Origin of the sequence: Devosia sp. (assembly GCF_028290625.1) — a bacterium.
GTDB lineage: Bacteria > Pseudomonadota > Alphaproteobacteria > Rhizobiales > Devosiaceae > Devosia.
Window position 1 is genome coordinate 1 of sequence record NZ_JAQGJM010000033.1, and the last position, 95,370, is coordinate 95,370.

Below are 95,370 nucleotides of genomic sequence, written 5' to 3' on the forward strand. Positions count from 1 at the left end.
CCACGCCGATTTCGCTGACGCCCCGATTGAAGGTCGCCACCAGGTTATTGACGCTGGAGGCCAGCGCATTGAGCTCTGGATCGGGAAATTCGACCTCCACCTGGCGAGAGAAATCGCCGGCGATCGCTGCATCCACCACCACGCCGAAGGCATTCTGCAATTCGCTCATCATCGCCTGGCGATTGGTCTGGTCGGCGATGATGCGGGCGGCTTCCGCCTCGGTCATCTGGCTGACCCGCAACCCGTTCTCGCGGAACACTTCCACGGCCCGGGCCATAGCGCCAATTTCATTGCGGCGCTGGCGATAAGGCACCTCAGCGTCGAGGGCGCCATCGGCGATGCGCTGCATCGCGCCGGCTATACGTGGGATCGGTGCAGTCAGGCGCCGCGACAGCATCAGGCTTATCCCGCCCAGAACCACCAGCAGGCCCGCGCCGATCGTCGCCATCATCGGCACCGAGCGGTTGGCCTGCGCTTGATCAAGCCCGGCATCATCGCCGACAAAGAAGGCACCGAGCAGATCGCCATTCAGGCTGGTGAATGGCTCGAACGCACCATGGAAATTAGTGCCCAGCAGGTCTGCATCGCCATAATAGGCGGTCGACGCACTCAGCGCCGCATAGGCCGGCGTCGCGGCATCGATTTCGAAATTGATCTCCCGCTTTCCATCCGCCGCGGCGAAGCTGGTGGATTTGGCGGTGAAGGTCTTGGCAGCTGCGTCGTACGCGAAGATGGCCACCGCACCGCCGGTTACCCGGCTGACCGAATCGACCGCCTTTGTGTCATGGAAGAACGGAAGGGCGTAGCCTTGGATCGCCGTCAACGCGCCATCGTCAGCCCAGGTTACGGCGGTGCCCGGCAAGCGCTGCTCCAGCACAGTGGCCGCGACCTTCATGGCCGAACGCTGCTGCGCTATCCCCCGCTCGACAGATTGTTGTCGCAGGGCAAGATAATTGCTGGCCGAGTACGCCAGCACGGTGATGAGAATACTCATCACCACCAGACCGGCAATCCCCGTGGTCAGTTTGATATTGCCCAACCCGTTTCCGATCCGTGCCAGCATAGCCTCGTCCCCTCGCTGTTCGATGTCCGTCCGACGCCGAAGCTCCCATTACGAAGCCAACATAAGCTGAGGGGTTTAACGTAGCGTTGATCTTGTATGGAAGTTCGACCCTGGGACTAGGCCGGAAGGCTCACCAAGCGTATGATCGTGTCATTGAACCTTCAGGCAACGCTGCCGAGACTGCCTCTCTCATTCGCAGCGATCAGCTGGGGGTTGAAAATTGCGCCCGAGTTCATCGCCACTTATTGAGCGGGCAAGGGGCTCTTGCGCCGATAATGGCATCATGCCAACAACCCCTTGAGGCCATGAAATGTCAGAGCATAAGCGTTACATCGCGACGCCTACGGGTTTTCTCATGGTGTTGCGCCAGGGTGACGACGTCTTCGTCTGGCTTGAAAGCCTGATGAGGGACGAGGCGATCCCCTCAGCGACAATTGTTGGCTTCGGCTTCGTTCACAAAGCGACTTTTGGCTTCTTCGACTTCGATAAAAAGCAGTATAGCCCGAAAACGATGGAAGACCTCGAGTTGACCAACTTCACCGGGACTTTGGCGTGGAAGGGCGGCACGCCGGCAATCCACGCTCATGGTGTTGCCGGCGACGACAGCTTTCGCACCTTCGGCGGTCACTTGCTGGCACTCGAGGTGGGACGCGGCTCTGTTGAGATCAGTGTGACGGTGCACCCGACCCGCCTGGAACGGATTGTTGATCCCACAATCGGCGCAAACGTGCTCCAACTGTAAACGGCAGCGTTCGTCGGGTCGGTCGCACTGGCTTGCAAAGTCCGGCTCAAGCGGGGCTGATAGGTGGCAACGATGGCTGCCCTCGTCGAGCGCGACTTTTGCACGTCTTCGGCTAATCCAGGCCGGAGGAGCCCAGGAAGCGTCAGGCGCAAAGGCGAGGGTCGGCACAGGAATTAGTGTCGCGTGCCGGGGCAGCGGAACGCCACCGCCGGCGATATCCGCTCCTGCCGGATGAGCTTCCGTCCCTCGGCCGGGCAGTGATGACGGGGGCTACGGCGTCGTCGCCTTCGCCGGCTACGACGGTGAAAGTCGTTGATCCGGAAATCCTGCATACCACTCCGCCGACATAGCCAAGGCGTTAGAGTGGGCGTGCACCGATCCCGAGCGAAAGATACCGGCAAACTCCCTACCGGTCGGGTTGCTCAGCGTCTCATATACCCGCAGCTTGTACAGGCGAGCGCCGCATTCGAGATGGAAGTTATGCAGCATGTCGAAGATGACGTTGCCCGTAGTAGTGATAAAGTCATTGTTCCATGACGCAGATGCCATGAGAAGCGGCGCTCTCAAAATTCCGTTGGGCATGGCGAATATTTAGTCGCCGTAAGACTTTAGGAGCCGCGTTGGCAGACAAGACCAGGGACAGACCGCCGGCGACCGAGTTCGCAAGCTTTATGGCCGAGCTGACCGAGCGTGAGAACCAGCTCAGCCGCCGCCTGCAGCAGGTGGCGCACTTCTTCGTCAACAATCCCGAGGACGTAGCGATCCACACCATCGTCGAACTGGCGCGCCAGGCCGGGGTGCAGCCCTCCACCATCACCCGCTTCGCCAAGGAAATGGGATTCGTCGGCTTCAACGGCCTGCAGAGCGTGTTCCGGCAGCGCCTGCTCGGACCGCGAATGACCTACGACCAGCGCATGAAGTCCTTCGCCGACGCGCCGCGGCCCACCAAATCCAAGGTGTTGCATCTGGACGAGCCGAGCCTGGTCTTCGACACCTTCGTGCAGGCCGCCATGGATACGCTGATCCGGCTGCGCGAAGACGTGGACCGGATCGAACTGCAGGGCTTTGTCGATGTGTTGGCGAAATCCGGCGCGGTGCACATTCTCGGGGCGCGCGGCGCCTACGGGGTCGCCACCTACTGCTATTACAGCCTGTCGCGCGTCGGCAAACGCGCCCACCTGATCGACAATGTCGGCTCGATGCGCGAGCAGCAGCTCGCCGCCGTCGATGCGAATGACGTGCTGTTGGTGCTGACATTCGACGACTACACCCCAGAAACCATCGAGATCGCCCAGGCGGCGCACCAGAAGGGCCGCACGCTCCTGGTGATCACCGACAACGAGCTCAGCCCGGTGGCCAGGCTGGGGACGCACACGCTGTTCGTCAAGGAAGCCCGGCTCGGTCACTTCCGCTCGCAGGTGCCCGCCATGGTGCTGTGCCAGTCGATCATCATCAGCCTGGGAAAGCTGATCGAGCGCGCCTAAAGCCTGGTCCAGGCGGAGCCCGCCAGGCTCGAATTCACCGCAGCCTCGATGAACCGCATGCCCAAGAGGCCATCCTCGACGCTCGGCACATGCCCGCTACTGCTGGCCCCCTCTCCGCGCCGCCGCCGCACGATCGCGTCGACCGTATCGCGGTAAAGATTGGCAAAGCCCTCGATATAGCCCTCGGGATGCTCAGACGGCATGCGCGACACGTTGGTCGAGGCTGGGCCGAGGCCGGGACCGCCCCGGACGAGAATGCGGGTCGGCTCGCCGAACGGGGTGAAGCGCATGATCTCGGGCTCGTGGCCCAGCCATTCGAGGCCCCCTTTGTCACCATAAAGCTTGAGCGCCAGGCGGTTGCCGCTTCCGGGCGAGACCTGGCTGGCGATCAGCACGCCGCGCGCGCCATCGGCGTAGCGCAGCAGCACATGGGCATTGTCATCCAGCCGGCGGCCGGGAACAAAGGTGGTGAGATCGGCCGCGACAGCCTCCGGCGCCATGCCGGTGACGAACTGCGCCAGGTTGAAGGCGTGCACGCCGATATCGGCAAGGCAGGCCGAGCGGCCGGCGCGCTTGGGATCGGTACGCCACTCCGCCTGCTTTTGGCCGTCGGCGTCAATCGGCTGGGTCAGCCAATCCTGGATGTATTCGACGCGGACCACGCGCAGTGTGCCGAGCTGGCCGGCCGCCACCATGGCCCGCGCCTCGCGGACCATGGCATAGCCGGTATTGTTGAAGGTCACGGCAAACACCAGGCCGGAGGCCTTGGCGAGGATGGCAAGCTCCTCGGCCTCCGCCAGCGTCGCCGATAGCGGCTTGTCGCAGATCACGTCGATGCCGGCGGCAAGGAACGCCTTGGCGACCGGCGCGTGCAGATGGTTAGGCGTCACGATGATCACGGCTTCGATGCCGTCAGGGCGCCCGGCCTCGCGCTCGGCCATTTCGGCAAAGCTCGAATAGGCGCGGTCCACGGCAATGCCGATATCGGCCGCGGAGAGGCGCGTGCGGTCCGGATCCGACGACAGGGCGCCGGCCACCAGTTCGGTGCGATCGTCGAGCCGTGCCGCCATGCGGTGCACGGCGCCGATGAAGGCGTCGCGGCCACCGCCGACCATGCCGATCCTCAGGCGCCGCGTGGCGCGGGCATCGCTGCGTGCATCAACCATTTTTGCCACTCCCTCGGCAGACAGCCTAGTCTAGATCAGCGCCGCAACGACTTCGATGGCTGGCGCGGCGCGCAACTGCCGGACGAAGTGGGCGAGCCTGGCTTTGACCGGCTCTTTGTCCACCAGGTCGGTGCCGAAAATATCCGCAAGCTTCAGCATTTCAACGACGAAACCCGCCGGATCGCTGCCATAGCGGCGACCGATCTCTGTGGTCACTGGAGCCTTGGGGTCGCGCACGTCGATGGGTTTGTGCTGCCAATGCAGGCCGCCGGCGTAGCACATCCACCCGGCCACGCCGAGCAGCAGGCCATCGGCTGGGCGACCGGAAGCGAGGCAGGCGCGGAGCGGCTCTAGCAGGCGCTGCCTGATCTTTTGCGACCCGTCGGTCGAAATCTGCAGCGTGCCGTGCTTGAGGTCGCCGTTTTTTAGGCGGCGGATCGATTGCTCGACATAGGCTGCCACGTCAATGCCGGAAACCTGGGGCAGTCCCGGCACGACTTCGTCCATGATGGTGCGGCGCGCGAACGTCTCGAATATCTCGCTGCCCATGACATCGAACATGAATTGCAAATCCGACAGCAGGCCGAGCTGGCACACATTGGATTGGATGCCGTTCAGAACCCGCATCTTGAGGATTTCGTACGGCCGCACGTCATCGACGATGAGCGCCCCGACCCGGTCCCAGGCCGGCATGGCGCAGCGATGCGTGTCCTCGATCACCCACATGCGGAACGGCTCGCCGACGACAAGGCCGAAATCGGCAATGCCGGTTTGCGCCGCAAAACGCTCGATATCGCCCGGCTGCGTCGCCGGCACGATGCGGTCGACCATGGTGTTGAGGAAATGCACGTCCCGGGCAATGCGGTCGCCAATCGCGGCGTCGACGCGCTGGGCCAGTCCGAGAACGGCTCGCCGCAGCGTCGCGCCATTGTCGGGCACGTTGTCGCAGCTCATGATCGCCGGCAGCTCGGCCCCGCGCTGCAACCGCAGCGTCAAGGCTTCGAGGATGAAACCGGGGACGGAGCGCGGCAGGCGCGGCTCGGCGATGTCGTGCACGATATCGGGATGATCGAGGTCAAGCTCGCCGGTTGCGGGGATGTGGCAATAGCCCTTCTCCGTCACCGTCATGGTGATCAGCCGGATGGCAGGATCGGCCGCGGCCTCAAGCGCCCCGCGTAGCGACAATCGATAGGGATCGTAGCTCTCGTCCAGCACCGAGATATGCGCGATTTCCGAGCCGACCAGGCGGCGATCAACGGCGCCGTCCTCGCGCAGTTCGCGGCAGAACAGGCCCGACTGGGCGCCGAGCGCGTTGGCGATATCGGGCGCGCGCAGATTGATGCCGACGATCCCCCAGTCGCCGAATGCTGCCTGCAGCGCATCGTCGGTCCACTCGGCCTGGTGGCAGCGGTGGAAAGCGCCGTCGCCAAGATGGACAATGCCCGGCTTGAGTTTCGTGCGGTCGTAGGCGGGGCGCTGCACCGATGCGGGCAGTTGCGCCGCCGTGGCGGGCGTCAGGCGCTCGGCACCCGAAAGCGACAAAATGCTCACGGGCCGCGTCGGGTCGGTGCGCCGACCACGCTCTGCTCAAGATCGACCAGGGCGCCGGTCATCAGGCCAGCGCTGTCGCTCAGCATGAACAAGGCGAGTTGGGCGACCTCGTCGTCCGCAAGCATGCGCCCGAGCGGCATGTTGGCCGCGGCCCGCGCGGCCCAGTCGGCACCCTTGCCGAGCGTAGCGCTCTGCATCTGGTTCTCGCCGGGGGTTGCGGCCCAGCCCATCATGATGCCGTTGACGCGGATCCGGTCGGCCAGATGCGCATTGGCGGCGTTGCGTGTCAGGGTTGTCAGGGCCCCCTTGGTGGCCGAATAGATGGCGAGCTCCGGCGCGCCGCAATAGGCGTTCATCGACAGGATATTGACGATCGCGCCGGGTGCTTTGCGGCCAAGCATGTCTCGGATGGCGGCCTGCATCAGGAAGTAGGGTGCCTTGGCGTTGACCGCGAAGAGCTTGTCCCACAGCTCGGCCGATCCATCGAGGAATGAGGCCCGGTCGGTGCGGCCCGCCGCATTGACCAGCGCGTCGATGCGACCGAACCACTTGATCGTCGCGGCAGCGACCGTTTCGGCGGCCTCTGCCTCTCCCAAATCGGCGGCAATGAAATCGACCGGGCATTGCTGGGTGCCGAGCTCTCGCGCCAGCGCCCTGCCTCGCTCGCCGTCACGACCGGTCAACATCACGCCGGCAGCGCCGCCGGCGACGGCCAGCCCGGCAACCTTGGCGCCGACGCCCTGCGTCGATCCCGTCACCAGCACAACCTTGCCGTCCAACCGAACGTCCATCTCATCCAACAAGAATTTCAAACGTCACAATATGGAATTACATTTCCAACGGACACTGTCAAACGCTGGCCGAACTCGGTCGGAAGCGGCCAACGGCCCGGAAGCGTTGGACTTTTCAGCCTAGCGTGCAAACGGGAAAAATAGAATATGCTCGATTGACGTGCTAAAAACCGCCATCCATATTGGCAGAAATGGAAATCCTATTCCGAAAGAGAAGGCCATAAGGCCTGGTGGAACAAGGAGCCAGGGAGGCAATGATGCAGCTCGGCATTCTGACCGCGCCTTTTGCGGAAACGTCGCTTGACGACGTGGCCGATTGGGCTGCGTCGGTGGGTTTTGAAGCGCTGGAGATTGCCTGCTGGCCGCGATCATCGGGCACCACCCGCCGCTATGCCGGCACTAGCCATATCGACGTCGCCAACCTGGGCGCCTCGGAAGCGAGGGACATCGTCGCCGCGCTGCAGGCCAGGAAGCTCGCCATTTCGGCGCTCGCCTACTATCCCAACCCGCTGCATCCCGACCTCGGCATCCGCCAGGCGGCGATCGAGCACCTCAAATCCGTCGTCACCGCCGCCAGCCTGATGGGCCTGCCCCTGGTCAATACTTTTGTCGGCGGCGATGCTGCGCAGAGCATCGAGGCCAACTGGAAAGAGGCCGAAAAGGTCTGGCCGGACATCATCGCCTTTGCCCGCGACAAGGGCGTGACCCTGGCATTCGAGAATTGCCCGATGCTGTTCAGCGCCAGCGAATGGCCGGGCGGTCACAATATCGCCTATTCGCCGCTGATCTGGCGGCGCATTTTCGAGGCCTGGGGGAGCGACGTGGGGATGAATTACGACCCGTCGCACCTGGTCTGGCAGATGATCGACGGCGCCCGCTTTATCCGGGAGTTCGGCGCGCGCATGCTGCATGTGCATGCCAAGGACCTGTTGATCGACCGCGATGGTCTCTACGAGCGCGGCATTATGTCGGCCGGCATCGGCTGGCAGGTTCCGCGCATGCCGGGGCTTGGCGAGGTGAACTGGACTGTGTTCTTCTCGGAGCTCTACCGGGCCGGCTATGACGGGTCGGTCATCATCGAGCACGAGGATCGGCAATTCGAAGGCAGCGACGACAAGGTCAAGCGGGGCTTCCTGCTCGCCCGCGACGTGCTGCGTCCACTGGTAAAATGAAATTCTGCAACGAGAGTCCATAAGGACCGCAGACAACAAGGGCCGGAAGGCCACAAAGGGAGAGGAAACCCCATGCGACTTGCAAAGACTTCAATCATCTCACTGCTCGCCGGCGCGGCCATTCTGGCGTCGTCCGGCATGGCTTTCGCCGCCGGCCCCTACACGATCGGTGTCTCCAACACCGTGCAGGGCAATGGCTGGCGCGAGGAAATGATCTGCGCCATCAAGGCCCAGGCCCTGGCCTCGGGCGACGTTGCCTCGCTCAACATCGCCCACCGCAACACCGATGCCGCTGGCCAGCTGGAAGACATCCGCAACCTGATCAGCGCCAAGGTCAACGCCATCATCGTCAATCCGTCGGATCCGGCGGGCATCGCGCCAGCCCTACAGGAAGCCGAGGCGGCCGGCATCACCATCGTGGTCGTCGACCAGTCGGTCACCGATCCCAATATCTACACCATCCAGAACAACCAGTCGGATTACGCCTATCTGGGCGCCAAGTGGCTGTTCACCCAAATGGGCGGCAAGGGCGGCGTGGTCTATATGCGCGGCGCTGCCGGCGCTTCGGCCGATACCGACCGCGACGCGGGCTTCAAGAAGGCGCTTGCCGAGTTCCCCGACGTCAAGGTGGTGAGCGAGACCTTCACCGGCTGGCAGCAGGACCAGGGCAAGCAGCAGATCCTCGACTTCATCGCCTCGGGCGTGCCGTTCGACGGCATCTGGACCTCGGGCATCGACAACGTCATCGTCGATGCGCTCACTGAATCGGGTGCCAAGCTCGTCCCCGTCGTCGGTGCCGACAATGCCGGCTTCGTCGAGCAGCTCAACACTGTTGCCGGCCTTTCCGGCGCTGCGGTGACCAATCCTGGCTCCGTCGGCGGCGCGGGCGTGACGCTGGCGCTGCAGGTGCTGGACGGCAAGCCCCCTGCCGAAAAGAGCAACTTCGTCACCCCAGTGCTGTGGGAAAACGTCACCCCGGAGGGCAAGGCCAATCTCCTGGCCGCCGCCGATCCGTCACTGAACAAGGAATGGCCGGTGTCGATCTCGATCCCGGACTGGACCACCTACACCAAGGAACAGATCGTCGCCTGCAAGGGCCCAGGCGAATAGACTCGATCCGCTCACACTCGTTGAGCGGGGACGCCGGTCAGGCACTGGCGTCCCCGTTCGCTCCCACGGATTTTTCCTCGCCATGCCGATGACGACGAGCCCACTCCTTGAAGCCAACGGCCTGGTGAAAACCTATGGCGCGGTGCGCGCGCTGCGCAATGCCTCCCTGTCCTTGCTGCCCGGCGAAGTGCATGCGCTGATGGGCGCGAATGGCGCCGGAAAATCCACCATGGTCAAGATCCTGACCGGCGCCCTGCGTCCGACCACCGGCAGGATTGCCATCCGCGGCGTGGAGCAGAAGGTCCGCTCGCCCGCCGATGCGCGGCGTGCCGGCCTGGTCTCGGTGTATCAGGAGCCGTCGCTGATCCCCGATCTCGACGTGCTGTCCAACCTGCGGCTGACCCGCACGCCGGTGGACGCGTTCCGCCACTGGGTTCACGAATTGGGCGTGCCCGATCTCGACCTGGGCGAGATGGCGCGCGACGTGCCACTGGCGATACTGCGCGTCCTCGATCTCGCGCGTGCTCTAGCCATCGAACCCGATGTCCTGCTGCTCGATGAAATGACCGCAGCCCTGCCGGCCAATCTTGCCGAAAAAGTGCTGGAAGTGGTGCGCAGGCAAACCCAGACCGGCCGCTCGGTGATCTTCATCTCGCACCGGTTCCTGGAAATTTCGGCGCTCTGCGACCGGGCCACTATCCTGCGCGACGGTGAGACCGTCGGCGTCGTCGATATCGGGCCCGATGTCGAAGACCGCATTGTGGAGCTGATGCTGGGCGAGCGCATCCTGCGCAAGCACGGCGCGGCCGTCGCCGCCGAGGCCCGGCCGCATGCTCAGGGCAAAACGCGCCTCAGCGTGAAGAACCTGCGCGTCGGCACCAAGCTCAACGACGTGTCGTTCGACCTGCATGACGGCGAGGTCGTTGGTGTGGTCGCCCTCGAAGGACAAGGGCAGGACGAGCTGTTCGCCGCGCTGGCCGGCTCGATCCGCCCGAGCGCCGGCGTCATCGAGGTCGAGGGCGAGGCGGTGAAATTCGGCAAGCCGCGCGACGCCATCGACCGGGGCATCGCCTACGTGCCGGGCGACCGCAGCGACGCCCTGCTGATGCACCGTTCGGTGCGCGAGAACATCGCCCTGCCCTTCAGCACCGGTGTGCGGCGCTGGGGCCCGATCAATATGAGCAACGAGCGCACCACCGTGCTGCGCGCCATCGAGCGGCTGCAGATCGACACCCGCGCCCAGGGCGAGGTGCGGCGGCTCTCCGGCGGCAACCAGCAGAAGGTGACGATCGCCCGCTGGATCGCCGCCGACGCCAAGACCATTCTGTGCTTCGACCCGACACGCGGCATCGACGTGCGCACCAAGACGCAGATCTATGCGCTGGTTCGCGAGTTGGCGGCACAGGGCAAGTCCGTCCTCTATTACACCTCCGAACTCGAGGAAATTCAGCTGGTTTGCGACCGGGCGGTGGCCATCTTCGGCGGCCGAGTCGTCGATGTACTGCCGGTCGAGATCGCCGACGAGCTGGCCTTGACGCGGGCCGCCTATGGCTTGCCGCGCGACGCCGCCGCCGCCGATCTCGGCATCCTGGCCGACCCGACCCGTCCGGGGGCCGCGCCATGATCGCCTTTTCGCTGCGGCAAAGCTGGGTGATCGGGCTGTTCGTACTGTTCGTCGCGCTGTTCGTCATCACCCGCTTCATCCAGCCTAGCTATGGTGCGAGGGACTTCGCCTCGCTGACGCAGGCCGCGCTGCCTTACGCGTTCGCGGTGGCGGCGCAGACCGTCGTCGTGCTGGCCGGCGGCATCGACCTGTCGATTGCCGCGATGATGGCCGTGACCAGCGTCACGGCGGCCCTGCTGATGAAAGACCAGAGCGCGGCATCGGCACTCTACGCCGTGCCGCTGGTCATCGCCTTTGGCTTCGCGCTGGGCGCGCTCAACGGCATTCTCATCACCATCAGCCGGGTGCCCGACATCGTCGTCACCCTGGCGATGATGTTCGTGCTGCAAGGCCTGGCCCTGCTCATCCTGCCATCGCCGGGCGGTGGCGCCGCCGATTGGCTGAAGGCGATGGTCGTGGGCTCACTGTCAGTGCCGGGCCTGCCCGAGGGCATATCGGCCTGGATACCGCACGCGCTGCTTCTGGTGGTCATTGCCGTGTGCTTGGTGTGGATTCCTCTCAAGCGTTCGCAACTCGGCCTCAGCATTTACGCGATCGGCAGCAGCGAGCTCGCCGCGTTCCGCAGCGGCGTTCCCGTGGCGCGCACCCGCATCCTCGCCTATGGCATCGGCGGCATCTTCGCCGCGCTGGGCGGGTTGACACTGACCATGAGCACCGGCATCGGCGCGCCGATACCCGGGCCCTACCTGCTGGCCAGCGTCGCAGCGGTCGTGCTCGGCGGGGTGGCGCTGACCGGGGGGCGCGGCGGACTGGTCGGCCCCATCGTTGCCGTGTTCGTCTTGCGCCTCGTGCGCACCGACCTGACCTTGCTGTCGGTCGATCCCAACGTTACCACCATCATCGAGGGGGTGATCATGGTCACCGTCGTCATGTTCGGCGCCTTGTTGGCCATGCGGGCGCGATCGACATGAGCGAGATCGCCGACACATCGCCGCAACCGCACCTGGGCCGACGCCTGCGCCGCCTCATGGCGGATCAGCCGATCATTCCGCTGATGGTGCTGCTGATCCTGCTTTGCGCGGTGCTGCAACTGCTCAGCCCCGGCATCATCAACCCCCTATGGGTTGCCAATACGATAAAGTTCGCCATTCCCTTGGCATTACTAGCGGGCGCCCAGACCTTGACCATGCTCACCGGCGGCCTCGACCTGTCGGTTGGCACCGTGGGGACCATGGCCGCCTTCATCATGGCGACGCAGATCGGCCACCACGACCCGGCAACGACGCTGGCGCTATCACTGCTGCCCGCAGTCTTGATCGGGCTTGCCAACGGCGTCGGCGTCGGCATTTTCCGGGTGCACCCCCTGATCATGACCCTCGGCACGGGCCTCGTCGGCTCAGGCATCCTGCAGGTCTATCAGCGCACCGTCATCGCCTCCGGCTCGGAAATCCCACCCTTCATCGTCTGGCTCGGCACCGGCCTCACCTACGGCGTGCCCAATGCGCTTCTGCTCTTCGTGCCGATCGCGGCGCTGATCATTTTCGTGCTGCGCCGCACAGGATTCGGCCGGCAGGTCTATGCCATCGGCGACAACGAGAAGGCGTCGCGTCTGTCGGGCTCGACCTATTGGCAAGTTATCCTGGCGCTCTACGTCGCCTCCTCGCTGCTCGCCGCCATTGCTGGCCTGCTCTATGTGGGCGTGATCCGCACCCCCTCGCTGACGCTGCTCGAGCCGCTGGTGCTGCCCTCGGTGGCGGCGACCATCATCGGCGGCACCTCGATCTTCGGCGGCCGCGGCAGCTACGCCACCGCCATCCTCGGCGCCCTCATCCTGCGCGTGCTCACGACGCTGCTGACCGTGCTGCAAATGCCCGAAGGATTGCGCCAGGGGCTGTTTGGCCTCGTGATCCTGCTCGTCACGGCCATCTACCTGAGGATAATCGAAGACAGTTAGCCGGTCGGACGCGTGGTGCTAACGGGTTGTCACGGCGCGGGATCGATAAATGCAGATTAGCCCGTCATCATTTCAGCAAGCAGGCATTGACGCCATGGGCGGTGGTGACGCCCGCTTGTGCGGGCCGCCTAGGCCAACCTGGCAGCAGCGTCCAGTCGATCGATCAACGTTGTGCTTGCTGCATTGAGTCCGTGTACCTGGACGGCGACCTTGTGGGTACGAAAGCGCTTAACGACCTTATCCAGTGCAGCAACGGCCGTGATGTCCCAGAAATGGGCATGAGTCACATCAATCTCGACGGACATACCATCGGCGGCCACAATGTCGAATGCGTCGATGAAGGCATCGGCCGAGGCGAAGAACACCTGCCCAGTGATCCGGTAAATGACGCGGGCATTCTCGTCGTCACGCTGGATTTCGACGTCGAGCAGTCGAGCCACCTTGAAGGCAAAGAAGACGCCGCTCAGCACGACGCCGACCGCAACGCCAAGAGCCAGATTGGAAGTCACCACGGTGACCAGCACCGTCAGCGACATCACGACACTGGAGGTTTTCGGGTGCACCACGACGGTGCGCAGGGATGACCAATCAAAGGTATCGATAGACACCATGACCATGATGGCCACGAGCGCAGCCACAGGAACCTCAGATACCCAGGGCTTCAGCACCACCATGAGCAACAGCAGAAACGCGCCAGCGAAAAGCGTGGAAAGGCGCCCGCGCCCCCCATATTTCACGTTGCTGACGGTCTGACCGATCATGCCGCAGCCGGCAATGCCGCCAAACAAGCTAGAGGCAACATTAGCAATGCCTAGGCCCGAACATTCGCGATTCTTCGAACTGGTCGTATCGGTCAAATCATCGACGACGCTGGCCGTCATCATGGATTCCAACAGGCCGACAATGGCGATGGCAATGGCAGGGCCGGCGATGATGATTAGCGTGTCGAGCGTCATCGGGACCGCAGGCCAGCTGAAGAAGGGCATACCATCCGGCAACCGTCCCAGCTCCGCGACAGTCTCGACAGGCAGATTCAGCACAGTGCAGACCACCGTCAGCACTAGTATGCACACCAGCGGCGAGGGTATGGCCGTAGTGATGCGGGGCAGCAGATAGATGATTGCCAGCCCAGCCGCCATCACCGCATAAGTCGGCCACGAGCCACCCAGGATGTGAGGCATCTGCGCCCAGAAGATCAGGATGGCCAGCGCGTTGACGAAGCCGGTGCGGACCGACTTGGAAACGAAGCGCATCAACACGCCCAGCCGCAGTATGCCGAACAGGATCTGGATCATGCCTGCAAGCACGCCGGCGGCGAGCAGGTAAGGCAGGCCGTGACTATGGACGAGCGGTGCGGCAACGAGGGCGACCGATCCGGCGGCCGCGGAAATCATCGCCGGGCGTCCGCCGGCAAAGGCGATCACGATGCCGATGATGAAGGAGGCAAAGAGGCCCACCTGAGGATCCACGCCGGCAACGAAGGAAAAGGCGATGACCTCGGGGATCAGCGCGAAAGTTGCGACAGCGCCGGCCAGCAGTTCACGCGTTGGGTTGGCGGCCCAATCGCGTCGGATGGATGAGAATTGCATAGGTGAAAATCTCGCAATGCACGGTGTGCCTGACGAAGAGGTCACATGATCCCGTACAGCATTTGCGCGGTCCGGCGGATTGGCGGCCGGAATAGCCACCCGGAGTTTCACCGGGTCCTGTCGAATGCGCTTCGTATAGAACAACGAGAGCGAACGCATCAATGGGCAAAATGGATCTTCATTTGATCAGGGCGACGTGCGTACAGGCCTCGGCAAACCGCCTGATACAATGACCTGGCTCGCGCCCCAAGTCGGACATTGAAACTGGAAGTTTCAGCCATTTGCCCAATGTGGTCACTCCTCCGAAGAAGCAGTAAATGTGCATTCTCCCACGCTTTCAGTGCTCGGTGACTCGCTCAAGGAACGGCCTTACCCAATAGGTCGGGGCCCCCCTCGTGCGGCGAACGAAAGTTGGGTGCCCGCCGTGGTAAAGTGAAACGCATTTGCCACTTTGCACCCTCCAGATTTAGCAACGCTACCTTTCGGGAACCGTCTCCGGCGGCGCGGCGTTTAGCGATAGGTGGCGGTCTGCCGTCAGGGATCGATCAACATGGTAGAGCGCGGAAACGAGGGCGATCGATATCGCCTCCTCGTCGACAGCATTGTCGATTATGCCATCTATATGCTCGACCCGACCGGCACGGTGGTAAGTTGGAACGCCGGCGCTCAACGTTTCAAAGGGTACGAGGCGTCCGAAATTGTGGGGCAGCATTTCTCCAAATTTTATACCGAAGACGACCGACGCTCAGGCCTTCCCCAACGCGCACTCCAGACAGCAATGGACGAAGGCAAATTCGAGCAAGAAGGCTGGCGTGTGCGCAAAGACGGCTCGCATATGTGGGCACACGTCGTCATTGATCCCATCCGGGACTCATCCGGCGTACTGATAGGTTTTGCTAAGGTCACTCGTGATCTATCCGAGCGCAAGGCCGCGGAAAAAGCGCTGCTTCAGAGTCAGGACCAGTTCCGCTTGCTCGTTCAGAGCGTAACCGATTATGCGCTCTACATGCTTACGCCGGAAGGCAACGTGTCGAGCTGGAACATCGGTGCGCAGCGCATTAAGGGGTATTCGGCTGAGGAGATAATCGGGCACCATTTTTCGCAATTCTACACCCCCGAAGACCGAGCCCAAGGCCTGCCGGAAAGGGCGCTCCAACTCGCACGTGAGGAGGGACGATTCGAGAGGGAAGGTTGGCGTGTCCGCAAGGATGGAAGTCGTTTTTGGGCGAATGTGATTATCGACCCCGTTCGTGATGCAAATGGCGTGTTAGTCGGGTTTGCGAAGGTCACACGCGACATCACTGAGAGGCAACAGACCCAGCAAGCGCTTGAACAAGCTCGAGAGGCGGCCTTTCAGTCACAGAAGACCGAAGCGCTTGGGCAACTGACTGGTGGCATCGCCCACGATTTCAATAATCTGTTGATGGTTATTCTCAGCAGTCTCGAGCTGGCGCAAAAGCGATTGCCAGACGATCCGAAGCTCAAGCGGCTCCTTGCCAACGCTCGGCAAGGCGCCCAACGCGGCGCCTCGCTGACACAGCGAATGCTCGCTTTTGCGCGAAAGCAGGAACTGAAGGCCGAACCCACAAACGTACCCCTGTTGGTTGGAGGTATGCTCGACCTGCTGGAGCGGTCCCTTGGTCCTTCTGTTGAAATTACCACAGAGTTTCCTCAAGACTTGCCTCTCGCACTAGCGGATGCCAACCAGCTAGAACTGGCAATTCTCAATCTGGCCGTGAACGCCCGAGATGCCATGGTCCGCGCCGGCAGAATAGCGATCGGCGGCAAGGCGGCCATCGTATCCCCTGGTGACGGCTCGGCGATGCTCCCGGGTTCATATGTGTGCGTGTCGGTGGAAGACAATGGCGCCGGCATGGACTCGCGAACACTGGCCCGAGCCGCGGAACCATTTTTCACCACCAAAGGCGTCGGGAAGGGTACGGGCCTGGGCCTGTCGATGGTCAAAGGAATGGTCGAGCAGTCCGGAGGACAGTTGCTTATTCGCAGCGTGGAAGGTAGCGGCACGACGGTGGAAATTTGGCTGCCTATTGCCAACCGCGATCCGACGTCTATGTCCGCCCAACGAAAAGACGATGTGGAAGAAGAAGGTCAGAGATCGGCAGTCATCCTTGCAGTCGATGACGATCCACTCGTTCTTGAGAATGTGGCTGACATGCTGGAAGACCTCGGATACCGCGTTCTCAAGGCCGCGTCAGGTCCAGAAGCTCTGAAGATACTCGCCGGGGATGCACAGGTCGATCTGGTTCTAACCGATCACGTCATGCCCATTATGACTGGTCTCCAGCTCGTTGATCAGATGCGAGATTTTCGACCGCGCCTGCCCGCTCTCCTGGCGAGCGGCTACGCCGATATGAGCCCCAGCGCACCTTCCACGATTGCACGCCTGACCAAGCCATTCCGCCAGGCCGAACTCGCCCGCGCGGTCTCTACTGCACTGGCGTAAATGCGACTTTGATCAACCGCGTTCCGAGATCAAGCACCTCCGACGCCTGCCGAAACCCCAACCTCGGGCAGAGGTTGGGGCTGGGCTGGGGCTACTCTCTGCGTGGGACCATAGCACCGCAGGCAGCGGTGCGTCCGACAGCGGTCTTGCGTTCGGCAGAGCGATCGGCACCAGATTTTCAATGAACGCCCCATCCGCTGGCGCAGTCTGGGGCGCGCCGCAGGAAGGGTGTGATAACAACCAAACGGCATAAAAACAACGATCTAGCAGTTCTTTAGGTTCCTTCACGTTTCATTTCATCTCCGCCGCCAAGCCCTGCAAAGCGACTGCTCCGGCGCACGACCGTGGCTGATCTCGCCATGAGGTCAGACGTCTCAGCAAACGTGGTCGGCCGTCTCGAACGTGGAGATACCGGTGTTGCCCTTGCCACCAAGCGAATACCAAAGCGCGGCCGGACCCTAACCACTCGAGTACGCAAAGGCGAAGCGACGGAACCCCGGCGGCATCGGAATCTAAATTTGACATCGACCCAGACGGGATGGCGTTCTGATCCACGGCGGCCGCACAGCGGTTTCAAAGGCCTTGCTTCCCGAGCAATCAGGAGTCCGTTTTGTGCCCAGCTGTTGCGACATCCGTAGGCAGACGCGAACGTTGCTGACGGCACGGCGCGTGGAAAACCGTGGCACGCCAAGATATTCCTCGCTGACCCGGTTAAAGAGGGAATTTGGGCGAAACGATATGCTTTTTGGGAGAAATTGTGCAATTGGATCAAGGAGGTTTAAGGTGGTTGGGCGAAACTAATCGTTCGCCGAAAGTAGGAGAGAATTGGTTTCGGCTAACCCCGTTATTTTCTACCCACAATTTGAAATAAGCGATTGAAATTTCGGCGTATTTTTCGGGGCCTTGTGCTGCACCGCGGTGTTCCCCGGCTGTTGTTCGGGATAGACTGAGCGCCAACCGAATAATCGAGGATGTCGCCAATGGGATGGGAAGCACTTGGACATTGGGGTAAGGACGTCTGGCGTATTGAGCCACTCCTTGGCGGCTCTGTTAACGATGTGTGGAGTGTGCATGTCGATGGCCATCTCGCGGTTGCTCGTCTTGGCACGAGGAGCAACGCCGATCTCGCCTGGGAAGCCGAACTCCTGCAGCATCTCGACCGTGAAGGCCTGACAGTACCAGTCCCGATTCCCACAATGGATGGCCGACTGTTCGTCGACGGTCTGATGGTAATCAAATATATGAAGGGCGGGCCTCCTGAGACGGAAAGCGACTGGCGCCGCGTGGCCGATACGCTGCGTGAACTGCACAGGTTGACGCAAGGATGGGCGCAGCGCCCAGGCTGGCGGTCCTCGAGCGACCTTCTCCAGGCCCAGACCGGAACGAAGATCGACCTCGCCGCGATGCCACAGGAAGCCGTTGTTCGGTGTCGAGCGGCGTGGGCACGACTTGCTGGACGTTCGACTTGCGTTGTCCATGGCAATCCCGACAATCCCGGCAATGTCCGCATCACCGCAGACGGGGTTGCATTGATCGACTGGGATGAGTCGCACGTCGATGTCCCTGACCTCGACCTGGTGCTGCCCCATAACGCCGCCGGTCTCGAAGGCATTGCATACGATATTGCTTCCCAAGCATCGGCCGCTTGGGAAGCTGCGGTTTGCTGGAAAGATGAATATGCCGTCAGACGGCTCTCCGAAGTTCGTGCAGCACCCGCGGAAGGGAAATTCTAACGACTGGAAGGTACCCCCAAAGCGGCGGCCCGGCGAACTGTTAGTGACCCGCAATGACGGACGTCGCCGTACAGGCAGGCGACTGTCAATCGCTGGACACCTCGGGCCATATCAGGATCAGTTCGTCAATTTCCAGATCAAATGACGCGAGGCGTGGGTCGTCCGACTGGATCTTCTTCAGACCATAGAGCGGGTGATCGGTGCGCATACCTTGAGGCGCAAACATGACAATAGTCACCTTGCAATCGCCCCTGGGCAGCCAACCGAGCATTGAAAACGTGGTTCCCGTTTCCTGCCAGAAGCCGGTCAGGGTCACCGGCCCGCCGTTTATCTCGGTCAGCTCGTTTAGGCGCGTGCCAATTTTCAGGCCCCCGACCGTCCAAAGGCTGTTTCGCCCTTTCACGGTCAGCGCGGTTATGCGTCCCGTACCGTTGCCATGTGCATCCCCTGTTTCGATGCGTGCATTCGGATCGTCGGGATAGAGCACCAGACTATCACCGGACTCCCCGGAGAGATCGGCGACTTCCATAATCCTCGCCTGGGACTGGTACCGCGTCAGCAGGCTCTCGCCTGTATCGTTGCTGGAATACGGCCCTTGGCAGGTCAGGTCGCCGCCAGCCGGCAAGCTTTGGGCAAGCGACGGGCCGGTACCCCACAGGACGGTAGCCAGCACCATCCCAACCAGAAGCACCGGTGAAAGTCGCATACATAATTCCTTCGTGTTCCGCGTGGAGCGGACAGCCTTGGTCCGACGGTAGCGTGCCGGTAATCAGCATTGCGCTCGTATAGCTTTGCCGCTGAACCGCATCTGAATGGAGGCTCCACCATGAACGTGCGGCGTGTTCGCAGTTCCGTGGGTTGGCGACACCCACGGGCGTAGTGTTGTGGTAGCACTGCCTCGGCCACATGTTGAGCACAGAAGGGAAATGTTGAAGAACGCGGCTTGATGGGCGATAAGCCCAATTCTGTGGGTCGGCGCTCACTCCCCTTGATCGCCAATTTCGCCGGCCGTGCGACCCGCGGCATATAGGAGAGCCGTTTTGGACATGAAAACCATCACCGTGGGCTACGGAGATGTGACCAAGGTGCAGATCGGCCCCGGCCTTCCGCTGGTTTTTCTCGGCGGGCCCTGTGCCATCGAGAGCCGCGACCATGCGTTCAAGATGGCGGAAGCCATCGCCGAAATCACGCAGCGCGTCGGCATACCCTGGATCTACAAGTCCTGTTACGACAAGGATTGCCGCTCTTCACCCGACAGCTTCCATGGCCTGGGCATGGACGAGGGCCTGACGATCCTGTCCGATGTTCGCAAGGAATTCGGCGTTCCGGTGGTGTCCGATTTCTCCGACCCGTCATGGGGCCCGGCCACTGGCGAAGTCTGCGACCTGGTGCAGATCCCGGCCTATCTCTGCCGCCAGACCTCGATCCTGCGTGCGGCTGCTCTGACCGGCCGGCCGGTGCATATCAAGAAGGGCCAGTTCATGAGCCCGTGGAACATGAAGAACTCGGTGCGCAAGCTCGAATCCTTCGGTTGCCACGACATCATGCTGGCCGATCGCGGCACGTTCCTCGGCTACAATATGCTGGTCAACGACATGACCAGCTTCCCCATCATGGCGCGCACCGGCTATCCGGTGTGCTTCGATGCGACCCACTCCATCCAGATGCCGACATCCATGGGCGATATCTCGGGCGGCCAGCGCGAATTCATCCCCTATCTGGTCCGCGCCGCGGTCGCCTGCGGTATCAATGCGCTGTTCATGGAAACCCATGATGATCCCGACAATGCATTGTCGGACGCCAATACCGTTCTCGACATAAAGTATCTCGAGAACGTTTTGCGCCAGGCCAAGATCATGCATCAGGCGCGCTTGGACATTCTTGCCGAATTCGGCGAGGACAAGGTCCACCCAAACGGCTGAAACTTCGCATACGGACCCGAGTTCACGACAGGAGCAGACGATGCAGGACGCCCGCAATCTTCGTGTCAAGGATGTTGCCTTGCCACTGGACCGCTGTCCGGTTCTGGCGCCGACCGCGTTCTTCAAGACCGCCCTTGAGGCCATGGGGCGCAGCCGCCTCGGTATCGTTTGCGTGGTCGATGCGGAGGGTATTCTGCGGGGCATTGTCACCGACGGCGACATTCGCCGCCAACTGCTCAAGATGCAGAAGCCGTTTTCGGCCTTTTTTGGCGATGACGTCATCGAGCATACCATCCCCCATCCGACAACTGTCGGACCAGATGTACCCCTGCTTGATGCCGTGAACTTGATGGAAGAAAAGCTGGTCTGGGATTTACCGGTCGTTGATGCCGGCGGCAAGCTGGTCGGCCTGCTGCATCTTCATCCCATCGTGAGGCTGTTGGTCAACCAGCAGGACGGGTAGCGTTTCCCATCGGAGGGCGTCGCCTTGACGCTCCGGCGCGACCAATTGCGACTTGTACGGCCCGGGTCAAATTGCTAGGCACACCCATCTTAACCATCTCGGTCACAGGATATTTCCATGTCGTATCAATTGGCCTTGGAGCGGCGCAAGGCGCTCAAGAGCAAGCTGCGCAATCGCGAGCGCGTGTTCGGCGGCTGGGTGTCCTATCCCGATCCGGGCATTACCGAGACCTTTGCGAAGGCGGGTTTCGATTTCATCGCCATCGACATGGAACACACCACCATTTCGCTGGCGGAGGCCAGGCAGATCATCACCTCGTGCCATGCCGAGGGCGTGACCTGCCTGCCGCGCCCGGTGTCGCACAACAATGATATCATCAAGCCGCTGCTGGAAGCGGGCGCCGATGGCATGATCATCCAGATGGTCGAGACCGCCGAGGAAGTGCGTCGCCTGATCGACATCACCAAGTTCCCGCCGAATGGCAAGCGCAGCTATGGCGTCAACCGTGCCCATGGCTATGGCTTCGATTTTGACGACTACATCACCGATTGGAACGACAGCTCGTCGCTGATCCTGCAGGTGGAATCGATCAAGGGCGTCGACAATATCGACTCGCTGGTCGCCTTCGACGAGGTCGATGGCGTCATGGTCGGACCGTACGACATTTCCGGCTCGCTCGGCGTACCCGGCCAGACCAACCATCCGTTGGTCCGCGAGGCCGCGCGCAAGGTGGTCGAGGCCTGCGCGCGCGCCGGCAAGAGCGTCTGCACGCAGATCGCCAATGTCACGCCCGAGGCGGTCGATGACGCGTTCGCCCAGGGCTACACATACGTCATCCTGGGTTCGGACCTGTTCGTGCTGACCAATTGGGCGCGGCAGACCGCCGCAGTCGTCAATCAGTTCAGGAAGGCCTGACCCATGAACCAGTTCACGTCCGACCTGTTCAGTGTCGAGGGCCGTGTTGCCGGGGTCACCGGCGGTGGCGGGCATTTGTGCGGCGAGATGGCACGCGGCCTTGGCAAGGCCGGCGCCAAGGTCGTGGTCATGGATCTGCGGCTGGAAAAGGCCGAGGCCGTCGCCCAGCAGATCAACGATGCCGGCGGTCAGGCCATTGGCGTTGAACTCGACGCAACCAAGAAAGACAGCTTCAAGGCGGCCCTGGATCAGGCCGTTGCGGCGTTCGGACCCATCGACATCTTTGTCAATGGCGCCGGCATCAACAGTTCCACCCCGTTTTTCCAGATGGAACTGTCCGAGTGGAATGCGGTGATGGATTCGCAGATCACCAGCACCTTCCTCGGCTGCCAGGTGATTGGCGAGCACATGGTCGGCAATGGTCGCGGCTCGATCATCAATATCTCCTCGGCCTCGGCCGGCCCGCCGCTGTCCAAGGCCTTCCCCTATTCGGTCGCTAAGGCCGGCATCAAGAATTTGACGCAGAACCTGGGGCGCGAATGGGCGCTGCAGGGCGTTCGCGTCAACGCCATCCGCCCGGGGTTCTTCCCCACCGACTGGAACCGCAAGAACTTCATCACGCCCGAGCGGGAAGCCGCGATCCTGGGCCACACGCCGATGAAGCGTTATGGCGAAGTCTCCGAACTGATCGGCGCGCTAATCTGGCTCGCCTCGGATGCTTCGGGCTTCGTGACCGGCGCCGAAATTGCCGTCGATGGCGGCTATTCCGCGATGACCATTTAGGTCGCCCATGTCCAGAACAGTTATCATCACCGGCGGCAGCAAGGGCATCGGACGGTCGCTGACCGAAGGCTTTGTGGCCGCTGGCTACAGGGTTGTCGTGGGTGCGCGCAACGACAGCGGCATATCGCAACTCGATCCGGACAATATCCGCTTCGTGCCATGCGACGTGCAGAACGAGGCCGACCATCGCCGGCTGCTCGATGCAGCCCTGGAGTGGACCGGCCAACTCGACGTTTACATCAACAATGCCGGCTTTTCCGCCTGGCGGCCGATTGGCGAGATCGACGGCGATTTCTTCGATGACATGATGGCGGTCAACCTCAAGGGCGCCTTCTTCGGCTGCAAGATTGCTTCCGAAGGCCTGGGCAAGGGTGGCGTCATCATCAATATCTCGAGTCTCGCCGGCAAGCGCGGCACGGCCAATAACTCGATGTATGTCGCCACCAAGTTTGGCATGAACGGCATGACCCAGGCCCTGGCCAAGGAGCTGGGGCCGCGGGGCATTCGGGTGAACGCCCTGTGCCCGGTGCTGATCCGGACGCCGGGCCTGATGGACGCGCTGGCCGTCGAAGGCTCGCCGGCCAAGGGCGATCCAGAAGCGTTTCTAGCCGGTTTCGCCGCGCGCGACGCGGCGCTGGGCTTTTTGCCGAGTGGAGCCGATGTTGCCGCCATGGCGCTGTTCCTTGCCTCCGAACAGGCCGGTGCCATTACCGGCCAGTGCATCAATGTCGACAGCGGCGTCTTGCCAGGGTGATCCAAGTGACCAAGATCGTTGCCGTTATTCCATCGCACCTCTCTTCGGTCCGGTTCCCGGGCAAAATCCTGTTCCCGTTCCACGGCATGCCGATGATCGAGCATGTGCGGCGCCGGGCGCTCCTGGCCCAAGGCCTGCACAGCGTCGCCGTGGCCACCTGCGATGTCGAGATTGCCGATGCCGTCAGGGCTGGCGGCGGCGATGTGATCATGACCGCCGATACCCATAGCAACGGCACCACGCGCGTCGCCGAAGCCGTGGCCGCGCTCGATTGCACCCATGTCCTGCTGCTACAGGGCGATGAGCCGCTGCTGCTGCCCCGCCATGTCGAGGCGATGATTGCCGCCATCAATGCCAATCCCGGCAACGACGCCTGGAACGCCACGGCCCCGATCAGCGAGCCCGAAGAACTCGACCGCCACTCGTTCGTCAAATGCGCGGTCAACGCCGATGGAAGGGTGATCTACGCCTTCCGTCGGTCGCCCTCGACCGCCGCCTTTGCCGATCAGCAGCGCTATATCCGCAAGGTGCTGGGCATCATCGCCTATCGTCGCGATTTCCTGCTCGACATTGCCGCCGCCCCCCAATCGCTGGTCGAGCGCTACGAGTCCATCGAGCAGATGCGCATCGTGGAGGCCGGCCATTCGCTGCTCTCTGTCCCGGTCCAGGAAAGCCTGCCATCCGTCAATGAGCCACGCGAGGCCGACATCGTGCTTGAGCACATTCGAAATGACCCAGAACAGGCTCAGTTGCTAGCGCGCATCCTGCCGTGACGCCCCGGCCGCTAACCGCCGGCCCCGAGCTTGTCGGGATCAAGCTGCTCTGCTGCGACATCGACGGCGTGCTCACTGATGGCAGCCTTTACTACGACGCCAGCGGGCATGCGCTCGTGCGCTTCCACGTTCTGGACGGCACGGGCCTGAAACTAGCCATGCGCCACGGCATCAGGACCTGCTTCATCAGCCAGAGCCACACGCCGATCATCATCGAACGTGCCCGTGTGCTCGGCATCGACTACTGCAAGGTCGGCGTCGAAGACAAGCTGACGCCGGTCTTGGCGATAGCCGCAGAACTGGGCATCGGCATGCATCAGGTCTGCCACATTGCCGACGATATCAACGACCTGACCTTGCTCGAAGCCGTCGGCGTGTCCGTGACAGTGCCGGCCGGCGTGGCCGCCGTCAAAGCCGTATGCACTTTCGTGACGACAACCCCTGGCGGCCAAGGCGCCGTGCGCGAACTCTGCGACGCCCTGATCGCCTCGCAAACGAGCGCCTGAAAGCCGTTCCGCGCTCGACCAAGGCCGGATAGCCCGCCACTGCAGCCTCAGGGCTCAAAGCTTCTTGCAGGAATTGCCGGGGACGAATTTGGGCGACAGCACGAAGTCCTGGGCCGGGTCGGCGGCGCCTTCGGGGCTCATGATGCGGTGCAGGATGCGGCGGGCGATGATGCCGCCGAGCTTCAACGTGTCCTGGATGACCATAGTGATGCGCGGCGTGATCACGCTGCTCCACTGCACATCGTCGATCATCGCCAGCGAGATATCGTCGGGACAATTGAAGCCCAGTTCCTGCATGGCTTGCAGGGCTGCAAGGGCAACTGCGTTGTTGGCGCCGATAATGGCGGTGGGGCGTTCGGGCTGGACCAGCAGGCGCATGGCCGCTTCGTAGCCCGCGCTGCGCGTGAACTGGCCGTCGACAATGAAATTGGGGTTCACCTCGACCCCAGCGCTGCCCATGGTCTCCATGAAACCACGCAGACGCTCGGAGGCGGTGTGCATATGCTTGGGGCCGGCGATGAAGGCGATGCGGCGGTGGCCCAGTTGCAGCAGGTGCTCGGTGAGCATCGCGCCGGCCAGCCGATTGTCGGAGCCGACGAAGTCGCGGTCGATGCCGGCGACTTTCTGATCGAAGCACACCGTCGGCATTTTGATATTTTGCACGAAATCCACATAGGCCTGACCGTGCCCGGATGGCGCCAGCGCCAGCCCTGCCACCTTGAGGCCGGACAGGTGCTCGACCAGCGCGCGTTCGCGTTCCGGCTTGCCCGATGAGTCGGTGATCAGCACGAAGTGGTCGTGCTCGATGGCGTAATTTTCCAGCTCGCGGCGGATGTCGCCAAAGAACGGATTGCCCACATTGCCGACCACAAACCCGATCATGCGACTGCGCCCGCGCGCCAGGCTTTGTGCCAGTGGGTCAACCACATAGCCCACGGTCTGTACCGCCTCGCGGATGCGCTCCAGCGTCTTCTGGCTGACGCGACCGGGATTGCTCAAAGCCAGCGACACAGTCGACACCGAAACGTCGGCGAGTTTGGCAACATCTCGGATGGTAGCCATTACTGTGTCGAACCGCTTCTATAACTTTTGGCGTCGGCGAATATATGCACCTTGCCTGTTGGTAGGTGCCGAATGATGAGCATTCGAGCGGATTTCTGCAAGGCAATTCTCGAAATGATCACAACTCTCGAAACCGTCTTGACTCGGAGCGCATCCTAAATCAGTTTGATATCGAACCGGTTCGATTATGACGATGCGAAACCGGCAGATGGAGGAAAGAATGGATAGCGCTGTGGGAAACGCCGGCCGTATCGACGGTTCGAGTGGCAAGGCTTGGTTCACCGAAGACCGTTTCGGCATGTTCATCCACTTCGGTCTTTATGCGCAGGGTGCGCGCCATGAATGGCTGCAGAACCGCGAGGAGATCTCGGGCGAGGACTACGCCAAGTATTTCGAGAACTTCAATCCCGACCTCTATGACCCGCGCGAATGGGCGCGCCGCGCCAGGGAAGCGGGCATGAAATATGTGGTGCTGACCGCCAAGCACCATGAGGGCTTTTGTCTCTGGGACAGCAAGTTCACCGACTACAAGGCGACCAACACGCCCTATGGCAAGGACCTGCTCAAGACCTATGTTGAGGCGTTCCGCGCCGAGGGGCTGAGGGTTGGATTCTACTATTCGCTGATCGATTGGCATCACGAGGACTTCCCCATCGATGCGATCCATCCGCTGCGCAATCATGCGGACGCGATCGAGATCAACAAGTCCCGCGACGTGCGCAAATATGCGGCCTATATGCGCAATCAGGTCACCGAACTGCTGACCAATTTCGGCGACATCTCCGTCATCTGGTTCGATTTCAGTTACCCCAACCGCGAATATCGCGGCCTGCCCGGCAAGGGCCGCAATGATTGGGAAAGCGAAGAGCTGATCGCGATGGTGCGCCAGTTGCAGCCCAATATTATTGTGGGCGACCGTCTCGACCTGCCCACCGATGGCAATCACCCCAAGGATCTGGCGACCCCGGAGCAATATACGCCGCGCGTGGCGCCGACCTCACAAGGCAAGCCGGTTCGCTGGGAAGTCTGCCACACCTTCAGCGGCTCATGGGGCTATTATCGCGACGAGACGAGCTGGAAGAATGCCGGCCAACTGATCAACCTGTTGATCGACACGGTCTCGCTGGGCGGCAACCTGTTGATGAATGTCGGCCCGACCGGTCGCGGCACGTTCGACGTGCGGGCCGAGGATGCGCTGGGCGTCTATCGCGACTGGATGCATGTCAACCAGCGCGCCATCTATGGAGCCGGTGCATCGAATTTTGTCGCCCCCAATGGCTGCAAGTTCACGCAGGTGGGCAATCGCCTTTACCTGCATGTGCAGACCTGGCCGTTCCGCCATATCCATATCGATGGACTGGGCGGCAAGGTGAAGTACGCGCAGTTCCTGCATGATGCGAGCGAGATCCACTGGCTCGATCCAGAGGCCGAAGTCGACTCCAATATCGGCGTCGCGGTCGGCAGCGGTATTCTCACGCTCGAGCTGCCGGTGATCAAGCCGAACGTGGTCGTGCCAGTTATCGAGCTGTTCCTCAAAGACTGATCGGTCAGCGATGAGCATCGAGCAAGACCTGTTTGCCAGCATGACCCCCCTCATCGCCAATCTGGCCGAGGAGGGGAATGGCGCGGTGTCGCTTGGCGGCTCGCGCGCCAAGCAGCGCTCGGACGCGCAGTCGGATTTCGATTTTCGCGTCTATAGCGACCGCTACAAGGGGCCGGTTTTGCAGCAAACCAGCGCGTGGCGTCAGTTCGACGCCGCACTGCAAAGCTGGGAAGCCAAGGGGTTGCGCCTCGATGGTGTGTGGGCGCGGAGCTATGCGGGCGTGCAGGCCGACCTCGATGCGTGGATTGCCGGCAAGGGACAGACCAAGACCTATGAGTGGACGATCTGGGGTTATCATCTGCCCACCGATCTCTCCGACCAGCAGATCATCGTTGATCCCCGGGGCATTCTAGCCCGCTGGAAGGAGCAGTTGGCCGTCTACCCGGACGCCTTGCGGACATCGCTGATCAGCCAACACCTCGAGGTGCTGCGCTACTGGGCGAGTGACTATCACTATGCCAGCAAGGTGATGCGGCGCGATCTGGTGTTTCTGGTCGGGCTGACTGGCAAGCTGGCGAACGCGATCCTGCAGGTCGTGTTCGCCGTCAACCGGACCTACTACCCGGGCGACGGCTGGAACCTGGCGATTGCCAAGGATCTTGCTCTGCTGCCGCCCGATTTCATTGGGCGCATGACCGCCATTTTGGAACCCGGCCATGACACCGAATGCTGGCAGCGACAGCGCCATGCGCTGATCGAAGTGATCGCCGATCTGGAGGTTCTGACAGCCGAGTAATCCGTGCCAGTCGTCGTCGTCATGTTGAGGAGCATGAGGGCCCGGCGGGCAAAGGAGCAGACGTTTACACCGTGCCTAAGCAAAACATCGACACCATCATAGTCACTGAGGAGGAACTATCGTGAAACTGTCTCTTATTCTGGCAACCGCCGCTTTGGTGGGAACCTCTGCCTTCGCCATGCAGGTGCAGGCACAGGATGCCCCAGTCAATCTCACCTGGCAGATGTGGGGCGACCAAACTGATCAGGCGCTGTGGCAGAGCCTGGCCGATCTGGTCACCGAGCAATATCCCAACATCAAGGTGACCCCGCAGATCTCGGGCTGGACCGACTACTGGACGCGCCTGCCGGTGCTGGCGTCGTCCGGCGAGATTGGCGACATCGTCGCCATGCAGTCCATGCGCATGCCGAGCTTTTATTCCATTCTGGAACCGCTCGACGCCCATTTCGCTACGGACTCGTTTGACGTCAAAGTCTTCGAGCCATCCATCGTCAGCGGGCTGTCCCATGACGGCGCCGTCTACGGCCTGCCCTATGACGTTGGTCCGTGGCTGGTGTTCTACAACCGCGACATGTTCAAGGCCGCGGGCCTTGCGGAACCGGCGATGGACTGGACCTTCGACGACTTCAAGGCCGCGGCTGACAAGCTCACCGCGGGCGGCAATTTCGGCTACGCCACCCAGGCGTTCGACTACATCGCCGGCCCGGTTGCCCTGGGCGCTGAATACTTCAACGATGCCAACCAGTTCGACCTGACCAATGCCGGTTATGCCGCCGCTGTTGGCAAGTATGTCGACCTCACGGCCGTCGACAAAGCCTCGCCGGTCTTTGCTTCGGGCGCCAGTGCGGTGCAGGCCAGCGGCCGCTTCGCATCGGGTAATGCGGCGATGTATATTGACGGTCCATGGTCGATGATCTCGGCCGCCAAGGGCGCCAACTTCGAAATGGGCATTGCGCCCCTGCCGCGCGGCGATGGTCCGTCCCGCTTCATCACCGCCGGTTCCGGCTTCGGCATCGCCGCTGCCGGCCAGCATAAGGAGGAAGCCTATAAGGCGCTCCAGGTTCTGACCGGTCCGAAGGCCGCTGAAATCCTTGCCTCTGCCGGCCGTGCGCTGCCCGGTCGCCTGGCCGAGCAGCATTTCTGGTATGATGTGGCTGCCAAGGACGTGAAGGGCACCCGCGAAACGCTGGAATACTCGTTCGAGCACGCTACCCCGTTCCGCCTGAACGAGACCTGGAACGAGTTCGAAAACCTGATGACCCAGTACATGCCGCTGGCTCTGAACGGTGACAACACCACTGAAGGCGTGCTGGCCGACATCCAGAGCCAACTCCCCTAGCCTTTAGCGCGCTTGGCCGGGCTACCGGCCAGGCGTCATCCAGAAGGGAAAGTCTGATGGCTGTCGTCGAACGAATTGCCGCCACTAGGGCGGTGACCAGGAAGCGTAAAAGCCGGCCGGAACGGGGCGAGGGAAGAACGGCGTTCTTCTTCCTGCTACCAAGCCTGATCGGCGTCACGCTGTTCCTGGTCGTGCCCATCATCGCATCGGTGGTTCTCAGTTTCACCAATTGGAAGCTGCTGGGACAGCCTCAATTCGTCGGCTTCGCCAACTATATTCGCCTGTTCACCGCCGACCCGCAGTTCTGGCCGGTGGTGCGCAATACGCTGTTCTTCACCTTCGAATATCTGGTGCTGAACATCATTATCTCATTGGGGCTGGCAGTTTGGATATCCAGCCTCAAGATGGGACAGCGATGGTTCCGGGTGATTTTTTTCCTCCCAACCTTCACCCCGGGCATCGCTGTCGCCATCGTCTGGATGCTGATCTTTGCCCCCGGCGGCTTCTTCGACTTCGTCATGGGGGCGCTTTCCATCCACCTGCCAAATCTGCTCACCGACCAGAAGCTGGCTATGCAGGCGGTGATCATCGTCTCGCTCTGGGCCGGGGTCGGCTACAATACGGTGCTGTTCAACGCCGCGCTCGACATGGTGCCGGCAAACTATCTGGAAGCCGCCCGTATCGATGGCGCTTCGGCCTGGGACCGGTTCTGGAAAATCCGGCTGCCGCTGATCTCGCCGACGCTGTTCTTCGGCACGGTGATGACGGCGATTACCTCGCTGCAGGTGTTCGACCAGATCTACGTCATGACACGCGGCGGACCGGGCTCGGCTACGGCGACGCTGGGTTATTCGATCTTCCAGAAGGGTTTTCAGAATTTCCAGATGGGCTACGCCTCGTCCATTGCCTGGGTCATGTTCGCCATGATCATGGCACTCACCGCGTTCCAGTTCTGGCTCCAGCGCAAGTGGGTGCATTATGACAACTAGAACCAAGGCAAAGGCTAATGCCCGCCGCACGCTGGCGCTCGATATTCTCAATCACGGCGCGCTGGCGCTGGTGGCGCTACTGTTCCTGTTCCCGTTCTTCTGGATGGTGTCCAACGCGGTGCGCAGCAATGCCGAAGTGCTGGCGATTCCGGTTCGTATCCTCCCCAACGTGTTCGAGTGGGATAACTTCGCCAAAGCCTGGACGACGCTGCCGTTCGGCCGGTTCTTCATCAACAGCGTGGTCATTTCGGTCAGCGTGACGGTGATTACCGTGCTGGTATCGTGCCTGTCGGGCTACGCCTTTGCGCGGCTGAAGTTTCCCGGTCGCGATAAACTGCTGATGGCGTATCTTGCCACGTTGATGGTGCCGAGCATCATGCTGATTATCCCGTTGTTCCTGATCGTCAACAAGTTGGGGATGATCAACACCTTCCAGGGCGTCATCTTGCCGGTGGCGTTCGGCACGTTTGGTTCGTTCCTGCTGCGCCAGTTCTTCCTGTCCATCCCGCTGGAGCTGGAAGAGGCGGCGAGGATCGACGGGGCATCGCGGCTGCGCATCCTGGTCAGCATCATCATCCCGCTATCCATGCCGGCCATTGGCCTCTTGTCGCTGTTCACCTTTATCGCGCAGTGGAACAACTTCCTGTGGCCGCTGATCGTCATGACCGGCGCCGACAATGCGACGCTGCCGGTTGGCCTGACCCTGTTCCAGACGCAGCAGACCACGGCCTGGAACTACATCATGGCCGGCGCGACGCTCTCGATGATCCCGGGCGTCATCCTCGCCGTCGTGCTGCAAAAGCTCATCTACAACAGCATTTCGCTGAACGCCGGCATGGGCGGTCGCTAGGCGATCGTCCGACAAAAACCTCGCAGGGGACCCGAAATGGCCAATGTAACAATCACCGATGTCGTCAAGAACTACGGCCAGCTCGAAGTTCTGCACGGCGTTTCCGCAACCGTCGCGGATGGCGAATTCGTCGTCCTGGTCGGCCCGTCCGGCTGCGGCAAGTCCACGCTGCTGCGCATGATCGCCGGCCTTGAAAGCATCAGCGACGGCGACATCGAAATCGGAGATCGGGTGGTCAACGACCTCGAACCCAAGGAGCGCGACATCGCCATGGTGTTCCAGAGCTACGCGCTTTATCCGCACATGACGGTGCGCGCCAATATGGCGTTTTCGCTCAAGCTGGCGCGGCGCAGCAAGGACGAGATCGAGCAGATGGTCAATCGCGCTGCCGAGATTCTCGATCTGTCGGCGCTTCTCGATCGCTATCCGCGCCAGCTCTCCGGCGGGCAGCGCCAGCGTGTTGCCATGGGCCGCGCCATCGTGCGCAATCCGGCGGTGTTCCTGTTCGACGAGCCGCTCAGCAATCTCGACGCCAAGCTGCGCGTGCAGATGCGCGGCGAGATCAAGGCGCTGCACCAGCGGCTCGGCGCGACGATGATCTATGTGACCCATGACCAGATGGAAGCCATGACCATGGGCGACCGGATCGTCGTGATGCGCGCCGGGGTAATCGAACAAATGGGCACGCCGCTCGAAATCTACGACACGCCGGCCAACAGCTTCGTCGCCTCGTTCATCGGCTCGCCTTCGATGAACCTTATCGATGGCGTCGTGCAAACCCAGAACAATCAGCTCGTGCTGCAAGCCGATGATGGGGCCATTTGGCCACTGCCGTCGAACGTCAATGTGAAAGCCGGAACACCAGTTCAACTCGGTATTCGCCCCGAACACATCTATCTCGATCCCGCCGGGCTACCCGCCGAGGCAATCATTATCGAGCCCACTGGTGCCGACACCCACGTCCAGCTGCGCGTCGGCAAACAATTGCTCACTGGCGTCTTCCGCGATCGTCCCGACATTACCCTCAATGGCACGTTCCATGTCCGCCCGGACGTCAGCCGTGCGCACGTCTTCGACAAAACCTCGGGAAAGCGCATCGGCGCGTAAAGCGGTGTAGGTCATCAAAGCGCCAACTGAGCCTTTCTGGCCATGACTGCCTGGTAGCCAGCCTGCAACTGGGCCCGGACAGACGGTCCCTGCCCCGGCGGCAGCAATGCGCCGAGCTGTTCGGCGCGCAACTCGGACATGAACTGCACCCACATGGGCGGGCCGCCCTCTTCGAGCAGGATGGCGCGGATGCTGAGCTCCTCGCTGACCGGCAGCCACTTGCTGCCCCAGGCGCCAAGGTGGGCCATGATCGGCACCAGCTCGATAGCCATTTCAGTGAGACTGTAGATACCCTTCTGCTTGTGCGTAGGGTCATCGGCCCGCGTCAGCATGTCGAGCGCCATCAGTGATTTTAGCCGGTCCGCCAGGATGTTGGAGGAGATGCCCTCCTGCGATCCGAGCAGCAGTTCGCGGAAATGGCGGCGGCCACCAAAGATCATGTCGCGCAAGATGAGCAGGCTCCATTTGTCGCCGAACACCTCAAGCGAGAGATTGATCGGGCAGCCCGAGCGGTGATCATCAGTCATTTGGCGGCTCCAAAAACTGGTTGCATTATGGCACCAGTGATCCTAACCTGCAACTGGTTGCATAATGCAATCAGTGTTGGAGGATGAGATGAATGCCAATAATCCAAGAGGCACTTTCGTCGTCGCTCACGGCGCCTGGACCGGCGGTTGGTCGTGGCAGCGTGTCGTCGATCGGCTGCAGGCGCATGGGCACCGGATGCTGGTCCCAACCCTCACCGGCCTGTGCGAGCGATCGCACCTTGCCGGGTCGGAGGTGAACCTCGACACGCACATCGCCGATATCGTCAACGAGATCACCTGGAAGGACCTGCACGGCATCGTCCTCGTCGGCCATTCCTATGGCGGGATCGTCGCCATGGGCGTCGCCGAGCAGGTGGCGGACCGGATCGCCTCGTTCGTTTTCATCGAGGCCCTGGTCCTCGCCGATGGCCAGTCGTTCGCCGATCTGGCACCCGGCTGGGAACTGGAGGGATTGCTGACAGAGGCGCCGCCGAGCGCGCCGGGCGAGTACAAAAACGACGCGGATCGGCTCTGGGTGGACAGCAAGTCGACACCGCAGCCGACGGCGACGATCACGCAGAAGCTGCGGATCACCGATGCCTTTCAGCGGATCGCCAACAAGACTTTCATCGTGGCCAAGCATGGAGGTTTTGAGGAGACGGCGAACCGGTTCAGGTCCGATCCGACATGGACCGTCAGGGAGATCGCGTCGGGCCACGACGTGCCGATCGACGCGCCGGACGAGCTTACCGCCATGCTCGAAGACGCAATTCCAAACTGATCAAGGGAGAGAAAAATGGGCAAGCTGACATATGGAATGATGATGTCGCTCGACGGCTACCTCGCCGATGCGTCGAGCTATTTCGAAGAGGAAGTCCTTGCGTTCATCAACGATGAGAGCCGCAAGCTCGGCACCGAGATCTACGGCCGGCGCATGTACGAAGAAATGGTCTACTGGGAGACCTACGAGGAGCAAAAGGATGGATCATCCGAACGCGCGGATGAATTTGCCCGTATCTGGAAGGGGTACGACAAGCTGGTGATCTCCTCGACGCTGGAACGGGTGTCGAGCGGCAACACGCAGCTCGTACGCGAGTTCCGGCCGGAGGAAATCCGGCAGCTCAAGGCGGCATCGACCAAGGACATCTCGGTCGCCGGTCCGACGCTGGCTGCGCACGCCATCAAGGCGGGGTTGGTAGACGAATACGCGCTCTACTCCGTGCCGGTGGTCCTCGGCGCGGGCAATCCAGTGTTCAAGGATTTAGCTGCGCGGCTGGACCTCGATCTCATGGAAGAACGCAGGTTCCCCTCAGGCATGATCTTCCTGCGCTATGTACCCCGCGACAAAGGGCGATAGCTGACGCAGCATCGAATTTCGCAACTGAGTCTCGCCGCAAATTTGAGTTTGGCGCGACCGCTTGCCAACGCAGCGGATGGGATGCCACACTCCGGCATGACCATGAATTCGTTGAACGAACCGACGCGCGCCTTCACCAAGCTCAGCCTCAAATGGAGCATGATCGAGGAACCGACGCTGTCGATTCTCGACAAGTTCCTGCTGCTGGCCGATCTGGGTTTCGATGGTGTGGAACTCGATGCGCCCAATGAGCTGCCGCTGGGTGAAGTGGTGGCGGCGCGGGACCGCAGCGGGCTCGCTATTCCGGGCGTAATCAACTCGATGCATTGGAAGGCGCCGCTGACCGATCCGGATGCGTCTGTGCGCCAGATTGGCGTCGAAGCGATCCGCACTGCACTCGATAATGCGCGCGAATATGGAGCCAGCACGGTGCTGGTGGTGCCGGGGGTGGTCAACGCCCAGACCAGTTACAGCCAGGCCTATGCGTTGGCCCAAGCGGAGCTGCGCAAGGTGCTGGACCACGCCGAGACCACGGGCGTGTCCATCGCCATAGAAAATGTCTGGAACGACTTTCTGCTCAGCCCGCTCGAAGCCGCCCGGTTTGTCGACGAGTTGGGCGGCGCCCGCGTCGGCTGGTATTTCGACGTCGGCAATGTGCTGCGCTATGGCCGGCCGGCCCATTGGACCGAGGCGCTCGGCAAGCGCATTCTCAAGGTCGACATCAAGGAATTCAGCCTGACCCGCATGAATGCCGAGGGTCCCTGGAAAGGCTTCGAGGTCGAACTGGGCGAAGGCGACTGCGACTGGGCGACAGTCAACAGCGCGCTGCTCACCTCGGGTTATTCCGGCTGGGGTTCGATCGAAATGCCCGGCGGCGATCGCCACCGGCTCAAGGCCCTCAAGGACGGCGCCGACCGGATTGCAGCGCTCTAAGCGCCGCGGATTTCCGAGAACATGCGCCGGATATTGCCAAGCCCGGTTTCACAGCCAAACAAGGTCGGCTCGTTGCCCTCATATTCGAGCGAGACGAAGCCGTCATAGCCGGACGCGACCACCGCCTCGAGGATCATTTTGGTTTCGAGATCGCCGAAGCCGAACACCGATCCGCGGATGAACTGGCCGCCGAGCGTTTCGAGCCAGCCCGGACCCGGCGCGGTGCGGCGAACGTAGAAATCCTTGAGGTGGACGAAGCTGGCGTCGCCCAAGCTGGCTTTCGTCGCCACCACGGCGTCTTCATCGACGCAGAGGAAATTGCCCACATCCAGGGTGAACTTGAAATTGGGCAGGTTGACGGCGTGCAGAAGGCGCTTGATGCGGTCGCTGCCGTTCACGAAGTAGCCGTGATCCTCGACGCTGGTGATCACGCCCTGGGTGGCGGCGAAACTGGCAATCTCGTGGCAGGCATCGGCGATTGCCGGCAAGGCATTTTCGAACTCGGCGGTTTGGGTCTGCCGGTGCGCCCACAGCACGACATCATGTCGCAGCAGGCCGATTTCCATGCGATTGCACATCTCGACATGGCGTTTCACCATCTCGATTTGTGCCCGCCGCTCAGTATCATCGACAAAGACGAACTTGGCGCCCAGGCAGATGCCGGAGATTGGAATGCCGGTGTTATTTGAAGCCGCCGTGATGCGCTGCAAAATTTCCGTTTCACTTGTCAAATCATAGCCAGCTTCGGTGCCCGGCTTGGCAAACGAGAACGTCGAGATTTCCAGATGTTCGGCCTCGTTGGCGTTCAGCCAAGCGAACATATCTTCGATCTGCATAGCACCATTGGCCAGCAGTGGGCGGAAGCTATAGGACGACAGGCCGAGTTTCATGAAGGCGCTCCGGTGGGGCTTAACGTCCGCTGCTCGCATGGCGTTAATTGTGCACTTTACGTACCAATAAAGTACCATTAATACCATTTCCATACCAGTTCAAAAACGGGATGAGGGCCGGCCGATGCGTCAAGAATCCACAGATGTCGTCATCGTGGGGAGCGGCCCGACCGGTTCCGCCTATGCGCGGATTATCCGGCGCGATTGGCCCGAGGCGCGCATCCTGATGGTTGAGGCCGGCCCGCAAATCCTACCGCAGACCGGCGCACATCTGGACAATATTGCGGACCTTAAGGAGCGCGCCGCGCTCGAAATGCAGGCCCAGGGCGGCGATCGTACGCCGCGCACCCCGATGAGCAAGGAGGAGTGGGAAGCACGCCGCTCCGGCGGCTTCGATGCGTCCTATTTGCGCCGCTCCGGCCTGTTCATCGCCAATGAGGCGGACCCGGTCGAGAACCTGTTTGCCGGCTTTTCGGCGGCCAATGTGGGCGGCATGGGCACCAAATGGTCCACCGGAACCCCGACCCCGTCGCAGGTGGAGCGCGTGCCGTTTATCCCGGCGGCCGAGCTGGCCGCTGCCATCATCGTCGCCCAGGGCCTGCTGGGCACCAACACGAACCCGCACCCCAACGATCAGACCGCCATTGCCATGCGGGAAAAGCTGGGCGCGACGTTCAACCTGGGCCGTTCGCCTGACCGCTTCGTGCAACCCATGCCGCTGGCGGCAACGCCCGGTCCCAATGGGCTGCGCTACCACGGCACGGACGTGGTGCTGGGGCCAATGGTCGACGAACCGGCCGATAGTTTCCAGATTTTGGCGGAAACCGCCTGCCGCCGCATTGTCTATGAAGGCAGCAAGGTTACCGGCGTCGAACTCTGCAAGCCGGGTGAGGACGAAACCTGGTTCGTTACTGCCGGCACCGTCATCGTCGCCTGCGACGCGCTGCATTCTCCGCAGCTCCTGCATGCCTCCGGTATCCGCCCGGCGGCGCTGGGCCGCTACCTGAACGACCACTTCATCATCTCGCAAATGGCCGAGATGCAGAACGAGGTGCCAATGCGGGCAATGAGCTGGATTCCGCCGACCAACGATTTCCCCTTCACCGTCACCATCCACCCGACGAACCTCACCAGCATGACCCGCCCCGACGGCCTGACCGGCCAGGCTGTAGGCATGGGGGTTTTCTGTCCGTCCGATCTCAACCCCGACAATCGCGTGCTGTTCGACGACACCAAGCGCGACTGGATGGGCCTGCCGTCGATTTCCATCCAGTGGCGCGCCTCCGAGGACGACAAGGCGCGCCAGGAATATGCCAAGGCCACGGCGCGCAGCATCGCCGAGATCATCGGTCGCCCGGCGCCGGGCTTTGCCACCATCGTGCAGCCGGTCGGCAGCTCGCTGCACTACCAGGGCACCATGCGCATGGGCGAAACCGACGACGGCACCAGCGTCTGCGACCGCAATAGCCGCGTCTGGGGGTTCGACAACCTCTACGTCGCCGGCAATGGCGTCATTCCGACAATGACAGCGACCAATCCGACGCTGTACTCGGTGGCACTCGCCACCTTCGGCGCCCGCCAGATAGCCAGCGAAAAGCGCGTAGCGGCCTAAGGGCCGCTCACCTCCCCTCAAATAGCCGGGACCTGCAAATGTCGGATCAAAAGTTGAAAGTGCTCGTCGTCGGCCTTGGCCAGATGGGGCGCAGCCATGCGATTGCCTATCACACCCATCCGGGCTTCGAGATCGTCGGGCTGGTCAACCGTTCGGCACGGCCCCTGCCCGATGAGCTGACCGGTTATCCGCTCCGGCAGGATTATGCGGCGGCGCTGGCGGAGTTTTCGCCCGACGTGGTGTCGATCGCCACCCATACCGATACCCATGCCGATTATGCGGTCGCGGCGTTGGAGAGTGGCGCGCATGTGTTCGTGGAAAAGCCGCTGGCGGCCAATGTGCACGATGCCGAGCGCGTCGTTGCCGCCGCCAAGGCCAATGGGCGCAAGCTGGTAGTCGGCTATATCCTACGCCACCATCCATCCTGGATGCGGCTGATCGCCGAAGCGCGCGGGCTGGGTGGCCCTTACGTGTTCCGCATGAACCTCAACCAGCAGTCCAGCGGGGCGGCCTGGGACATTCATCGCCAGATCATGCAGACGACCTCGCCAATCGTCGATTGCGGCGTGCACTATGTCGACGTGATGTGCCAGATCACGGACGCCAAGCCCGTCGAAGTGCGCGGCATGGGCCTGAACATGGCCAAGGGGCTACCCACGGGCATGTACAATTACGGCCACTTCCAGGTGCTGTTCGATGATGGCAGCCTGGGCTGGTATGAGGCTGGCTGGGGTCCGATGATGTCGGAGACTGCCTATTTCGTGAAGGACGTGATGTCGCCGGGCGGCTCGGTTTCCATCGTGATGGACGGCGGGACGGGCTCGGCCGACATCAATGCGCATACCCAGACGTCACGCCTGCTGGTGCATCACGCCGAAACCGACGCAGAGGGCAAGCTGACGCGGCAAGATGAGTGGCTCGATATGCATGACGAGCCAGGCCACCAGCAATTGTGCGACCGCGAGCAGGATTTCGTCTATCAAGCGGTGACGCAGGATTACGACCTCACCCGCCACATGGACGACGCCGTGGCGTCCCTGCGCATCTGCCTTGCCGCCGACGAAAGCATCCGCACGGGCCAAGCCGTTCGCCTTTGATGCGGCTCTACGGCGCGCGAATCAGCCTCTGATTTTGCCTTGAACGCAAACAGGGCTAGAACCTGTTGGGCACAATGATTCCGCCAGCACGGGGGCAAGCCATGACGATCAGGACCGGAACGGCCGGATGGGTGTTCGAGCCTTGGCGCGGCACCTTCTATCCCGATGGCCTGGTGCAGAAAAAAGAGCTGGCTTACTCCAGCTCCCGCCTCGGCAGCATCGAGATTAACGCCACCTTCCGCGCCAACCAGAAGCCCGAGAGCTTTGCCAAATGGGCTGGCGAAGCGCGGGATGGTTTCGTGTTCTCGATCAAGGGCCCGCAACTGGTCACCCATATCAAGCGGCTCAAGAACTGCGAAATCGAACTCGCCAATTTCTTCGCCTCGGGACCCCTGGCGCTCGGCGCCAAGCTTGGCCCCTTTGTCTGGCAATTGCCGCCCAATGTCAGCTATGACCGGGCCGTGCTGGAAACGTTCCTCGGCCTGTTGCCCAAATCGGTCGCCGCCTATCTGGCGCTCGCCGGCAAGGCCGATGCGCGACTGAAATCGCCGCCGTTCCTAACCGCCGACAATGTCGGGCCGATCCGCCACGCCATCGAACTGCGCAATGCCAGCTTCGATCTGCCCGAAGTACGCGACCTGCTGACCGCCCACAATGTCGCCTCGGTCATTGCCGATACGGTCGAGCAGCCATCGCGCGTCCTCACCGCCGATTTCGCCTATTGCCGCCTGCAGGGTCCGGCTCGTCCCGACGCCGCCGGATATACCCAAGCCGATATCGCCGATTGGTCCAGCCAGGCTGGTCAATGGGACAGAGCGGGTCGGGACGTGTTCGCCTATTTCGTCCACGAGGACAAACTGCACGCGCCTCAAAATGCCATCGCCTTGCGCCAGGCTTTGGGCATCGCGCTGCCGGGCGATTGATCACATCGCCGTAGCCATCTGGATATTGCCATCGTCTGCCGCTATCCAGCCTCAGTCCCAGCGTCATCCGGATATTCATTCATGGCCTCAGCTTTCTACGCTCCCCTCGACAAGAAGGCCGCGGGTCTCGCCTTCGTGCTGGCCCTTCTCGCTATTGCGGGGGCCTGGGGCTCGCAATTGTTTGGCGGCCTGGTGCCTTGCGAACTCTGCCTCGAACAGCGCATGGCCTATTACTGGGGGCTGCCGGTCCTCCTAGTCATCCTGATCACCTGGAACCGCCTGCCGCTGGTAGTCTGGTATCTGGCCATGGCCATAGCCACCGCGATCTTCGCTTGGGGCGCCTATATGGGCGCCTATCACGCAGGCGTCGAATGGGGCTTCTGGCCCGGCCCCACCGCCTGCACCGGCACCGGCATCGGCGAGATCAGCTTCGATGCCCTCAGCGACCTGAATTCCGCCCGCGTCGTCCCTTGCGACGTCGTGCAGTTCCGCTTCCTCGGCATTTCACTGGCCGGCTACAACGCCCTGGTGATGGTCGCGACAGTCGCGCTGCTGCTGCTCTCGATCGGAGCCCAAGCCAGCCGCAAGGGTCGGCGCGCCCGCGCGTAAACTAGTCCTAGAGCGTGAGGTCATCCACGTCTCTGGCACTGTGGAGCACGCGGACGATTTGCACCGCATTGTCCAGCACACGATAGAGCACGAGATAGTTCCCGACCGGCATTCGCCGAATGCCGTGCCATCGCTCCTGAAGCGGGTAGCGCTGGCTGTCCGATAGCAACGAGCGGCATGAGGTGCGCAACTCCGCGACGAAGCTTTTTGCGCGCTTGCTGTTGTCGCGAGCGATGAAGTCACCGATCGACTTCAGATCACGCAGCGAGGCCGGCGTATAAAGGACGCGCATTAATCGCTGCCATCAGCGTAGCGCGCCTCAAGTTCCGCAAAGACCTCTTCCTCGGACAACCAGCCGTTGGCGTCGGCCTCCGCGATAGCCAGCATGATGCTCGTGTCCAGATCGCGTAGCCGTGCCTCGCGTTCCTGCACGAGACGAACGCCTTCGCGCAGAACCTCACTCTTGGAATTGTAGCGACCGTTTTCCACCAGGTCACTCACGACCTTTTCGAGATTTTCGCCCAGCTCAGCACTGATCGCCATGACATAGCTCCACTTTGCACCGACCAATAATAGTTATTGGTCGGTCCATCAGCAAGCTATTCCTCAAGCTCGATATCCCAGTACAGATAATCCAGCCAACTCTGGTGCAGATGGTTGGGGGGGAAGGCGCGGCCGTTATTGTGCAGGTCATGCACCGTCGGGTGATACGGCGCCTGTCGTGGGAACATCTTGATTTCCCAAGGCATGCGGTTGGCCTTGCGCAGATTGCACGGCGCGCAGGCGGCCACCACGTTTTCCCAGGTCGTCCGCCCGCCCTTGGAGCGCGGAATAACATGGTCGAACGTCAGGTCGTCCTTGGCGCCGCAATATTGGCAGACGAAGCGATCGCGCAGGAACACGTTGAAGCGGGTGAAGGCGGGATGACGCGCCGGCTTCACATAATCCTTGAGCGACACCACGCTGGGCAGTCGCATTTCGAAGCTGGGGCTGTGGATCACCGTGTCATATTGCGACACGATATTCACCCGATCCAGGCACACTGCCTTGATCGCGTCCTGCCAAGACCAGAGCGATAACGGATAATAGCTGAGCGGCCGAAAATCGGCGTTCAACACAAGCGCGGGACAGGCCTCAGGCGACACGTGGATGGTCACTTGAGTCTCCCGGAACGGGAATCGAGTAAGTCCATAGCCCCTTATACTAGGCCCATTGTGTCAGGCCTGTGAAGCGGGGATGTTAACGATTATGAATATCTAGCTGGGTGCTGCGACGGCGGCCAGGAAATCGCTGGCAAAGCCCAACCCGTCTGGCGAAATGCCGTGCCCGACACCGCGCGACACATGGTAGCGCACGTCATAGCCCGCCGCGACCAGCGCCGCATTGGCCTCATCCCCGAGCGCCGGATCGACCACCTGGTCCATGTCGCCATGCACGATGCAGACCGGCGGCTTGGGCAAATCTGGCCCGCCAAATCCCGGCGGCGGCACGAACGCGCCCGAAAAGGCGACGACGCCCATCAGCGGCTCGGGCAGCGACAGCCCGACATGCAGCGCCATCATCGCGCCCTGGCTGAACCCAGCCAGGACTGTGTCCCTGGCTCCAAGTCCGGTCTGCGCCCATGCATCCTGCAGGAATTGCACCAGCACGGGCGCCGCGGCTTCAAGGCCCCGTTGCCGGCCCGAAACCCGGTCGCTGTCAAAATCGATGGCGAACCACTGAAACCCGGCCGGATAGCCCGGCAGACCTTCATGCGCATTGGGCGAGACAAACAGCGCGTCCGGCAGGATCGGCTGCCAGCTTGGCGCCAGCCCGATCAGGTCGTCGCCATTGGAGCCATAGCCATGCAGCAGCACGACGAGTTGCTTGGGGGCGCTCCCCGACAGAGGCGCCAGCATGGGGCCGGACAATCTTGGGATCACGGCAGAATTCCTTCCTTGTCGCGCATCACCGCGAAGAGCCGCCAGAACAGCAGGGCCGCCGCGGAGCGGTGTGGCGCCCAGAGCCTGGCCAGTTCCACCATCTGCTTGATCGTCGGTCGTTCGTCCAGTCCCAAACCACTCTGCACGGCCTTGAGCAGCGCCAGGTCCCCGGCGGGGAACACGTCGGGGTGCCCCGCGCAAAACATCAGGTATACCTCCGCCGTCCACGGCCCGATGCCCTTATGGGCCACCAGATAAGCGACGGCCGCCTCGGCCGGCAACGTCTCCAGATGATCAAAGTCCAGCTCGCCCGCCACCATAGCCTCAGCGATCACCCGCAAGGTACGGAACTTTCCCGCGGAAAATCCAACGGCCCGGACCTGGGCCTCCTCCAGGCCGAGGTAACGAACCGGATCCAACGCGCCGTCCAACAGTTCGAACCGACCCCAGATCGCCCGCGCGCTGGCCACCGAAACCTGCTGGCCGACGACGATCTTGGCGATCCCCGGAAATCCCACAGGGTTGATCCGGGGCTCCGGCGTGCCAGTGAGGGCGCGGACGGCGGCCAATCGCGGGTCGAGCGCGACCAGCCGATCCAGATGCCAATCGATCGCCTCGGCACTATCGAGGCGCGGTGACGGCGGCAGATTGTTCATGCTAGCAATGCCCAAAGGATCATCGAGTGTCGGTTAAACCCATTCTGCGCTTTGCACCAAGCCCCAACGGCCTGCTGCATCTGGGCCACGCCTTTTCGGCGCTGTTCACCTGGCAGGCGGCAGCCCAGCTCGGTGGCAAAGCTTTATTGCGCATCGAAGACATCGACCTCGCGCGAAGTAAACCCGAATTTACCCAAGCCGTTTTCGATGACCTGCATTGGCTGGGCCTGCACTGGCCCGAACCGGTCTGGCGCCAATCGGAGCGCTTCCCTGCCTATGCGGAGGCAGCCGACAAACTTCGGGCCATGGGCCTGCTTTATCCCTGCTTCTGCTCCCGCACCGAGATTGCCCTCCACGCCACTGGCACCGACCCGGATGGCGCGCCGCTTTATGCCGGCACTTGTCGCCATTTGAGCGCCGCCGACATCGCGGCCCGGCTCGACCGCGGCGAGCCCGTGCAATATCGGCTCGACCTGCAACGCGCCCTGGCACTGACGGGTCCGCTGACCTTCACCCTTGTCGGGCCCACCATGCGCGACCGCCCGCAAATCCGCTACACGAGGCCCGAGCGGTGGGGCGATGTGGTGCTGCAACGCAAGGATACGCCCACCAGCTATCACCTCAGTGTCGTGGTCGACGATGCGGCGCAGGGCATCACCCACGTCACCCGCGGCCGCGACATGGAGGCGGCGACCGACATCCACGTGCTATTGCAATTCCTGCTCGGCCTGCCCTCGCCGATCTATGCCTTCCATCGGCTCCTGCTGGGCGAGGACGGCAAGAAGCTCAGCAAATCCAGGGGATCGCCGAGCTTGCTGGATTTGCGCGAGGCCGGCCGGACGCCACAGGACATCCGGCGCGACCTGGGTTTTTAGGCGGCCGCCTTCTTGCTCACGAAAAACTGCTGCGCCGCTGCCGCCACGGCATCCTCGAACGGCGTTCCGAAGTCGGGGCCCAGGATGGCGTCCAGCCGCGGATCGACCAGTTCCATCGGATTGTTCCACAGGTAGCGCATCTTCAGCACCTCGCGGATTACTGGCATGGCCAGCCCCATCGCCTGCATGATCAGCCATGGCACCGGGGTAATCTTGAGCGGAATAGGGGCAGCATGCTGGATTGCTGCCATCAACTGGCCATGGGTGACGTAATTACCGGCGAAGTGGAAATTCTCGAATGCGCCCAGACTATTGCGGATATCCCCCACCTTCGCAAAAGCCTCGCCCAGATCCGGCAGATAGGCCCAGGCATGCGCCATATTCAGCTCGGCCATGTGGTGGATCTTGCCCTTGCCGATATCCAGCATCAAGGCCTGGTCGAACCAGTCGCCGCTATTATTCGGGCCATAAAAATCCCCCGCACGGATGATGATGACCTGGAATTTGCCCGCCTTGGCGGCATCGGACAGCATGGTCTCCTGCCGCACCCGAATTTCGCCACGCGGTGTCTGGGGGCGCTGCGGCGTCGAGGGCGCCATGCGCCGGTCAGTAGCGGCGAAATTGTAGACATTGCCGGGATACATCATGGTCTTGCCACTGCTCCCCATGGCCTCGATCACCGTAGCAAGCTGCGCTTCGGCCCGGCCCTTGTCCCATTTGTCATAGGGCAGGTTCAGCGCATTGACGACGATATCGGCATCGGCAACCACCGCCTTGAGCGCGCCGAGATCGGCGGCGTCACCGGCGACGAACTTTATCCCCGCTATCGGCTTGCGATTGGTGCGGCCGAAAGCTGTCACTTCCCAGCCAGCTTGCTGGAAAGCCTGCGCCGCGTGATGGCCGATATGGCCGTTGATCCCCAGAACCGTAACCTTGCCCTTGCTCATCTTGATCTCCTGTGTTGATGGACGAGAGATAGGGCATGCATTAATGTCGAACCATTCGCTGTTTTCGTTTGATCGGCCTTCAAAAATGAATAGAGAGCCCGACTGGTCGCTGTGGCGCAGCTTCTCCGCCGTGGTCAAGCATGGCTCCCTCTCCGCTGCCGCCCGCGAACTAGGCCTGTCGCAACCGACGCTGGGCCGCCATATCGAAGCGCTGGAGCAAGCGCTCGACCTTTCCCTGTTCGAACGCACCCTGAGCGGCCTCAAGGCCAACCCGGCCGCCTTGCGCCTTTACGAACCTGTCGCCGCTGCCGAAACCGCTTTGGCGCAGGCGGCAATCCTGGCCGAAAGCGCCCAGGCCGAATTCTCCGGCACCGTGCGCATCACCGCCAGCACCGTGGTGTCAAATTACGTGCTGCCGACGCTGCTGCTGCCGATCCGCGAGCGCTATCCGGCAATCGCCGTGGAGACGGTGCCCTCGGACGCCGCCGAAAACCTGCTACTGCGCGAAGCCGATATCGCCATCCGCATGTTCCGCCCGACGCAATTGGAACTGGTGGCCAAAAAGCTCGGCGAAATTCCGGTGCTCACCTGCGCCCATGAGAACTACCTGGCCCGGCGCGGCATACCGACCAAACCGAGCGAGCTTTATGACCACGACATGATCGGCTTCGATCGCTCCGACCTGATCATTTCCCACGCCAACCACATCGGCCTCCCATTGCGGCGCGACCAGTTCGTGCTGCGCACCGATAGCCAGACCCAGATGTGGGAACTGCTGCGCGCCGGGCTGGGCATTGGCTTCGCCCAGAAATCCCTGATCGACCGTACGCCCGGCATGGTGGCCCTGGGCTTCGATCTTGCCATCCCGCCGCTTCAAGTCTGGTTGACGACCCATAAGGAACTGTTCACCAGCCACCGGATTCGTGCCATTTATGACGCATTGGCGGAGGGGCTGATTGGCTATATCAACGCGCCAATCGACTAGGGCCTTAGCCCGCACCCAGGCAGGACATCATGGAAACCGCAGTCAATATCCTAATCGCCATCGTGCTACTCTTCGTCGTGGGCGTTTTGGGCATGGGACTGTGGAACATGGCCAAGGGCGGCTCCAGCAATACCAGCCAGCGCCTGATGCGCCTGCGCGTTATCGCCCAGGCCGTGGCCCTCGTGCTGCTGCTTGGCGCATTGTTCTTCTTTGGCGGACCAAAACACTAAAAGCATGATCCCAAAAAGTGGGACACGGTTTTTGGATCAGATCATGCTCAAACAGACAGCTAGATCGGCGTTGCCGATGAAATCGGCAAGGACGCTCTAGATGGTAAAACTCAATCGGATTTACACCCGCACCGGCGACGACGGCACCACCGGCCTGGTCCGTGGGCCGCGCCGCCAAAAGTTCGATCTGCGCGTCGAGGCTTATGGCACCGTGGACGAGGCCAACGCCTGCATCGGCCAGGCCCGGCTCGGTACCGGCTCGATGCCCAAGATCGACATGATGCTGGGCCGTATCCAGAACGACCTGTTCGATGTCGGCTCCGACCTTGCCACGCCCGGCGAGGACGATCCAGATGCCCCCAAGTCACTCCGGGTCACCGCCGTCCAGACGCTGTGGATCGAAACCCAGATCGATCATTTCAACGAGGCCCTGACCCCCCTCAAGAGCTTCGTGCTGCCCGGCGGCACGCCCCTGGCGTCGGCGCTGCATGTGGCGCGCACCGTCACCCGCCGCGCCGAGCGCATCGTGGTGGAACTGGCCAGCGTCGAACCCGATGTCAGCCCCGAGGCGATCCGCTACCTCAATCGCCTGTCGGACCTGCTGTTCGTGCTCGGGCGCGTCGCCAATAACAATGGCGAAAAGGATGTGCTCTGGGTGCCCGGTAACTATGGCGACCTAAAAAAAGGCGATTGATTGCAATTGCATCTATCGCCGAAGCCTTTGTTTACGCGCCATCATTAGGTTAGGGCCATGAAGTTCCCAAAGGGAGGCATCAATGGATTCCGATCTCAGCACGCAATTGTCCACGTCACGGGCCGCAGTCGGGCCGGGCAACGTACAAACTGCGGTGCTCAAGAAGGCCGTTGAGGCCGAGGCGAGTGTGGCAAACCTGGTCGCCGACGCCGTCCAGTCGGCACCGCCGCCGACCGGCCAGGGCACCCGGGTCGACAAGCACGCCTGATCGCCATGAGTAACGCACTCGGCATCAGCCCGCCCGTGATGATCAACCGCATCGTCGATCGGCTGGCCACTCCGCCCGGCGCCGAACTTGCCAAGGTCGCATTGCTGCGTGCCAAGCTGGAAACCGCCGTGCAGGAGCAGATCGCGCAAAGCGCCGCTGTGAGCCCCGATGGCAAGGGCGAAGCACCGGTGGTGGATAGCGGTGCGGCTGTGGATCGGCTGATTTAAGTTTCTGCGGAGGGGCCGCTCGGTCGATTGAGCACCCTGGCTTTCTTCCCGCGGGCTTGACCCGCGGGCCACTCTCAACACGGCACAAGCGGCGAGAGGCCCGCGGATCAAGTCCGCGGGAAGGGCCGGTGGTTGCTTATGCTGTGCCCCAAACGTAGGCGCCGCCGCCCTTACCCCTTCACCAACTTCACCAACGCATCGATCACCGCATAACCATCCGGCGTATTCCACTCCGCCGGCCCTTGCAGCACTGCCAGCTCGCACCCGCTCGCATCTAGGATCAAACTCGCCGGCAATCCCACAGTCACCGCCTCCTGCTTCAGCCGGTCGAACGCCGCAAAAGTGTTGTCGGCATAAAGCGGCAAATGGGCGAACTTGTTATCCTCAAGGAATGCCTTGGCCTTGCCCAGCCCGTCCTCGCCGATATCCAGATTAATCGGCAGCACCATAAAGTCGTCCGAATTGTACTTAGCGGCCAACTCGTCCAGCGCCGGCATTTCCTCGCGGCAGGGTACGCACCAGCTTGCCCAGAAATTGACCAGCAGCCCTTTGCCCTTGAAATCGGCGATATCCATCGGCTTGCCGGTCGCGTCCTTGAACGCCAGCGTTGAATAGCCGCGCCCTTCGCCGGTCGGGTTGAGCCCGGCCAATTCGCCCACCGAGGCGAAGTCGATATCCAGCGCCGCGTCCTTCTGCACCGGGCATTCCTTGGCCGCCGCGCCATTGCCTAGCAAAACCCACGCCGCTATAGCTACCGCCAACACGGCAACCCCCAGCACGATCAGCAGCCTGATGCGGTTGGAAGCTCCGGGGCGGGGCGCGTTTATATCGGTCATTTCAAGTCCCAAGGATCAGATGATGAGCAACAAGATGTGGGGCGGACGGTTCAGCACCGGCCCCGATGCCATCATGGAAGAAATCAATTCGTCGATCGGTTTCGACCAGCGCTTGTACCGCCAGGATATCGCCGGGTCGATTGCCCATGCCACCATGTTGGCGCAAACGGGCATTCTGACGCAGGAAGATCGCGACGCCATCATAGCGGGTCTAACCGAGGTGCTCGACGAGATCGAGACCGGCGCCTTCACGTTCTCGCGTGCGCTTGAGGACATTCACATGAATGTCGAAAGCCGCCTGCGCGAAAAGATCGGCGATGCCGCCGGGCGCCTCCACACCGCGCGCTCGCGCAACGATCAGGTGGCGACCGATTTCAAGCTCTATGTCCGCGACACCATCGATACGCTGCTGGTGCAGGTCAAAGACCTGCAACTGGCTTTGGTCAGCCGCGCCGAAGACGAAGCCGAAACCATCATGCCGGGCTTCACCCATCTGCAAAGCGCCCAGCCGGTGACCTTTGGCCACCATCTGCTGGCCTATGTGGAAATGCTCGGCCGTGACGCCGGTCGGTTGCAGGACGCCCGTGCGCGGCTCAATGAAAGCCCGCTCGGCTCGGCGGCCTTGGCCGGCACCCCCTACCCCATTGACCGGCATATGACGGCCGAAAAGCTCGGCTTCGACCGGCCGACCGCCAATTCGCTTGACGCCGTCTCCGACCGCGATTTCATCCTCGAAACCCTGGCCGCCGCCTCGATCTGCTCCATGCATCTGAGCCGGTTCGCCGAGGAAATGGTGATCTGGTCCTCGGCCCAGTTCGGCTTCATCAAGCTCAGCGACAAGTTCACCACCGGCTCCTCGATCATGCCGCAGAAGCGCAATCCGGACGCCGCCGAACTGGTGCGCGCCAAGGTCGGCCGCATCGTCGGCGCGCTGACATCGCTGCTGATCGTCATGAAGGGCCTGCCGCTGGCCTATTCCAAGGACATGCAGGAAGACAAGGAGGTCGCCTTCGACGCGCTGGATTCTTTGTCGCTAGCACTGGCCGCCATGACCGGCATGGTCAAGGACCTGACCGCCAACCGCGAGCGGATGCGCACCTCCGCCAGCGCCGGTTTTTCCACCGCCACCGATATCGCCGATTGGCTGGTGCGCGAGGTCAATATGCCGTTCCGCGACGCCCATCACGTCACCGGCCAGATCGTTGCGCTCGCCGAGCAGAAGGGCTGCGGGCTGGAAGGCCTCACCATCGAGGACTTCAAGTTCGTCGACCAGCGCATCGATTCGCGCATCCACAAAGTGCTGACGGTTGAGGCCTCGGTCGCGGCGCGCCAGAGCTATGGCGGCACAGCACCAGCCAATGTGCTGATCCAGGCGGCACGCTGGAAGACGCTGCTGACCGGCACGCCGCATGAACCGCGTCCGCTCGGCAAAAAGAAGCATGGCGGCCATGGCGATGGCGGGGTTGAATAATTTCCTGCTCGGCCTGATGTTGGGTGCATGCAAACTCGCCTGCGTCTGACCCCGGACCACATTGCCCATGTGCATCGCGATATCCCCGATCCGGGGCCGTCGCTATTGGAGGGGTTTCGCCCCGCCCAAGACGCCGATTACGACGCCGAGATCGACCGGCTGCTGGCCATTGCGCCGACGCCGGGCGACCTCTGGGTGTTCGGCTATGGCTCGCTGATCTGGAACCCCTGCTACCCCTTCACCGAACAGCGCACCGCTTTGGCGCATGGCTGGCACCGTTCGTTCACGCTGGGCTGGGATTTCCGCTTTCGCGGCAACCAGCAGACGCCCGGACTGATGATGGCGATCGATCGCGGCGGCCAGTGCAAGGGCGTGGTGCATCGCCTCGCGCCCGACACCGCCCGAGCACATCTCGACGTGCTGATCCGCCGCGAGATGAGCATGGTACCCACGGCCTTTCCGGGCCGCTGGATCACGGTGAAAACCGAAGCCGGTCCGGTTTGCGCGCTAACCTTCGCCATGGACCGCAACAGCCCGCGCTATATCGGCGGCCTCACGCCCGAAGCCACCGCCGATGTGCTCGCAAAAGCCTGCGGCTTCAAGGGCTCGATGGCCGAATATCTGCATGCCACTGTGCTCAAGCTGGAAGAACTGGGGATCCACGACAGCTATTTGTGGCGCCTGCAGGGGCTGGTTGCCGACCGTATCGATGCGGCGCGGCTGGGAGTGCGTCCCGATGCCTAAGCCCGGCCGCCCGATGGCGCTGACCGAACGTCACGTCGCGTTCCTGCAACCGCCGGCCATCGCCGACGAAATGCCCCCGCCGCCCGCCGGCATGATCCAGGCGACGCGGGAGGATCACCTCGCCACCATTGCCAGCCTGATGACGGAGGAACCCGAAACCAGCGAAGTCTGGTTCTTCGCCTATGGATCGCTGATCTGGAAGCCGGCCTGCGACTTCGTGGAATTGCGCACGGGCCTGGTGCGCGGCTGGCACCGCGCGTTCTGCCTGGGTTGGAACAATCGCTTCCGCGGCAGCGACGAAAATCCCGGCCTGATGCTGGCGCTGGATCGCGGCGGCGCCTGCAAGGGCGTGCTTTACCGCATCCCCGCCAATGCGGTGGAAGACAATCTGGTCAAGCTACTGGAACGCGAAATGGGCTGGCGGCCCTCGCCATTTCCGCCGCGTTGGGTCACCGTGCAAAGCGGCGAACGCAGCATCCGCGCGCTGACGTTTTGCATTGATCGCAATAGCGGTCGCTATGTCTCGGGGCTTTCGGTGGAGCAGATCGCCGACGTGCTCGCCACCGCCGTGGGTTCGCGCGGCTCGATGGCCGAATACCTGTTCGCCACCGTTCGCCATCTGGAAGACCTGGGCATCCACGATCCGCACCTGTGGCAATTGCAGGACCTCGTCGCCAAGCGGATCGACGCGGTTTATGGCACTGGCTAACCTAAGGCTTCCGTTTCTCCAACCTCTGCATTAGAGGTCTTGCTCGAAACATCCAACACTCTCGGTGTCATTCCGGCGCAGGCCGGAACCCATCCTGAGATGACGCCAATCCCACGATCTCAGGATGGGCCCCGGCCTGCACCGGGGTCACATCGTGGGTGGGGAAATTCCTGAGGAAACGCCTTGGTCCACCATTTCCAGCATCGCGACGGCACGCTGTTCGCCGAAGACGTCAACCTGAACGAATTGGCCGCCGAAGTCGGCACTCCGTTCTACGTCTATTCCAGCGCCACGCTGCGCCGCCATGTCCGCGTCGTCAAAGCCGCGTTCGAGGGCATCCCGACTCTGCTGGCTTATGCGATGAAGGCCAATTCCAACCAGGCCGTGCTCAAGCTGATGGCCAGCGAAGGCGCCGGTGCGGATGTGGTGTCGGGCGGGGAACTCGAACGCGCTTTGGCCGCCGGCATCAAGCCGGACATGATCGTGTTTTCCGGCGTCGCCAAGACTGTCGCCGAAATGCGCCGGGGCCTTGAAGTCGGCATCCACTGCTTCAACGTCGAAAGCGAGCCTGAGCTCGAACGCCTCGACATGATCGCCGGCTCGATGGGCAAGGTCGCCCGCGTCTCGGTCCGCATCAATCCCGATGTCGATGCCAAGACCCATGCCAAGATTTCCACCGGCAAGGCCGAGAACAAGTTCGGCATTCCCTATGCCCGTGCCCGCGAGGTCTATAATCGCATTGCGGGCCTCGCCAATGTGAAGGCCGTTGGCGTCGATATGCATATCGGCAGCCAGATCACCGATCTGGGCCCGTTCGGCGATGCATTCCAATTGATGGCCGAACTGGTCGGCCAGCTTCGCGGCGATGGCCATGCGATCGAGCATGTCGATGTCGGCGGTGGGCTCGGCATTCCCTATGACGAGAACGATGCCGCGCCGCCCTCGCCGGAATCCTATGCGCAGGTGATCCGCGACAAGGTTGGCTCGCTGGGCTGCAAGCTGGTGATCGAGCCCGGCCGGCTATTGGTCGGCAATGCCGGCATCCTCGTCACCAAGGTCGAATATGTGAAGGAGGGCGGCACCAATTTCGTCATCGTCGATGCGGCGATGAACGATTTGATCCGGCCCACGCTCTACGAGGCCTATCACGATATCCAGCCGGTCAACCATTCCAACCTCTCGCCGATCACTGCCGATATCGTTGGCCCGGTCTGCGAGACGGGCGACTATCTCGCCAAGGCCCGCACCATTCCGGGCGTCAAGGAGGGCGACCTGCTCGCCGTGATGAGCGCTGGCGCCTATGGAGCGGTGATGGCCTCGACCTACAATTCGCGCGCCCTGATCCCCGAAGTGCTGGTCGACGGCCCGCGCTACCACGTCATCCGCCCACGCAAGTCGATTGCCGACCTGTTGGCGCTCGATAGCGTGCCCGATTGGATTTAGTGGCACGCCCTCGTGGTTCGAGGCTCGTAAGAACTCGCACCTCACCATGAGGGCTACTGAGGAATGCGGTTTACCAGTAGTCCTCATGGTGAGGCGGGAGCATAGCGACCCTCGAACCACGAGGGCGTGGCTGGATGCTGCCACACCTTGTCGCCTGCCGCACCATAGTCTCTGATTCGAGGAGGCACCATGACCATCAAACCCATCACCGACCGCGAACTCAATCGTGCCACCCTGGCCCGGCAGATGATGCTGGAGCGGGTGGATATGCCGATCCCTGATGCGGTGGCTTTCCTCCTCGGCCTCCAGGCACAGACCACCAATGGCCCCTATCAGGCCCTGTGGAACCGCTTGTCCGACCTCACCCCTTCGGCGCTGACTGCCCTCATCGCCGACAAGACCCTCCTGCGTGCCACCACCATGCGCACGACGCTGCACCTGCACACCGTGGAGGATATGCGCCTCCTCCGCCCGCTGCTGCAGCCGGTGCTGGACCGCACTTTTGGTTCCGTCGCCAAGGCCCGTGCCATCAAGGCCGACCGCGCCGCCGTGCGTGCCCTTGGGATCGAGCTTTTGAACCAGCAACCGATGACTGCCGGCGACTTGGGAAAGCGCCTGCTGGAACAGTTTCCCGAGAGCGATCCCTATGTGCTGGCCCAGGTCGTGCAAGGCGCCGAGACGCTGGTGCAGATTCCGCCCACCCGAATCTGGGGCCATGGTGGTCCGCCGCTGCTGACCCGCATCGAAAACTGGATCGGCCAGGGCCTCGCCGAGCCCATCGCCCTGCCGGCGCTGGTGCTGCGCTATCTCGGTGCCTTCGGCCCGGCCAGCGTCAACGACATGCAGCACTGGTGCGGGCTGACCCGGCTGGCACCGGCCTTCGAGACGGTTCGCGAGCAACTCATCACCCTCACCGCCGAAGATGGCCGCATGCTCTACGATCTGCCGAACGCACCGCGCCCTGATGCCGACACTCCGGCTCCGCCCCGTTTCCTGCCCGAGTATGACAACGTCTATCTGGGCTTTGCCGATCGCCGCCGCATCCAGTCCGATCTGGCGCGTGCCCGCATGCCGCTGGTCAACGGCTATCCGTCGACCTTCACGGTGGATGGCTTCATCGCGGGCAAATGGTCATTGGCGCGGCGCAAGGATTCAGCGCAACTGACCCTAACGCCGTTCCGCAAACTGCTGAAACGCGACCTGGCGGAAATCGAAAAGGAAGGCCACGCCATGGCCGGGTTCCTGACCGAAGGGGCGGCTGCGATCACCATCACAGTCCTGCCCGTCGCGGACTAAGTCGGATCCTGCGCCTGCCGGCCCTGCGACACGATCTCGATCGGGCGCCCCGCCAAGGCGTCATCCACCTTGCTCAACAGGTCGGCCAGCGTGAATGGCTTGACGATCACGTCGTAGATCAATTCGTGCAGGCCGTGCGCCTGTTCGCGCTGGTCGGCAAAGCCGGTCATCAGCACGATGATCACCTGCGGAAAACTGGCCGCCACCGTCAACGCCAGCGCAATCCCGTCCATGATCGGCATCTTGATATCGGATAGCAGCAGGTCGAACCGGCCCTGCTCCGCATCCATGATTTCGGCCGCCAGCCCACCGTCTTCGGCGGCCACCACTTCGTGCCCCTTCATCTTGAGGGCACTGATCACAAAGGCGCGCACCGAGTCATCGTCTTCGGCAACCAGAATTCGGGCCATCAATGTCCCCCCGTACCGGCAGGCTGGACTGGCGCCGCACTGCGCGTCGATTCACCGCCGGTAAAGCTGAGCCGCACGCTCACCGCATCGACTGGTGGCAGCGGCAACTGGGTTTCAAATGTAGCACGTTCTCCGGCCATCATGTCACGCACGTCGGGCGTGACGCTCCATTCATAGATGCCGTTGCCCGCCCCGTCGATCAGCGTCACCACCACGGCAGGCACCACCACCGGAGCCTTTTGCAGCCCCACGATCTGCGCCGAAACCACGAGGACTTCCTTGCCTTCACGCAGGGTCCGCAGGGTGCTCAAACGATCGAATTCCAGACCGATCACATTGACCGGGAGCCCAACGGCCGCATAAACGCCGGCCATGGCGGGAAATTGCTCGACCACCTGCACGCGCCCGAAATAGCCGCCGGCGAGCAGGCCCACCAGCACGACAGCGCCCGCGACGCGCGCGACCCGGCGCAGCCGCGCCATCGGCAGTTTCGCCACCATGGCATTCTGCCGGCGCAAGAACGCCCGCTGGCGCTTACGGATCAGGGCCGGATCGAGTTTGGGCGCGTCCTTGGTCTCGGCCTCGTCGTCGGCGTCGAGCGGCGCTTCGATCCGGGCCGCTTGCGCGGCCAATTCGGCTGCTACCCGGCGTTCTTCGGTGGCCATGGCGTCGTCCAGCGCATCCTCAGCGACATTGCGCACCAGCGGGTCGCCATCGTCAAAGGCATCGGGATCGAGCGGCTTCTGCGACCAGGCCTGCTGGCAATGCGCGCATTGCACCTTGCGGCCCGTCGACCCGATCGCCTCATAGGTGACCTGGTAGCGCGTCTGGCAATGTGGACAGGTAATGATCATGGGTCAGACGAGTTGGGAAAAAGACGCTGCAACGAGCCTAGCGCGATGGGGTTAAAACTCTTGAAATCAACGGCATCTTCCTGCTGCCGAACCATATTTGCACCGTATTCGCGCGCCATTGGCCTGGGCCTGCGGCATCAGGCGCCAACGCCTGTTATGATGGCGCCGACGATTGATTCGCCCTCACGGCCGATCGCGTCGCAAGGGGGCAAGCGTGGAGCCTGACGGATTGATCGAGTTTTCCGATGTCGGGCTGCGCTATGGCAATGGCCCCGAAATTCTCCGGGACCTCAGCTTTTCCATTGAGCCCGGCTCGTTCCATTTCCTGACCGGTCCCTCGGGCGCCGGCAAGACCAGCCTGCTGCGCCTGCTGCTGCTGTCGCTCAAGCCGTCGCGCGGCCGCGTCACCATGTTCGGCGAGGACGTGACCCATCTCGACCAGGACCGCTTGCTGCAGATGCGCCGCCATATCGGCATCGTGTTCCAGGAATTCCGCCTGCTCGACCATCTGACCACGTTCGAAAACGTGGCTCTACCGCTGCGCGTGCTCGGCCAGCCCGAAGCCGAATACCGCCCCAATGTCACCGAACTGCTCGAATGGGTTGGCCTGGGCGAGCGCATGAATGCGCTGCCCTCGCTGCTATCGGGTGGTGAAAAACAACGCGCCGCCATTGCGCGCGCCGTCATCGCCCGCCCAAAAGTGCTGTTGGCCGACGAGCCCACCGGCAATGTCGATCCCGACCTGTCGAGCCGCCTCGTGCACCTGTTCGCCGAGCTCAACCGCACGCTGGGCATGACCATAATCCTCGCTACGCACGAATTGCCGTTGCTCGACCAGTTCTCCTATCCGCGCATGCTGCTGTCCAAGGGCGAGCTGGTGATCCATGCTTGAGATTTTGCGGCTGCTCAAAGCCATCCTGCCGCGCCGTGGCGGCGCCGCCCCGATCGTGCCCGAGCGCAGCGTCGCCGGCCGAACGCTGCTGCTGATGATCACCATCATGAGCTTCCTCTCAGCCGTTACGCTGGGCGGCGTGGTGCTGGTGCAAAAGTCCGCAATCGCCTGGTCCGCCGATGTGGGCCGCGAAGTCACCATCCAGATCCGGCCGGTCGAGGGCGAGGTGATGGAAAGCAATCTGCGCACCGCCGTGGCCTTGGCCGAAGCGACGCCCGGCGTCGCCTCGGCGCGTCCGCTAACCGTCGAGGAAAGTCAGAAGCTGATCGAGCCCTGGCTCGGCGCGGGCCTCGACCTCAGCGCCATCGAAATTCCGCGACTGGTGGTGGTCCAACTGGGCGATCCGGTCGATGCCGATATCGCCAAGCTCACGCGCGACCTGACCGCCGTCAAAGGCGCGTCGCTGGACACCCACGCCGCCTGGCGCCAGCAGCTCAACACCATGGCCGGCGCCATCGTGCTCTCCGGCCTGATGGTGCTGGGGCTGATCGGGGTCGCCACCGTCTTGGCGATCATCTTCGCCACTCGGGGCGCCATGGCATCAAACCGCGAAATTGTCGACGTGCTGCACTATATCGGCGCGTCCAACAAATTCATTGCCGGGGAGTTCCAGGGGCGCTTTTTGTCCATCGGCCTGCAAGGCGGGTTGTTGGGTGCACTGGCGGCGACCCTGTTCTTCTTCATCGTCGGCACCGGCGCGGGCAATATGCTGTCGAGCGAGGCCAGTGCGCAGGTCGGCGTGCTATTCGGGCGCTTCGCGCTGGGCATTGATGGCATTATCGGCATCGCCGCCGTCATTCCGGTGATTGCGGCGCTGACGGCGATCACGTCCCGCCTGACGGTGCGGCGCTTCCTCGCCCAGACCTCCTAGCACCGAGCGCCTGTCACGTACGTTCTGTACATTCAGGTGCAAACAGCAGAAAACTGGTGTTTAGCGCCGGCATCACATTGAGCTGCGCTTCTAGCCAAGCCGGTATTGTTTGATTATGAGCAGGCAACGGCGCCCAGCCGCGAGAGAGACGTAACCCATGATCGTCCAGGCTATCCGTTCGGCGCTGTTCTATGTCCTGTTTATCGGGCAGACCATTTTGGTCGCCGTCACCATCGGCACCATCGCGCTGTTCGCCGGGCGCACCACATTCGGCTGGGAGCTCGCCAAATACTGGTGTCGCTCGAATTTGGCCATGCTGCATGGCTTGGTCGGCATGCGCACAAAAGTGTCGGGGCTGGAAAACATCCCCCCCGGTGGCTGCATCATCGCCGCCAAGCATCAGAGCGACTGGGACGTGTTCGCCATTTTCCCGCATGCCGTGCGCCCCGCCTATATCGTCAAGAAGGAATTGATGCGTATTCCCTTCTTCGGCTGGGCCGCCCGCTCGCTCGATTGCATCGAAGTGGACCGCCGCAAGGGCGCCCAGGCAGTGCCCGAAATGATGCGCCAGGCCCACGCCGCGGTCGAACGCGGCTGCCGCATAGTGATTTTCCCAGAAGGCACCCGCAAGGCGCCCCTGGCGCCAGCCGATTACAAGTATGGCATTGCGCGCCTTTACGCCGAACTCAAGGTGCCGGTGGTGCCGGTAGCGCTCAATTCCGGTCTGTTCTGGGGCCGCAACAGCCTCGTCATCTGGCCGGGCCTGGGCGAAGTGGAATTCCTGCCCGCTATCGAAGCGGGTCTCGCCCCCGACGTGTTTCTCGAACGGCTCAAGGGCGCGATCGAGACCGAATCGGACAAGCTCATTCTGGGCGCGATTGACAAGGGCCTCGACCGGCCCATCGACGCCAAGCTGGGCGCCGCCATCAATGCCCGCAAGCAGGCCCGCACCGCGACCGCCTGACACTATATATTGACGCCGAAGCCGAACGCCGCCATAGATATAGATACCAATTGAAATACCGCTTGACGGTCATTGCGATCTGTTCTAGTTTTGTTCTTCTTCTGGGACGGAAGGGGATGGGAAATGATGGCATTCAGCGAACTGCGGCTTAAGCAATCCGGCTTTGCCCGCGTCGTCACCTGGATGGGCCGGTCCGGCCGCTCCTATGGGCTGGCGGGCGAAAGCCTCGATCGTTTCGCCATGACGGAGAACGATCTTTATCTCATCGCCAAGGGCGGCAATGCGCTCTGGGTCGGCTCGACCCATGATCTCGTTGGCGATCCGCTAAGCCGGTCGCGCTTCCGCCTGGCGCTCGACTGCGCCGATCGCGTCTTCCGCCTCGTCACCCCCAGCGCCGACAGCGAACGGCTGAGCACTATCTGGGACCTCGAAGGCGCCGAACCGGTGCAGGAGCGCTCGGCGGCGTAGAGCCGTTTCTAAGCTTCATTCCCTGTCTCCCCTTCCCGCGGGCTCGACCCGCGGGCCTCTCACAACCCGGCACGTGTTGAGGGTGACCCGCGGGTCAAGCCCGCGGGCAGACGGTGGGTGGGGATGGTTGGCGGATGGAAGATGATGGATGGGTGGATTTGATAACTCCAGCGACTAAGCCGCCGCCACATCCCGCGCCAACAATTTGGCCAGCGCCATGATCTGCCGATCCTCGATGCCCAATTGTGCCAACCCCCGCGCGGTGTTCAGCACATAATCCACATTATTGCCTGACTCGCCGACGCCGCCGCGCACGATGGCCAATTGATGCTCAAGGCTGAGATTGCGCGCATATTGCACATGCCGCTCGTCGACCATGAAGGTCAGCGCGAGCACCGCGCGCCCATCCGCCAGCCGTACCGGCCGCGTGGCTTCGCGATAGACGCCATTGCCCTTTTCGCGCGCCAGCAGATAGGCCCGCACGCGCCCCCAATCGGCATCGGCGACTTCGAACATCATGCCCCGGCATGAGCCGCCTCGCGTCAGCCCGAACACCAGCCCCGGCCGCTGCGGCGTGCCGCGATGGTCCTGCGAATAGACCGACAAGCTCCGATGGGCCCCATAGAGCAGCCCCTGCTGGGCCGAAATATGGGCAAAGCCGGGATTCCAGATCAGTGATCCGTACCCGAAAACCCAATGGGTGATTGTGGCGTTCATTGTTTCAAGCATGGTCATCAACCCAACAGAATCTACGGACATTGCTGCCTTCCGGCAATCACCCGTCTGCATTAGCGACCCCGCCTCAGCATCACGACCCGGTTTTCCCGCCGCCCACTCTTTAGCCCAAGCCCTCGCGAGGATAGAACAAAGCCATGAAACGAATCATCTGGTTGTTTGTCGCTATCGTCGTCGTGGTCGCCCTGTGGTCGGGCGCCTGGCTGTTCCTGTCCGGCGAGGTACGCAAGAATGTCGTGGCCCTGGCCGATGCCGATGGCGTCACCACGCCGCGCCTCACCTGCGATACGCTCAATGTCTCGGGCTTCCCGTTCCGCTTCGACGTCGATTGCGCCAAGGCGCAGGTGCTCGATGGCGACCTGGTCGTCGATATCGCCGGACTGCGCGCCAGCGTGCTGGTCTATCGCCCCACGCACCTGCTGGCCTCGGCGCTGGCTCCCGTCAAGATCGAAGACACCTTCACCGGCTCCCAGAGCACGCTCAATTTCGCCACGCTCGAAGCCAGCGCCCGCACCAATGGCTGGCAGATCGCCCGCATCGCGCTCAACGGCACTGAGGTGAACTGGAGCGACACGCTGATGGGCGACAACCTCATCGCCAAAAGCGCCATGATCGACCTGCAATTGGGTGACATTCCCGAGCAACACGATACCGCCAAAGGCCTCGCGGCTTTGGCCGGCTATCTCCAGGCCAGGGACCTCGTGGCGCCCGGCTTCACCATCGCCAATGGCAATGCCGAAATCGAGGTCGAGGTGAATGGCCTGCCCGACGACGTGCGGCTGCTGGCCGAACCCGACGCGCTGGTCAACTGGCGCGCCGCCGGCGGCCAGCTCAAACTGGTCTCCGCCCACGCCACCGATGGCGATAGCGACCTCAAGGCCAACGGCAACTTGGCGCTCGACCCCCAGGGCCTGCTGGACGGGCAGATCGACATCAATTCTACCAAGGTGGCCGAGCGCCTCGAACCCTATCTGATGGAGCCCTATCGCGCGCTGGTGCTGGGCAATCCGGCCCCGGACGGCACGCATGCCAACGTGCTCAATTTCCGTGGCGGCAATATCTATTCGGGTCTGCTGCCGATCGCCTCGGTACCGCCGCTGTTCTAGGCGTCGTCCCCGCCACCATGTTCGCGCACGAAGACCGGTGCGGTCGGCGTGGGCGTGGCCTCATGCGGCCGTCCGAAGTCGGCGGCAGCGGTTTCCTGCCCGGCACTGATGATCGAGCGACGGATGGCGCGGGTGCGGGTGAACATGGCTTCGAGCGCCGGGCCATCGCCCATGCGGACGGAGCGCTGTAGCGCCGACAGGTCCTCGGAGAACCGGCCCAGCATTTCCAACACGGCATCGCGATTGGTCAGGAAGATATCGCGCCACATCACCGGATCTGAGGCGGCGATGCGGGTGAAATCGCGGAAGCCGGAGGCCGAGAATTTGATGACTTCCGACTGGGTCGCCGCTTCCAGATCGGCGACGGTGCCGACAATGTTGTAGGCCACGAGATGGGGGATATGGCTGGTAATGGCCAGCACCATATCGTGGTGGCTGGCCTCCATGGTCTCGACATGGCTGCCCATGGCTTCCCAGAATTGCACCAGCTTATCGACCTGAGTGCTCGCAACTTCGGGCCCCGGCGTCAGCACGCACCAGCGCCCGGCGAACAATTCGGCAAAGCCTGCCGATGGCCCCGAATGCTCGGTGCCGGCAATCGGGTGGCCCGGAATGAGGCTGACGCCAGCCGGCACCAGTGGCGCCAGCACGTTGACCACGTGCTGCTTGACCGAGCCGACATCGGACAAGATCGCGCCCGGCGCCAAAGAGGAGGCGATGGCCTGCATCACGCTCTCATAGGCGCCCACCGGCGTACAGAGGATGACCAGATCCGCGCCGCGCACGGCCTCGGCGGCGTCGAGCGTATAAAGATCGCCCAGCCCCAGTTCGCGTGCTTCCTCCAGCGTCTCCGCCTTGCGGGTGGAAATAGCGATGACATCCGCCAGCCCCTGCCGTCGGGCGGCGAGAGCGATGGACGAGCCGATCAGGCCGATGCCGATCAGCGCGAGTTTGCGAAATTTGACGCTCATGCCACAACCCGATTTTTGAGAACTTCGACCACGCCGCGCATGGCGGCCTCGCTGCCGATGGAAATGCGCAAGCCATCCGCAATGCCATAGGACGTGCCGACCTGCCGCACGATCAGGCCCTTGTCCCACAGGGCCTGGAACGCAGCGTCAGCCTCGGCGGGGCTCGGAAACAGCACCAGGATGAAATTGGCCTGGCTCTGCACCACGCGCAACTGGTTGGAGCTTAGTTGCCCGGTGATCCACTCGCGCCAGCGCGCATTGTGCTGCCGCAGCCGCTCGGTAAATTCCACATCGCGCGTTGCTGCGGCGCCCGCCAGTTGCGCCGGCAGGTTGACGTTGAACGGCCCACGAATGCGGTTGATGGCATCCACTACATGGTCGGGGCCGTACATCCAGCCGATCCGCGCCGCCGCCAGCCCCATTTTGGAGAAGGTGCGCACCATGACAACATTGTCGGCAGCATCGACCAGGTCGATCCCCACCGAATAGTCCGCCGCCGTCACATATTCCGCATAGGCGCTGTCGATCACCAGCATGATATCCGGGCGCAGACCGGCATGCAGCCGCGCCACTTCGGTCGAGGACAGATAGGTGCCGGTCGGATTGTTGGGGTTGGCGAGGAACACCATCTTGGTGTGCTCGGTCACCGCCGCCAGCAGCGTATCGACGTTGGCGGTATAGTCCACCTCCGGCGCCATGACGATCTTGGCGCCCGTCGCCAGCGTGATGATCGGATAGACCGAGAACCCGTACTGGTTCATCACCGCTTCGTCGCCGTGCCCCAGATAGGTCTGGGCCAACAGGTGCAACAGGTCGTCCGAGCCATTGCCGCACACGATGCGCTCCGGATCGAGCCCATGCACTTCGCCCAAAGCCGTGCGCAGGATCTTTGAAGAACCCTCGGGGTAGATATCCAGGTGATCGGCCACTGAGGCAAACGCCGCGATCGCCTTGGGCGAAGCGCCGAGCGGGCTTTCATTGGACGACAATTTGATCGCCTTGCTCCCCGGCGCGCCGGCTTTGCCGGGCACATAGGGGGCGATATCGAGAATGCCGGGCTGCGGCGTCGGACGGTTCGACATGGATGTTCTGGGGTCTCTAAAAGCCGCGCGGACCATAGTCAAAGTGCGGCCGGATGGCAAAGGGGGAGTTACGTTGGAGGCGAGCCCAATGATCTCGCCAACCACCGGTCAACTCCTCCCCCTTGACGGGGAGGTTGGGTGGGGGTGTTCGGAGCCACGATGTAGGATCGGGGCCAAACCTCCCCCCACCCTTGATCCCTCCCCGCAAGGGGGGAGGGTGTCGACTGAGAATCCGGATTACGATGACCGCGCGGTCGCCGCGCTCAGGCCCGGCACCCGCACGAAGCGTTCCTCGCGCTTGCGGCGGGGAACGGCCGGGAAGGCCTCCTTGCGCGCCACGACGCAAATTACGCCCGACATGGCCGGACCCAGCAGCCGCCCGGCGCCTTCGAAGAAGCGCGTCGATTTGAGCACCAGCGACGACTGGAACGGCGGCAGGAACAGCCCGTCACGCCAGCCTTCGGGCACAAAACTATGATCGCGCAACAGGCGCTCCAATTGCCCCGCCGAATAAGGATTGCCGGTGCCGAACGGGGTATTGTCGCGCTGTGCCCAGATGCCGCGCCGCCGGGGCACGACGATGATCAGCCGCCCGTTGGGCGCCGTCACCCGCCACAGTTCGCGCATCAGCTCTTCGGCATCGGCGATATGTTCGAGCGCATGCACAGCGATGGTCAGATCGATCGCCGCATCGGTGAGCGGCATTTCCATCGGGTCGCACAATACCGTGCGCGACGGCCCCTCGCGCGGCCAGGACGACGCCCCTTGTCGCGCCGGCATGAAGGCCAGCACCCGCTCGGCGCGATCCAGCGTGAAGCGCAGATAGGGCGTGGCGAAGCCCAGCCCCATGACGCGCTGGCCGCGCACGTCGCCGGCCAGGCCCATGATCTGTTCGCGCACCAGCGCACGCGAAATCCGCCCCAACGGGGATTTGTAATAGTCGATCAGGCGCACGACATCTTCGCTCATGAAATCGACTGTGCCAAAGGCCCGCCCACTTGTCTAATGCGCCATTGCCATGTCAGGTCCGCCTGCGTGGCTTTCAAGGCACGCGAACAGCATAGGAGCATAAACATGGCATTGATCGTCGACGTGTTCGAGGCGCGCAGCGATAATTACGGCTATCTGGCGCACGACACCGCCACCGGCCGCACCGCCGCCATCGACGCGCCCGAAGCGGGCCCGATCAAGACCGCCCTGCTGCATCGCGGCTGGACGCTAAGCGATATCTTCATCACCCATCACCACCTCGACCATGTCGAGGCCATTCCCGAGCTGAAGGCCGAGTTTGGCGTCACGGTGACTGGCCCCCGCGCCGAAGCCGACAAGATCGCCGATCTCGACGTGCTGGTGGCTGCCGGCGACACGCTGATGCTGGGCGAGACCAAGTTCGACATTTTTCACTCGCCCGGCCACACGCTGGGTCACATCGTGTTTTACGACGCGGCGGGCGGGCATCTGTTCACTGGCGACGCGCTGTTCTCGCTCGGCGTCGGCCGCATGTTCGAGGGCACGCCCGGCCCGATGTGGGAGGGCGTCAAGGCCCTGCGTGAGCTGCCAGATGCGACGCTGATCTATTGCGGCCACGAATATAGCGCCAGCAATGCCAAGTTCGCCCTCTCCATCGATCCCGACAACGCGGCGCTACAGAAACGCGCCGCCGAGATCACCGAACTACGCAAGGCTGGCCGCTTCACCATCCCGGCGGAGCTGGGAACCGAGAAACTGGCCAATCCGTTCCTCCGCGCGGATGACGTTGCTCTGGCGCGCCACTATGGCCTTGAAGGCGCTTCCCCTGCCGAGGTCTTCGCCGCCATCCGCAAGGGCAAGGACAACTTCTGAGGATTTGGCCATGGTGATGAAGCTGACCTTCAAGCCCGTCACCAAGGCCAACCACCAGGATTTCGAAACGCTGTTCGGCATGCCAAGCGCGCCGAAATATTGCTGGTGCATGGCCTATCGGGCGACGCCAGAAGAGGTCAAGGAATCCAAGAGTTCGGACCGGCGAAGGCATATGTTCGGGCGCATCAAGGACGACGTTCCTGTTGGGCTGGTTGGCTATGTCGAGGGTCAGCCGGTCGCCTGGGTGTCGATCGCGCCGCGCGACACCTATCACCGCCTCCACGTGCCGACGACAGACACGCTCAACGTCTGGTCGCTGGTCTGCATGTACGCCCGGCGCGAAGTGCGCGGACAGGGTGTAGCCCACCAATTGATCAAAGCCGCGATCGCTCAAGCGAAAAAGCACAAGGCCGACGTGGTCGAGGCTTATCCGGTCGATCGGGCATCGCCGAGCTATCGCTTCGGCGGCTTCGTTCCGGCCTTTGAAAAGGCCGGCTTCCATGAAGTCGGCATGTCCGGCACCCGCCGCCACGTCATGCGCTTGGACCTTTAATCCACAGCCGCATTGGCCAAATCATTAACAAATCGTTTACGTCTGGCACGCCGCTTGCCACTTATTGGTCAGTAGCGCGTTGAATTGTCCAACAATGGCACAGTTCGACCCATTTCGGGACAGGCAGGCCAATATGAGCGATTTTGACACCCAGAACCGTCCCGCTTCGGCACCGGGCCTGCCCATGGTGATCGAAGCCTCCGCCCCGCGCCCGTCCTTGCGCCGTAGCCAGACCACTGCCGCCTTTGTCAGCCAGCTTTTGGCGGCACGCGAAAATCTCGCTCCGCAGCGCCAACGCCGCCGCGGCACAGTCGAGGGCGCACTCGGCGCGTACAGCGCCGGAGCGAGGATCACGATGGTGCGGATGCCCGTCGGTTATCGGAAAACGGTTGTCGTCTGAGCGAGCGTGCGGCGCGGCATTGAGCGTGAACTATCCCCATCGCTCCTTCCCGCGGACTTGATCCGCGGGCCTGCAGCAACATCGCACAGGCGGCCAATGGCCCGCGGGTCAAGCCCGCGGGAAGAAAGGGTGGGGTGAATGAAGAGCTAGTGCCCCCAGCAAAGCGCGGGGGCTCTAAATGCCAGCGGCGGCTTAGGCGTTAGCTGCCCATCGTCACATCGCGGCCGGCGCCGGTGATCGACACCGCAAAGCCCGCGACCACGTCGATCAGGCTCATCACCATCAGCAGGAAGAACACCGAGCTGGCGGCCGCGCCGACCAGCAGGAATTCGATCAGGAACAGCACGAAGACCACCATCGACAGCATGTGCTCGACAATCGATGACGTACCGGTGCGGGTGGATTTCAGGATTTCGACGAACAGGCAGACCAGCGCCACCACCAGCAACAGGTCACCGGCCGTCACCGCCCAGGGCGTACCCGAAACCATCGGGATCGAAACCAGCCCACTATGCCACGCCTCGGGCCTGCCACCGAAGAACGGCAGGAAAGCAAAGATATTGTAGAGCACGAAGGGCACGATCAGCAGCGGGGGAATGAATGGCCCCTTGCGCTGCTGTACGCGGCCGCCATTGGGCGCAACATAAACGGTCTCGGTCATCGTAATTCTCCCTACAATTGGCGCACCATGCCAGAGCCGGGGACGGGCGGGAAGAGGATTAGCAGGAGCAATCATCCATCAGTCGTCACCCCTCTCCCCTCGTGGGAGAGGGTGCCCGAAGAGCCTGCCCCCGCGAAAGCGGGGGGCGGGTGAGGGGTTTCTTCGGCGATAGCAGCCCCCTCATCCGGCGCTTCGCGCCACCTTCTCCCACAAGGGGAGAAGGGAGAAAGAGGCGAACTACTTCTTCAACTTGAGCGGGCCCACCATCTGCTCGGGTTTTACTTCGGCGTCGAATTCCTCGCCGGTCAGCAGGCCCAGCGCGATGGCCTCCTCGCGCAGCGTCGTACCATGCTTGTGCGCCGTCTTGGCGATCTTGGCGGCGTTGTCGTAGCCGATCTTGCGATTGAGCGCGGTCACCAGCATCAGCGATTTGTCGACCAGTTCCTTGATGCGGGCGCGGTCGGGCTCGATGCCGATGGCGCAATTGTCGTTGAAGCTGCGCGCCGAATCGGCCAGCAGCCGCACCGACTGCAGGAAATTGTAGGCGATCACCGGCTTGAACACGTTGAGCTCGAAATTGCCCTGGCTGGCCGCAAAGCCAATCGCCGCGTCATTGCCCATCACCTGCACGGCCACCATGGTCATGGCTTCCGACTGGGTCGGATTGACCTTTCCGGGCATGATCGAGGAGCCGGGCTCGTTCTCGGGAATGGTCAGCTCTCCCAGGCCCGAGCGGGGGCCAGAGGCCAGCCAGCGCACGTCATTGGCGATTTTCATCAGCGCGGCGGCAAGCTGCTTGAGCGCGCCCGACGTGCCCACGAAGGCGTCATGGCCAGCCATCACCGCATATTTGTTCGGTGCGGTGACGAAATCCTGGCCGGTCAGCTTGGCGATCTCAGCGGCGACGGTCACGCCGTAATCGGGATGGGCATTGAGCCCGGTGCCGACCGCGGTGCCGCCCAGCGCCAGTTCCTTGAGCTGCGGCAGGGTCGCCTTGATGGCTTTGACAGCCAGCTCGATCTGCGCGACCCAGCCGCTCATTTCCTGGCCCAGCGTCAGGGGCGTCGCGTCCTGCAAATGGGTGCGGCCGATCTTGACCACATCCATGAATTCCTCGGACTTGGATTCCAGCGTCGCGCGCAGCTTTTCAACGCGCGGGAACAGGTAGTTCTCCAGCGCCTCGACCGCCGCGATGTGCATCGCGGTCGGATAGGTGTCGTTGGACGACTGGCTCATATTGACGTGGTCGTTGGGATGCACGGGCTTCTTGGAGCCCATCGTGCCGCCGGCCAACTCGATGGCGCGGTTCGAGATGACCTCGTTGACATTCATGTTGGACTGCGTGCCCGAACCGGTCTGCCATACCACCAGCGGGAAATGCTCTTCCAGCTTGCCGGCGATCACTTCGTCGGCCGCCGCCACGATCAGGTCGCGGGTTTTTTCGTCGAGCAGGCCCAGCTTGTGGTTGGCCAGGGCCGCGGCCTTCTTGAGAATGCCGAACGCGGTGATGATCTCTTTGGGCATCTTTTCGCCGCCAATGTCGAAATTGGCCAGGCTTCGAGCCGTCTGCGCGCCATAATACTTGGCCGACGGCACATTAATGGTGCCCATCGAGTCCGATTCAACGCGCATGCTCATGGAAAATCTCCGAGTTCTGAGAGCCTGGCCGGGCTTAGGCCGACATCAGGAATATGGCAAGTCTCAGCCGCCCCCGCGGCACAGCAAAACGGCCGATCCCTGGTGGGACCGGCCGCATGCAAATCTTCAAACCGGGCGCAAACGCGCCGGCTTATTTCTTGACGTCGAGGATCTGCCGGCCGCGATACATGCCGGTCTTGAGATCGACGTGATGCGGGCGACGCAGCTCGCCAGAATCCTTGTCTTCGACATAGGATGCAGTGGCGAGGGCATCGTGCGAGCGGCGGAAGCCGCGCTTCATCGGCGAGGTCTTTCGTTTTGGAACTGCCATGGTCGGTACTCCGAATTCAATATCGTTGCGCCGCCGAAAGCGGCCCAGAGACGTTAAGCTCTGTAGGGATTGGCGCCGTCTATAGAGGAGAATGGGGGGCTTGGCTAGAGCCTTTTGCAGGCTGCGTCACAGCGCCAGCCTGCCGTTTTCGCCGACGCAATCGGCACGCTCGCCATACTGGTTGACCCGGTCCTCGATGACCGCCGCAATGCGCCGCTGATTGGCCGATGGCCGGCCCGGCAGCCGCAGCATCGGATTTGGCAGCGCGGTGGTCAACAGCGCCGCAGCCGACCGGCTCAGGGCATCGGGTTCGACGCCGAATGCCGCCTGCGCACCGGCCTCGATCCCGAACTGTCCACTGGGTCCCCATTCGGCGATATTGAGATAGATTTCCATGATCCGTCGCTTCGGCAGCACCAGGTCGACATAGAGCGCCAGCGGGATTTCCAGCCCCTTGCGAATATAGCTTTCGCCATTCCACAGGAACAGGTTGCGCGCCACCTGCATGGTGATGGTGGAGGCGCCGCGCACCGGTTTTCCGGAAAACAGGTCAGTGACTTCATCGCGCAATGCGGCGATATCCACGCCCCAGTGACGGCAGAACTGGCCGTCTTCAGAAAGGATCACCGAGGCCTTGAGCCGATCAGAGATCTGACCAATATCGCGCCATTGGCGGATCACCGGCTGACCGGTGACATAGCGCTGCAGCATGGGCACGGAAATGGGATCGACGAACAGATAAACCGGCGTCAGCACCACCGGGATGGCGACGAGCACGACCATGAGCCGCGCGAACCAGCGCACCGCCCCCCACATGCCCCTGGATTTCCGTCTCCGCGCCATGGCTTTGCAATAGCTGGCGGTTCCTTTGAAATCCAGTGCCCGCCCTCGTGGTTCGAGGCTCTTGAAGAACTCGCACCTCACCATGAGGGCTGCTTGGCTTCGGCGCCTCTGCAATCCGCACTCCCAGTAGCCCTCATGGTGAGCGGGAGCCCTTGCGACCCTCGAACCACGAGGCCGTACCACCATCTTGCCGCCGCGCATCCAACCCGCTAGCAACGTCACATGTACGATTTTACCGCCGACATTGCCGACTGCGCCCTTGCCGTCGAAACGGCGCTGGAAAAATTCCTGACCGCCGAGCGCCTCTCAGGCCCCGGTCCGGCCGCCGAGCGGCTGGTCGCGGCCATGCGCCATGGCAGCCTCAATGGCGGCAAGCGGCTGCGTCCGCTGCTGGTACGCCAGGCTGGCGCCATCTTCGGCGTCCCCGCGAGCCAATCGCTGATCGCCGGCCTCGCGATCGAGGCGGTGCACTGCTATTCGCTGATTCACGACGACCTGCCGGCCATGGACGACGACGACCTGCGCCGCGGCCAGCCGACCGTGCACAAGGCCTATGACGACGCCACCGCGATCCTGGCCGGCGATGCGCTGCTGACACACGCCTTTGGCCTGCTGGCCAATCCCGAGTGCCATCCCGATCCCGCCATTCGCATCGCGCTGGTTGCCGAACTGGTGGCTGGCAGCGGCGCCGGCGGCATGGCGGGCGGGCAGATGCGCGATATCGAGGGCGAGCGCGGCGGCTTTTCGGGCGACGACATCGCCATTATGCAGGCGATGAAGACCGGCGCCCTGATCCGCGCCAGCGTCCGCATCGGTGCCATCCTCGGCGGCGCCGACGCCCGCGCGCTCTCGGCGCTGACCGCTTATGCGGAGGCTGCCGGTCGCGCGTTCCAGCTCGCCGACGACCTGCTCGACGTGACCGCCACCCCCGAAGCCATGGGCAAGGCCACCGGCAAGGACGCCGCGGCGGGCAAGCAGACGCTCGTCGCCCGCATCGGCGTCGATGAGGCGCGCCAACACTTGGCAGCCATCATCAACGACGCCGTCTCGGCCTTGCGCACCTTCGGTCCCAAGGCCGATGGGTTGCGCGCCACTGCCCGCTATTTCGCCAGCCGGCAGAGTTGAACATGGCAAGCCTGCTCAGCGTCAATATTGGCAAGCCCCAGCCCATTCCCGGCCACAAGGCGCCGACCGGCATTTTCAAGCAGCCGGTCACCGGCCCCGTCGCCATCACCCCGCTCGAGGTAGCGGGGGACGCCATCATCGATCGCCGCCACCACGGTGGTCGCGACCAGGCGGTCTATCTCTACTTCGCCCAGGACTATGACTGGTGGAGCCAACAGCTCGGCCAAACCATCGCGCCCGGCACCTTTGGCGAAAACCTCACCATTGCTAGCGTCGATGGACAGGCGGTCGCCATTGGTGATCGCTTTGCCATTGGCGATGTGGTGCTGGAAGTCACCTATCACCGCACGCCCTGCATGACGCTGGCCGCGCGCATGGGCGACAATGGCTTCGTCAAGCGCTTCGCCAGCGCACTTCGCCCCGGCGCCTATTGCCGCGTCATCACGCCCGGCAATGTCGAAGGCGGGATGAGCGTCACCTACACGCCGTTTGCCGGCGAACGCGTCACCGTCACCGAACTGATGGCGCTCGATGGGGTGCGCGAGCTGGACCCCGCCTTCATGCGGCGGGCGCTCGCCACGCCAATCCGCGACAAGACGCGCGTCAAATACGAAGCGCGCCTCAACCAACTGTTCTGAGAAAAACCCATGAGTCTCGCTAGCGTCAAAGCCGACCTCGCCGCCCGTGCGCCGGACCTGTCGGTGCTCGAAACCGAAGGCTCGACCGCCACGGTGCAGTCGGCGGCAGAAGTGCACGGCGTCGAACCCGGCCAGATCGCCAAGACCCTGTGCATTCGCGTCAGTGGCGAGGTTTTCCTCTTGGTCACCCGTGGCGATGCGCGGCTGGACAATCAGAAATCCAAAGCCGCTTTTGGCGGCCGCCCGCGCATGCTGGGCGCCGAGGAGGTCGAGCAATTGACCAGCCACAAGGTCGGCGGCGTTTGCCCCTTCGGCCTGCCCGCGCCGCTGCCGATCCATCTGGATACATCGCTCAAGGTCTATGACATTGTCATTCCAGCCGGTGGCTCCACCCACGCCTCGGTGCGGCTGACGGTGGATCGGCTGGCGCAATTGTGCGGCGGCAAATGGGTGGATGCGTGCCAACCGCCCGCTAACGAGGAATACGTTTCATGATCTTGGCGCTGCTGATCGTCGTCACCCTCATCAACGTACTGGTCGCGGCAGGTTTCTCCCTCGCCGGGGTGTTCTTTCCCGGCTTCATCGTCAGGGACGGCGAGGGCTCGCACACCGCAAAAGTTTTTGCGCTCTACGGCGTCGCACGCTCGATCCCGCTGCTATTGGCGGTGCTGTGGGCGGCGTTCCGCGCCGATCTGCCGGCCCTGATCTGGCTGGGCCTGCTGGCTGGCGTGATCCAACTCGCAGATGCGGCAGTGGGCACCCAGACCGGCGACAAGCTCAAGGTCTGGGGACCGCTGGGGCTGGGGATCATTCAGCTCGTGGGCGTGCTCCTGGCATTCTGGTTCGGCGCGTAGTCGCGCTCGACAAAAGCCGACGGCGCGGTCCGCGCTGTCCATGCCGCAATCACCCGGGCGACATTGTCCTCGACATCCGCTTCCGACTGAACCTCGAAATCGTAGCGCAGGCCATGGTGGATGGTGTGGTAGTCGCGTTCGGCGCTGCCGATCTCGCGGTCGCCACGCGCGGCCTCGCGCCGGTTGAGTTCGGCCACCGAGCAATGCACGCCGACGAAGAACACATCGAACGGCGCCAGCAGCGTGATCAAATCTTCATGCCAGCCGGGCGTATCGACGATGTGCTCGACAATCAGATTGTTTCCAGCCTCGGCATAGGCGGCCAGCGACTGGTGAAACCCATCGAAGAACTGGCCGCGCATGTCGCGCCATTTGAACTCACCGCTCTTGATACGCGCCGATGGCAGCACGCCCGCATCGCGCAGGTGATCGATGGAAATATGCCAGAACGGTTGATCGATTTTCGCCTGCACGCCCCGCGCCAGCGTCGATTTTCCGCTGCTGGACGCACCGTGGATGAAAATGATGCTGGCAGGACGCTCCATGCGGCTAGGCCGCCGGGGCTGGGGCTGGGACGTCGGGCATGCACATGGCAACAGCTTCGTCGATATTCTCGGGCGATTCCGTACACCGCGGCAGACTGGCGCTGAGCACAAATACCGCGACGAACGACGCCACCGCCACCACACCGCCGGCAGTGATCAGGGTCCGCGCAATGCGGAACCGGGGATCGGCAAAGGCGCCCTGAACGCGGGACAGGAAGTTTTTCGGCCGCTCCTCACGCGCGGAGGAGCGACCCACCAGGATCAGCAGCATCACGGCGCCGACGGCGAAACAGACGACGCTGGCCAGCATGACGCCGTTCAGAAGGTTGACAATGAGCATGCTATTCCGCCGCCACCTTGTCGCCGGTTCCGAATTTCTTCTCGATATAGTCCGCCACCATCACCTTGAACTGACCGGCCACATCCGCCCCGCGCAGGGTGGCGACCTTCTGGCCATCGACAAACACCGGTGCGGCCGGGGTTTCGCCGGTGCCGGGCAGGGAAATGCCGATATTGGCGTGCTTGCTTTCGCCCGGCCCGTTGACGATGCAACCCATCACCGCGACCGACAGCGTTTCGACGCCCGGATAGCGTTCCTTCCATTCGGGCATCGAGGACGACAGGTGATCTTGGATGTCCTTGGCCAGATGCTGGAACGTATTGGACGTGGTGCGCCCGCAGCCGGGGCAGGCCGCGACCACCGGCAGGAACTGCCGGAAGCCCATGGTCTGCAACAGTTCCTGCGCCACCTTGACCTCGGTGGTGCGATCGCCACCCGGCTCGGGCGTCAGCGAAATGCGGATGGTGTCGCCAATGCCCTGCTGCAGCAGAATACCCATGGCGGCCGAGGAGGCAACGACGCCCTTGGTGCCCATGCCAGCCTCGGTCAGCCCCAGATGCAGCGCATAATCGCAACGCGCCGACAGGTCCTGATAGACCGCGATCAGATGCTGCACGTCCGAGACCTTGGTCGAGAGGATGATCTTGTCGCGCCCCATGCCCAGCGCTTCGGCGCGCTGCGCCGAGAGCAATGCCGACTGGATGATCGCCTCGCGCTGCACTGCCGCAGCCGAAATCGGCGTGGCGGAGGTGGCGTTTTCGTCCATCAGCTTGGTCAGAAGTTCCTCGTCGAGCGAGCCCCAGTTCACCCCGATGCGAACCGGCTTGTTGTACCGGTTGGCGATCTCGATCAGCGTCGAAAACTGCGTATCGCGCTTGGCCTTGAAGCCCACATTGCCCGGATTGATGCGATATTTCGCCAGCGCCTCGGCGCATGCCGGATGGTCGGTCAGCAGCTTGTGGCCGATATAATGGAAGTCGCCGACCAGAGGCACGTCATAACCCATGAAGGCCAGGCGATCGCGAATGATCGGCACGGCAGCGGCGCTTTCGTCACGGTCGACCGTGATACGCACGATTTCCGAGCCAGCCCGCGCCAGTTGCATGACCTGCTTCACCGTCGCGTCGATATCGGCCGTATCGGTATTGGTCATCGATTGGACGACCACGGGCGCGCCGCCGCCGACCATGACGCCGCCGACATCCACACCTATCGATTGCCTGCGTTGCGCGGGACCAGACATGCAAAACCTCTGCCTTCTCTGAGGGGAGAAATAAGCCTAGGACGCTAGCAACGCAATGTTTCTGAATGATGTCGAACCGACGCACCCTGCCTCGTCGTGTGGTATGAACCCTGACCACGGAACGTTTCCATGTCCTTCCAAGCCTATCTCGACAATATCGAAAAGCAGACCGGCATTTCGCCGGACCAATTCATTGAGCTGGCAAAGACCAAGGGGTTCACCAAGCCCGGCACCAAGGCGACCCCGATAACCGATTGGCTGAAGGCCGACTACAGCCTGGGGCACGGCCACGCCATGGCCATCGTCAAGCTGCTGCGCGAGCGGGGCGGGCTGAGCTGAATGCGCTATCTCGGCCTGATCGCCTTGTTGCTATTCGCTGCGCCGGCCGAGGCCAGCACCATCGTGGCGCAAAGCTACGACCTGCCCGCAATGGCCGCTCCGATGGCGGTCAATGTCTACCGGCCCGATGGCAATCCGCCGCCGCAAGGCTGGCCTGCAGTCTATCTGCTGCATGGCCTGGGCGGCAATCAGGGCGATTGGCTGGTGGCCGGCAACCTGCAGCCAACGCTGGACGGCCTGATCGCCGACGGCACCGTGCAGCCCATGGTCGTGGTCATGCCGGCTGCCGGCAATAACTGGTATGTCGATACGCGCCCGGCCGGCGGCAAGGACGATGTCGAAACCGCCATCACCAGCCAGTTGCGCGAGAAAATCGAAGCCGATTTTCCGGTCCGCAAGGACGCGGGCGGACGCGCCATTGCGGGCCTGTCGATGGGCGGCGCAGGTGCGTTGCGGCTGGGGATCGGGCATCCGGACCTCTATGTCGCCATCGCGGCGCTGTCCCCCGCCATCTGGGAAAACGTGCCGATCGAAGACCTCGACAAGGCGCCCGCCGATATCGACCTGATCATCGATAGCGCCTATTTCCACTGGGCCGATCCCGATACCCTGACCAGCGGGGTCGACCTGCCGCCCGCCGGGCCGCATTTTTCCGGGGCATTCGGTGATCCGTTCGATGCGCGCCGCTACAATAGCGAAAACGTGTTCACGCTCTTGGCCGGCGCGGTCCGCCACGACACGCCGCTCCCCGCCATCTTCATGCTGGTCGGCGATCACGACAGCCACAAGTTGTGGCGCGGCGCCATCGCGCTCTACGAAACGCTGCTGGCCGACGACCGGACGGTCGCCTTCCGCATCTATGACGGCGACCACTCCTGGGAGCTGTGGCGCGCCCATATCGGGGAAGCGCTCACCTTCATCAATGCCAATCTCAAGCCGCCGCCCACGGCGCCGTAGATTTTGCAGCGACGGTCTTGAACCAATTCGGCCCAGGACCATTTATAGGTCATGTTCAAGCTCATGACCTCGACCCTGATCCCCCGCATCGTCCTGTTCCGCAAGGAAGTCGTCGTGTTGTGGAAGGCGTTTTTCGCGCCCGAGACGCCGATCTACCTCAAGGTCGCGACGGCTTTCGTGGCGTTCTATCTGGTCAATCCGTTCGATATCGTGCCAGATTTCATCCCGATGCTCGGCTGGGTCGACGACATCGTACTGGTGCCGCTGATGGTGAGCTGGATCGTCTCGCGCCTGCCCATCAAGGTGCGTGCCGACCACCGCGACCGCAATGATCGCACAATCAATGGGCGGGCGCGGCGGCTCTAAACGCAGAGTTATCCCAGCGCCGAACTATTGCAGCATCTATCCCACCCACCGGGCCTTCCCGCGGGCTTGACCCGCGGGCCAGTCGCCCCTTGCGCAATGCTGAAAGAGGCCCGCGGATCAAGTCCGCGGGAAGAACGGTGGGTGCGGGATTACCTGGGGCTGCACAAACCTTAGGTTACCTTGGCAATATGATTGCTCTCAACAACAAGGCCCGGATCGCTCCGGGCCTTTTGCTTATTCAAACCTTACCAACAAGTCCTTGGCGTCGATCTGATCGCCGGGCTTGACCAGCACTTCAGCAATCACGCCGCTGGCTTCGGCGTGGATGGCGGTTTCCATTTTCATGGCTTCGATCGAACACAGCACGTCGCCGGCGGTGACGGTCTGGCCGGCCTTGACGGCGAGGCCCGAAATCACACCCGGCATCGGCGCGCCGACCTGCTTGGGATCGCCAATCGCAGCCTTGGCGCGCAGCTTGACCTCGCCGACCTTGAGGCGATCCGGCACCAAAATGGTGCGCGGTTGCCCGTTGAGGTCGAAGAACACCCGCACTTCGCCCTTTTCATTGGTGGGGGCGCGGCCGAGATATTGCAGGACCAGCGTCTTGCCCTTCTCGATATCGACGAACAGCTCCTGCCCTTCATGGAGACCATAGAAATAGACCGGCGTCGGCAGCACGGCGGTGGGGCCGTAGCGGTCCTGGGTCTTTTCGAAGTCCGAATAGACTTTTGGATACATCAGGAACGAGGCCAGGCGATAATCGTCGACCTCGTGGCCGACTTCCTCGGCGATCCTGGCGCGCTCGGCTTCCAGGTCCACGTCCTTGAGATAGGAGCCCGGCCGTTCGGTGATCGGCTCGCGGCCCTTGAGCACTTTCTTCTGCAGCGCCTGCGGGAAGCCACCGGGCGGCTGACCCAGGTCGCCGGCAAAGAAGCCCACGACGGAATCGGGGAAGGCGATATCGCGCGCGGGGTCTTCGACATCAGCACGCGTCAGGCCGGCCGAAACCATGGCCAGCGCCATGTCGCCAACCACCTTGGATGATGGCGTCACCTTGACGATATCGCCGAACATCTGGTTGACGTCCGCATAGGTCTGGGCGACCTCGTGCCAGCGGGTTTCGAGACCCAAGGAACGCGCCTGCTCCTTGAGATTGGTAAACTGCCCGCCGGGCATTTCGTGCAGGTACACTTCCGAAGCGCCACTGCGCAGGTCGCTTTCGAAGGCGCGATATTGCGTGCGCACGGCTTCCCAATAGAACGAAATCTGGCGGATCGATTTGGCATCGAGGCCCGGATCGCGGTCGCCGTCCTGCAAGGCCGCAACCAGCGAGCCGAGCGTCGGCTGGCTAGTCGTGCCCGACAGCGCATCCATCGCCGCATCGACCGCATCGACGCCAGCATCCACCGCAGCCAGCACCGTCGCCGCCGCAGCGCCCGAAGTGTCGTGGGTATGCAGGTGGATCGGTAAGCCGATTTCCTGCTTGAGCGTCTCGATCAGCTTCTTGGCGGCGGCCGGACGCAGCAGGCCGGCCATGTCCTTGAGGCCCAGCACGTGAGCGCCGGCGGCCTCCAGCTCCTTGGCGAGGGCCACATAATATTTGAGGTCATACTTGGCCCGGTTGGGGTCCAGCACGTCGCCCGTATAGCAGATGACGCCCTCGGCCACCTTGTCGGCTTCCAGCACGGCGTCGATCGAGACGCGCATGTTCTCGACCCAGTTGAGGCAATCGAAGACGCGGAAAATATCGACGCCGCCCTTGGCCGCCTGGGCGACAAAGAACTTGACCACATTATCGGGATAATTGGTGTAGCCGACGCCATTGGAGCCGCGCAGCAGCATCTGGGTGAGGATGTTGGGCGCGCCCTCGCGCACCTGCGCCAGCCGTTCCCACGGATCCTCGTTGAGGAAGCGCATGGCCACGTCGAAGGTTGCCCCGCCCCAGCATTCGAGGCTAAACAGGTTCGGCAATCCGCGCGAATAGGCTTGCGCAATACGGGTGATATCGAACGAACGCATCCGTGTGGCGAGCAAGCTCTGGTGCGCATCGCGCATCGTGGTGTCGGTGAACAGCACGCGCTTTTGCGCCTTCATCCAGCTCGCCAGGCCCTTGGGCCCCTGCCGTTCCAGAATTTGCCGGCTGCCTTCGTTGACGATCAGCGGCTCGAACACCGGCACCACCGGCGCCGCGGCTTCGGCTGGCGGCATCGGCCGGTCGCGCACTTCGGGATGGCCGTTGACGGTGACGTCGGCGATGTAGCTGAGCAGCTTGGTCGCACGATCCTTGCGCGGCTTGAAGTTGAACAGCTCCGGCGTCGTATCGATGAAGCGCGTCGTGTAACGGTTCTGCACGAAATCGGGATGCGTGATGATGTTTTCAAGGAACGCCAGATTGGTCGACACGCCCCGGATGCGGAACTCGCGCAGGGCGCGGTGCATGCGGGCGATCGCCTCTTCGGCGGTCGGGGCCCAGCAGGTGACCTTTTCCAGCAGCGGATCGTAGAAGCGGGTGATGACCGCGCCCGCATAGGCGGTGCCGCCATCGAGCCGCACGCCAAACCCGGTCGCGCCGCGATAGGCGGTGATGCGGCCATAATCGGGAATGAAGTTCTGTTCGGGATCTTCGGTGGTCACCCGGCACTGGATGGCATTGCCGTTGAGATGGATGTCCTGCTGCAGCGGCACGCCCGACTCTGGCGTGCCGATCACCGCGCCGTCGAGGAGATGAATCTGCGCCTTGACGATATCGATGCCGGTCACTTCCTCGGTGACGGTATGCTCCACCTGGATGCGCGGATTGACTTCGATGAAGTAGAATTTGTCGGTATCGGCATCCATCAGGAATTCGACGGTGCCGGCGCCACGATAATTGGCGGCATTGCCGAGGCGGACCGCAGCATCGGTCAACTGCTTGCGCACGTCATCGCTGAGATACGGCGCTGGAGCGCGCTCGACCACCTTCTGGTTGCGGCGCTGCACCGAGCAATCGCGCTCGAACAGATGCACCAGATTGCCGTGATCGTCGCCGATCAACTGCACTTCGACATGGCGCGCGCGCTCGACCAGCTTTTCGAGATACATCTCGTCCTTGCCGAACGCCGCCTTGGCCTCGCGCTTGCCTTCGGAAACTTCCGACAACAGGGAAGACTCGTCCATGATGCGGCGCATGCCACGGCCACCGCCGCCCCAACTCGCCTTGAGCATCAGCGGATAGCCGACTTCGGCCGCGAGCTTCTTGATTGCCTCGGGATCGTCCGGCAGCGCCTCGGTGGCGGGCACCACGGGCACATTGCTGGCCATCGCCATGTTGCGCGCCGCGACCTTGTTGCCGAGGTCGCGCATGGTCTGGGCGCGCGGGCCGATGAAGATGATCCCGGCATCCTCGCAGGCGTCCACGAACTCCGGCGACTCCGACAGCAGACCATAACCGGGATGGATCGCATCGGCGCCCGACAGGCGGGCGATGCGGATATACTCGTCGATCTGTAGATACGCCTCGACCGGGCCCTTGCCCTTGCCGATCAGATAGGCCTCGTCGGCCTTGAAGCGGTGCAGCGCCAGCTTGTCTTCTTCGGCAAAGGCCGCGACGGTCTTGAGCCCCAGCTCATTGGCGGCCCGGAACACGCGAATGGCGATTTCGGAGCGGTTGGCGACGAGGATTTTCTTGATTGGCATCGATATAAATCCGAGCAAGAGGGGTGCTGGGGCTGTTGAGGGCCCGGCTCAAATCATCTGCATCGGCCGGAACGGTTGCCCGCCCAACCGTTGCGTCGTGTCTATTTCTGGTTGAGATGCCCGGCGAGATGGCTCATGTCGTAGCCGGCCGCGGCCGCTTCCGAAATGATCTCGCCCGCATCCATTTCGCCGGCCTGGGACAGGGCCCACAGCGTTGTCGAGCGGGTGCCCGAACGGCAAAATGCGAAAACCGGGCCAGTGCTCCCCTCGAGCGCCGACTTGGTTTTCTCGACCATATCGGGGGAAACCCCATCGCGACCCAAGGGGATCGCATAGTAGCCAAGGCCCGCGGCCTTGGCTGCAGCCTCGATTTCGGCGCCCGCGGGCTGGTCCGGCGATTCATCATCGGGGCGGTTATTGATGATGGTGGTGAACCCGGCGGCTTTGAGCGACGCGATATCTTCGGGCAGGATCTGCCCCGATACGGTGATGCGATCGTTGATCCGCTTCAAATCCAAAGTCACTGCTCCCGCTGTCGCCCGCTCATCAGCAGGCTGCCCGCCCCTTTATATCCATCGTGCGGGCGCGGAAGCAACTGTGACGATAGGGTAACGCCTATGCGGCGTCCGCGACCCTGGCCAACGCACGTCCGGCGATGAGCTTGGACAGCGGTTTCGGGCGGCCCAGCAGGAACCCTTGCAGACCCGTGCAACCGGCCAGTTGCAGCACCGCCAACTGTTCGGCGGTCTCGACGCCCTCGGCAATCACCTCGACCGGCAGTGACCGGGCGATATCGCAGATCGCCGACACGATCATCGAATCGATGCGGTTGCCCACGATATTGCTCACATAGGTGCGGTCGATCTTGATGATGTCGAAGGCAAAGCCGCGCAGATATTGCAGGCTGGCATGCCCCGCCCCGAAATCATCGATGGCGATGCGCACGCCCATCTGGCGCAACGCCTCGAGATTTTCCTGCTCTTGCCCCTTGCCGGTCATTGGCACCGTCTCGGTGACCTCGACAATCAACTGACGCGGATCGGTTCCGGTTTCGGCCACGATGGCGACGAAGCGCTTGGCGAATTCGGCCCGACGCAACTGCGCCGGCGACACATTGACCGCCACCGCAACGCCCAGGGCCGGCAGGTCGATACAGGCGCGGCGCAACACCCACTCGCCCAGCTTGTCGATCAGCTCGCTCTGCTCGGCAATATGGATGAACTCACCCGGCGCGATCATGCCGCGCACCTTATGCTGCCAGCGCACCAGCGCCTCGTAGGATTTGATGGTCTTGCCATCGGCGTTGAAGACCGGCTGGTAATGCAGTTCCAGCTCGTCCATCAGCAAGGCCGCCCGCAGCTCACGCTCGACAAAACGCCGATGGCGCTCGTCGCCCAGCATGTCGGCATCGAATTCGACAACGGTGTGCCGGCCCGCGCGCTTGCCCTTGTAGAGAGCCAGATCGGCCTTGGAGATCAGGTCGCCCGCGTCGCTGGCATCGGCCGGCGCCAGCGCAATGCCCACCGTCGCCGATAGCCGCACCGGCCGTCCGCCGATATTGATCGGCCGGTCCAGCTCGCGCAGCAATTGCTCGCCCAGCCGGCGCAGTGCCGGCTTGTTATCGTGCGCCGGAATGGCGATGCCGAATTCGTCGCCACCCAGCCGGCCGACTATGGCGGTGGGCACCAGGGTATTGATGGTCTTGACCAGATGGCTCAGCGCCGCGTCACCCGCATTGTGGCCGTGGCTGTCGTTGAGCACTTTGAGATTGTCCATGTCGAGCTGCATATAGCCCAGGGCCTCATCGGAGCCGTGATAGACATGGCTGCGCAACTGCTCGATGAAGTAGGAGCGCGAAAAAGCGCCGGTCAGCGCATCGCGATTGACCGAGGCCAGCACGGCGCGATTGGCCTTGTCGGCGCTGTCGATGCCCTGCGCCAGCGCGCGGTAGCCGAGGCGCAGCCCGACCAGCATGAATACCATGATGGCGATGATGCCGGCATAAACCAGCGAGACTTCGCCGGTCCGCAGCAATTTTGGCAGCAATCCCACCACCGACAGGCCAGTCGCCGTCAGCATCGCGGCCGCCGCCAGCAGCGAGAAGCGGCGATAGCCTTCGAGGATTTTGAACAACGTCGGTATTTTGCGCATGGGTCCACCGGATAGATCAGGGCGCGCTGCCCCTTTGCCGGACTATGCAGCCAATCCGTGAACGCCGCCTAAACATTCAAAAATAAATGTTTGCTATCAGCATGTTACTGCATTCGCAGGAATAGTCCCCGATGCTAGCGGGGCCATGTGACGGTTTGATATCAGTGGCCAATGCGCCTGCGGCCAAGCTTAACACGGCGTAAATGCAGGGTTTGGGCAGCTATGGCGCCCCCGGGCCCACCCAGGCTTTCCACACATCGCTGCGTTCGATAACAAACCGATCCGCCACGCTTTCCACCGTTGCGCCGGGCTCGTTGAGCTGCGCCAACAGGGCGTTCATCTCCTTGAGCGGCATGGTGGTGCGTCCGAAATAGGCCGCGACGGCGGGAATGTCGGTATAGACCCATTCGGCCAGCGCAATCACCACGCTCTCGGGCGCGAACGAAGTCGCGACCGGCGTGGCGCAGGCCTGTTGCGCCAGGCATTGCAGCGCCTTTTCATCATAGGCGCCAAGATCGAGGCTGACGAAATTGAACTGCGCCAGCACCGCATTGGGCTGCCAGTAATAGAACACCACCGGCTCCTGCCGCCCCACCGCCTCCGCGATCAGCGTATCCATTTCGAAGCGATTGGCCGGCTCGACCACCTGCAGCACATCGCCCAGCCCAAGCGCCCGGATCAGGTTGCGGTTGATCACCGAGCAGCCCCAATCGGCCGGGCACGACACGAAGCGGATTCTCGCCCCATTATTGAGCGTCGGCGCCGCGTCCTTGAGGGTCGCCGCGCCGGTCAGTTCGGGATGCGCCGCTGCCAGGTAATCCGGCACGAACCAGCCCTCGAAGGTGGTCTCCGCATAGGTGGGAGCGGCCGGGCGCAGCATCTGTGCCTTGACCGCCGGGTTCCACACTTCGGCAATGCGCGTCACCCACATTTCGGGCGCCACGGCGGGCTGCCCCGTCGTGCCCATGGAGGAGCCAGTAGCCGCCAGATCGCCCGGCGCCACCCTCGTCTGGCAACCGAACTGCGTGGTCAGCAGCCGCGCATGAATTTCCGCCAGGATCGCGGCCGACGGCCAGCTCATCCGCGCAATGCCGATCGGCCGGGTGCCGCAGATTGGCGGCGGCGCGGCGGGATCGGCACTATCCTGCGCCTCGTCGAGCACGGTGACCTGCGCCAGCGCCGGCTGCCACAGGGCCAAAACGGCCAGCATGGCGATCCCCCAAATCCTGACAGTCATCGGGGCCTCCTCGCCGCTCGCCGCCGTCACTCTATGCTCAAACCAGGCCCGTTAAGCAACTGCGAGAAGGCCTTCCAAACCGCTTCAATTGCCCGTGACTCCGCCTTAACAAATGTGCAACAGTCCCCGCCAGCGAGGCGCATTTAGCGCCTCCTAGATCGCGTTGTTCCGCTCAGAAGACAGGACCGTTAAGGCCGCTCGGCGAAGCAACCCATAACGAGGGACATCTATGCTCAATCTGAAAACTCTCCTGACCATGGCCGTGGCGGCCACGACCCTGTCGATCGCCGCCCCCGCGCTGGCCGAGGACGTCAAGCTCGGCATTCTCGCCGACCTGACCGGCCCGATCGAAAGCCTGGCTCCCCCCATCGTCGCCGGCGCTCAGCTCGCCTTCGACGAAGTCAATGCCCAGGGCGGCATTCTGGGTGGCGGCAAGATCATTCCCGTCGTCGGCGATAGCGCCTGCGATGCGACTGCTGCCTCCGCTGCGGCCGACAAGCTGGTCAACACCGACCAGGTCACCGGCATCATGGGCGCCTTCTGCACCGGCGCCACCATCGGCGGCGCCAATTCGGCTGCCATTCCGGGCGGCGTCGTGATGATCTCCCCCGCTGCCAGCGCTCCCGCGCTGACCACCCTGGCCGACAATGATCTGGTCTATCGCACCACCCCGGCCGACTCGCTGCAGGGCGTTAAGATGGCCGACCTGCTGCTGGCTCGCGGCGTCAAGGACGTTGCCGTCACCTACGTCAACAATGACTACGGCAAAGGCCTGGCCGACGTATTCGCCGCTACCTTCACCGCCGGCGGCGGCACCATTGCTGCCAATATCGCGCACGAAGACGGCAAGGCCGACTATCGCGCCGAGCTGGGCAACCTCGTTGGTTCGCAGAACCTGGTGATCCTGGCCTACGCTTCGGGCTCGGGCCAGACCATGCTGCGCCAGGCCGTCGAATCGGGCAACTTCACCACTTACGTTGGTGGTGACGGCATGGTCGGCGACGACCTGCTGACCGGTATCGACGCTGCTGCCGTCGAAGGCCTGACCGCAACCCGCGCCGGCGCCTATGCGGGCGATTCGGCCACCGTCTATGCCAAGCTGGCAACCGATGCCGGCCAGGACCCGACCGCGACCTATGCCCCCCAGGCTTATGACGCTGCGTTCCTGCTGGCTCTCGCGGTCGAAAAGAACGGCTCGGCCAAGCGCGAAGGCCTCTCGGCTGCCCTGCGTGATGTCGCTTCCGCTCCTGGCGAAAAGATCCTGCCCGGCGAATGGACCAAGGCTGTCGAGCTGATCAAGGCCGGCACCGACATCGACTATGAAGGCGCCGGCGGCCCGCTGGACTTCGACGCTGCTGGCGACGTCCCCGGCACCATCGTCTATCTCGAAGTCGAAGGCGGCAAGTTCGTGGAAAAGGGCGCGATCGAATAACTCGATCGACCTAGAAAGAACACGAAGGCCCGGGAGAAATCCCGGGCCTTTTTTCTTGCGGGAGCAATTATGCCTGACAACGAGACCCTGCGCTTTTACGCCGAAAACGCCGCCACCTATGTGGCTCACCCGCGCCAACTGCCTCAACATCAGCTCGACGCTTTTCTGGCCGCGTTGCCGCCCAGTGGCGATATTCTGGAATTGGGCACCGGGGGCGGGCAGGACGCGGCGCACATGCTGGCACGCGGTTTTGCCGTGACCCCGACCGACGCCTCGCCCGAACTGGCAGCCAATGCGGAGGCACTGCTGGGCCGCAAGGTCACCATCATGGCGTTCAATCAGTTGGCCGCCGTCGCCGAGTTTGACGGCGTATGGGCCTGCGCGGCCTTGCTGCATGCACCGGCCTCCGAACTGACCGACAACATCGCCCGCATCCACCGCGCGCTGCGCCCTGGCGGCCACCTTACCGCCAGCTTCAAGGCCGGCACCGGCGAAGGCCGCGACGCTCTGGGCCGGTATTACAACTATCCCAGCGCCGAGACCCTGCTTACCCATTTCCGCGCCGCCGCCGACTGGGCCGCGCTCGACCTGACCGAGAGCGACGGCGGCGGCTACGACGGCAAGCCCACCCGCTGGCTCTGGGTGCAGACAAGCAAAGCGCCCGCCTAGCCCTTGACATGTCCAACGGCAAACCCATTTAGAGACCACTGGTCCTTTATTTGAAAATGACCGGCCCGCACCAAGGACACCCTCCATGACCGCCTTCACGATCCAGGACATTCCCGACCAGGCCGGCAAGACCGCCGTAGTCACCGGCGCCACCGGCGGGCTGGGCTACGAAACCGCCTGCATGCTGGCGGGCGCCGGCGCCAGCGTCATCCTCGCCGGCCGTAATGCCGAAAAAGGCGCCGATGCCCTGCGCCGCATCCGCGCCCTGCATCCCCGGGCCGATATCGCCTTTGAAAACGTCGATCTCGGCAATCTCGCCTCCATCGCCGCCTTCGGAGCGCGCATGAACGAGCAATTCGCCAAACTCGACCTGCTGGTCAACAATGCCGGCGTCATGACCCCACCAACGCGCAAAATCACCTCCGACGGTTTCGAGCTGCAATTCGGCACCAATCACCTCGGACATTTCGCGCTGACCGGGCATGTGCTGCCCCTGCTGGCTGCTGCCGGCCATTCCCGCGTGGTGACCATTTCAAGCTTCATGGCCCATATGGGCCGGATGGACTTCGACAATCTGCAATCCGAACGATCCTACCGACCGAACCAGGCCTATGGCACGACCAAGCTGGAAAACCTGCTGTTCGCCCATGAGCTGCAACGGCGTGGCGACGCCGCCGGCTGGGGCATCACCAGTGTCAACGCCCACCCCGGCTTCGCACGCACCGACTTGATCGCCAATGGTCCGGGCGAAATGAAGGGCCTTGCGGCAATCGGCACCAGCCTACTGCAGCAACTGGTCTCCCAGGACGCCACGGCCGGCGCCATGCCAACCATGAAGGCCGCGACCGGCCTCGACGTCCGCCCACTCGATTATTTCGGGCCCGACGGCTTTTTGGAAATGAGCGGCTCACCCAAGTTGGCGCGACTGCCCCGCCGCGCCAAGGACGATGCGGTGGCCAAGCGGCTGTGGGACGTTTCCGAGCGCTTGACCGGCGTCCACTACGCCGCAGAAGCCGTCCCCGCTTGACAGCTCCCGCGAACGCCGACACCTCTGCTTACAAGTTTGCGGAGACTTGTCGTGACTGACTTCCAGCGTGCCCGCCAGCCCGAACAGAAAACACTCCGCCGCGAGGCTCTCATCGCGGCGGCCACGGCCCTGTTCGACGAAGAAGGCCCCACCGGCACCGGCCTCAACGCCATCGCGGCCCGCGCCGGCTTCACCAAATCCAATATCTACCGCTATTTCGAGAGCCGCGAAGAGGTGCTGCTGACCCTGCTGCTGCAGGAGCAGGAAGCCTTCGTCGCGGCGCTCATCACACGCCTCGACAGCCTGACGCCGGGCTTCGTGGGCGCGGCCGCCGCCGCCATCTCGTCCGAATTCCTGGCGCGTCAGCGCTATTGCAAGCTGATCAGCATGTTTTCCAGCGTTCTGGAGCAGAACGTCTCCGAGGACAGCATTGCCACCTACAAGCGCGCCATCAGCACCCAGATCGAGCCAATCGCCCCCGCGCTGATGCGCGCCCTGCCCAGCCTGTCACTCTCCGATGCGCAATGGCTGTTCCGCGTCATCGCCACCCTGATCGCCGGCATGTGGCCCGCCGCCTACCCCTCCGCCGCCGCCCAGCGCGTCCTCGACCGCGACGAATTCCGCGGCTTCAAGCCGGTGCCGGAGCAGGATTTGCCGCGGGCCATTTTGGCGTTATTGCGGGGGATTGGGGCCTAGCTTGCTTCACCTCTCCCTTTGGGAGAGAGGTCGGCGCGCAGCGACGGGTGAGGGGGCCTTCCCCACGCACCTCACCCAGTAAAGGCCCCCTCACCCGACCCAAATGGGTCGACCTCTCCCCCGAAGGGAGAGGTGAGGAGCCCCAAACACCGGCCCGCACTCAGCTCAGGCTGAGCCGAAAATGTCGGTTTTCGAGAACCGGACCGGAGCGTACCTTGGTACGTGAGGACCGGAAGCGCAGAGAACTGGCATTTGCAGGCCAGCCTCAGCTGAATGCTACCCCTCGCGCCGCACCACTTCGGGGATCAAGCCCCTCGGCGCGAACCGAAGCGCAATCGTAATCACCGCCCCCAGCACAAAAATACGCATCTGCGATGCTCTCGACTGGATATCCGGAATCTCGCCCCAGCCGATCTGGCCGGACCAGTGGCTGATGGTGCCAAACAGCAATTGCGCCAGCGGGTCGGAGATGATCCAGACCAGCCAGATCAACACCGCACCGAATACCGCGCCCCAATTGTTGCCGGCGCCACCGACGATCACCATCACCCAGATCAGGAAGGTGTGGTTGATCGGCTGATAGCTCGATGGATCGTTGATCTGCACGAAGCTGACCAGGATCGCCCCGCCAATGCCCATCAGCACCGAGCCGAAGACGAAGATTTCCAGCTGCCGCGCGGTGACGTTCTTGCCCATCGAGGCAGAGGAGATGTGGTTGTCGCGGATCGCCCGCATCATGCGGCCCCAGGGTCCCGCATAGGCCCGCGAAATCAGGAACATGGCGACAGCAAAAATCACCAGCACCAACAGCAGGAACCCGCCACGGGCGGCGAGCAGCGCGGTTTGCGCGTCCATGCCGCCGGCCTGGTAATCGCCCGGCAACGGCGTCGGCCACGGAATCGGCGACACCGTCAGCGTGCCGCGCGTCAGCCAGTCCATGTTCTTGACCAGCGCGCGGATGATCTCGGAAATGCCGATCGTGGCGATGGCCAGGTAATCGGTGCGCAGGCCGAGGGTGATCTTGCCCACGATATAGGCCGCGCCAGCCGCCAGCACGCCGCCGAAAATCCAGCCCAGCACCGGATGCCCGCCCAGCCCGCCGACCCAGCCCGCATTGGCCTCGATATAGGCGGCCGCCGGATCGATTTGGCTGCGATAGACGCAATAACCGATGAACCAGGCCAAAGCCGTCAGCGCCATCTTCCAGCCGCCGCGCACGCCGACCCGATGGCTCTGCTGCGCCGCGATCACCAGCAAGGCGCCAGCGCCAAAGGCGATCAATGCCCGGCCCAGCATCCACGGGCCATCCGAGCCCCAGAATTGCGGGTTCACCGGATAGGAGATGAACGTCACCGCCACCCCGCCCAGCATCATGAAGCCCATGATGCCGAAATTGAACAGCCCGCCATAGCCCCATTGGATATTGAGCCCCATGGCGATCAGCGAATAGGCCGCCGCCTCGACCAGCCGGCTCGAGGTAAACGGCACGCCCATGAACCAGCCGATCACGAGGATCAGCACGAACAGCCCGGCAAACAGGGTCAGAGACCGCCGGATCATGACGAGGCTCCCTTGAAGATACCAGTCGGGCGCACCAGCAAGGTGACCACGAGGATCACGAAGGCCACGGTCAGCTTATATTCGGTGGGCACCAGCGCCAGCGTCTGCGGCAATTGCATCCATTCGGGCAACACGGCATTGAGCGGTTTCAGCACCATCGACCAGTTGAACACCGCCAGCGTTTCGGCAAAACCGATCAGCAAGCCACCAGCGATGGCGCCATAGGCCTGCCCCAGGCCACCAACGATAGCTGCGGCGAAAATCGGCAGGATGATGTTGAACGCCAGGTCCGGCTTCAGCGTCACGTCCAGCGCCAGCATGGTGCCGGCCATACAGGCCAGAGCGCCCGCGATAACCCAGGTCACCCGCACCACCAGCGCGGTGTTGATGCCCGAAACCTGGGCCAGATCGGCATTATCCGCCATGGCGCGCATCGCCTTGCCCAGCCGCGAGCGCGTCAGGAACAAGTGCAGCGCGATCACCGCAATCGCCGTCACCGCAATCATCAGGATTTGCGGCTCGGTGATCACCAGGGGGCGGGTCGAGCCCAGCGCGCTCATATCAACGCGGAACACGTCCTTGGGCTCGTTCTCGAAGAACGAATAGCTGCCCGAGCCGAAGAACAGGCGGATCAGCCCCTGGATCATCAGCGTCACGCCGATCGAGGCGATCAGCAGCGTCACCGGCTTGGCGCCGCGCTTGCGCAGCGGGGCGTAAAAACCCTTGTCGATGCCCAGCGCAAAGACTGCGCCCAGCACCATGGCCAGCGGCAACACCACAAACCCCATCGGGATCGGTGCGGTAACGCCCCAGGCGGCAAACAGCGTGGCCAAGAGAAAGGCGATGAACGCGCCGCCGGTCATCAGCTCGGAATGAGCGAAATGGGCAAACCGAAGAATGCCGAAAATCAGCGTGATGCCGATGGCCCCCAGGGCATAGATCGAGCCCAGCACGGCGCCGGCGATCACCACCTGGTTGATAAAGAAAATCAGTTCGGTCACAGCCTCAACCCCCGAGGAAACTTTTGGCGACTTCGGGATCGGCGATCAGTTCGGCGCCGGTGCCGGTGAAGCGGTTCTGCCCGCCCGCGAGCACAAACCCCTTGGAGGCGAAGGCCAGCGCCTGGCGGGCATTCTGCTCCACCATCAATATGCCGACGCCCTCCTTGTTGACGCGCACGATGGTCTCGAAAATCTCGATCACATAGCGCGGCGACAGCCCTGCCGATGGCTCGTCCAGCATCAACAGCTTGGGCTTGCTCATCAGCGCGCGACCCATCGCCACCATCTGGCGCTGCCCGCCCGACAGTTCGCCGGCCGGCTGGCGCCGCTTTTCGGCGAGCACCGGGAACATTTCGTAGACCCAGGTCATGGTGTCGGAAAAATCGTCCTTGCGGGTGAACGCCCCCATTTCGAGGTTTTCCTCGACGCTCATCGAGGTGAAGACGTTCTTCTCCTGCGGCACGAAGCTCAGCCCCTTGGGCACCAGCTTGTCCGGCAGGGAATTGGCGACGCTCTCGCCATTGAAGGTGATCGTGCCGCCGGTGACTTTCAGCAGCCCGAAAATCGCCTTGAGGGTGGTCGACTTGCCGGCCCCGTTCGGCCCGACGATGACCCCGATATCGGACTGCTCGATGGCGATATCGACGCCATTGAGGATCGGTGCGCCGCCATAGCCGCCCACGACATGTTTCAGTTCAATCAACGCCATTACGCCACCGCCACGGGTGAGCCGAAATAGGCCTCGACGATGGCCGCATTGGCGCGGATTTCGCTCATCGGGCCTTCGGCGATCTTTTCGCCCTGCGCCATGACGATCACCGGATCGCAGAGCCGGCCGATCAGATCCATGTCGTGCTCGATGACGAAGAACGTGTAGCCCAATTCCTTGTTCATGCGCTCGATATTGCTGGCGAGGTCCTGCAGCAGCGTCTTGTTGACGCCGGCGGCAACCTCGTCGAGCAGCACCACCTTGGCATCCACCATCATGGTGCGGCCAAGTTCCAGCAGCTTCTTCTGCCCGCCGCTGAGATTGCCCGCCAGCTCATTGCGGACATGGCCGAGCTTGAGAAAATCAATGACGTCCAACGCCTTTTTGCGCACATCGCGCTCGCGCGACTTGACCAGGCCCGGCCGGAACCACGCATTGGCCAGATATTCGCCCGGCTGGTCGCCCGGCACCATCATCAGGTTTTCCAGCGCCGTCATGTTGGAGAATTCGTGCGCGATCTGGAAGGTGCGCAACATGCCGGTGCGGAACAGTTGATGGGGCTTGAGCCCGGTCACGTCCGCGCCGTCAAAAATCACTTGGCCGGAATCCGGCGCGATATTGCCGGCGACCATGTTGAACAGCGTGGATTTGCCGGCCCCGTTCGGGCCGATCAGCCCGGTGATCGAGCCGCGCCGCACCTGCAGCGAACAATCATTGACGGCGAGAAGGCCGCCAAAGCGTTTGGAGACGTTGCGAACGTCGATAACTGCGTCGAAGGACACCAAATTCCGTCCCGATCCCTGAATGCCAAATTGGCCCTGCTTTGCTGCGGGCCATTAGGGGGCATCTGCACACAAGAGTGGCGACGGGTCAATCTTTACCGATCGGTCAAACCACAGCCAAAACCGCGTCAGCCGTGGGTTTATTGAAGGCGCAGAGCACATCGTAGAGCGTCGCCAGCCGGGTCAGCGCCTTGACGTCGACATCATGAGGCTGCGCCGAAAGCGGATCGATGAAGAACACCAGCACGTCCAGCCGCTCCTCGGCGATCATCGCGCCCAGCTGCTGGTCGCCGCCCAGGGGGCCGCTTTTGAGCAGGGTCACCGGCAGGCCCGTCGCTGCCATCACCCGGCCGCCCGTGGTGCCGGTGCCCCACAATTCGTGCAGCTTCAGCTTTTCGAAATTGGCCTGCGCCCAGGCGACCATTTCGTCTTTTTTGTCGTCATGTGCCACAAGGCCAATGCGCGCCATGTCGGGTCTCCGCTATACCCCCGCTTTCAAGCACGCTTCACGCGGCCAGGGCAATGGCCTCGGAAACCAGAATGCCGATGCTGTCGATGGGGATTTCGCCGTCCGGCCGCAGCGTCATGTAGCGGCCGCGTTTGAGCTCGCTGCCCTGCAGCAAACCTTCCTCCGCCGACAGCATCCGCCCATGCTCGAAATACAGCGCCACCCGCTCGGCATTGGGAAACACGGCGCACACATAGCCGGCCTGCCGGTGGCGGAAATTGACCGATTTCCAGCCGTCCATCACCTTGCCTTCGAGCCCGGGATGCGCGGCCAGCATCGTTACCAGCCGGCGGGTAAGATCGCCAATCGGTGTCGGCAGAGGCTTCAGCAAAGTCGCAAGATTTTCCATCGGTCGCTCCTCAAACAGCAAAGGCCGCGTGTGCGGCCCTCACCATTCCAGAGCGTGCTGACAGCCAGTGTCAGCAGCCGATCAGAATTCGTTCCAGTCCTTGGCCACAGCCGCAGTCCCAAACGTCCGCATTTGCACCACGGGCTTGCGTTGCGCACGCATCGCCGGGGCAAAAGACCCGCCATCCAGCTTGAACACCTCCACAATGCTATCGAGCTCATTGGCCTGCGCCTCGGTCTGCTCGATCGCCGCATTGGTCTGCTCGACTAGCGCCGCATTATGCTGGGTCATCTCGTCCATCTGCCGCACCGCGACCGAGACTTCCTCCAGCGCCGAGGATTGCTCCTTATTGGCCTGGGCGATGGAGTCGATCAGGCTCGAGCTTTCCTGCGCGCCGACCAGGATATCCAGCAGCTTTTCCGAGGCCTGCCCCACCAGCCGCGAGCCATTGCGAACCTCGGTGGCGCTGGCCTCGATCAGCACCTTGACCTCGGACGATGCTTGAGCGGCCGATTGCGCCAGCCGCCGCACTTCCACCGCCACCACCGCAAAGCCCTTGCCGGCATCGCCAGCGCGGGCGGCTTCCACCGAGGCGTTCAGCGCCAACAGATTGGTCTGGAACGCGATGTCGTCGATCAGCCCGATGATGTTGGAGATTTTGGCCGACGAGGTTTCGATCGCCCCCATGGCCTCATTGGCCTGCTTCATCACCGCGCCGCCATCGGTGGCATTGGCGGAAACCGCCTTTGCCTTGCTGCTGGCAGTGGCGGCCCGCTTGGCATTCTCCAGCACGGCGCCACTCAATTGCTCGACCGACGCCGCGGTCTCCTCGATAGTCGCCGCCTGTCGCGTGGTGCGTTCCGCCAGATCGTTGGCGCCCGACAGGATTTCCCCGGTCGCGGTCTTGAGCGAACGCGAGGTACCGCGCAGCCCGGTGACGATGTCGAAGAGGCGTTCCAGCGAGCCGTTGAAGGCCAGCCGCAATTGCTCGTATTGCCCGGTGAATTGGGTATCCACTCGCCCGGTCAGGTCGCCCTCGGCCATCTTGGCGAGGCTTGAGGTCAATTGCGCGATAATGCCCTCGGCGCGCTTGCGCTCGGTGATGTCGGTGGCGAACTTGATCACCTTGACCGGCTTGCCGCTGGAATCCAGGATCGGGTTGTAGGAGGCCTGGATCCAAACTTCCTTGCCGCCCTTGCCGAAGCGCTGGAACTCGGCCGCCTGATATTCGCCGGCCCGCAGCCGCTCCCAGAACTGCGCATAGGCGGGGCTGGCGGCAAAAACCGGATCGCAGAACATGCGGTGATGCTTGCCGACGATCTCGCTCGCGGCGTAGCCGACCACGGACAGGAAATTCCCGTTGGCCTGGCGCACCGTGCCGTCCAGATTGAACTCGATCACTGCCTGCGCCCGCGAGATCGCCTCGATCTGCGCCGCATCGTCGGCGGCGCGGTTTTTCTGCGCGGTGATATCACTGGCAAACTTGATGACCTTGACCGGCTTGCCCGCCTTGTTCAGCACCGGATTATAGGTGGCCTGGATCCAGACCTCCTTACCACCCTTGCCGATGCGCTTGTATTCGCCTGACTGGAATTTGCCCTGCCCCAGCTCCTGCCAGAAGCGGTGATAGTCCGCGCTCGCGGCGAATTCCGGCTCGACGAACATGCGGTGATGTTTGCCGGCGATTTCGTCCAGCGCATAGCCGAGCACAGAAAGGAAATTGTCGTTGGCGGTAATGACCGTGCCGTCCAGATTGAATTCGATCACCGCCTGCGAGCGCATGATCGCCTCCACCTTGGAGCGGTCGTCGAGCCGTGCGGCGCGCGAGAATAAGTTAAACCCAGTCATCGATCAGGCCCTCCAGCCTTGGCCGCTGCCGACTTCTTCGGCGCGCCGTATACGATAAGAACAACGCGGTTAATGACGATCTCGGGATGTGCCTCAGGAAACTGCGTAGCCCGCCAGGCTTGAACGGGCAGGTCCGGGGCATGTAACTGCAGTAATAGAGGCATCCTGGATGGGAAATTCTATTTGGAAATATCGGGAATGTACTTGGAACAAGGACACACTGAAAATCCTCAACAAAATGCCAGCCAGATCGTACTGGTGGTTTCGAAATTTCCTGCGTCCATGGCACAATCTATCGGCCCGGCGTTAAGACCTGGTAAAGCATGGTACGGGCGGTACAAAAAAAGGGCGCCCAAGGCGCCCTTTTGCAGTCGGTAAAAGCTTGAGACCAATCGAAATTCAGCTCAGGACAGCATCAGCTGAAGATCGATGGTCCTAGAACTCGCTCCAGTCCTTAGCGATCGCCGCATTGCCCTGGGTCAAATAGGAGCGCGCCGCCGAGCGCACCTTGTCCACCGGACGACTTGGCGCGACCGGGCGACTTGGTGCCGCCTGGCGGGAACGGGCCGCGGGAGCCTCATCGGTCAGCGTAAAGATATCCACCACGCGGTCGAGTTCGCTGGCCTGCGCCTCGGTCTGCTCGATTGCCGCATTGGTTTGTTCCACCAGGGCGGCGTTGTGCTGGGTCATCTCGTCCATGGTGCGCACCGCCACCGACACTTCGTCGATCGCCGCCGCCTGTTCGCGGCTGGCCCGGGCAATGTGCTGCATCAGCGCCGAGTTCTCCTCGACCGCCTGCTGCATCGCCGCCAATTGCTCGGCCGCGCTCGACACCAGCTTGGAGCCGCCCGCGACCTCGACCGCCGATTGTTCGATCAGCGCCTTGACGTCCGACGAGGCACTAGCCGCCGATTGCGCCAGCCGCCGCACCTCGACCGCCACCACCGCAAAGCCCTTGCCGGCGTCGCCAGCCCGGGCCGCTTCCACCGAGGCGTTCAGTGCCAACAAGTTGGTCTGGAACGCGATATCGTCGATCAGCCCGATAATGTTGGAGATCTTGGACGATGACGAGGTGATGCGCTCCATGGCCGCATTGGCCTGGTTCATCACCGCGCCACTCTGGGTGGCGCTTTGCGACATCAACTGCACCTTCTGGTTGGCATCCTCGGCCATGCGGGCATTCTCGCTGACCGTCGACGCCAACTGCTCCATCGCCGCCGAGGTCTCCTCGATGGTCGCCGCCTGCTTGGTGGTGCGCTCGCTCAGATCGTTGGCACCCGACAGGATTTCGCTGGTCGCGGTCTTGAGAGCCCGCGACGTGGCGCGCAATTGCGTCACCACATGGGTCAGCTTGTCGCCCACCGCATTGGTATCGGCCTTGAGCTTGGCGAACGAGCCCGAATACTGGCCATGCATGCGCTTGGTCAGGTCGGTATCGGCCAGGGCCGCCAGCACATCGCCGGTTTCGGCCAGGCCGCCATCGACGGTCTCGACCAGTTGGTTGATGCTACCTGCGAGCGAATTGAGCTCGGCATCGGGAAATTGGGCATGGACGCGCTTGGTGAAATCGCCCGCAATTGCCGCGTCCACCACTTCGCCGAACGCCGCCTGCAGCGCCACCATCATGTCGCCGCGCTCCTGGACGCGACGCACTGCGGCGACCTTTTCTTCCTCGGTCATCTGGCCGACCTTGATGCCGCTTTCACGGAACACCTCGACCGCCCGTGCCATGGCGCCCACTTCGTCCTTGCGGCCGGCGCCCTCGATGGTGACGCTCAAGTCGCCACCGGCGAGCAGGTCCATGGTCTTGGTCAGCCGGGTGATCGGCTTGACCACCGACGAGCCGACGAACCAGAAGGCCGCGAGCCCGAGCAGCAGCAGCACGCCGCCGCCAATGATGAGAATGTTGCGCTGCTGCACCGAGGCGCCCAGCAGCGTCGCCTCCGGCACGGCAATCATCACCGTCCATTGCTTGCCCACCTCGGTGAGGTCGAGCGGGATGGCGGTGATCCGCCAGTCGCCGCCCTCGGTCGGGGCTACCGCATAATACTCGCCCTTGGCCGCGCCGTCGCGCGCCGCCACTGATGAGGCATCGGTGGCTGGGGTGCCCAGCAGCGTGGGGTCGGAATGAACCACCCAGTCGCCTTCCTGGTTGATGACGCCGATCCAGCCCGTGCCCATCGGCTTTTGCTGGCCGATCAGGTCGGCGAACACGCCACCGTTGAAATCGACGCCCACAAGGCCGACGCCCTTGCCCGATGCATCGCGCACGATAGCGGTCGAGGAGGTGTAGAGCTTCTTTTCATAGAGATAAGGCCCGATCAGGCCCGGCTTGTCGCTAGCCAGCGGATCGGAGAACCAGCCCGAAAAGCCTTCCGCCTCCGATGTGCTCAGCGAACCGAAAGTCGACGTGCCGGTCGCAAGGTCGCGGGTGATCGAAACGCCGAAATAGCCATCCGGCATGGCATACTTCGAGGCCGCCAAAGCTGGATTGGCCGCAATGGGAGAGTCTTTGGTCAGCAGGGCCCAAACGCCGATTGCATTGGGCGTAACCCCGATCTGGCTCTGGAACAGATTGGTGATGGTGGCTTCGGTCGTCGCCGGGTCGACCATCAGCGTGCTCAGGGTCTGCGCCACCGATGCGGCTTCCGTGGCGTGCTCCTTGAGCACCACGCGGATGTTCTGCGCTTGGGTCTGGGCGATACTGACCAGCAATTGATTGGCGCTGTCGATATCGCCCTTCTGGGTCGAGCTGACCACATAGCTAAGGCTAGCCACGATCGCGACGATGAAGACCAGCGCCGCAGCACCGACGATCTTTCCGCGCAGCTTGAGAGCAGGCATTTGGGCAGGTCCTTGCAGGAGTGAATACACTTATTCGTATTCATGCCTAAGGGCCGTTAAGCATCCCTCAACGTTAACGACGCCCGTAAAATAAAGTGGGGGCGCCCCGGGGGCGCCCCACTTCAAAAATCAAAGTAGCAGCCGAACTAAAACTCGGCCCAATCCTTGTCGACCGCCGCATTGCCATGGGTCACGTAGCTCTTGGCCGCCACCCGCAGGCGATCCTGCAGACCCCGCGCGCCCGTTGCCGCTACTGGCGTGGGTGCTGCGACACGGCGCACCGGCGCCTCGTGTTCAT

General features: G+C 62.8%; 100 protein-coding genes, 1 pseudogene and 1 other annotated feature. Of the genes and pseudogenes, 59 read left to right on the top strand and 42 right to left on the bottom strand.

All coding sequences use genetic code 11. The annotated features are described in order from the left end of the window. The coding region (locus tag JWR51_RS17620; protein WP_299750471.1) for a Cache 3/Cache 2 fusion domain-containing protein at positions 1-1,063 on the bottom strand (1,063 nt) is incomplete at its 3' end. 310 nt (positions 1,064-1,373) lie between these two features. Between JWR51_RS17620 and JWR51_RS17625 the strand changes: the two genes are divergently transcribed. Further along, entirely contained in the window at positions 1,374-1,805 is a 432-nt protein-coding gene (locus tag JWR51_RS17625; RefSeq protein ID WP_299750474.1) for a PPC domain-containing DNA-binding protein, read from the top strand. 345 nt (positions 1,806-2,150) lie between these two features. Here the strand turns inward: JWR51_RS17625 and JWR51_RS17630 are convergent. After that, positions 2,151-2,345, bottom strand: a pseudogene (locus JWR51_RS17630) (manganese catalase family protein); the annotation flags it as partial. Between the two features lie 80 nt (positions 2,346-2,425). Between JWR51_RS17630 and JWR51_RS17635 the strand changes: the two are divergent. Beyond that, positions 2,426-3,289 (top strand): MurR/RpiR family transcriptional regulator, encoded by an 864-nt coding sequence (locus tag JWR51_RS17635; protein WP_299750477.1) that lies wholly within the window; start codon positions 2,426-2,428, stop codon positions 3,287-3,289. Here the strand turns inward: JWR51_RS17635 and JWR51_RS17640 are convergent. Genes JWR51_RS17640 through JWR51_RS17650 form a run of 3 tightly spaced genes read right to left on the bottom strand, consistent with a single transcriptional unit; the run spans position 3,286 to position 6,797 of the window. Beyond that, positions 3,286-4,455, bottom strand: a complete 1,170-nt coding sequence (locus JWR51_RS17640; protein ID WP_299750480.1) for a Gfo/Idh/MocA family oxidoreductase — start codon at positions 4,453-4,455, stop codon at positions 3,286-3,288. The two genes, JWR51_RS17635 and JWR51_RS17640, sit on opposite strands and share 4 nt — an antisense overlap. Before the next feature lie 30 nt (positions 4,456-4,485). Beyond that, positions 4,486-6,006 carry a mannitol dehydrogenase family protein gene (locus JWR51_RS17645; RefSeq protein ID WP_299750483.1) on the bottom strand — a complete coding sequence of 507 codons (1,521 nt, stop codon included), beginning with the start codon at positions 6,004-6,006 and terminating at the stop codon, positions 4,486-4,488. Then, on the bottom strand, positions 6,003-6,797 hold the full coding sequence (locus JWR51_RS17650) for an SDR family oxidoreductase (RefSeq protein ID WP_299750486.1): 795 nt from the start codon (positions 6,795-6,797) through the stop codon (positions 6,003-6,005). Before JWR51_RS17650 ends, JWR51_RS17645 begins: the two co-directional genes overlap by 4 nt. 257 nt (positions 6,798-7,054) lie before the next feature. On the opposite strand from JWR51_RS17650, the gene JWR51_RS17655 reads away from it, so the two are divergent. From JWR51_RS17655 to JWR51_RS17675, 5 genes are all read left to right on the top strand, one after another. Beyond that, positions 7,055-7,969 carry a sugar phosphate isomerase/epimerase gene (locus tag JWR51_RS17655; RefSeq protein ID WP_299750489.1) on the top strand — a complete coding sequence of 305 codons (915 nt, stop codon included), beginning with the start codon at positions 7,055-7,057 and terminating at the stop codon, positions 7,967-7,969. Positions 7,970-8,041: 72 nt separating this feature from the next. Next, positions 8,042-9,079: a substrate-binding domain-containing protein gene (locus JWR51_RS17660; RefSeq protein ID WP_299750492.1), complete on the top strand. Its 1,038-nt coding sequence runs from the start codon at positions 8,042-8,044 to the stop codon at positions 9,077-9,079. A gap of 88 nt (positions 9,080-9,167) precedes the next feature. Further along, positions 9,168-10,703: a sugar ABC transporter ATP-binding protein gene (locus JWR51_RS17665; protein ID WP_299750697.1), complete on the top strand. Its 1,536-nt coding sequence runs from the start codon at positions 9,168-9,170 to the stop codon at positions 10,701-10,703. Further along, positions 10,700-11,674, top strand: a complete 975-nt coding sequence (locus JWR51_RS17670) for an ABC transporter permease (RefSeq protein ID WP_299750494.1) — start codon at positions 10,700-10,702, stop codon at positions 11,672-11,674. Before JWR51_RS17665 ends, JWR51_RS17670 begins: the two co-directional genes overlap by 4 nt. Continuing rightward, positions 11,671-12,657, top strand: coding sequence for an ABC transporter permease (locus JWR51_RS17675; protein WP_299750497.1), 987 nt, complete (start codon positions 11,671-11,673; stop codon positions 12,655-12,657). Before JWR51_RS17670 ends, JWR51_RS17675 begins: the two co-directional genes overlap by 4 nt. A gap of 128 nt (positions 12,658-12,785) precedes the next feature. Here JWR51_RS17675 and JWR51_RS17680 read toward each other — a convergent pair whose 3' ends face one another. Further along, entirely contained in the window at positions 12,786-14,246 is a 1,461-nt protein-coding gene (locus JWR51_RS17680) for a SulP family inorganic anion transporter (RefSeq protein ID WP_299750500.1), read from the bottom strand. 65 nt (positions 14,247-14,311) lie between these two features. Continuing rightward, positions 14,312-14,367 (bottom strand) — a sequence feature (sul1 is cis-regulatory element that is thought to sense ions involved in sulfur or methionine metabolism; They are found in Alphaproteobacteria). 429 nt (positions 14,368-14,796) lie between these two features. Here JWR51_RS17680 and JWR51_RS17685 point away from each other — a divergent pair. Both JWR51_RS17685 and JWR51_RS17690 read left to right on the top strand, forming a co-directional pair. Beyond that, a complete protein-coding gene (locus tag JWR51_RS17685) occupies positions 14,797-16,710 on the top strand; it encodes a PAS domain-containing sensor histidine kinase (protein ID WP_299750502.1) in 1,914 nt (637 codons plus the stop codon). A gap of 980 nt (positions 16,711-17,690) precedes the next feature. Beyond that, positions 17,691-18,443, top strand: a complete 753-nt coding sequence (locus JWR51_RS17690; RefSeq protein WP_299750505.1) for a phosphotransferase — start codon at positions 17,691-17,693, stop codon at positions 18,441-18,443. Positions 18,444-18,528: 85 nt separating this feature from the next. On the opposite strand, the gene JWR51_RS17695 is transcribed toward JWR51_RS17690, so the two are convergent. Beyond that, positions 18,529-19,149: a hypothetical protein gene (locus tag JWR51_RS17695; RefSeq protein ID WP_299750508.1), complete on the bottom strand. Its 621-nt coding sequence runs from the start codon at positions 19,147-19,149 to the stop codon at positions 18,529-18,531. Between the two features lie 340 nt (positions 19,150-19,489). Between JWR51_RS17695 and kdsA the strand changes: the two genes are divergently transcribed. The 7 genes from kdsA to JWR51_RS17730 all read left to right on the top strand — a co-directional run bounded on the left by kdsA (position 19,490) and on the right by JWR51_RS17730 (position 24,559). Beyond that, entirely contained in the window at positions 19,490-20,365 is an 876-nt protein-coding gene (gene kdsA / locus JWR51_RS17700; RefSeq protein WP_299750511.1) for a 3-deoxy-8-phosphooctulonate synthase, read from the top strand. A gap of 40 nt (positions 20,366-20,405) precedes the next feature. Further along, positions 20,406-20,828 (top strand): CBS domain-containing protein, encoded by a 423-nt coding sequence (locus JWR51_RS17705; RefSeq protein ID WP_299750514.1) that lies wholly within the window; start codon positions 20,406-20,408, stop codon positions 20,826-20,828. Positions 20,829-20,945: 117 nt separating this feature from the next. Continuing rightward, positions 20,946-21,743, top strand: coding sequence for an aldolase/citrate lyase family protein (locus JWR51_RS17710; protein WP_299750517.1), 798 nt, complete (start codon positions 20,946-20,948; stop codon positions 21,741-21,743). Positions 21,744-21,746: 3 nt separating this feature from the next. After that, positions 21,747-22,526, top strand: a complete 780-nt coding sequence (locus JWR51_RS17715) for an SDR family oxidoreductase (RefSeq protein WP_299750519.1) — start codon at positions 21,747-21,749, stop codon at positions 22,524-22,526. 7 nt (positions 22,527-22,533) lie between these two features. Continuing rightward, positions 22,534-23,280: an SDR family oxidoreductase gene (locus JWR51_RS17720; RefSeq protein ID WP_299750522.1), complete on the top strand. Its 747-nt coding sequence runs from the start codon at positions 22,534-22,536 to the stop codon at positions 23,278-23,280. A 5-nt stretch (positions 23,281-23,285) separates the two neighbouring features. Then, complete coding sequence (locus JWR51_RS17725) at positions 23,286-24,053, top strand: NTP transferase domain-containing protein (RefSeq protein ID WP_299750523.1); 768 nt, start codon at positions 23,286-23,288, stop codon at positions 24,051-24,053. Continuing rightward, positions 24,050-24,559 carry an HAD hydrolase family protein gene (locus JWR51_RS17730; protein ID WP_299750525.1) on the top strand — a complete coding sequence of 170 codons (510 nt, stop codon included), beginning with the start codon at positions 24,050-24,052 and terminating at the stop codon, positions 24,557-24,559. The genes JWR51_RS17725 and JWR51_RS17730 overlap by 4 nt, the downstream gene beginning before the upstream one ends. 54 nt (positions 24,560-24,613) lie before the next feature. On the opposite strand, the gene JWR51_RS17735 is transcribed toward JWR51_RS17730, so the two are convergent. Beyond that, positions 24,614-25,621 carry a LacI family DNA-binding transcriptional regulator gene (locus JWR51_RS17735; RefSeq protein WP_299750527.1) on the bottom strand — a complete coding sequence of 336 codons (1,008 nt, stop codon included), beginning with the start codon at positions 25,619-25,621 and terminating at the stop codon, positions 24,614-24,616. Between the two features lie 220 nt (positions 25,622-25,841). Here JWR51_RS17735 and JWR51_RS17740 point away from each other — a divergent pair, with 220 nt between their 5' ends. The 6 genes from JWR51_RS17740 to ugpC all read left to right on the top strand — a co-directional run bounded on the left by JWR51_RS17740 (position 25,842) and on the right by ugpC (position 32,245). Then, entirely contained in the window at positions 25,842-27,164 is a 1,323-nt protein-coding gene (locus tag JWR51_RS17740) for an alpha-L-fucosidase (RefSeq protein WP_299750529.1), read from the top strand. Positions 27,165-27,174: 10 nt separating this feature from the next. Next, the gene (locus JWR51_RS17745; protein WP_299750531.1) at positions 27,175-27,960 is read left to right on the top strand and encodes a DUF4037 domain-containing protein; all 786 of its coding nucleotides are present in this window, start codon (positions 27,175-27,177) and stop codon (positions 27,958-27,960) included. A 121-nt stretch (positions 27,961-28,081) separates the two neighbouring features. Further along, positions 28,082-29,299, top strand: a complete 1,218-nt coding sequence (locus JWR51_RS17750) for a sugar ABC transporter substrate-binding protein (RefSeq protein ID WP_299750533.1) — start codon at positions 28,082-28,084, stop codon at positions 29,297-29,299. Positions 29,300-29,355: 56 nt separating this feature from the next. Continuing rightward, positions 29,356-30,288, top strand: coding sequence for a sugar ABC transporter permease (locus tag JWR51_RS17755; protein ID WP_299750534.1), 933 nt, complete (start codon positions 29,356-29,358; stop codon positions 30,286-30,288). Next, the gene (locus JWR51_RS17760; protein ID WP_299750536.1) at positions 30,278-31,138 is read left to right on the top strand and encodes a carbohydrate ABC transporter permease; all 861 of its coding nucleotides are present in this window, start codon (positions 30,278-30,280) and stop codon (positions 31,136-31,138) included. Before JWR51_RS17755 ends, JWR51_RS17760 begins: the two co-directional genes overlap by 11 nt. Positions 31,139-31,174: 36 nt before the next feature. Continuing rightward, a complete protein-coding gene (gene ugpC, locus JWR51_RS17765) occupies positions 31,175-32,245 on the top strand; it encodes a sn-glycerol-3-phosphate ABC transporter ATP-binding protein UgpC (protein ID WP_299750538.1) in 1,071 nt (356 codons plus the stop codon). Positions 32,246-32,259: 14 nt separating this feature from the next. Here the strand turns inward: ugpC and JWR51_RS17770 are convergent, their stop codons facing one another. Continuing rightward, positions 32,260-32,772, bottom strand: coding sequence for a helix-turn-helix domain-containing protein (locus JWR51_RS17770; protein ID WP_299750540.1), 513 nt, complete (start codon positions 32,770-32,772; stop codon positions 32,260-32,262). Between the two features lie 88 nt (positions 32,773-32,860). Here JWR51_RS17770 and JWR51_RS17775 point away from each other — a divergent pair, with 88 nt between their 5' ends. The 3 genes from JWR51_RS17775 (at position 32,861) to JWR51_RS17785 (ending at position 35,062) form a co-directional block, all read left to right on the top strand. Beyond that, entirely contained in the window at positions 32,861-33,553 is a 693-nt protein-coding gene (locus JWR51_RS17775) for an alpha/beta hydrolase (RefSeq protein ID WP_299750541.1), read from the top strand. Between the two features lie 15 nt (positions 33,554-33,568). Then, a complete protein-coding gene (locus JWR51_RS17780) occupies positions 33,569-34,129 on the top strand; it encodes a dihydrofolate reductase family protein (protein ID WP_299750542.1) in 561 nt (186 codons plus the stop codon). A gap of 96 nt (positions 34,130-34,225) precedes the next feature. After that, complete coding sequence (locus tag JWR51_RS17785) at positions 34,226-35,062, top strand: sugar phosphate isomerase/epimerase family protein (protein ID WP_299750544.1); 837 nt, start codon at positions 34,226-34,228, stop codon at positions 35,060-35,062. Here JWR51_RS17785 and JWR51_RS17790 read toward each other — a convergent pair. Further along, the gene (locus JWR51_RS17790) at positions 35,059-35,952 is read right to left on the bottom strand and encodes a sugar phosphate isomerase/epimerase family protein (RefSeq protein ID WP_299750545.1); all 894 of its coding nucleotides are present in this window, start codon (positions 35,950-35,952) and stop codon (positions 35,059-35,061) included. The genes JWR51_RS17785 and JWR51_RS17790 overlap by 4 nt on opposite strands. Positions 35,953-36,076: 124 nt before the next feature. Here JWR51_RS17790 and JWR51_RS17795 point away from each other — a divergent pair, with 124 nt between their 5' ends. The 4 genes from JWR51_RS17795 to JWR51_RS17810 all read left to right on the top strand — a co-directional run bounded on the left by JWR51_RS17795 (position 36,077) and on the right by JWR51_RS17810 (position 40,193). Then, entirely contained in the window at positions 36,077-37,564 is a 1,488-nt protein-coding gene (locus JWR51_RS17795; protein ID WP_299750547.1) for a GMC oxidoreductase, read from the top strand. A 38-nt stretch (positions 37,565-37,602) separates the two neighbouring features. Continuing rightward, a complete protein-coding gene (locus tag JWR51_RS17800; RefSeq protein WP_299750549.1) occupies positions 37,603-38,661 on the top strand; it encodes a Gfo/Idh/MocA family oxidoreductase in 1,059 nt (352 codons plus the stop codon). A gap of 101 nt (positions 38,662-38,762) precedes the next feature. After that, positions 38,763-39,584, top strand: coding sequence for a DUF72 domain-containing protein (locus tag JWR51_RS17805; RefSeq protein WP_299750550.1), 822 nt, complete (start codon positions 38,763-38,765; stop codon positions 39,582-39,584). An 81-nt stretch (positions 39,585-39,665) separates the two neighbouring features. Next, positions 39,666-40,193 (top strand): disulfide bond formation protein B, encoded by a 528-nt coding sequence (locus JWR51_RS17810; RefSeq protein ID WP_299750551.1) that lies wholly within the window; start codon positions 39,666-39,668, stop codon positions 40,191-40,193. 7 nt (positions 40,194-40,200) lie between these two features. On the opposite strand, the gene JWR51_RS17815 is transcribed toward JWR51_RS17810, so the two are convergent. The 5 genes from JWR51_RS17815 to JWR51_RS17835 form a co-directional block, all read right to left on the bottom strand. After that, entirely contained in the window at positions 40,201-40,485 is a 285-nt protein-coding gene (locus JWR51_RS17815) for a type II toxin-antitoxin system RelE/ParE family toxin (protein ID WP_299750552.1), read from the bottom strand. Beyond that, the gene (locus JWR51_RS17820; protein WP_299750554.1) at positions 40,485-40,736 is read right to left on the bottom strand and encodes a type II toxin-antitoxin system ParD family antitoxin; all 252 of its coding nucleotides are present in this window, start codon (positions 40,734-40,736) and stop codon (positions 40,485-40,487) included. The genes JWR51_RS17815 and JWR51_RS17820 overlap by 1 nt, the downstream gene beginning before the upstream one ends. Positions 40,737-40,792: 56 nt before the next feature. Beyond that, positions 40,793-41,350, bottom strand: a complete 558-nt coding sequence (locus JWR51_RS17825; protein ID WP_299725211.1) for an HNH endonuclease — start codon at positions 41,348-41,350, stop codon at positions 40,793-40,795. A gap of 99 nt (positions 41,351-41,449) precedes the next feature. Beyond that, a complete protein-coding gene (locus tag JWR51_RS17830) occupies positions 41,450-42,115 on the bottom strand; it encodes a phospholipase (RefSeq protein WP_299750556.1) in 666 nt (221 codons plus the stop codon). Continuing rightward, positions 42,112-42,771: a DNA-3-methyladenine glycosylase 2 family protein gene (locus JWR51_RS17835; protein WP_299750558.1), complete on the bottom strand. Its 660-nt coding sequence runs from the start codon at positions 42,769-42,771 to the stop codon at positions 42,112-42,114. The genes JWR51_RS17830 and JWR51_RS17835 overlap by 4 nt, the downstream gene beginning before the upstream one ends. A 26-nt stretch (positions 42,772-42,797) precedes the next feature. Here JWR51_RS17835 and gluQRS point away from each other — a divergent pair, with 26 nt between their 5' ends. After that, on the top strand, positions 42,798-43,646 hold the full coding sequence (gene gluQRS, locus JWR51_RS17840; protein ID WP_299750560.1) for a tRNA glutamyl-Q(34) synthetase GluQRS: 849 nt from the start codon (positions 42,798-42,800) through the stop codon (positions 43,644-43,646). Here the strand turns inward: gluQRS and JWR51_RS17845 are convergent. Continuing rightward, entirely contained in the window at positions 43,643-44,593 is a 951-nt protein-coding gene (locus JWR51_RS17845; protein ID WP_299750562.1) for an NAD-dependent epimerase/dehydratase family protein, read from the bottom strand. The two genes, gluQRS and JWR51_RS17845, sit on opposite strands and share 4 nt — an antisense overlap. 85 nt (positions 44,594-44,678) lie before the next feature. Between JWR51_RS17845 and JWR51_RS17850 the strand changes: the two genes are divergently transcribed. The 5 genes from JWR51_RS17850 (at position 44,679) to JWR51_RS17870 (ending at position 46,997) form a co-directional block, all read left to right on the top strand. Continuing rightward, entirely contained in the window at positions 44,679-45,578 is a 900-nt protein-coding gene (locus tag JWR51_RS17850; RefSeq protein ID WP_299750564.1) for a LysR family transcriptional regulator, read from the top strand. 29 nt (positions 45,579-45,607) lie between these two features. Continuing rightward, entirely contained in the window at positions 45,608-45,808 is a 201-nt protein-coding gene (locus JWR51_RS17855) for a twin transmembrane helix small protein (protein ID WP_299725222.1), read from the top strand. A gap of 100 nt (positions 45,809-45,908) precedes the next feature. Further along, positions 45,909-46,502, top strand: a complete 594-nt coding sequence (locus JWR51_RS17860) for a cob(I)yrinic acid a,c-diamide adenosyltransferase (protein ID WP_299750566.1) — start codon at positions 45,909-45,911, stop codon at positions 46,500-46,502. 82 nt (positions 46,503-46,584) lie between these two features. Then, on the top strand, positions 46,585-46,770 hold the full coding sequence (locus tag JWR51_RS17865) for a hypothetical protein (protein ID WP_299750568.1): 186 nt from the start codon (positions 46,585-46,587) through the stop codon (positions 46,768-46,770). A 5-nt stretch (positions 46,771-46,775) separates the two neighbouring features. Then, a complete protein-coding gene (locus tag JWR51_RS17870) occupies positions 46,776-46,997 on the top strand; it encodes a hypothetical protein (protein ID WP_299750570.1) in 222 nt (73 codons plus the stop codon). Between the two features lie 170 nt (positions 46,998-47,167). Here the strand turns inward: JWR51_RS17870 and JWR51_RS17875 are convergent, their stop codons facing one another. Beyond that, positions 47,168-47,833, bottom strand: coding sequence for a TlpA disulfide reductase family protein (locus JWR51_RS17875; RefSeq protein ID WP_299750572.1), 666 nt, complete (start codon positions 47,831-47,833; stop codon positions 47,168-47,170). Between the two features lie 22 nt (positions 47,834-47,855). Between JWR51_RS17875 and argH the strand changes: the two genes are divergently transcribed. The 5 genes from argH (at position 47,856) to JWR51_RS17900 (ending at position 53,496) form a co-directional block, all read left to right on the top strand. Then, positions 47,856-49,304 (top strand): argininosuccinate lyase, encoded by a 1,449-nt coding sequence (argH, locus tag JWR51_RS17880; RefSeq protein WP_299750574.1) that lies wholly within the window; start codon positions 47,856-47,858, stop codon positions 49,302-49,304. A 27-nt stretch (positions 49,305-49,331) separates the two neighbouring features. Next, positions 49,332-50,048: a gamma-glutamylcyclotransferase gene (locus tag JWR51_RS17885; RefSeq protein WP_299750576.1), complete on the top strand. Its 717-nt coding sequence runs from the start codon at positions 49,332-49,334 to the stop codon at positions 50,046-50,048. Beyond that, on the top strand, positions 50,041-50,757 hold the full coding sequence (locus JWR51_RS17890) for a gamma-glutamylcyclotransferase (RefSeq protein WP_299750578.1): 717 nt from the start codon (positions 50,041-50,043) through the stop codon (positions 50,755-50,757). Before JWR51_RS17885 ends, JWR51_RS17890 begins: the two co-directional genes overlap by 8 nt. Before the next feature lie 183 nt (positions 50,758-50,940). After that, positions 50,941-52,200, top strand: coding sequence for a diaminopimelate decarboxylase (lysA, locus tag JWR51_RS17895; protein WP_299750580.1), 1,260 nt, complete (start codon positions 50,941-50,943; stop codon positions 52,198-52,200). 189 nt (positions 52,201-52,389) lie between these two features. Next, on the top strand, positions 52,390-53,496 hold the full coding sequence (locus JWR51_RS17900; RefSeq protein WP_299750582.1) for a winged helix DNA-binding domain-containing protein: 1,107 nt from the start codon (positions 52,390-52,392) through the stop codon (positions 53,494-53,496). Here the strand turns inward: JWR51_RS17900 and JWR51_RS17905 are convergent. Together JWR51_RS17905 and JWR51_RS17910 are read right to left on the bottom strand one after the other, a co-directional pair. Then, a complete protein-coding gene (locus tag JWR51_RS17905; protein WP_299750584.1) occupies positions 53,493-53,906 on the bottom strand; it encodes a response regulator in 414 nt (137 codons plus the stop codon). The two genes, JWR51_RS17900 and JWR51_RS17905, sit on opposite strands and share 4 nt — an antisense overlap. Further along, on the bottom strand, positions 53,906-54,760 hold the full coding sequence (locus JWR51_RS17910) for a zinc-ribbon domain-containing protein (protein WP_299750586.1): 855 nt from the start codon (positions 54,758-54,760) through the stop codon (positions 53,906-53,908). Before JWR51_RS17910 ends, JWR51_RS17905 begins: the two co-directional genes overlap by 1 nt. 229 nt (positions 54,761-54,989) lie before the next feature. Between JWR51_RS17910 and ftsE the strand changes: the two genes are divergently transcribed. The 4 genes from ftsE (at position 54,990) to JWR51_RS17930 (ending at position 58,015) form a co-directional block, all read left to right on the top strand. Next, positions 54,990-55,652, top strand: a complete 663-nt coding sequence (ftsE, locus tag JWR51_RS17915; protein WP_299725282.1) for a cell division ATP-binding protein FtsE — start codon at positions 54,990-54,992, stop codon at positions 55,650-55,652. Beyond that, on the top strand, positions 55,645-56,583 hold the full coding sequence (locus JWR51_RS17920; protein WP_299750588.1) for an ABC transporter permease: 939 nt from the start codon (positions 55,645-55,647) through the stop codon (positions 56,581-56,583). Before ftsE ends, JWR51_RS17920 begins: the two co-directional genes overlap by 8 nt. Before the next feature lie 157 nt (positions 56,584-56,740). Next, positions 56,741-57,547: a lysophospholipid acyltransferase family protein gene (locus tag JWR51_RS17925; RefSeq protein WP_299750590.1), complete on the top strand. Its 807-nt coding sequence runs from the start codon at positions 56,741-56,743 to the stop codon at positions 57,545-57,547. Positions 57,548-57,670: 123 nt separating this feature from the next. After that, the gene (locus tag JWR51_RS17930) at positions 57,671-58,015 is read left to right on the top strand and encodes a hypothetical protein (RefSeq protein WP_299750592.1); all 345 of its coding nucleotides are present in this window, start codon (positions 57,671-57,673) and stop codon (positions 58,013-58,015) included. 174 nt (positions 58,016-58,189) lie between these two features. On the opposite strand, the gene JWR51_RS17935 is transcribed toward JWR51_RS17930, so the two are convergent. Next, positions 58,190-58,774: a gamma-glutamylcyclotransferase gene (locus JWR51_RS17935; protein ID WP_299750594.1), complete on the bottom strand. Its 585-nt coding sequence runs from the start codon at positions 58,772-58,774 to the stop codon at positions 58,190-58,192. A 113-nt stretch (positions 58,775-58,887) separates the two neighbouring features. Between JWR51_RS17935 and JWR51_RS17940 the strand changes: the two genes are divergently transcribed. Continuing rightward, positions 58,888-59,856, top strand: coding sequence for a DUF2125 domain-containing protein (locus tag JWR51_RS17940; RefSeq protein ID WP_299750596.1), 969 nt, complete (start codon positions 58,888-58,890; stop codon positions 59,854-59,856). On the opposite strand, the gene JWR51_RS17945 is transcribed toward JWR51_RS17940, so the two are convergent. The 3 genes from JWR51_RS17945 to JWR51_RS17955 all read right to left on the bottom strand — a co-directional run bounded on the left by JWR51_RS17945 (position 59,853) and on the right by JWR51_RS17955 (position 62,878). Beyond that, positions 59,853-60,827: a prephenate/arogenate dehydrogenase family protein gene (locus tag JWR51_RS17945; protein ID WP_299750598.1), complete on the bottom strand. Its 975-nt coding sequence runs from the start codon at positions 60,825-60,827 to the stop codon at positions 59,853-59,855. The genes JWR51_RS17940 and JWR51_RS17945 overlap by 4 nt on opposite strands. Next, positions 60,824-61,909 (bottom strand): histidinol-phosphate transaminase, encoded by a 1,086-nt coding sequence (gene hisC, locus JWR51_RS17950; RefSeq protein ID WP_299750599.1) that lies wholly within the window; start codon positions 61,907-61,909, stop codon positions 60,824-60,826. The genes JWR51_RS17945 and hisC overlap by 4 nt, the downstream gene beginning before the upstream one ends. 237 nt (positions 61,910-62,146) lie before the next feature. Further along, a complete protein-coding gene (locus tag JWR51_RS17955; RefSeq protein WP_299750601.1) occupies positions 62,147-62,878 on the bottom strand; it encodes a class I SAM-dependent methyltransferase in 732 nt (243 codons plus the stop codon). Between the two features lie 105 nt (positions 62,879-62,983). Here JWR51_RS17955 and gloB point away from each other — a divergent pair, with 105 nt between their 5' ends. From gloB to JWR51_RS17970, 3 genes are all read left to right on the top strand, one after another. Next, positions 62,984-63,751 carry a hydroxyacylglutathione hydrolase gene (gloB, locus tag JWR51_RS17960; RefSeq protein ID WP_299750603.1) on the top strand — a complete coding sequence of 256 codons (768 nt, stop codon included), beginning with the start codon at positions 62,984-62,986 and terminating at the stop codon, positions 63,749-63,751. A gap of 10 nt (positions 63,752-63,761) precedes the next feature. Then, positions 63,762-64,304 (top strand): GNAT family N-acetyltransferase, encoded by a 543-nt coding sequence (locus JWR51_RS17965; RefSeq protein ID WP_299750606.1) that lies wholly within the window; start codon positions 63,762-63,764, stop codon positions 64,302-64,304. A 133-nt stretch (positions 64,305-64,437) separates the two neighbouring features. Further along, entirely contained in the window at positions 64,438-64,704 is a 267-nt protein-coding gene (locus JWR51_RS17970; RefSeq protein ID WP_299750608.1) for a hypothetical protein, read from the top strand. A 199-nt stretch (positions 64,705-64,903) separates the two neighbouring features. Here JWR51_RS17970 and JWR51_RS17975 read toward each other — a convergent pair whose 3' ends face one another. From JWR51_RS17975 to JWR51_RS17990, 4 genes are all read right to left on the bottom strand, one after another. Further along, entirely contained in the window at positions 64,904-65,365 is a 462-nt protein-coding gene (locus JWR51_RS17975; RefSeq protein WP_299750611.1) for a hypothetical protein, read from the bottom strand. Between the two features lie 237 nt (positions 65,366-65,602). Next, positions 65,603-67,003: a class II fumarate hydratase gene (fumC, locus tag JWR51_RS17980; RefSeq protein WP_299750614.1), complete on the bottom strand. Its 1,401-nt coding sequence runs from the start codon at positions 67,001-67,003 to the stop codon at positions 65,603-65,605. 151 nt (positions 67,004-67,154) lie between these two features. Continuing rightward, positions 67,155-67,334 (bottom strand): 50S ribosomal protein L32, encoded by a 180-nt coding sequence (gene rpmF, locus JWR51_RS17985; protein ID WP_299750617.1) that lies wholly within the window; start codon positions 67,332-67,334, stop codon positions 67,155-67,157. Between the two features lie 126 nt (positions 67,335-67,460). Then, positions 67,461-68,150, bottom strand: coding sequence for a transglycosylase domain-containing protein (locus JWR51_RS17990; protein ID WP_299750620.1), 690 nt, complete (start codon positions 68,148-68,150; stop codon positions 67,461-67,463). Positions 68,151-68,399: 249 nt separating this feature from the next. Between JWR51_RS17990 and JWR51_RS17995 the strand changes: the two genes are divergently transcribed. From JWR51_RS17995 to JWR51_RS18010, 4 genes are read left to right on the top strand one after another with little or no spacing between them, the layout of a single operon-like run. Continuing rightward, positions 68,400-69,302 carry a polyprenyl synthetase family protein gene (locus tag JWR51_RS17995; protein ID WP_299750623.1) on the top strand — a complete coding sequence of 301 codons (903 nt, stop codon included), beginning with the start codon at positions 68,400-68,402 and terminating at the stop codon, positions 69,300-69,302. A 2-nt stretch (positions 69,303-69,304) separates the two neighbouring features. Continuing rightward, the gene (locus JWR51_RS18000) at positions 69,305-69,940 is read left to right on the top strand and encodes an MOSC domain-containing protein (protein ID WP_299750626.1); all 636 of its coding nucleotides are present in this window, start codon (positions 69,305-69,307) and stop codon (positions 69,938-69,940) included. 9 nt (positions 69,941-69,949) lie between these two features. Next, positions 69,950-70,435, top strand: a complete 486-nt coding sequence (locus JWR51_RS18005; protein WP_299750629.1) for a YbaK/EbsC family protein — start codon at positions 69,950-69,952, stop codon at positions 70,433-70,435. Beyond that, positions 70,432-70,794: a hypothetical protein gene (locus JWR51_RS18010; RefSeq protein ID WP_299750632.1), complete on the top strand. Its 363-nt coding sequence runs from the start codon at positions 70,432-70,434 to the stop codon at positions 70,792-70,794. Before JWR51_RS18005 ends, JWR51_RS18010 begins: the two co-directional genes overlap by 4 nt. On the opposite strand, the gene JWR51_RS18015 is transcribed toward JWR51_RS18010, so the two are convergent. The 3 genes from JWR51_RS18015 to ispG are packed head-to-tail and all read right to left on the bottom strand — an operon-like array spanning position 70,752 to position 72,922. Then, entirely contained in the window at positions 70,752-71,339 is a 588-nt protein-coding gene (locus tag JWR51_RS18015) for an AAA family ATPase (RefSeq protein WP_299750634.1), read from the bottom strand. The genes JWR51_RS18010 and JWR51_RS18015 overlap by 43 nt on opposite strands. Before the next feature lie 4 nt (positions 71,340-71,343). Then, positions 71,344-71,679 (bottom strand): hypothetical protein, encoded by a 336-nt coding sequence (locus JWR51_RS18020; protein ID WP_299750637.1) that lies wholly within the window; start codon positions 71,677-71,679, stop codon positions 71,344-71,346. Between the two features lies 1 nt (position 71,680). Further along, the gene (gene ispG, locus JWR51_RS18025) at positions 71,681-72,922 is read right to left on the bottom strand and encodes a flavodoxin-dependent (E)-4-hydroxy-3-methylbut-2-enyl-diphosphate synthase (RefSeq protein WP_299750640.1); all 1,242 of its coding nucleotides are present in this window, start codon (positions 72,920-72,922) and stop codon (positions 71,681-71,683) included. Positions 72,923-73,051: 129 nt separating this feature from the next. Between ispG and JWR51_RS18030 the strand changes: the two genes are divergently transcribed. The 3 genes from JWR51_RS18030 to JWR51_RS18040 are packed head-to-tail and all read left to right on the top strand — an operon-like array spanning position 73,052 to position 74,584. Beyond that, positions 73,052-73,261: a DUF4287 domain-containing protein gene (locus tag JWR51_RS18030; protein WP_299750643.1), complete on the top strand. Its 210-nt coding sequence runs from the start codon at positions 73,052-73,054 to the stop codon at positions 73,259-73,261. Next, entirely contained in the window at positions 73,262-74,218 is a 957-nt protein-coding gene (locus JWR51_RS18035) for an alpha/beta hydrolase-fold protein (protein ID WP_299750646.1), read from the top strand. A gap of 51 nt (positions 74,219-74,269) precedes the next feature. Next, positions 74,270-74,584 (top strand): YkvA family protein, encoded by a 315-nt coding sequence (locus JWR51_RS18040; RefSeq protein ID WP_299750649.1) that lies wholly within the window; start codon positions 74,270-74,272, stop codon positions 74,582-74,584. A gap of 234 nt (positions 74,585-74,818) precedes the next feature. Here JWR51_RS18040 and pyc read toward each other — a convergent pair whose 3' ends face one another. The 4 genes from pyc to JWR51_RS18060 all read right to left on the bottom strand — a co-directional run bounded on the left by pyc (position 74,819) and on the right by JWR51_RS18060 (position 81,647). Then, complete coding sequence (gene pyc / locus JWR51_RS18045; protein ID WP_299750652.1) at positions 74,819-78,259, bottom strand: pyruvate carboxylase; 3,441 nt, start codon at positions 78,257-78,259, stop codon at positions 74,819-74,821. 101 nt (positions 78,260-78,360) lie between these two features. Continuing rightward, the gene (locus JWR51_RS18050; protein ID WP_299750655.1) at positions 78,361-78,777 is read right to left on the bottom strand and encodes a TIGR01244 family sulfur transferase; all 417 of its coding nucleotides are present in this window, start codon (positions 78,775-78,777) and stop codon (positions 78,361-78,363) included. Positions 78,778-78,874: 97 nt separating this feature from the next. Continuing rightward, the gene (locus tag JWR51_RS18055; protein WP_299750658.1) at positions 78,875-80,410 is read right to left on the bottom strand and encodes a GGDEF domain-containing phosphodiesterase; all 1,536 of its coding nucleotides are present in this window, start codon (positions 80,408-80,410) and stop codon (positions 78,875-78,877) included. A gap of 220 nt (positions 80,411-80,630) precedes the next feature. Further along, positions 80,631-81,647: a glycine betaine ABC transporter substrate-binding protein gene (locus JWR51_RS18060; RefSeq protein WP_299750661.1), complete on the bottom strand. Its 1,017-nt coding sequence runs from the start codon at positions 81,645-81,647 to the stop codon at positions 80,631-80,633. Positions 81,648-81,876: 229 nt separating this feature from the next. Between JWR51_RS18060 and JWR51_RS18065 the strand changes: the two genes are divergently transcribed. From JWR51_RS18065 to JWR51_RS18080, 4 genes are all read left to right on the top strand, one after another. Then, entirely contained in the window at positions 81,877-83,079 is a 1,203-nt protein-coding gene (locus JWR51_RS18065) for an ABC transporter substrate-binding protein (RefSeq protein WP_299750664.1), read from the top strand. A gap of 69 nt (positions 83,080-83,148) precedes the next feature. Then, positions 83,149-83,748 (top strand): class I SAM-dependent methyltransferase, encoded by a 600-nt coding sequence (locus JWR51_RS18070; protein ID WP_299750666.1) that lies wholly within the window; start codon positions 83,149-83,151, stop codon positions 83,746-83,748. Between the two features lie 85 nt (positions 83,749-83,833). Continuing rightward, positions 83,834-84,775, top strand: coding sequence for an oxidoreductase (locus JWR51_RS18075; protein WP_299750669.1), 942 nt, complete (start codon positions 83,834-83,836; stop codon positions 84,773-84,775). 51 nt (positions 84,776-84,826) lie between these two features. Further along, positions 84,827-85,471 (top strand): TetR family transcriptional regulator, encoded by a 645-nt coding sequence (locus JWR51_RS18080; protein WP_299750671.1) that lies wholly within the window; start codon positions 84,827-84,829, stop codon positions 85,469-85,471. Positions 85,472-85,747: 276 nt separating this feature from the next. On the opposite strand, the gene JWR51_RS18085 is transcribed toward JWR51_RS18080, so the two are convergent. From JWR51_RS18085 to JWR51_RS18120, 8 genes are all read right to left on the bottom strand, one after another. After that, complete coding sequence (locus tag JWR51_RS18085) at positions 85,748-87,031, bottom strand: branched-chain amino acid ABC transporter permease (RefSeq protein WP_299750673.1); 1,284 nt, start codon at positions 87,029-87,031, stop codon at positions 85,748-85,750. Beyond that, entirely contained in the window at positions 87,028-88,032 is a 1,005-nt protein-coding gene (locus JWR51_RS18090; protein ID WP_299750676.1) for a branched-chain amino acid ABC transporter permease, read from the bottom strand. The genes JWR51_RS18085 and JWR51_RS18090 overlap by 4 nt, the downstream gene beginning before the upstream one ends. A gap of 4 nt (positions 88,033-88,036) precedes the next feature. Next, positions 88,037-88,741 (bottom strand): ABC transporter ATP-binding protein, encoded by a 705-nt coding sequence (locus JWR51_RS18095; RefSeq protein ID WP_299750679.1) that lies wholly within the window; start codon positions 88,739-88,741, stop codon positions 88,037-88,039. After that, positions 88,741-89,523, bottom strand: a complete 783-nt coding sequence (locus JWR51_RS18100; protein WP_299750682.1) for an ABC transporter ATP-binding protein — start codon at positions 89,521-89,523, stop codon at positions 88,741-88,743. The genes JWR51_RS18095 and JWR51_RS18100 overlap by 1 nt, the downstream gene beginning before the upstream one ends. A 106-nt stretch (positions 89,524-89,629) precedes the next feature. Continuing rightward, positions 89,630-89,992 carry a methylglyoxal synthase gene (locus tag JWR51_RS18105; protein WP_299750685.1) on the bottom strand — a complete coding sequence of 121 codons (363 nt, stop codon included), beginning with the start codon at positions 89,990-89,992 and terminating at the stop codon, positions 89,630-89,632. Between the two features lie 37 nt (positions 89,993-90,029). Next, positions 90,030-90,380: a DUF1801 domain-containing protein gene (locus JWR51_RS18110; protein WP_299750688.1), complete on the bottom strand. Its 351-nt coding sequence runs from the start codon at positions 90,378-90,380 to the stop codon at positions 90,030-90,032. A gap of 81 nt (positions 90,381-90,461) precedes the next feature. Then, positions 90,462-92,228, bottom strand: a complete 1,767-nt coding sequence (locus JWR51_RS18115) for a methyl-accepting chemotaxis protein (protein WP_299750691.1) — start codon at positions 92,226-92,228, stop codon at positions 90,462-90,464. Between the two features lie 435 nt (positions 92,229-92,663). Beyond that, positions 92,664-95,072 carry a methyl-accepting chemotaxis protein gene (locus tag JWR51_RS18120; RefSeq protein WP_299750694.1) on the bottom strand — a complete coding sequence of 803 codons (2,409 nt, stop codon included), beginning with the start codon at positions 95,070-95,072 and terminating at the stop codon, positions 92,664-92,666. Positions 95,073-95,370 lie beyond the last annotated feature (298 nt).

Bases quoted from the DNA above. Each gene is read 5' to 3' on its own strand.
- hisC (WP_299750599.1), bottom strand. From the start codon at position 61,909: ATGTCGAACCGTCCGACGCCGCAGCCCGGCATTCTCGATATCGCCCCC.
- JWR51_RS17820 (WP_299750554.1), bottom strand. From the start codon at position 40,736: ATGGCGATCAGTGCTGAGCTGGGCGAAAATCTCGAAAAGGTCGTGAGT.
- JWR51_RS17875 (WP_299750572.1), bottom strand. From the start codon at position 47,833: ATGACCGATATAAACGCGCCCCGCCCCGGAGCTTCCAACCGCATCAGG.
- JWR51_RS17860 (WP_299750566.1), top strand. From the start codon at position 45,909: ATGGTAAAACTCAATCGGATTTACACCCGCACCGGCGACGACGGCACC.
- JWR51_RS18020 (WP_299750637.1), bottom strand. From the start codon at position 71,679: ATGCTCATTGTCAACCTTCTGAACGGCGTCATGCTGGCCAGCGTCGTC.
- JWR51_RS17975 (WP_299750611.1), bottom strand. From the start codon at position 65,365: ATGACCGAGACCGTTTATGTTGCGCCCAATGGCGGCCGCGTACAGCAG.
- JWR51_RS18105 (WP_299750685.1), bottom strand. From the start codon at position 89,992: ATGGCGCGCATTGGCCTTGTGGCACATGACGACAAAAAAGACGAAATG.
- JWR51_RS18010 (WP_299750632.1), top strand. From the start codon at position 70,432: ATGATCTTGGCGCTGCTGATCGTCGTCACCCTCATCAACGTACTGGTC.
- JWR51_RS17680 (WP_299750500.1), bottom strand. From the start codon at position 14,246: ATGCAATTCTCATCCATCCGACGCGATTGGGCCGCCAACCCAACGCGT.
- JWR51_RS18115 (WP_299750691.1), bottom strand. From the start codon at position 92,228: ATGACTGGGTTTAACTTATTCTCGCGCGCCGCACGGCTCGACGACCGC.
- JWR51_RS17800 (WP_299750549.1), top strand. From the start codon at position 37,603: ATGTCGGATCAAAAGTTGAAAGTGCTCGTCGTCGGCCTTGGCCAGATG.
- JWR51_RS17990 (WP_299750620.1), bottom strand. From the start codon at position 68,150: ATGTGGGGGGCGGTGCGCTGGTTCGCGCGGCTCATGGTCGTGCTCGTC.
- JWR51_RS17710 (WP_299750517.1), top strand. From the start codon at position 20,946: ATGTCGTATCAATTGGCCTTGGAGCGGCGCAAGGCGCTCAAGAGCAAG.
- JWR51_RS17835 (WP_299750558.1), bottom strand. From the start codon at position 42,771: ATGAACAATCTGCCGCCGTCACCGCGCCTCGATAGTGCCGAGGCGATC.
- JWR51_RS18085 (WP_299750673.1), bottom strand. From the start codon at position 87,031: ATGATCCGGCGGTCTCTGACCCTGTTTGCCGGGCTGTTCGTGCTGATC.
- JWR51_RS17870 (WP_299750570.1), top strand. From the start codon at position 46,776: ATGAGTAACGCACTCGGCATCAGCCCGCCCGTGATGATCAACCGCATC.
- JWR51_RS17900 (WP_299750582.1), top strand. From the start codon at position 52,390: ATGACCATCAAACCCATCACCGACCGCGAACTCAATCGTGCCACCCTG.
- JWR51_RS17625 (WP_299750474.1), top strand. From the start codon at position 1,374: ATGTCAGAGCATAAGCGTTACATCGCGACGCCTACGGGTTTTCTCATG.
- pyc (WP_299750652.1), bottom strand. From the start codon at position 78,259: ATGCCAATCAAGAAAATCCTCGTCGCCAACCGCTCCGAAATCGCCATT.
- JWR51_RS17910 (WP_299750586.1), bottom strand. From the start codon at position 54,760: ATGATCATTACCTGTCCACATTGCCAGACGCGCTACCAGGTCACCTAT.
- JWR51_RS18075 (WP_299750669.1), top strand. From the start codon at position 83,834: ATGACCGCCTTCACGATCCAGGACATTCCCGACCAGGCCGGCAAGACC.
- JWR51_RS17670 (WP_299750494.1), top strand. From the start codon at position 10,700: ATGATCGCCTTTTCGCTGCGGCAAAGCTGGGTGATCGGGCTGTTCGTA.
- JWR51_RS17655 (WP_299750489.1), top strand. From the start codon at position 7,055: ATGCAGCTCGGCATTCTGACCGCGCCTTTTGCGGAAACGTCGCTTGAC.
- JWR51_RS17755 (WP_299750534.1), top strand. From the start codon at position 29,356: ATGGCTGTCGTCGAACGAATTGCCGCCACTAGGGCGGTGACCAGGAAG.
- JWR51_RS17675 (WP_299750497.1), top strand. From the start codon at position 11,671: ATGAGCGAGATCGCCGACACATCGCCGCAACCGCACCTGGGCCGACGC.
- JWR51_RS17795 (WP_299750547.1), top strand. From the start codon at position 36,077: ATGCGTCAAGAATCCACAGATGTCGTCATCGTGGGGAGCGGCCCGACC.
- JWR51_RS18035 (WP_299750646.1), top strand. From the start codon at position 73,262: ATGCGCTATCTCGGCCTGATCGCCTTGTTGCTATTCGCTGCGCCGGCC.
- JWR51_RS18070 (WP_299750666.1), top strand. From the start codon at position 83,149: ATGCCTGACAACGAGACCCTGCGCTTTTACGCCGAAAACGCCGCCACC.
- JWR51_RS17660 (WP_299750492.1), top strand. From the start codon at position 8,042: ATGCGACTTGCAAAGACTTCAATCATCTCACTGCTCGCCGGCGCGGCC.
- JWR51_RS18055 (WP_299750658.1), bottom strand. From the start codon at position 80,410: ATGCGCAAAATACCGACGTTGTTCAAAATCCTCGAAGGCTATCGCCGC.
- gloB (WP_299750603.1), top strand. From the start codon at position 62,984: ATGGCATTGATCGTCGACGTGTTCGAGGCGCGCAGCGATAATTACGGC.
- JWR51_RS17770 (WP_299750540.1), bottom strand. From the start codon at position 32,772: ATGACTGATGATCACCGCTCGGGCTGCCCGATCAATCTCTCGCTTGAG.
- JWR51_RS18015 (WP_299750634.1), bottom strand. From the start codon at position 71,339: ATGGAGCGTCCTGCCAGCATCATTTTCATCCACGGTGCGTCCAGCAGC.
- ispG (WP_299750640.1), bottom strand. From the start codon at position 72,922: ATGTCTGGTCCCGCGCAACGCAGGCAATCGATAGGTGTGGATGTCGGC.
- JWR51_RS17790 (WP_299750545.1), bottom strand. From the start codon at position 35,952: ATGAAACTCGGCCTGTCGTCCTATAGCTTCCGCCCACTGCTGGCCAAT.
- kdsA (WP_299750511.1), top strand. From the start codon at position 19,490: ATGAAAACCATCACCGTGGGCTACGGAGATGTGACCAAGGTGCAGATC.
- JWR51_RS17935 (WP_299750594.1), bottom strand. From the start codon at position 58,774: ATGTCCGTAGATTCTGTTGGGTTGATGACCATGCTTGAAACAATGAAC.
- rpmF (WP_299750617.1), bottom strand. From the start codon at position 67,334: ATGGCAGTTCCAAAACGAAAGACCTCGCCGATGAAGCGCGGCTTCCGC.
- JWR51_RS18000 (WP_299750626.1), top strand. From the start codon at position 69,305: ATGGCAAGCCTGCTCAGCGTCAATATTGGCAAGCCCCAGCCCATTCCC.
- JWR51_RS17815 (WP_299750552.1), bottom strand. From the start codon at position 40,485: ATGCGCGTCCTTTATACGCCGGCCTCGCTGCGTGATCTGAAGTCGATC.
- JWR51_RS17850 (WP_299750564.1), top strand. From the start codon at position 44,679: ATGAATAGAGAGCCCGACTGGTCGCTGTGGCGCAGCTTCTCCGCCGTG.
- JWR51_RS17905 (WP_299750584.1), bottom strand. From the start codon at position 53,906: ATGGCCCGAATTCTGGTTGCCGAAGACGATGACTCGGTGCGCGCCTTT.
- JWR51_RS17970 (WP_299750608.1), top strand. From the start codon at position 64,438: ATGAGCGATTTTGACACCCAGAACCGTCCCGCTTCGGCACCGGGCCTG.
- JWR51_RS18040 (WP_299750649.1), top strand. From the start codon at position 74,270: ATGTTCAAGCTCATGACCTCGACCCTGATCCCCCGCATCGTCCTGTTC.
- JWR51_RS18110 (WP_299750688.1), bottom strand. From the start codon at position 90,380: ATGGAAAATCTTGCGACTTTGCTGAAGCCTCTGCCGACACCGATTGGC.
- JWR51_RS17805 (WP_299750550.1), top strand. From the start codon at position 38,763: ATGACGATCAGGACCGGAACGGCCGGATGGGTGTTCGAGCCTTGGCGC.
- JWR51_RS17810 (WP_299750551.1), top strand. From the start codon at position 39,666: ATGGCCTCAGCTTTCTACGCTCCCCTCGACAAGAAGGCCGCGGGTCTC.
- JWR51_RS17775 (WP_299750541.1), top strand. From the start codon at position 32,861: ATGAATGCCAATAATCCAAGAGGCACTTTCGTCGTCGCTCACGGCGCC.
- JWR51_RS17705 (WP_299750514.1), top strand. From the start codon at position 20,406: ATGCAGGACGCCCGCAATCTTCGTGTCAAGGATGTTGCCTTGCCACTG.
- JWR51_RS18065 (WP_299750664.1), top strand. From the start codon at position 81,877: ATGCTCAATCTGAAAACTCTCCTGACCATGGCCGTGGCGGCCACGACC.
- JWR51_RS17665 (WP_299750697.1), top strand. From the start codon at position 9,168: ATGACGACGAGCCCACTCCTTGAAGCCAACGGCCTGGTGAAAACCTAT.
- argH (WP_299750574.1), top strand. From the start codon at position 47,856: ATGAGCAACAAGATGTGGGGCGGACGGTTCAGCACCGGCCCCGATGCC.
- JWR51_RS17885 (WP_299750576.1), top strand. From the start codon at position 49,332: ATGCAAACTCGCCTGCGTCTGACCCCGGACCACATTGCCCATGTGCAT.
- JWR51_RS17945 (WP_299750598.1), bottom strand. From the start codon at position 60,827: ATGAGCGTCAAATTTCGCAAACTCGCGCTGATCGGCATCGGCCTGATC.
- JWR51_RS17890 (WP_299750578.1), top strand. From the start codon at position 50,041: ATGCCTAAGCCCGGCCGCCCGATGGCGCTGACCGAACGTCACGTCGCG.
- JWR51_RS17965 (WP_299750606.1), top strand. From the start codon at position 63,762: ATGGTGATGAAGCTGACCTTCAAGCCCGTCACCAAGGCCAACCACCAG.
- JWR51_RS17695 (WP_299750508.1), bottom strand. From the start codon at position 19,149: ATGCGACTTTCACCGGTGCTTCTGGTTGGGATGGTGCTGGCTACCGTC.
- JWR51_RS17865 (WP_299750568.1), top strand. From the start codon at position 46,585: ATGGATTCCGATCTCAGCACGCAATTGTCCACGTCACGGGCCGCAGTC.
- JWR51_RS17940 (WP_299750596.1), top strand. From the start codon at position 58,888: ATGAAACGAATCATCTGGTTGTTTGTCGCTATCGTCGTCGTGGTCGCC.
- JWR51_RS17740 (WP_299750529.1), top strand. From the start codon at position 25,842: ATGGATAGCGCTGTGGGAAACGCCGGCCGTATCGACGGTTCGAGTGGC.
- JWR51_RS17650 (WP_299750486.1), bottom strand. From the start codon at position 6,797: ATGGACGTTCGGTTGGACGGCAAGGTTGTGCTGGTGACGGGATCGACG.
- JWR51_RS17685 (WP_299750502.1), top strand. From the start codon at position 14,797: ATGGTAGAGCGCGGAAACGAGGGCGATCGATATCGCCTCCTCGTCGAC.
- JWR51_RS17780 (WP_299750542.1), top strand. From the start codon at position 33,569: ATGGGCAAGCTGACATATGGAATGATGATGTCGCTCGACGGCTACCTC.
- JWR51_RS17690 (WP_299750505.1), top strand. From the start codon at position 17,691: ATGGGATGGGAAGCACTTGGACATTGGGGTAAGGACGTCTGGCGTATT.
- JWR51_RS18005 (WP_299750629.1), top strand. From the start codon at position 69,950: ATGAGTCTCGCTAGCGTCAAAGCCGACCTCGCCGCCCGTGCGCCGGAC.
- JWR51_RS18095 (WP_299750679.1), bottom strand. From the start codon at position 88,741: ATGGCGTTGATTGAACTGAAACATGTCGTGGGCGGCTATGGCGGCGCA.
- JWR51_RS17955 (WP_299750601.1), bottom strand. From the start codon at position 62,878: ATGAGCGAAGATGTCGTGCGCCTGATCGACTATTACAAATCCCCGTTG.
- ugpC (WP_299750538.1), top strand. From the start codon at position 31,175: ATGGCCAATGTAACAATCACCGATGTCGTCAAGAACTACGGCCAGCTC.
- JWR51_RS17920 (WP_299750588.1), top strand. From the start codon at position 55,645: ATGCTTGAGATTTTGCGGCTGCTCAAAGCCATCCTGCCGCGCCGTGGC.
- JWR51_RS17845 (WP_299750562.1), bottom strand. From the start codon at position 44,593: ATGAGCAAGGGCAAGGTTACGGTTCTGGGGATCAACGGCCATATCGGC.
- JWR51_RS18030 (WP_299750643.1), top strand. From the start codon at position 73,052: ATGTCCTTCCAAGCCTATCTCGACAATATCGAAAAGCAGACCGGCATT.
- JWR51_RS17760 (WP_299750536.1), top strand. From the start codon at position 30,278: ATGACAACTAGAACCAAGGCAAAGGCTAATGCCCGCCGCACGCTGGCG.
- JWR51_RS17995 (WP_299750623.1), top strand. From the start codon at position 68,400: ATGTACGATTTTACCGCCGACATTGCCGACTGCGCCCTTGCCGTCGAA.
- JWR51_RS17640 (WP_299750480.1), bottom strand. From the start codon at position 4,455: ATGGTTGATGCACGCAGCGATGCCCGCGCCACGCGGCGCCTGAGGATC.
- JWR51_RS17745 (WP_299750531.1), top strand. From the start codon at position 27,175: ATGAGCATCGAGCAAGACCTGTTTGCCAGCATGACCCCCCTCATCGCC.
- JWR51_RS17855 (WP_299725222.1), top strand. From the start codon at position 45,608: ATGGAAACCGCAGTCAATATCCTAATCGCCATCGTGCTACTCTTCGTC.
- JWR51_RS17785 (WP_299750544.1), top strand. From the start codon at position 34,226: ATGACCATGAATTCGTTGAACGAACCGACGCGCGCCTTCACCAAGCTC.
- fumC (WP_299750614.1), bottom strand. From the start codon at position 67,003: ATGAGCATGCGCGTTGAATCGGACTCGATGGGCACCATTAATGTGCCG.
- JWR51_RS17925 (WP_299750590.1), top strand. From the start codon at position 56,741: ATGATCGTCCAGGCTATCCGTTCGGCGCTGTTCTATGTCCTGTTTATC.
- JWR51_RS17720 (WP_299750522.1), top strand. From the start codon at position 22,534: ATGTCCAGAACAGTTATCATCACCGGCGGCAGCAAGGGCATCGGACGG.
- JWR51_RS18060 (WP_299750661.1), bottom strand. From the start codon at position 81,647: ATGACTGTCAGGATTTGGGGGATCGCCATGCTGGCCGTTTTGGCCCTG.
- JWR51_RS17735 (WP_299750527.1), bottom strand. From the start codon at position 25,621: ATGGCTACCATCCGAGATGTTGCCAAACTCGCCGACGTTTCGGTGTCG.
- JWR51_RS17930 (WP_299750592.1), top strand. From the start codon at position 57,671: ATGATGGCATTCAGCGAACTGCGGCTTAAGCAATCCGGCTTTGCCCGC.
- JWR51_RS17715 (WP_299750519.1), top strand. From the start codon at position 21,747: ATGAACCAGTTCACGTCCGACCTGTTCAGTGTCGAGGGCCGTGTTGCC.
- JWR51_RS18120 (WP_299750694.1), bottom strand. From the start codon at position 95,072: ATGCCTGCTCTCAAGCTGCGCGGAAAGATCGTCGGTGCTGCGGCGCTG.